Origin of the sequence: Bacillus sp. FSL W8-1202 (genome assembly GCF_038006165.1) — a bacterium.
In the GTDB taxonomy this organism is placed as follows: Bacteria; Bacillota; Bacilli; order Bacillales; family Bacillaceae; genus Bacillus; species Bacillus subtilis.
Genome location: NZ_JBBOUR010000001.1, coordinates 1,533,187 through 1,648,529 on the forward strand (window position 1 = coordinate 1,533,187; position 115,343 = coordinate 1,648,529).

117 protein-coding genes, 7 tRNA genes, 6 pseudogenes and 1 riboswitch (2 of these 131 only partly in view) are annotated in these 115,343 nt (G+C 45.0%); of the genes and pseudogenes, 95 read left to right on the top strand and 35 right to left on the bottom strand.

Going from position 1 to position 115,343, the window contains the following annotated elements; genetic code table 11:
* A protein-coding gene (locus NSQ09_RS07950) for a right-handed parallel beta-helix repeat-containing protein (RefSeq protein WP_213382662.1) crosses the window boundary here: on the top strand, positions 1–9 show its 3' portion. Its footprint begins 1,746 nt before the window's first position; the window shows 9 of its 1,755 coding nt (coding positions 1,747–1,755); its start codon lies beyond the left edge, outside the window; it ends in the stop codon at positions 7–9.
* 14 nt (positions 10–23) lie between these two features.
* Here the strand turns inward: NSQ09_RS07950 and NSQ09_RS07955 are convergent, their stop codons facing one another.
* Complete coding sequence (locus NSQ09_RS07955; RefSeq protein WP_341030854.1) at positions 24–245, bottom strand: hypothetical protein; 222 nt, start codon at positions 243–245, stop codon at positions 24–26.
* Between the two features lie 125 nt (positions 246–370).
* Here NSQ09_RS07955 and gerKA point away from each other — a divergent pair, with 125 nt between their 5' ends.
* The 3 genes from gerKA to gerKB are packed head-to-tail and all read left to right on the top strand — an operon-like array spanning position 371 to position 4,364.
* Positions 371–2,005 carry a spore germination protein GerKA gene (gene gerKA, locus NSQ09_RS07960; protein ID WP_341030856.1) on the top strand — a complete coding sequence of 545 codons (1,635 nt, stop codon included), beginning with the start codon at positions 371–373 and terminating at the stop codon, positions 2,003–2,005.
* A complete protein-coding gene (gerKC, locus tag NSQ09_RS07965; RefSeq protein ID WP_341030858.1) occupies positions 1,995–3,218 on the top strand; it encodes a spore germination protein GerKC in 1,224 nt (407 codons plus the stop codon). The genes gerKA and gerKC overlap by 11 nt, the downstream gene beginning before the upstream one ends.
* 24 nt (positions 3,219–3,242) lie before the next feature.
* Entirely contained in the window at positions 3,243–4,364 is a 1,122-nt protein-coding gene (gene gerKB, locus NSQ09_RS07970) for a spore germination protein GerKB (protein WP_341030861.1), read from the top strand.
* Between the two features lie 104 nt (positions 4,365–4,468).
* Here gerKB and NSQ09_RS07975 read toward each other — a convergent pair whose 3' ends face one another.
* Together NSQ09_RS07975 and NSQ09_RS07980 are read right to left on the bottom strand one after the other, a co-directional pair.
* Positions 4,469–5,149, bottom strand: coding sequence for an ABC transporter ATP-binding protein (locus NSQ09_RS07975; protein ID WP_015382762.1), 681 nt, complete (start codon positions 5,147–5,149; stop codon positions 4,469–4,471).
* A gap of 15 nt (positions 5,150–5,164) precedes the next feature.
* The gene (locus NSQ09_RS07980; RefSeq protein WP_015382763.1) at positions 5,165–6,625 is read right to left on the bottom strand and encodes an ABC transporter permease; all 1,461 of its coding nucleotides are present in this window, start codon (positions 6,623–6,625) and stop codon (positions 5,165–5,167) included.
* A gap of 212 nt (positions 6,626–6,837) precedes the next feature.
* Between NSQ09_RS07980 and yclJ the strand changes: the two genes are divergently transcribed.
* The 4 genes from yclJ (at position 6,838) to phrC (ending at position 10,347) form a co-directional block, all read left to right on the top strand.
* Complete coding sequence (gene yclJ, locus NSQ09_RS07985; protein WP_003246532.1) at positions 6,838–7,521, top strand: two-component system response regulator YclJ; 684 nt, start codon at positions 6,838–6,840, stop codon at positions 7,519–7,521.
* Positions 7,508–8,929 carry a two-component system sensor histidine kinase YclK gene (gene yclK, locus NSQ09_RS07990; protein WP_341030865.1) on the top strand — a complete coding sequence of 474 codons (1,422 nt, stop codon included), beginning with the start codon at positions 7,508–7,510 and terminating at the stop codon, positions 8,927–8,929. The genes yclJ and yclK overlap by 14 nt, the downstream gene beginning before the upstream one ends.
* Before the next feature lie 163 nt (positions 8,930–9,092).
* Complete coding sequence (gene rapC, locus NSQ09_RS07995) at positions 9,093–10,241, top strand: response regulator aspartate phosphatase RapC (RefSeq protein ID WP_014475800.1); 1,149 nt, start codon at positions 9,093–9,095, stop codon at positions 10,239–10,241.
* Complete coding sequence (phrC, locus tag NSQ09_RS08000) at positions 10,225–10,347, top strand: phosphatase RapC inhibitor PhrC (RefSeq protein WP_003224994.1); 123 nt, start codon at positions 10,225–10,227, stop codon at positions 10,345–10,347. The genes rapC and phrC overlap by 17 nt, the downstream gene beginning before the upstream one ends.
* Before the next feature lie 99 nt (positions 10,348–10,446).
* Here the strand turns inward: phrC and NSQ09_RS08005 are convergent, their stop codons facing one another.
* The 3 genes from NSQ09_RS08005 to NSQ09_RS08015 form a co-directional block, all read right to left on the bottom strand.
* Entirely contained in the window at positions 10,447–10,536 is a 90-nt protein-coding gene (locus NSQ09_RS08005) for a YjcZ family sporulation protein (protein ID WP_015482794.1), read from the bottom strand.
* A gap of 81 nt (positions 10,537–10,617) precedes the next feature.
* Positions 10,618–10,731 carry a YjcZ family sporulation protein gene (locus tag NSQ09_RS08010; RefSeq protein WP_003234495.1) on the bottom strand — a complete coding sequence of 38 codons (114 nt, stop codon included), beginning with the start codon at positions 10,729–10,731 and terminating at the stop codon, positions 10,618–10,620.
* A 153-nt stretch (positions 10,732–10,884) separates the two neighbouring features.
* Positions 10,885–12,249 carry an aspartate kinase gene (locus tag NSQ09_RS08015; protein WP_033883679.1) on the bottom strand — a complete coding sequence of 455 codons (1,365 nt, stop codon included), beginning with the start codon at positions 12,247–12,249 and terminating at the stop codon, positions 10,885–10,887.
* Between the two features lie 384 nt (positions 12,250–12,633).
* Between NSQ09_RS08015 and yclN the strand changes: the two genes are divergently transcribed.
* From yclN to yclQ, 4 genes are read left to right on the top strand one after another with little or no spacing between them, the layout of a single operon-like run.
* Positions 12,634–13,584 (top strand): petrobactin ABC transporter permease YclN, encoded by a 951-nt coding sequence (yclN, locus tag NSQ09_RS08020; RefSeq protein WP_014475804.1) that lies wholly within the window; start codon positions 12,634–12,636, stop codon positions 13,582–13,584.
* On the top strand, positions 13,577–14,524 hold the full coding sequence (gene yclO, locus NSQ09_RS08025; protein ID WP_003246705.1) for a petrobactin ABC transporter permease YclO: 948 nt from the start codon (positions 13,577–13,579) through the stop codon (positions 14,522–14,524). The genes yclN and yclO overlap by 8 nt, the downstream gene beginning before the upstream one ends.
* Positions 14,518–15,276, top strand: coding sequence for a petrobactin ABC transporter ATP-binding protein YclP (yclP, locus tag NSQ09_RS08030; RefSeq protein WP_014475806.1), 759 nt, complete (start codon positions 14,518–14,520; stop codon positions 15,274–15,276). The genes yclO and yclP overlap by 7 nt, the downstream gene beginning before the upstream one ends.
* Before the next feature lie 21 nt (positions 15,277–15,297).
* The gene (gene yclQ / locus NSQ09_RS08035) at positions 15,298–16,251 is read left to right on the top strand and encodes a petrobactin ABC transporter substrate-binding protein YclQ (protein ID WP_017696154.1); all 954 of its coding nucleotides are present in this window, start codon (positions 15,298–15,300) and stop codon (positions 16,249–16,251) included.
* A gap of 45 nt (positions 16,252–16,296) precedes the next feature.
* On the opposite strand, the gene NSQ09_RS08040 is transcribed toward yclQ, so the two are convergent.
* The 4 genes from NSQ09_RS08040 to NSQ09_RS08055 form a co-directional block, all read right to left on the bottom strand.
* Positions 16,297–17,715, bottom strand: coding sequence for an MDR family MFS transporter (locus NSQ09_RS08040; protein ID WP_041340166.1), 1,419 nt, complete (start codon positions 17,713–17,715; stop codon positions 16,297–16,299).
* A 19-nt stretch (positions 17,716–17,734) separates the two neighbouring features.
* Positions 17,735–18,613, bottom strand: a complete 879-nt coding sequence (locus tag NSQ09_RS08045; RefSeq protein WP_014478837.1) for a TetR/AcrR family transcriptional regulator — start codon at positions 18,611–18,613, stop codon at positions 17,735–17,737.
* Between the two features lie 163 nt (positions 18,614–18,776).
* On the bottom strand, positions 18,777–19,526 hold the full coding sequence (nfsA, locus tag NSQ09_RS08050) for an oxygen-insensitive NADPH nitroreductase (RefSeq protein WP_003234479.1): 750 nt from the start codon (positions 19,524–19,526) through the stop codon (positions 18,777–18,779).
* 16 nt (positions 19,527–19,542) lie between these two features.
* A complete protein-coding gene (locus tag NSQ09_RS08055) occupies positions 19,543–19,830 on the bottom strand; it encodes a putative quinol monooxygenase (protein WP_003234477.1) in 288 nt (95 codons plus the stop codon).
* Positions 19,831–19,969: 139 nt separating this feature from the next.
* On the opposite strand from NSQ09_RS08055, the gene NSQ09_RS08060 reads away from it, so the two are divergent.
* The gene (locus tag NSQ09_RS08060; protein ID WP_003234476.1) at positions 19,970–20,284 is read left to right on the top strand and encodes an ArsR/SmtB family transcription factor; all 315 of its coding nucleotides are present in this window, start codon (positions 19,970–19,972) and stop codon (positions 20,282–20,284) included.
* A gap of 1 nt (position 20,285) precedes the next feature.
* Here the strand turns inward: NSQ09_RS08060 and gabR are convergent, their stop codons facing one another.
* Positions 20,286–21,725, bottom strand: coding sequence for a MocR-like transcriptional regulator GabR (gabR, locus tag NSQ09_RS08065; protein WP_341030874.1), 1,440 nt, complete (start codon positions 21,723–21,725; stop codon positions 20,286–20,288).
* 106 nt (positions 21,726–21,831) lie between these two features.
* Here gabR and gabT point away from each other — a divergent pair, with 106 nt between their 5' ends.
* The 4 genes from gabT to gdh all read left to right on the top strand — a co-directional run bounded on the left by gabT (position 21,832) and on the right by gdh (position 26,390).
* Positions 21,832–23,142: a 4-aminobutyrate--2-oxoglutarate transaminase gene (gabT, locus tag NSQ09_RS08070; RefSeq protein ID WP_046160059.1), complete on the top strand. Its 1,311-nt coding sequence runs from the start codon at positions 21,832–21,834 to the stop codon at positions 23,140–23,142.
* Positions 23,143–23,210: 68 nt separating this feature from the next.
* Entirely contained in the window at positions 23,211–24,599 is a 1,389-nt protein-coding gene (gene gabD / locus NSQ09_RS08075) for a succinate-semialdehyde dehydrogenase (RefSeq protein ID WP_341030876.1), read from the top strand.
* Positions 24,600–24,721: 122 nt separating this feature from the next.
* A complete protein-coding gene (gene glcU / locus NSQ09_RS08080) occupies positions 24,722–25,585 on the top strand; it encodes a glucose uptake protein GlcU (RefSeq protein ID WP_003234455.1) in 864 nt (287 codons plus the stop codon).
* Positions 25,586–25,604: 19 nt separating this feature from the next.
* The gene (gene gdh, locus NSQ09_RS08085) at positions 25,605–26,390 is read left to right on the top strand and encodes a glucose 1-dehydrogenase (RefSeq protein ID WP_014478842.1); all 786 of its coding nucleotides are present in this window, start codon (positions 25,605–25,607) and stop codon (positions 26,388–26,390) included.
* Positions 26,391–26,433: 43 nt separating this feature from the next.
* On the opposite strand, the gene NSQ09_RS08090 is transcribed toward gdh, so the two are convergent.
* Genes NSQ09_RS08090 through ycnK form a run of 3 tightly spaced genes read right to left on the bottom strand, consistent with a single transcriptional unit; the run spans position 26,434 to position 29,293 of the window.
* The gene (locus tag NSQ09_RS08090; RefSeq protein ID WP_041057787.1) at positions 26,434–27,048 is read right to left on the bottom strand and encodes a YcnI family copper-binding membrane protein; all 615 of its coding nucleotides are present in this window, start codon (positions 27,046–27,048) and stop codon (positions 26,434–26,436) included.
* Between the two features lie 12 nt (positions 27,049–27,060).
* Entirely contained in the window at positions 27,061–28,686 is a 1,626-nt protein-coding gene (ycnJ, locus tag NSQ09_RS08095; protein WP_014478844.1) for a copper transporter YcnJ, read from the bottom strand.
* Between the two features lie 34 nt (positions 28,687–28,720).
* Positions 28,721–29,293 carry a copper uptake transcriptional regulator YcnK gene (ycnK, locus tag NSQ09_RS08100; RefSeq protein ID WP_014478845.1) on the bottom strand — a complete coding sequence of 191 codons (573 nt, stop codon included), beginning with the start codon at positions 29,291–29,293 and terminating at the stop codon, positions 28,721–28,723.
* A 164-nt stretch (positions 29,294–29,457) separates the two neighbouring features.
* Between ycnK and NSQ09_RS08105 the strand changes: the two genes are divergently transcribed.
* From NSQ09_RS08105 to sipU, 6 genes are all read left to right on the top strand, one after another.
* The gene (locus tag NSQ09_RS08105; protein WP_017696160.1) at positions 29,458–29,811 is read left to right on the top strand and encodes a hypothetical protein; all 354 of its coding nucleotides are present in this window, start codon (positions 29,458–29,460) and stop codon (positions 29,809–29,811) included.
* Between the two features lie 172 nt (positions 29,812–29,983).
* Positions 29,984–31,420, top strand: a complete 1,437-nt coding sequence (locus NSQ09_RS08110) for a PTS mannitol transporter subunit IICB (protein ID WP_010886406.1) — start codon at positions 29,984–29,986, stop codon at positions 31,418–31,420.
* Positions 31,421–31,444: 24 nt separating this feature from the next.
* Entirely contained in the window at positions 31,445–31,876 is a 432-nt protein-coding gene (locus tag NSQ09_RS08115) for a PTS sugar transporter subunit IIA (protein WP_003246714.1), read from the top strand.
* A 1-nt stretch (position 31,877) separates the two neighbouring features.
* Positions 31,878–32,999, top strand: a complete 1,122-nt coding sequence (locus NSQ09_RS08120; protein WP_017696162.1) for a mannitol-1-phosphate 5-dehydrogenase — start codon at positions 31,878–31,880, stop codon at positions 32,997–32,999.
* Positions 33,000–33,089: 90 nt separating this feature from the next.
* Positions 33,090–34,154 carry a tartrate dehydrogenase gene (locus tag NSQ09_RS08125; protein ID WP_017696163.1) on the top strand — a complete coding sequence of 355 codons (1,065 nt, stop codon included), beginning with the start codon at positions 33,090–33,092 and terminating at the stop codon, positions 34,152–34,154.
* Positions 34,155–34,287: 133 nt separating this feature from the next.
* Entirely contained in the window at positions 34,288–34,851 is a 564-nt protein-coding gene (gene sipU / locus NSQ09_RS08130; RefSeq protein WP_017696164.1) for a signal peptidase I sipU, read from the top strand.
* Positions 34,852–34,910: 59 nt separating this feature from the next.
* On the opposite strand, the gene NSQ09_RS08135 is transcribed toward sipU, so the two are convergent.
* Positions 34,911–35,519, bottom strand: coding sequence for a dienelactone hydrolase family protein (locus NSQ09_RS08135; protein ID WP_017696165.1), 609 nt, complete (start codon positions 35,517–35,519; stop codon positions 34,911–34,913).
* Between the two features lie 86 nt (positions 35,520–35,605).
* Between NSQ09_RS08135 and NSQ09_RS08140 the strand changes: the two genes are divergently transcribed.
* Positions 35,606–35,998: a 3-hydroxyacyl-ACP dehydratase FabZ family protein gene (locus tag NSQ09_RS08140; protein ID WP_003246580.1), complete on the top strand. Its 393-nt coding sequence runs from the start codon at positions 35,606–35,608 to the stop codon at positions 35,996–35,998.
* 32 nt (positions 35,999–36,030) lie between these two features.
* Here the strand turns inward: NSQ09_RS08140 and NSQ09_RS08145 are convergent, their stop codons facing one another.
* Positions 36,031–36,195: a hypothetical protein gene (locus NSQ09_RS08145; protein WP_003234425.1), complete on the bottom strand. Its 165-nt coding sequence runs from the start codon at positions 36,193–36,195 to the stop codon at positions 36,031–36,033.
* Between the two features lie 132 nt (positions 36,196–36,327).
* On the opposite strand from NSQ09_RS08145, the gene NSQ09_RS08150 reads away from it, so the two are divergent.
* The 9 genes from NSQ09_RS08150 (at position 36,328) to NSQ09_RS08190 (ending at position 43,750) form a co-directional block, all read left to right on the top strand.
* Complete coding sequence (locus tag NSQ09_RS08150; RefSeq protein ID WP_003234424.1) at positions 36,328–37,077, top strand: phosphoglycolate phosphatase; 750 nt, start codon at positions 36,328–36,330, stop codon at positions 37,075–37,077.
* Positions 37,078–37,282: 205 nt separating this feature from the next.
* Positions 37,283–38,056, top strand: coding sequence for a 5-oxoprolinase subunit PpxA (gene pxpA / locus NSQ09_RS08155; protein ID WP_015715254.1), 774 nt, complete (start codon positions 37,283–37,285; stop codon positions 38,054–38,056).
* A gap of 14 nt (positions 38,057–38,070) precedes the next feature.
* Entirely contained in the window at positions 38,071–39,285 is a 1,215-nt protein-coding gene (locus tag NSQ09_RS08160) for an NRAMP family divalent metal transporter (RefSeq protein WP_003234422.1), read from the top strand.
* A 23-nt stretch (positions 39,286–39,308) separates the two neighbouring features.
* Entirely contained in the window at positions 39,309–40,082 is a 774-nt protein-coding gene (locus NSQ09_RS08165) for a putative hydro-lyase (protein ID WP_237984022.1), read from the top strand.
* A 44-nt stretch (positions 40,083–40,126) separates the two neighbouring features.
* Positions 40,127–40,849 (top strand): 5-oxoprolinase subunit PxpB, encoded by a 723-nt coding sequence (gene pxpB, locus NSQ09_RS08170; protein WP_341030888.1) that lies wholly within the window; start codon positions 40,127–40,129, stop codon positions 40,847–40,849.
* A gap of 2 nt (positions 40,850–40,851) precedes the next feature.
* Positions 40,852–41,859, top strand: coding sequence for a 5-oxoprolinase subunit PxpC (pxpC, locus tag NSQ09_RS08175; protein WP_003234419.1), 1,008 nt, complete (start codon positions 40,852–40,854; stop codon positions 41,857–41,859).
* Between the two features lie 15 nt (positions 41,860–41,874).
* Complete coding sequence (locus NSQ09_RS08180; RefSeq protein WP_017697332.1) at positions 41,875–42,627, top strand: IclR family transcriptional regulator; 753 nt, start codon at positions 41,875–41,877, stop codon at positions 42,625–42,627.
* A 63-nt stretch (positions 42,628–42,690) separates the two neighbouring features.
* Positions 42,691–43,332, top strand: a complete 642-nt coding sequence (lipC, locus tag NSQ09_RS08185; RefSeq protein ID WP_152425355.1) for a spore germination lipase LipC — start codon at positions 42,691–42,693, stop codon at positions 43,330–43,332.
* Positions 43,333–43,504: 172 nt separating this feature from the next.
* Positions 43,505–43,750, top strand: coding sequence for a YczI family protein (locus NSQ09_RS08190; RefSeq protein ID WP_003240256.1), 246 nt, complete (start codon positions 43,505–43,507; stop codon positions 43,748–43,750).
* A 5-nt stretch (positions 43,751–43,755) separates the two neighbouring features.
* Here the strand turns inward: NSQ09_RS08190 and NSQ09_RS08195 are convergent, their stop codons facing one another.
* Positions 43,756–44,043 carry an antibiotic biosynthesis monooxygenase family protein gene (locus tag NSQ09_RS08195; RefSeq protein ID WP_144459185.1) on the bottom strand — a complete coding sequence of 96 codons (288 nt, stop codon included), beginning with the start codon at positions 44,041–44,043 and terminating at the stop codon, positions 43,756–43,758.
* A gap of 150 nt (positions 44,044–44,193) precedes the next feature.
* On the opposite strand from NSQ09_RS08195, the gene pbpC reads away from it, so the two are divergent.
* From pbpC to NSQ09_RS08215, 4 genes are all read left to right on the top strand, one after another.
* Positions 44,194–46,200 (top strand): penicillin-binding protein 3, encoded by a 2,007-nt coding sequence (gene pbpC / locus NSQ09_RS08200; protein ID WP_014478860.1) that lies wholly within the window; start codon positions 44,194–44,196, stop codon positions 46,198–46,200.
* 100 nt (positions 46,201–46,300) lie between these two features.
* On the top strand, positions 46,301–47,203 hold the full coding sequence (locus NSQ09_RS08205) for an aldo/keto reductase (RefSeq protein WP_017697334.1): 903 nt from the start codon (positions 46,301–46,303) through the stop codon (positions 47,201–47,203).
* Positions 47,204–47,388: 185 nt separating this feature from the next.
* On the top strand, positions 47,389–49,473 hold the full coding sequence (gene mtlR / locus NSQ09_RS08210) for a mannitol operon transcriptional activator MtlR (protein WP_306372707.1): 2,085 nt from the start codon (positions 47,389–47,391) through the stop codon (positions 49,471–49,473).
* Positions 49,474–49,684: 211 nt separating this feature from the next.
* Positions 49,685–51,196, top strand: a complete 1,512-nt coding sequence (locus tag NSQ09_RS08215) for a class I adenylate-forming enzyme family protein (RefSeq protein WP_043858111.1) — start codon at positions 49,685–49,687, stop codon at positions 51,194–51,196.
* 19 nt (positions 51,197–51,215) lie between these two features.
* On the opposite strand, the gene NSQ09_RS08220 is transcribed toward NSQ09_RS08215, so the two are convergent.
* Entirely contained in the window at positions 51,216–51,812 is a 597-nt protein-coding gene (locus tag NSQ09_RS08220; protein WP_341030902.1) for a class I SAM-dependent methyltransferase, read from the bottom strand.
* A 155-nt stretch (positions 51,813–51,967) separates the two neighbouring features.
* Here NSQ09_RS08220 and NSQ09_RS08225 point away from each other — a divergent pair, with 155 nt between their 5' ends.
* The 5 genes from NSQ09_RS08225 to amj all read left to right on the top strand — a co-directional run bounded on the left by NSQ09_RS08225 (position 51,968) and on the right by amj (position 55,802).
* Positions 51,968–52,828, top strand: a complete 861-nt coding sequence (locus tag NSQ09_RS08225) for an SDR family oxidoreductase (protein ID WP_129137457.1) — start codon at positions 51,968–51,970, stop codon at positions 52,826–52,828.
* A 15-nt stretch (positions 52,829–52,843) separates the two neighbouring features.
* On the top strand, positions 52,844–53,347 hold the full coding sequence (gene lyxE, locus NSQ09_RS08230) for a D-lyxose ketol-isomerase (RefSeq protein WP_003234400.1): 504 nt from the start codon (positions 52,844–52,846) through the stop codon (positions 53,345–53,347).
* Positions 53,348–53,435: 88 nt separating this feature from the next.
* Positions 53,436–53,987 (top strand): GNAT family N-acetyltransferase, encoded by a 552-nt coding sequence (locus NSQ09_RS08235; RefSeq protein ID WP_213383160.1) that lies wholly within the window; start codon positions 53,436–53,438, stop codon positions 53,985–53,987.
* A gap of 77 nt (positions 53,988–54,064) precedes the next feature.
* Positions 54,065–54,487: a pyridoxamine 5'-phosphate oxidase family protein gene (locus NSQ09_RS08240; RefSeq protein WP_015252796.1), complete on the top strand. Its 423-nt coding sequence runs from the start codon at positions 54,065–54,067 to the stop codon at positions 54,485–54,487.
* 505 nt (positions 54,488–54,992) lie between these two features.
* Positions 54,993–55,802, top strand: a complete 810-nt coding sequence (gene amj / locus NSQ09_RS08245; RefSeq protein ID WP_032722918.1) for a lipid II flippase Amj — start codon at positions 54,993–54,995, stop codon at positions 55,800–55,802.
* 44 nt (positions 55,803–55,846) lie between these two features.
* Here amj and NSQ09_RS08250 read toward each other — a convergent pair whose 3' ends face one another.
* Positions 55,847–56,137, bottom strand: a complete 291-nt coding sequence (locus NSQ09_RS08250) for a DUF3817 domain-containing protein (RefSeq protein WP_015252794.1) — start codon at positions 56,135–56,137, stop codon at positions 55,847–55,849.
* A gap of 184 nt (positions 56,138–56,321) precedes the next feature.
* Here NSQ09_RS08250 and lrpC point away from each other — a divergent pair, with 184 nt between their 5' ends.
* From lrpC to NSQ09_RS08305, 11 genes and pseudogenes are all read left to right on the top strand, one after another.
* The gene (gene lrpC, locus NSQ09_RS08255) at positions 56,322–56,756 is read left to right on the top strand and encodes a transcriptional regulator LrpC (RefSeq protein WP_003246585.1); all 435 of its coding nucleotides are present in this window, start codon (positions 56,322–56,324) and stop codon (positions 56,754–56,756) included.
* Positions 56,757–56,820: 64 nt separating this feature from the next.
* The gene (locus NSQ09_RS08260; protein WP_341030911.1) at positions 56,821–59,004 is read left to right on the top strand and encodes a DNA topoisomerase III; all 2,184 of its coding nucleotides are present in this window, start codon (positions 56,821–56,823) and stop codon (positions 59,002–59,004) included.
* Between the two features lie 113 nt (positions 59,005–59,117).
* A protein-coding gene (locus NSQ09_RS08265; RefSeq protein ID WP_087614160.1) for an IS3 family transposase occupies positions 59,118–60,268 on the top strand; the annotation gives its coding sequence in 2 pieces (ribosomal slippage) (positions 59,118–59,391 and positions 59,391–60,268; 1,152 coding nt in all).
* A gap of 226 nt (positions 60,269–60,494) precedes the next feature.
* A complete protein-coding gene (locus tag NSQ09_RS08270) occupies positions 60,495–61,583 on the top strand; it encodes a lipoprotein (protein WP_003246551.1) in 1,089 nt (362 codons plus the stop codon).
* Positions 61,564–62,415 (top strand): annotated as a pseudogene (gene epsK, locus NSQ09_RS08275) (cyclic-di-GMP receptor EpsK). Before NSQ09_RS08270 ends, epsK begins: the two are co-directional and overlap by 20 nt.
* A gap of 10 nt (positions 62,416–62,425) precedes the next feature.
* Positions 62,426–64,132, top strand: coding sequence for a DUF2334 domain-containing protein (locus NSQ09_RS08280; protein WP_095844125.1), 1,707 nt, complete (start codon positions 62,426–62,428; stop codon positions 64,130–64,132).
* On the top strand, positions 64,125–65,387 hold the full coding sequence (locus NSQ09_RS08285) for a glycosyltransferase family 2 protein (RefSeq protein ID WP_041057726.1): 1,263 nt from the start codon (positions 64,125–64,127) through the stop codon (positions 65,385–65,387). The genes NSQ09_RS08280 and NSQ09_RS08285 overlap by 8 nt, the downstream gene beginning before the upstream one ends.
* 5 nt (positions 65,388–65,392) lie before the next feature.
* A pseudogene (locus NSQ09_RS08290) lies at positions 65,393–67,499 on the top strand (cellulose biosynthesis cyclic di-GMP-binding regulatory protein BcsB).
* Between the two features lie 134 nt (positions 67,500–67,633).
* Positions 67,634–67,777: riboswitch (cyclic di-AMP (ydaO/yuaA leader) on the top strand.
* Positions 67,778–67,969: 192 nt separating this feature from the next.
* Positions 67,970–69,793: a potassium transporter KimA gene (kimA, locus tag NSQ09_RS08295; RefSeq protein WP_017697019.1), complete on the top strand. Its 1,824-nt coding sequence runs from the start codon at positions 67,970–67,972 to the stop codon at positions 69,791–69,793.
* A 58-nt stretch (positions 69,794–69,851) separates the two neighbouring features.
* A complete protein-coding gene (mutT, locus tag NSQ09_RS08300; RefSeq protein WP_017697018.1) occupies positions 69,852–70,301 on the top strand; it encodes an 8-oxo-dGTP diphosphatase MutT in 450 nt (149 codons plus the stop codon).
* Between the two features lie 66 nt (positions 70,302–70,367).
* On the top strand, positions 70,368–72,056 hold the full coding sequence (locus NSQ09_RS08305; RefSeq protein WP_041336813.1) for a pyruvate oxidase: 1,689 nt from the start codon (positions 70,368–70,370) through the stop codon (positions 72,054–72,056).
* Positions 72,057–72,112: 56 nt separating this feature from the next.
* On the opposite strand, the pseudogene NSQ09_RS08310 reads toward NSQ09_RS08305, so the two are convergent.
* The 6 genes and pseudogenes from NSQ09_RS08310 to NSQ09_RS08335 all read right to left on the bottom strand — a co-directional run bounded on the left by NSQ09_RS08310 (position 72,113) and on the right by NSQ09_RS08335 (position 76,501).
* Positions 72,113–72,228 (bottom strand): annotated as a pseudogene (locus NSQ09_RS08310) (hypothetical protein).
* Between the two features lie 28 nt (positions 72,229–72,256).
* Positions 72,257–72,523 (bottom strand): hypothetical protein, encoded by a 267-nt coding sequence (locus tag NSQ09_RS08315; RefSeq protein WP_041336811.1) that lies wholly within the window; start codon positions 72,521–72,523, stop codon positions 72,257–72,259.
* Between the two features lie 211 nt (positions 72,524–72,734).
* Positions 72,735–74,093 (bottom strand): IS1182 family transposase, encoded by a 1,359-nt coding sequence (locus tag NSQ09_RS08320; protein WP_041339714.1) that lies wholly within the window; start codon positions 74,091–74,093, stop codon positions 72,735–72,737.
* A 113-nt stretch (positions 74,094–74,206) separates the two neighbouring features.
* Positions 74,207–75,484 (bottom strand): Nramp family divalent metal transporter, encoded by a 1,278-nt coding sequence (locus NSQ09_RS08325; protein WP_032680356.1) that lies wholly within the window; start codon positions 75,482–75,484, stop codon positions 74,207–74,209.
* A 229-nt stretch (positions 75,485–75,713) separates the two neighbouring features.
* Positions 75,714–75,971, bottom strand: a complete 258-nt coding sequence (locus NSQ09_RS08330) for a GlsB/YeaQ/YmgE family stress response membrane protein (protein ID WP_003246519.1) — start codon at positions 75,969–75,971, stop codon at positions 75,714–75,716.
* Positions 75,972–76,048: 77 nt separating this feature from the next.
* A complete protein-coding gene (locus NSQ09_RS08335) occupies positions 76,049–76,501 on the bottom strand; it encodes a DUF2188 domain-containing protein (protein ID WP_003246574.1) in 453 nt (150 codons plus the stop codon).
* A 117-nt stretch (positions 76,502–76,618) separates the two neighbouring features.
* Here NSQ09_RS08335 and NSQ09_RS08340 point away from each other — a divergent pair, with 117 nt between their 5' ends.
* The 4 genes from NSQ09_RS08340 (at position 76,619) to NSQ09_RS08355 (ending at position 78,763) form a co-directional block, all read left to right on the top strand.
* A complete protein-coding gene (locus NSQ09_RS08340) occupies positions 76,619–77,437 on the top strand; it encodes an EcsC family protein (RefSeq protein WP_017697016.1) in 819 nt (272 codons plus the stop codon).
* A 128-nt stretch (positions 77,438–77,565) separates the two neighbouring features.
* Positions 77,566–77,937, top strand: coding sequence for a glucose starvation-inducible protein GsiB (gene gsiB, locus NSQ09_RS08345; protein WP_017697015.1), 372 nt, complete (start codon positions 77,566–77,568; stop codon positions 77,935–77,937).
* A 131-nt stretch (positions 77,938–78,068) separates the two neighbouring features.
* A complete protein-coding gene (locus NSQ09_RS08350) occupies positions 78,069–78,410 on the top strand; it encodes a cupin domain-containing protein (RefSeq protein WP_017697014.1) in 342 nt (113 codons plus the stop codon).
* The gene (locus NSQ09_RS08355; protein ID WP_017697013.1) at positions 78,404–78,763 is read left to right on the top strand and encodes a YdbC family protein; all 360 of its coding nucleotides are present in this window, start codon (positions 78,404–78,406) and stop codon (positions 78,761–78,763) included. Before NSQ09_RS08350 ends, NSQ09_RS08355 begins: the two co-directional genes overlap by 7 nt.
* Positions 78,764–78,799: 36 nt before the next feature.
* On the opposite strand, the pseudogene NSQ09_RS08360 reads toward NSQ09_RS08355, so the two are convergent.
* Together NSQ09_RS08360 and dctB are read right to left on the bottom strand one after the other, a co-directional pair.
* A pseudogene (locus NSQ09_RS08360) lies at positions 78,800–79,622 on the bottom strand (manganese catalase family protein).
* An 84-nt stretch (positions 79,623–79,706) separates the two neighbouring features.
* Positions 79,707–80,759: a C4-dicarboxylate TRAP transporter substrate-binding protein DctB gene (gene dctB, locus NSQ09_RS08365; protein WP_017697012.1), complete on the bottom strand. Its 1,053-nt coding sequence runs from the start codon at positions 80,757–80,759 to the stop codon at positions 79,707–79,709.
* Between the two features lie 69 nt (positions 80,760–80,828).
* Here dctB and dctS point away from each other — a divergent pair.
* The 9 genes and pseudogenes from dctS (at position 80,829) to NSQ09_RS08410 (ending at position 89,359) form a co-directional block, all read left to right on the top strand.
* Positions 80,829–82,435 (top strand): annotated as a pseudogene (gene dctS, locus NSQ09_RS08370) (two-component system sensor histidine kinase DctS).
* Positions 82,425–83,105: a two-component system response regulator DctR gene (dctR, locus tag NSQ09_RS08375; protein WP_014478888.1), complete on the top strand. Its 681-nt coding sequence runs from the start codon at positions 82,425–82,427 to the stop codon at positions 83,103–83,105. The pseudogene dctS and the gene dctR overlap by 11 nt, the downstream one beginning before the upstream one ends.
* Positions 83,106–83,225: 120 nt before the next feature.
* On the top strand, positions 83,226–84,491 hold the full coding sequence (dctP, locus tag NSQ09_RS08380; RefSeq protein WP_032722923.1) for a C4-dicarboxylate transporter DctP: 1,266 nt from the start codon (positions 83,226–83,228) through the stop codon (positions 84,489–84,491).
* A gap of 148 nt (positions 84,492–84,639) precedes the next feature.
* Complete coding sequence (locus NSQ09_RS08385; RefSeq protein ID WP_015252777.1) at positions 84,640–85,692, top strand: AI-2E family transporter; 1,053 nt, start codon at positions 84,640–84,642, stop codon at positions 85,690–85,692.
* Between the two features lie 119 nt (positions 85,693–85,811).
* Entirely contained in the window at positions 85,812–85,976 is a 165-nt protein-coding gene (locus NSQ09_RS08390; protein ID WP_341032539.1) for a hypothetical protein, read from the top strand.
* Positions 85,969–86,895, top strand: a complete 927-nt coding sequence (locus NSQ09_RS08395) for an ABC transporter ATP-binding protein (RefSeq protein WP_014478890.1) — start codon at positions 85,969–85,971, stop codon at positions 86,893–86,895. Before NSQ09_RS08390 ends, NSQ09_RS08395 begins: the two co-directional genes overlap by 8 nt.
* A complete protein-coding gene (locus NSQ09_RS08400) occupies positions 86,888–87,655 on the top strand; it encodes an ABC transporter permease (RefSeq protein WP_017697009.1) in 768 nt (255 codons plus the stop codon). Before NSQ09_RS08395 ends, NSQ09_RS08400 begins: the two co-directional genes overlap by 8 nt.
* Before the next feature lie 94 nt (positions 87,656–87,749).
* Positions 87,750–88,085, top strand: coding sequence for a hypothetical protein (locus NSQ09_RS08405; RefSeq protein ID WP_144459191.1), 336 nt, complete (start codon positions 87,750–87,752; stop codon positions 88,083–88,085).
* Between the two features lie 128 nt (positions 88,086–88,213).
* Positions 88,214–89,359 (top strand): acyl-CoA dehydrogenase family protein, encoded by a 1,146-nt coding sequence (locus NSQ09_RS08410; protein ID WP_041336800.1) that lies wholly within the window; start codon positions 88,214–88,216, stop codon positions 89,357–89,359.
* Positions 89,360–89,381: 22 nt separating this feature from the next.
* On the opposite strand, the gene fbpB is transcribed toward NSQ09_RS08410, so the two are convergent.
* Complete coding sequence (gene fbpB, locus NSQ09_RS08415) at positions 89,382–89,561, bottom strand: Fur-regulated basic protein FbpB (RefSeq protein WP_010886410.1); 180 nt, start codon at positions 89,559–89,561, stop codon at positions 89,382–89,384.
* Positions 89,515–89,679: a Fur-regulated basic protein FbpA gene (locus NSQ09_RS08420; RefSeq protein WP_003225157.1), complete on the bottom strand. Its 165-nt coding sequence runs from the start codon at positions 89,677–89,679 to the stop codon at positions 89,515–89,517. Before NSQ09_RS08420 ends, fbpB begins: the two co-directional genes overlap by 47 nt.
* Before the next feature lie 246 nt (positions 89,680–89,925).
* Between NSQ09_RS08420 and NSQ09_RS08425 the strand changes: the two genes are divergently transcribed.
* Positions 89,926–90,798 (top strand): cation diffusion facilitator family transporter, encoded by an 873-nt coding sequence (locus NSQ09_RS08425; protein ID WP_014475869.1) that lies wholly within the window; start codon positions 89,926–89,928, stop codon positions 90,796–90,798.
* 14 nt (positions 90,799–90,812) lie between these two features.
* Here the strand turns inward: NSQ09_RS08425 and NSQ09_RS08430 are convergent, their stop codons facing one another.
* Positions 90,813–91,133 (bottom strand): thioredoxin family protein, encoded by a 321-nt coding sequence (locus tag NSQ09_RS08430; protein ID WP_003234326.1) that lies wholly within the window; start codon positions 91,131–91,133, stop codon positions 90,813–90,815.
* Positions 91,134–91,286: 153 nt separating this feature from the next.
* On the opposite strand from NSQ09_RS08430, the gene NSQ09_RS08435 reads away from it, so the two are divergent.
* The 5 genes from NSQ09_RS08435 (at position 91,287) to NSQ09_RS08455 (ending at position 97,823) form a co-directional block, all read left to right on the top strand.
* Positions 91,287–92,372 (top strand): D-alanine--D-alanine ligase, encoded by a 1,086-nt coding sequence (locus NSQ09_RS08435; protein WP_041336797.1) that lies wholly within the window; start codon positions 91,287–91,289, stop codon positions 92,370–92,372.
* 70 nt (positions 92,373–92,442) lie between these two features.
* A complete protein-coding gene (locus tag NSQ09_RS08440; protein ID WP_041336795.1) occupies positions 92,443–93,816 on the top strand; it encodes a UDP-N-acetylmuramoyl-tripeptide--D-alanyl-D-alanine ligase in 1,374 nt (457 codons plus the stop codon).
* A gap of 399 nt (positions 93,817–94,215) precedes the next feature.
* On the top strand, positions 94,216–95,700 hold the full coding sequence (gene cshA / locus NSQ09_RS08445) for a degradosome RNA helicase CshA (protein ID WP_003246685.1): 1,485 nt from the start codon (positions 94,216–94,218) through the stop codon (positions 95,698–95,700).
* 172 nt (positions 95,701–95,872) lie between these two features.
* Positions 95,873–96,352: a PH domain-containing protein gene (locus NSQ09_RS08450; protein ID WP_003234318.1), complete on the top strand. Its 480-nt coding sequence runs from the start codon at positions 95,873–95,875 to the stop codon at positions 96,350–96,352.
* Complete coding sequence (locus tag NSQ09_RS08455; RefSeq protein ID WP_341030930.1) at positions 96,342–97,823, top strand: PH domain-containing protein; 1,482 nt, start codon at positions 96,342–96,344, stop codon at positions 97,821–97,823. The genes NSQ09_RS08450 and NSQ09_RS08455 overlap by 11 nt, the downstream gene beginning before the upstream one ends.
* 251 nt (positions 97,824–98,074) lie before the next feature.
* Here NSQ09_RS08455 and NSQ09_RS08460 read toward each other — a convergent pair whose 3' ends face one another.
* Entirely contained in the window at positions 98,075–98,674 is a 600-nt protein-coding gene (locus NSQ09_RS08460; RefSeq protein ID WP_042977090.1) for a rhomboid family intramembrane serine protease, read from the bottom strand.
* A gap of 94 nt (positions 98,675–98,768) precedes the next feature.
* Between NSQ09_RS08460 and acpS the strand changes: the two genes are divergently transcribed.
* The 14 genes and pseudogenes from acpS (at position 98,769) to NSQ09_RS08530 (ending at position 109,575) form a co-directional block, all read left to right on the top strand.
* Positions 98,769–99,134, top strand: a complete 366-nt coding sequence (gene acpS / locus NSQ09_RS08465) for a holo-ACP synthase (protein WP_014475874.1) — start codon at positions 98,769–98,771, stop codon at positions 99,132–99,134.
* Positions 99,135–99,299: 165 nt separating this feature from the next.
* Positions 99,300–100,316, top strand: coding sequence for a LolA family protein (locus NSQ09_RS08470; RefSeq protein WP_072557167.1), 1,017 nt, complete (start codon positions 99,300–99,302; stop codon positions 100,314–100,316).
* A 113-nt stretch (positions 100,317–100,429) separates the two neighbouring features.
* Positions 100,430–101,599 carry an alanine racemase gene (gene alr, locus NSQ09_RS08475; protein ID WP_341030934.1) on the top strand — a complete coding sequence of 390 codons (1,170 nt, stop codon included), beginning with the start codon at positions 100,430–100,432 and terminating at the stop codon, positions 101,597–101,599.
* Between the two features lie 115 nt (positions 101,600–101,714).
* Complete coding sequence (gene endB, locus NSQ09_RS08480) at positions 101,715–101,996, top strand: type II toxin-antitoxin system antitoxin EndoAI (protein WP_003225183.1); 282 nt, start codon at positions 101,715–101,717, stop codon at positions 101,994–101,996.
* 4 nt (positions 101,997–102,000) lie between these two features.
* On the top strand, positions 102,001–102,351 hold the full coding sequence (ndoA, locus tag NSQ09_RS08485) for a type II toxin-antitoxin system endoribonuclease NdoA (RefSeq protein ID WP_341030937.1): 351 nt from the start codon (positions 102,001–102,003) through the stop codon (positions 102,349–102,351).
* 114 nt (positions 102,352–102,465) lie between these two features.
* Complete coding sequence (gene rsbRA / locus NSQ09_RS08490) at positions 102,466–103,290, top strand: RsbT co-antagonist protein RsbRA (protein WP_009966610.1); 825 nt, start codon at positions 102,466–102,468, stop codon at positions 103,288–103,290.
* Positions 103,291–103,294: 4 nt separating this feature from the next.
* A complete protein-coding gene (gene rsbS, locus NSQ09_RS08495; protein WP_003225190.1) occupies positions 103,295–103,660 on the top strand; it encodes an RsbT antagonist protein RsbS in 366 nt (121 codons plus the stop codon).
* Between the two features lie 3 nt (positions 103,661–103,663).
* Positions 103,664–104,065 carry a serine/threonine-protein kinase RsbT gene (gene rsbT, locus NSQ09_RS08500; protein ID WP_017697001.1) on the top strand — a complete coding sequence of 134 codons (402 nt, stop codon included), beginning with the start codon at positions 103,664–103,666 and terminating at the stop codon, positions 104,063–104,065.
* A gap of 11 nt (positions 104,066–104,076) precedes the next feature.
* Positions 104,077–105,084 (top strand): phosphoserine phosphatase RsbU, encoded by a 1,008-nt coding sequence (gene rsbU / locus NSQ09_RS08505; protein WP_003234295.1) that lies wholly within the window; start codon positions 104,077–104,079, stop codon positions 105,082–105,084.
* Positions 105,085–105,145: 61 nt separating this feature from the next.
* Entirely contained in the window at positions 105,146–105,475 is a 330-nt protein-coding gene (rsbV, locus tag NSQ09_RS08510; RefSeq protein WP_014662855.1) for an anti-sigma factor antagonist RsbV, read from the top strand.
* Positions 105,472–105,954, top strand: a complete 483-nt coding sequence (gene rsbW / locus NSQ09_RS08515) for an anti-sigma B factor RsbW (protein ID WP_003234299.1) — start codon at positions 105,472–105,474, stop codon at positions 105,952–105,954. Before rsbV ends, rsbW begins: the two co-directional genes overlap by 4 nt.
* Positions 105,920–106,708: an RNA polymerase sigma factor SigB gene (gene sigB / locus NSQ09_RS08520; protein ID WP_003246715.1), complete on the top strand. Its 789-nt coding sequence runs from the start codon at positions 105,920–105,922 to the stop codon at positions 106,706–106,708. The genes rsbW and sigB overlap by 35 nt, the downstream gene beginning before the upstream one ends.
* Positions 106,708–107,307 (top strand): phosphoserine phosphatase RsbX, encoded by a 600-nt coding sequence (gene rsbX / locus NSQ09_RS08525; RefSeq protein WP_017696999.1) that lies wholly within the window; start codon positions 106,708–106,710, stop codon positions 107,305–107,307. The genes sigB and rsbX overlap by 1 nt, the downstream gene beginning before the upstream one ends.
* Before the next feature lie 107 nt (positions 107,308–107,414).
* A pseudogene (locus NSQ09_RS08530) lies at positions 107,415–109,575 on the top strand (Tex family protein).
* Positions 109,576–109,584: 9 nt separating this feature from the next.
* Here the strand turns inward: NSQ09_RS08530 and cmpA are convergent.
* Positions 109,585–109,698, bottom strand: a complete 114-nt coding sequence (gene cmpA / locus NSQ09_RS08535) for a cortex morphogenetic protein CmpA (RefSeq protein ID WP_003225207.1) — start codon at positions 109,696–109,698, stop codon at positions 109,585–109,587.
* Between the two features lie 103 nt (positions 109,699–109,801).
* Here cmpA and NSQ09_RS08540 point away from each other — a divergent pair, with 103 nt between their 5' ends.
* From NSQ09_RS08540 to NSQ09_RS08575, 8 genes are all read left to right on the top strand, one after another.
* Positions 109,802–110,254, top strand: coding sequence for a SprT family protein (locus NSQ09_RS08540; RefSeq protein WP_003234309.1), 453 nt, complete (start codon positions 109,802–109,804; stop codon positions 110,252–110,254).
* Between the two features lie 122 nt (positions 110,255–110,376).
* Positions 110,377–110,451, top strand: a tRNA-Asn gene (locus NSQ09_RS08545).
* Positions 110,452–110,455: 4 nt separating this feature from the next.
* Positions 110,456–110,546: transfer RNA gene (locus NSQ09_RS08550), tRNA-Ser, on the top strand.
* A 29-nt stretch (positions 110,547–110,575) separates the two neighbouring features.
* A tRNA-Glu gene (locus NSQ09_RS08555) sits at positions 110,576–110,647 on the top strand.
* 11 nt (positions 110,648–110,658) lie between these two features.
* A tRNA-Gln gene (locus tag NSQ09_RS08560) sits at positions 110,659–110,733 on the top strand.
* 26 nt (positions 110,734–110,759) lie between these two features.
* A tRNA-Lys gene (locus NSQ09_RS08565) sits at positions 110,760–110,835 on the top strand.
* 11 nt (positions 110,836–110,846) lie between these two features.
* A tRNA-Leu gene (locus NSQ09_RS08570) sits at positions 110,847–110,928 on the top strand.
* Between the two features lie 80 nt (positions 110,929–111,008).
* Positions 111,009–111,092: transfer RNA gene (locus tag NSQ09_RS08575), tRNA-Leu, on the top strand.
* A 252-nt stretch (positions 111,093–111,344) separates the two neighbouring features.
* On the opposite strand, the gene NSQ09_RS08580 is transcribed toward NSQ09_RS08575, so the two are convergent.
* Positions 111,345–112,604, bottom strand: a complete 1,260-nt coding sequence (locus NSQ09_RS08580) for an APC family permease (RefSeq protein WP_014478929.1) — start codon at positions 112,602–112,604, stop codon at positions 111,345–111,347.
* 130 nt (positions 112,605–112,734) lie between these two features.
* On the opposite strand from NSQ09_RS08580, the gene NSQ09_RS08585 reads away from it, so the two are divergent.
* Positions 112,735–113,634, top strand: a complete 900-nt coding sequence (locus tag NSQ09_RS08585; protein WP_014478930.1) for a LysR family transcriptional regulator — start codon at positions 112,735–112,737, stop codon at positions 113,632–113,634.
* Positions 113,635–114,126: 492 nt separating this feature from the next.
* Here the strand turns inward: NSQ09_RS08585 and NSQ09_RS08590 are convergent, their stop codons facing one another.
* Together NSQ09_RS08590 and NSQ09_RS08595 are read right to left on the bottom strand one after the other, a co-directional pair.
* On the bottom strand, positions 114,127–114,690 hold the full coding sequence (locus NSQ09_RS08590) for a GNAT family N-acetyltransferase (RefSeq protein WP_014478932.1): 564 nt from the start codon (positions 114,688–114,690) through the stop codon (positions 114,127–114,129).
* 198 nt (positions 114,691–114,888) lie between these two features.
* On the bottom strand, positions 114,889–115,343 hold the 3' portion of the coding sequence (locus NSQ09_RS08595) for a hypothetical protein (protein WP_014478933.1). The gene runs 64 nt beyond the window's last position; only the last 455 of its 519 coding nucleotides appear in the window; the start codon falls outside the window, past its right edge — the gene reads right to left on this strand; the stop codon is at positions 114,889–114,891.

The window sequence follows — 115,343 nt, forward strand, 5'->3', positions numbered from 1 at the left end:
ATTGTCTGAAAAAAGCGCCCCCTCTAGGGGTTCTTTTTTTTCGATTTATAGATCACGTAGATTTCTCTCACAAGTACTAAAACAAAAAATAAAAGCACGACCCATTCCGCAAATGTTGTCATCTTAAAGCTGAACATATTGTTATAAACGGCTTTTGTTAAACTGAACCCTTGAAGCATGTCCATCAACACAGAAATAGCTAATAAACAAATTAATATGACTCCGGTCACGCCCAATATCTTCATGCTTCATCATCCTCCGCTTTTAGTGTCTATCGTTGGCGGAGAAGTTATACCGCATCTAACCCTAATGCATAATTTCAATTTTAAAAGGAAGAATATGAGAAAACGACAAGGGAAGGTATTTGTGTATGCCTTTATTTTCTAAGCGAAAGAACAATACCGGTTCAAAAGACAAGCAGAATACTGACGAGAGGAACCAGGAACAGCAGCAAGAAAAAGAAAGGCCGGTTCTCATTTCTCCAAGTTTGCCAAAGAATATAGCGGAAACGAAAAAGGAAGTCGGAAGCAGCTCTGACGTCATCATTCGCGAGATTAAAATCGGGGAGCAGGATCATGTCCACCTAGCTGTTATCTATATTGCTGGGCTGGTCGATAATAACACGATCCATGAGTCGTTAATTGACCCATTGGTACAGGATGAGTCTATCCAGAATACTCATGCGATCCAGCAAATTCTTGAAAAAACGCTCCCGCTGGGCGGGGTGAAAGCGGAAAAGAGCTGGGACAAGCTTTTTTCCGAGTTAATGCTCGGCAATGCGCTCATTTTTGCTGATGGCCATGATGAAGCTTTGATTTGCAGCACTCAAGGGGGAGAGCAGCGCTCCATCCAAGAGCCGAGCACCCAGGCGTCATTCCGCGGTCCGCGCCAAGGGTTTACAGAGTCTCTGCAAACCAATATTTCCATGATCCGGCGATACATTAAAAATCCGAATTTATGGGTTGAAAAAATGAAAAAAGGTTCTGTTACGAATACGGATATCGCTCTCATGTACATTCAAGGAATATGCGATGAAAAGGTGCTGAAGGAAGTGAAGCTGCGCCTGGAAAAAATAGATATTGACAGTATTTTGGAATCTGGATATATTGAGCAGCTGATTGAAGATGAAACCTTTACGACGTTTCCGACTATGTATCATACAGAACGCCCTGATGTAGTAGCGGGTAATCTGTTAGAAGGAAGATTCGCGATTATTGTGGACGGAACACCGTTTGTGCTTATTGCCCCGGCCTTATTTGTCCAGTTTTTTCAGTCTGTTGAGGATTATTATTCGCGTTTTGACATTGCGACAAGCATAAGAATTCTTCGTGTTTTAGTCTTTTTCATTTCGCTTGTGGCTCCGGCTGTATACGTGGCAACCACGACGTTTCATCAAGAAATGATACCGACTGAGCTGTTAGTGGTCATTGCGGCCCAGCGGGAAAGTGTCCCGTTTCCGGCTGTTGTGGAGGCGCTGACGATGGAGGTTGCTTTTGAGATTCTGAGGGAAGCGGGATTCAGGCTGCCCCGGGTTGTTGGCTCGGCAGTGTCAATCGTAGGCGCGCTCGTAATCGGCCAGGTTGCCGTACAGGCTGGTATCGTCTCTCCGGCAATGGTGATTATCGTGGCACTCACCGCGATTGCGAGCTTCGCAACACCGGCGTTTGCAATGGCGATTTCAGCCCGGCTTATTCGGTTTATTTTTCTTATTGCCTCAGCTGTTATGGGTTTTTACGGGCTGATTTTAGGGATCATTATGATGTTTGTCCACTTATGCAGTCTTCGTTCATACGGCGTTCCATATATGTCGCCGCTTGCACCCTTTTCTTCACAAGGCGTAAAGGACGCGCTTTTCCGGGTTCCGTGGTGGGCCGATGAAAAAAGGCCGGAATCGGTCAGCAAGGAAGATAAGGTGCGGCAGGGGCAAGATCAACGCCCAGAGCCGGCCGCTTCACGAGGAATGGTGAACAAAGATTTGGAAGAAGGGGATAAGAATGGTACGTAAATGTCTATTAGTCGTTCTCATGCTTTTGAGCGCCATTGTACTGCCCGGCTGCTGGGATAAGAGGGAGCTGACGGATCTTGCGATTATCTCGGCGATTGGCATCGATCGGACAAACGACAGCAACTACGTGCTGCATCTTCAAATTATCAATCCAGGGAATGTTGCCGGCGGCCTTCAGGGAGGCGGTGATGGAGACAGGCCGCCTGTATCTGTCTATTCGATTGAAGGTAACAATTTAACGGAAGCACTCAGAAAAGCCTCCATAAAGGTATCACGGCGGCTTTATTTTGCCCATACCAATCTAGTCGTGATCAATGAAAAGCTGGCAAAAGAAGAAGGTTTGGATTTTGTATTAGATAATCTTGACCGGGACACAGAATTTAGGTCAACAGCAACATTCGTCGTTGCCCATAAAACAAAAGCAGGAAATATTGTGAAAATCTTGACGCCAATTGATAAAATTCCATCAAATAAAGTCAATAAAACCTTGGATTTCACGGAGGCGCAATACGGGCGGGTGGTCAATACCAATATTCAGGACGTTTTGAAAACACTTGCCGCCAACACTATGGCACCGGTCATCCCCGGATTTATGATGATTGGTGACGATAAAAAAGGAGTCAGCATGGAAAACACGCAGGCGACTGACCCGAAAGCCATTCTTCAGGCAGATGGTCTGGCGGTTTTTGATAAGGCAGGATATTTAAAGTATTGGCTGGAAGATGATGAAAGCGTGGGGGCAGTCTGGCTTATGAATAAGATCCAGCATACGTTGATTAATGCTGACTGGGGCAAGACGAAGGATGCGGTCAGCTTGCAGGTTATCCATCAAGATACAAAGCTGGTACCGAAAATGCGGAACGGACGTCCGTACATCCATGTGAAAGTGTCGGTTGAAGGTATTATTGATGCTGTCAAATACCCTTTCCAATTGTCTGATCCCAAGGTGCTGGCCGCTATTGAAAAAGCGCTCAACAAAGAGCTTGAAAAGGAAATTAGCCATACTGTGAAAAAGATTAAGAAGAATAAAATAGATTTTATCGGTTTTGGTGACACGATATATAGAAAGTATCCGGAGCAGTGGGAGAAAATGAAGGACACATGGGACAAAGAATATTTGCCCGAACTGCCCATCGATGTGAAGGCCGAGACGTATATCAGAAGGACGGGATTGCGAAATGATCCGATCAAACACCAGTTTAAAGATGATTAGGTCTGAAGAAAGGGGAAGTGACAGATGGAAAAAGCCAGAATAAGCATAAGGCAGCTGTTTGTCATGATTATCATTTTTGAACTGGGCAGCTCCTTATTGATTACACCGGGATCAATGGCGGGCAGGGATGCTTGGATAGCAGTTTTATTAGGCTGTGCGATCGGACTGTTTCTTTTCTGTTTGTATCAAGGCATTTATCAATGTTATCCGAATTCTTCTCCGAAAGAATATATGGATGATATGCTGGGAACCAAGCTGAGCTGGCTGTTTTCATTTCTCTATATATTGTACTTTGCCTATATTGCCGCAAGGGTGCTGCGTGACTTTGGAGAAATGCTGCTGACGTTTGCTTATCATGATACACCTATCATTATTGTAAATGCTTTATTAATGGTAGCAAGCATATATGCCGTAAGAAAAGGAATTGAAGTACTCGCACGCGCTGCCGAACTTCTTTTCGGGGTCATGTATTTACTGGGCGCGATCGGGCTCGTGCTGATTATTGTCTCAGGCACTATAGACCCGCACAATTTAAAGCCGGTTTTGGCAAACGGTATTTCTCCTATCCTTCACTCTGTTTTCACGCAGACCATGTACGTCCCATTTGGTGAAGTCGTTTTATTTGTGATGATTTTCCCTAACCTGAATGACAGAAAAGATGTGAAAAAAATGGGGATGATTGCCATGGCTATTAGCGGATTGGTTGTGGCGCTCACCGTGGCGATTAATATCAGCGTGCTTGATGTTGATCTTACACTCAGATCCCAGTTCCCGCTTATAAGTACGATCCAGACAATCAAGGTCGAAGAATTTTTAGACCGGCTCGATGTCTTTTTTATGCTGGCGCTGATCATCGGCGGCTTCTTTAAGGTCAGCCTCTACTTATATGTCACTGTGGTTGGGACATCTACGCTCTTTAAGGAAAAGAATCCCTCTCAATTGGCTTATTCGATGGGATTGGGCATCTTAATCCTTTCTTTAACGATCGCAACTAACTTTTCAGAGCACTTGAACGAAGGCTTGAACGTGGTGCCGCTGTATATTCATTTGCCTTTTCAATTATTGTTTCCGCTCTTTCTGTTTATTGTGGCTGTTTGGAAAAAGAAACGAAGAGAGAAGTCAAAAGGGACAGGAGCAAAGGAATGATAAAAAGAGCGGGGGGATGCAGCCGCCGCTCTTTTTATGTTCACTTCTATATAAAAGGGGGATATAGGGTGCGCCCCTGTCTGCACTGGCAGAGGCGCGTTTTGTTATACCACTGCGACGTTTTCCTTCACAGTAAAGCTTCCTCTTGAAAGTCTGATATTGATGTCTGACACTTTTGCAATTTGTTCATCGTGCGTCACCATAATGACGCATTTATTTTCCTTGTGCGCCAGATCTTGAAAGAGCCGTACGATCTCTTTTGATGTGTCCTCATCAAGGTTTCCGGTCGGTTCATCGGCTACGATAAGATCCGTGTCACAGCAGAAAGCCCTTGTAATTGATACCCGCTGCTGCTGTCCGCCGCTCAGTGTGAGCACTTTTTGCCGGGCTTGTTTTTCGTTGATGCCAACCTTCTGCAGCATGTCAAGCGCATATGATTCTTTGTTCTTTTCTTTAGATCCTGTGATTTCCATAGCGGTTGTGACGTTCTGCAAAGCCGTCATATACGGGAGCAGGTTGTACGCCTGAAAGACGATTGATACATATTGATTTCTGAAATTGGTTAAGCCGATTTTAGAAACCGCTTTTCCGTCGTAAAGGATGTTTCCTTCTTTTGGTGCGTCAAGTCCGCCTGCCAGAGACAGGAAAGTGGTTTTCCCCGTCCCTGATGTGCCGACGATTGTGTAGAATTTTCCTTTTTGAAAGCTGATGTTAATATCCTGAAACAATGGCTGGCTTTTGTCTTTATACCAGTAGCCGACTTGTTGAAATTCTAATAAGCTCATAGGTTCCGCCTCTTTCTATTCCTGTTTTGTCAATATCGTTTTCGGATGAAGCCGCAGTACTGAAATTGACGGCAGCAATGTTGCAATGATTGCGATTAGGATGCCGATCCCGCCCAGAATAAGCATGTCGTTCATAGAAACCGCGACGTTCAGTGAATCGATAACGTCCACGTTTGATGAACTGTGGCCGAACATTCCGCCGCCCATGCCGCCACCGCCGCCGGGCATTTGTCCGCTTGCGGTTTGCGTTGAATCGGTTGATGAACTGATTTGCTGGGATAAAAGCTGATTTCCAAGCTGATTTGCGACGAGATTTCCCGTCACAGATGCAAGGCCGATAGCGATAACGGCCACAATCAGAATCTCAGTCAAGAACTGTCCAATCAATTTCCATCGTTTTTCACCGATGGCCATTAACACGCCCATTTCGTATTTGCGCTCCCTGATTGACATCATGACAATCAGGCCAAGAATGACGGCGCCTGCCACTGATACAAGATACACCACGTTTTTAGAGAAAGAAGCCACATTTTCAATCGGTCCGACCATTTGCTGGTAAAGCTGATCGTTTGTATTCAGTGTGTACGTATCGAAGTCTATTGATGTTTTCTTCGCTGCTTTTACGAAAGCATCCATATTTTTCGCGTCGTCCATATAGTAAACAGCTGAGTCAATCGTATTTTTATAGTCGTCGCCTTTCAGCGCCGCTGTTGCTGTGTAAGGCGTATAAAGCTTGTTATAAGGGTTTAAGAAAGAGAAATTTTGGGCTTGGTCATCGCCTGAAGATGTTGTTTTATAAATACCGACGATCTTCAGCTTTACCGTCGTATCTTCATCTGTTGCTGATTCAATTGTGATCGAATCGCCAACGCTCAAATCATTTTCTTCCGCTAAAGTTTCGTTGATCACTGTTACTTTTTTGCCGACATCTGATTTTGTAATCGCGCGTCCGTCTGTGATTTTTGAATCTCCGTCAGAGAAATCATCGACTAACGCTGTGCTGATGACACCTTCAATCGAAAGATCGGCTTGAACCATTTGCGGTCCGCCTTGTCCGCCGCCTTGGCTGTTTTTAGCGTTTGAGCTTGAACTGCTGGAGCTGGAATCACTTGAACTAGAGCTTTCAATCGCATCAAAGTTTCCCGCGTTGGCTGAAGCTGATGTGGTGTAATTGTAGCTCTTCACATGATCAAGCGCTGCAAGCTTATTCGCATCAGACACTTTGATCGGTGTGGATTCGAAGCTGCGTTTTTCACCGCTGTCCTGCTGTTTTTCCATTTGCTTTTGGCGGTCAACCTGTAGTGTCACGCTTCCGCCGAGTTCCTGTCTGGCCAGTTCGCTTGATTTTTGTGCTGCCGACTGGATGGTGAGGCCTGATAGAACAAAGACACATATGACTGTAAACACAAATAATTGCAATAATGTTTTTCCCTTTTTAGCCTTCATATTCCAAAAGGCCCGTTTGATAAAGTTCATTTATGTTCCTCCGTATAGGTACTTTGATTGATAAGGCCGCCTCTGGGGCGGGCTTGCTTGTTGATAAATTAATAGTAGTCCAAAGGTATGAAAAAAATATGAACAATCTATTTCTAGTTGATGAAATAAAAACTAACAATTGTGAAACGCAAAACCTTCTGTTTAAAATGGTGCTATTATATAAAAAAGCATCAAAACAATCGGAGGATATAATGAAAATATTAATGATAGAAGATAATGTTAGTGTATGTACGATGACGGAGATGTTCTTTTTTAAAGAAGGTTTTGAAGCGGAATTCGTTCATGACGGGTTAGAAGGGTACCAGCGTTTTACGGAAGAAAATTGGGATCTGATCATTTTGGATATCATGCTTCCATCTATGGACGGCGTGACCATCTGCAGAAAAATAAGAGAGACAAGCACGGTGCCGATTATCATGCTGACTGCCAAAGACACTGAATCAGATCAGGTCATCGGCTTTGAGATGGGGGCGGACGATTATGTCACAAAGCCGTTCAGCCCGCTGACATTGGTTGCCCGCATCAAAGCCGTCATCAGAAGATATAAGGCGACAGGCAAAGCGGTTATTGATGAAGATATGATCGAAACGGAATGCTTTACCATTAATAAGAAGACGAGAGAAGTATTATTAAACGGAGAGCCTGTAGAAAATCTCACGCCGAAGGAATTCGATCTGCTTTATTACCTTGTCCAAAATCCGCGGCAGGTGTTCTCCAGAGAACAGCTGCTTGAGCAGGTATGGGGCTATCAATTTTATGGAGATGAGCGAACAGTTGACGTTCATATCAAACGGCTGCGGAAAAAGCTTGCCAGCGAGGACAAGCCTTTCCTGTATACTGTGTGGGGAGTAGGGTATAAATTTGATGAAGATTAAATATTTATATCAGCTGCTGCTAAGCCATATCAGCATTTTGATTTTAGCGTTTGTCATTATCATTTCTCTGTTTTCCCACTTTGTGAAGGAATTTGCCTATCAGAACAAAGTAGAGGAATTGACGTCATATGCGGTGCAGATTGCAAATGAATTCCAAGCCGGCCAGGTGGACATGCGCAGGCTCTATCCTTATCAGGACATTTTAAGCACAAGAAAGACGCAGTTTATCATCTTTAATGAAGAGCAGCAGCCTTATTTTCTTCCTGAAGGCTTTCATCACCCACCAAGGGAACAGCTGAAGAAATCAGAATGGAATAAGCTAAAAAAAGGGCAGACTGTCATGATCAGGGCAGATGGCCGTTTTGATGATGAAGTGTCACTTGTGGCGCAGCCTATATTTGTTCAGAACGAATTTAAAGGCGCCGTTCTGCTGATTTCTCCGATCAGCGGTGTTGAACAGATGGTCAATCAGGTCAACCTCTATATGTTTTACGCTGTGATCAGCACGCTTGTGATTACGATTCTCGTGAGCTGGCTTCTGTCCAAATTCCATGTCAAGCGGATTCAAAAGCTGAGAGAAGCGACAGATAAAGTGGCTTCCGGCGATTATGACATCCATTTGGAAAACAGCTACGGGGACGAAATCGGCGTTCTGGCGTCTGACTTTAATATCATGGCGAAAAAACTAAAGCAGTCAAGGGATGAAATCGAGCGCCTTGAGAAGCGGAGAAGGCAGTTTATTGCTGATGTGTCACATGAATTAAAAACACCGCTGACGACGATCAACGGTTTGGTTGAAGGGTTGAACAGCCATACGATTCCTGAGGATAAAAAGGATAAATGCTTCTCGCTGATCAGTGAGGAAACGAAGCGCATGCTGCGGCTCGTAAAAGAAAATCTGGATTATGAAAAAATCAGATCCCAGCAAATTACCTTGAACAAGCTAGACGTTCCTCTGATCGAGGTGTTTGAAATCGTGAAAGAGCACTTGCAGCAGCAGGCGGAAGAAAAACAAAACAAGCTGATGATCCAAGTAGAGGATCACGTCATCGTACATGCCGATTATGACCGGTTCATTCAAATTCTCGTCAACATTACGAAAAACAGCATCCAATTTACGCAAAACGGTGACATTTGGCTGCGCGGAATGGAAGGTTATAAAGAGACGATTATTGAAATTGAAGACACGGGTATCGGCATTCCAAAAGAGGATATTGAGCATATTTGGGAGCGATTCTATAAAGCAGATATTTCAAGAACGAACACGGCATACGGTGAATACGGACTCGGTCTCTCGATCGTCAGGCAGCTCGTTGAAATGCACCAGGGCACAGTAGAAATCCAGAGTGAAGAAGGGAAAGGCACAAAGTTCATCATCCGCCTTCCTTTAACGGCAAAACAGCAATAGCATACAGGGCGGCGGCATCATCTGATGCAGCCGCCTTTTTTGCACACCGCTTCGGTTTATTGCGTGCTCCCGAAAACAAAGATTGCGTGTTTTTCGGGTTGGGACGGTCTATAAACATGATAAAATATGACATAAACAGTTTTTGATGGGAGAGGGTGAAGGAATGAAGAGCGGGGTAATTCCTTCTTCAGCGGTCGGTCAAAAAATTAACGAGTGGTACAGATATATCCGGACATTCAGCGTGCCGGATGCCGAAGTGTTAAAAGCTGAAATCCAGCAGGAATTGAAACACATGCAGCATGATTCCAACTTGCTGCTTTATTATTCACTAATGGAATTCCGGCACCAGCTTATGCTGGATTATCTTGAGCCGTTAGAGAAATTAAATATCGAAGACCAGCCAAGCCTGTCTGAATTATCAAGAAACATTGACAGCAACCAGGCAGATCTCAAAGGGCTGCTCGACTATTACGTGAATTTTTTTCGCGGGATGTATGAGTTTGATAAGCGGGAATTTATTTCTGCCATTACATACTATAAACAGGCGGAGAAAAAGCTCTCCTTTGTCGCAGACCATATTGAACGGGCTGAATTCTATTTTAAAATCGCGGAAGCTTATTATTATATGAAGCAAACGTATTTTTCATTGATTAATATAAAAAACGCTTATGAAATTTACGTGGAGCAGGAAACCTATAATGTGAGAATCATTCAATGCCATTTCGTCTTCGGGGTCAACCTGATGGATGAAAGAAATTTCGAACAAGCCGCACGCCATTTCAAATTGGCGCTCAATATGGCCCAAGCGGAACAAAAAGCCCAGCTGGTCGGAAGAGCATACTACAATCTCGGATTATGCTATTACAATCAAGACCTTCTAGACCCTGCCATTGATTACTTTGAAAAGGCGGTCTCCACGTTTGAAAGCAGCAGGATCGTCAATTCTCTCCCGCAAGCCTATTTTTTAATCACCCTGATTTATTATAAACAGGGAAAACATGATAAAGCTTCGGAATATCACAAGCGGGGCTATGAATATGCTAAAGAAACAGACGATGCAGACTATGCCGTAAAATTCGAGTTTTTGCAATCCCTATATCAGGATCAGCCCAATGAAGAAGGAATCGAACGATGTTTCCAATACCTAAAAAATAAAAATATGTACGCTGATATAGAGGATTTAGCCCTAGAAGTAGCAAAATATTACTATGAACAGAAATGGTTTAAACTGTCTGCTTCCTACTTTCTACAAGTTGAAGAGGCAAGAAAACAAATACAAAGGAGTGAAGGTTTGTATGAAATTGAAATCTAAGTTGTTTGTTATTTGTTTGGCCGCAGCCGCGATTTTTACAGCGGCTGGCGTTTCTGCTAATGCGGAAGCACTCGACTTTCATGTGACAGAAAGAGGAATGACGTAAGAACAAGCCCCTTCTCATTAGCGAGAAGGGGTTTTTCTTTTCAAAAAAACACCGCAAGACATAGTCTTGCGGCGCCGCCTTCATGGAGATTACGTTTATTTAGTAGCCTCCTACAAATGCAGTTCCCACAATGATCAAGAGGATAAATAACACAACAATCAAAGCGAAAGAAGTTCCGTAACCTGACATTTTGTGCACCTCCTTGCGAGATTGCTTCAGCAAATGCTGCAAAACTGTGGCGGACAGGGTCCCGCAGAGACGGTCAGCAGCTTAGAAGCCGCCAACAAACGCAGTCCCTACGATAATTAATAGAATAAACAATACAACGATTAAAGCGAAAGAACTGATGCCGCCGTAACCGCCGCCGTTAGAGTATCCTGACATAAGGTTTCACCTCCCTATGAAGGATACTATAAGATATGCTGAACCGATCCATTTGGCAGGGATAATAGTGGACAAGAGAAAAAATGAAGAATTCGGCTATATGAAGGTGATATAAAAAAATAGCGGGCGCTGCCGCCCGCTATTTATGTACGATTAAGAGATCAGCACGCCCGCGAAAAATTCCTGGTATAACGCTTGAACGGCTTTTCTTTCTTCGGCTTCTTTTACGCCAAACATCATGCTCACTTCAGAAGACCCCTGATTGATCATTTCGATATTCACCTGTGCCTCTGATAATGCTTTGGCGGCTCTTGCCGTTGTACCGACATTGTGGCGCATCGCTTCCCCTACAACCATAATCAGGGCGAGATGATGCTCGACGATGACTTCATCGGCATGCAAATCCTCTTCGATCCGTTTGATGACGCTGCGTTCAGTGGCGGCATCCATTTGCCCCTGCCGTAAAATGATTGTCATGTCATCGATTCCCGATGGAACATGCTCATACGTCAAACCATGCTCCTCCAGGATTTGAAGGGCTCTGCGGCCAAAACCGATTTCTCTGTTCATGAGATACTTGCTGATATAAATGCTGCAAAAACCGGTGTCGCTGGCAATGCCGACGACAGGCCCGTTTGTGTTATCCCGCTTGCTGACGACGCGGGTGCCTTCGGCTGAGGGGTTGTTCGTATTTTTGATCTGAACAGGAATCCCCGCTCTGAATGCCGGAATGAGCGCTTCATCATGAAACACTGAAAAGCCCGCGTAGGACAGCTCCCGCATCTCTCTATATGTCAGCTCGCTGATTTCCTTTGGATTCTCAACGAAGGACGGATTGACAGAATACACAGCGTCCACGTCTGTAAAGTTTTCGTACAAATCGGCTTGTAGTCCGTTGGCAAGAATCGAACCGGTAATATCAGAACCGCTCCGTGAGAATGTGATCACATCGCCATCCTTGCTGAATCCGAAAAAACCGGGAAAAATGATGAGTCCGTCACGTTCCCGAAGACGATAGAGGTTTTGATAGGATTCAGGAAGAACTTGCGCGTTGCCGGGTTCATTTGTCACAAAGAGGCCGGCATCCTTCGGGTTTACATATTTCGCTTTGACGCCTTTATAACGGAAGTAAGCGGCGATCAGTTTGGCATTGTTATCCTCTCCGCTGGCCTTGACTGCGTCAAGGTATTGTTCGGGATTGCTTTTGTCTCCTTCTAAAAGCGTAAACAGATCATCTCTGATTTTTTCGATAATGCTTTGCCCCAGCTGAAGCTCATTGGCGATGAGAGCGTACCGTTCCACAACAGCTTCCGCCAGTTCAGGTGCGCTGCCTGTTGCCAAATATTGTTCTGCACATGCGATTAAGAGATCAGTCACTTTCGTATCCTCGGCATAGCGTTTTCCCGGAGCTGAAACGACTACAGCTTTCCGTGCCGGATCTGAGGTAACGATGTGAAACACCTTGTCAAGCTGGGCGCCTGAAGCAAGTGAGCTGCCTCCGAATTTAACGACCTTCATGTTTACATCTCCTAATGTTTAAAATTTTCACACAAATTTAGTATTTATTATCTCTCTTTCAGTACTGTAAATCAAGGGGGAATTTCTTTCTCAGGAGAACATTTGTATTTTTCACGAGGAATAATGTTAGGTTTGCTGACCGTATGCCTGCGTTATAAAGATAAATATGGTAAACAGCCTAACGTTTTGGGATGGAAAATGGTTAGAATGATTAGTAAAATTGATAAATGACTAGGTTAATATTTTTAAAGAATATTGACTAACCCTATAAAAATGGTAATATGTAAATGATAATGATAATCAATTACTATATGGCCATATTGTTTTGAGTCCTTGCGGAGTAGGAGATACGTTCTTTTTGCTGTAAGGATGTAAGGAGGCAGCATGAAGCTACGTTACTTATTTATTCTACTTATCATATTAGCAGTCACATCTGTATTTATCGGTGTAGAAGATCTGTCGCCGCTTGATCTCTTCGATTTAAGCAAACAAGAGGCGTCAACGCTGTTTGCAAGCCGTTTGCCGCGATTGATCAGCATTGTCATTGCGGGATTAAGCATGAGCATCTGCGGTTTGATTATGCAGCAGATCAGCAGAAATAAATTCGTGTCACCGACGACGGCGGGCACGATGGATTGGGCGAGGCTCGGCATTTTAATTTCCTTGCTGCTGTTTACATCCGCCAGTCCTTTAATCAAAATGCTGGTCGCGTTTGTCTTTGCCCTTGCAGGAAATTTTCTGTTTATGAAAATCCTTGAAAGAATCAAGTTTAACGACACCATCTTTATTCCGCTTGTCGGTTTAATGCTCGGGAATATCGTCAGTTCAATCGCGACATTTATCGCATATAAATATGACTTGATCCAGAATGTGTCATCATGGCTGCAGGGAGACTTCTCTTTAGTCGTGAAAGGAAGATACGAGCTTCTTTATCTGAGTATTCCGCTCGTCATCATTGCCTATGTGTATGCGGATAAATTCACATTGGCCGGTATGGGTGAAAGCTTTTCTGTCAACCTCGGCCTCAAGTATAAACGGGTTGTGAACATCGGGCTCATTATCGTGTCCCTGATCACGTCTCTTGTCATTTTGACTGTCGGTATGCTGCCGTTTCTCGGTTTAATCATCCCGAATATTGTATCGATTTACAGAGGAGACAATCTGAAGAGCAGCCTGCCGCATACTGCGCTGTTGGGAGCAGTTTTTGTGCTGTTTTGCGATATACTGGGCAGAATCATTATCTTCCCTTATGAAATCTCGATTGGCCTGATGGTCGGAATCATCGGCAGCGGCATTTTCCTGTTTATGCTGTTAAGGAGAAAAGCCTATGCGTAACCAGATGAAAATAGCTTTGCTCGTTGGTTTAGCCATTGTATGTATTGGCTTGTTTTTGTTTTATGACTTAGGCAATTGGGATTACACCCTGCCGAGACGAATCAAAAAAGTCGCTGCCATTGTGCTGACTGGGGGAGCGATTGCGTTTTCGACCATGATCTTTCAAACGATTACGAACAACCGCATCCTGACGCCGAGCATTTTGGGCCTTGATTCTCTCTACATGCTGATTCAGACTGGCATTATCTTTTTGTTCGGTTCTGCGAATATGGTCATCATGAATAAAAACATCAACTTTATCATCTCTGTTCTGCTGATGATACTGTTTTCTCTTGTTTTGTATCAGATCATGTTCAAGGGTGAGGGGAGAAATATCTTTTTCCTTCTGCTTATCGGAATCGTGTTTGGCACGCTGTTCAGCAGCCTGTCTTCTTTTATGCAGATGCTGATTGATCCGAACGAGTTCCAAGTTGTGCAGGACAAGATGTTTGCCAGCTTTAACAATATCAATACGGATTTGTTATGGCTCGCGTTCATCATCTTCCTGCTGACAGGCGTTTATGTCTGGCGTTTTACAAAATTTTTCGATGTGCTGTCGCTCGGACGCGAGCACGCCGTGAATTTGGGCATTGACTACGACAAAGTGGTGAAGCAGATGCTGATCGTGGTTGCGATTTTGGTTTCTGTTTCAACAGCGCTAGTCGGGCCGATTATGTTTTTAGGCCTTCTGGTCGTCAACCTGGCGAGAGAATTCCTGAAAACATATAAGCATTCATACTTAATCGCAGGCTCCGTTTTCATCAGCATCATTGCGCTGGTCGGAGGGCAGTTTGTGGTTGAGAAAGTGTTTACCTTCTCAACGACGCTGAGCGTCATTATTAATTTTGCCGGCGGGATTTATTTTATCTACTTGCTGTTAAAGGAGAATAAATCATGGTAGAGGTCAGAAATGTAAGTAAACAATATGGCGGGAAAGTTGTTCTTGAAGAGACGTCAGTCACGATTCAAAAGGGCAAAATCACCTCGTTTATCGGTCCTAACGGCGCCGGCAAAAGTACGCTGCTGTCTATCATGAGCCGCCTGATCAAAAAGGATTCCGGCGAGATTTACATAGACGGACAAGAGATTGGAGCATGTGACAGCAAAGAGCTTGCCAAGAAAATGAGCATTTTGAAGCAGGCGAACCAAATCAATATCAGGCTCACGATCAAAGACCTCGTCAGTTTTGGCAGGTTTCCGTACTCACAGGGCCGGCTGACAGAGGAAGACTGGGTTCATATCAACCAGGCGCTTAGCTATATGAAGCTGGAAGACATTCAAGACAAATACTTGGATCAGCTGAGCGGCGGACAGTGCCAAAGGGCATTTATCGCCATGGTCATTGCCCAGGACACAGATTATATCTTTCTGGATGAGCCGCTGAACAATCTGGATATGAAACACTCAGTTGAAATTATGAAACTGCTGAAACGGCTGGTAGAGGAGCTTGGAAAAACCATCGTCATCGTTATTCACGATATCAATTTTGCTTCAGTCTATTCTGACCATATCGTCGCTTTGAAAAACGGCCGAATCGTAAAAGAAGGACCGCCTGAAGAAATGATAGAAACATCGGTGCTTGAGGAAATCTACGATATGACCATCCCGATTCAGACGATTGATAATCAAAGAATAGGTGTCTATTTTTCTTAATATATAGAAGAGGTGAAGAGCATGAAAAAGTTCGCGTTACTATTCATCGCTTTGGTGACGGCAGTTGTGATTTCTGCATGCGGAAACCAAAGCACAAGCAGCAAAGGTTCTGATTCTAAGGAAGAACAAATCACAGTGAAACACCAGCTGGACAAAAACGGAACAAAAGTACCGAAGAGCCCTAAAAAAGTTGTCGTATTTGACTTTGGAAGCTTAGATACACTAGATAAACTGGGCCTTGATGATAAAGTAGCGGGACTGCCGAAACAAGCCCTTCCTAAATATCTGTCCAAATTCAAGGATAACAAATATGCTGATGTCGGAAGCTTAAAAGAGCCAGACTTCGAGAAAGTGGCAGATTTAGATCCTGACTTGATCATTATCTCAGGAAGACAATCTGAGTCTTACAAAGAATTTTCTGAAATTGCGCCGACAATTTACCTTGGCGTAGACACAGCGAAGTATATGGAATCATTTAAGTCTGACGCAGAAACAATCGGTAAGATCTTCGATAAAGAAGATGAAGTGAAGGATGAACTCGCAAAAATCGATCATTCAATCGCAGATGTAAAGAAAACGGCTGAAAAGCTTAACAAAAACGGTCTCGTCATCATGGCGAACGACGGGAAGATCAGCGCATTCGGTCCTAAATCAAGATACGGCCTGATCCATGACGTGTTTGGCGTGACACCGGCTGATAAAAACATCAAAGCGTCTACTCACGGACAAAGTGTTTCTTACGAGTACATTTCAAAAACAAACCCGGATTACCTGTTTGTCATTGACCGCGGTACAGCGATCGGTGAAACATCATCTACTAAACAAGTCGTTGAAAATGATTATGTGAAAAATGTAAACGCAGTGAAAAATGATCATGTCGTCTACCTTGATTCTGCTACTTGGTACTTATCAGGAGGCGGTCTTGAGTCTATGGCGCAAATGATCAAAGAAGTGAAAGACGGTTTAGAAAAGTAAAACCAAAAAGAGCCTCCGCTAAATAGCGGGGCTCTTTTTGGTTGATTAGCGTGCCGGCTGCTGTTCGGCAGGGCGCTGAGGTTTCTTTAATGTGAATGAGAGAAGGAAGCCGACAAGTGCAATGACGGCAGCCACAATAAAAGCGGAGTTCATGCCGTGCAGGGCGGCGTGCTTCACATTTGTCGTGCCTGCATGTGCCGCCTGGTTGCTCATCACGGAAACCAATAGTGCGGTTCCGATCGAGCCGCCGACTTGGCGAATCGTGTTGTTCATCGCAGTTCCGTGCGGAATCAAGTGGCGCGGAAGCGCGTTGATTCCGGCTGTTGTCACCGGCATCATGATCATGGCGGTGCCTAAAAGACGAACGGTGTATAAAACGACAATCCAAGCGAGTGACGTATGGTCAGTCAGCTGCATAAACGGCAGAGATGTCAGGAAGATGATGCAGAAACCGGCAATCGCCAGCCCTCTTCCGCCGACACGGTCAAAAATTCTGCCGATAATCGGTGACATGAAGCCCATCACAACAGCTCCCGGCAGGAGCATAAGCCCTGTATCAAAAGCTGTGACGTCTCTGACATTTTGTGTATAAAGCGGCAGGATGGTTTCCGTACCGATCAATAATGCAAAGACGAGGGTTCCCAGCAGTGTTGTTAAGCTGAAAACGCCAAACGTGAAGACACGGAATTCCAGCATCGGTTTTTCAAGCTTCAGTTGTCTTGTGATAAACAAGAGCAGCGCGATGACACCCACCAGCAGTGAAATCAAGACGGTTGAACTGGACCAGCCATAAGAGCCGACGCTTGAGAAGCCGTACAGAAGGCCGCCGAACCCAAATGTTGAAAGGATGACTGATAAAATATCAATCTGTGTTTTTCTTAAAGTCGTCACGTTTTTCATCAGGATGCTGGCAAGAATCAAATCAATCACAGCAAACGGTAGAATAATATAAAACAATGATCTCCAAGAGAAAGCTTCGACAGCCCATCCGGAAAGAGTCGGTCCGATCGCAGGCGCGAATGAGATGACCAATCCGACCATACCCATAGCCTGGCCGCGCTTTTCAATCGGAAAGATTGTCAGGAATACAGTCTGCATGAGCGGCATCATAATGCCGGCTCCGGCCGCTTGAATGATACGCGCTGTCAGCAGAACCGGGAAGTTCGGCGCGAACGCTCCGACGACTGTTCCGGCAGTGAAAATGCTCATTGCTGTGATGAGCAGCGCCCGGCTTGTGAATTTCTCAATTAAAAACGCGGTAATCGGAATTAAAATCCCGTTGGTTAACATAAATGATGTGGTCAGCCATTGTGCTTGGTTGGCATCGACATTGAAATCCCTCATGATATGGGGAAGTGCGGTAATCAACAATGTCTGGTTCAAAATCGCCACAAACGCTCCGGCTAACAAAATGCCGACAATGACAGAACGGTTAAAAGGTTTTTGTTCAATACTTGTGTTCAATACATATCCCTTCTTTTCTCTAAGTAATTAACAGTGTTTTTAACATGGAAACGGGCTGTGTTAAAACACTGGTTTGTTCCAGATAGCCAATCAGTGATTTGAGTAAAAAAGCGCGGGGTTCTTCCTTCTTCGCTTCTTCCTCCAGCATGGCGGCTGCGGATGTCAGTTCATCTACGTCATAGTCCGCGGCGGACAGGGAAGAGATGCCTTTATGTAATTCCTTCAGGCTTTCCGATAATAGGACTGATTTATCCTTTGGCTTGTAGGAGGATGCTGAATGAATATAAAGCTCGATGGCTTCGGGCGGAAGAAGAGACTGGCGGGTTTCCCTGTTTTTGATAATCTGATTGAGGGTGCTGATGATAAACTCTGCGATCGGGTCAAGCTCAAGCGGTTTTTCCTCGATTTTGATCAGCATTAAAAACTCACGCATCATGCCGTGAAGAATGATAACCAAATCCCACACAAACGGGAGAATGGTTTCTCCATACGCCTGGATCAGCGAATCGCGGTGCCAGCAGATAATCGTCGATCTGGTCTGATGGATATGCTGTTTGACCCGGTCATTATGCAGCTTGGGGTTTCCGTAGGTCAGCATATTGAAAAACTGCTGATTCCGCCTGAAGCCCTCCAGTTCCATTTTGACCTTTTGCGTCAAACGCTCCTCCGGTGTAAGTGCGGTATTTTCCTGAAGTCTTGAGGCCGCGGCCACCATTTGCTTCTGGTTAAATGACAGCAGCTCCAAAAGCAGATCTTCTTTAGATTGGAACAGCTTATATATCGAAGCTTTTGACATCTTACATTCTTCTGCGATCGCCTGCATGGAAACCGACGTAAAATCCTTTTCCGAAAAAAGCTTTCGCGCGGCTAACAAGATATCTGTTTTTTTATCAAGCATCTCATGGCTTCCTTCTTTCTTGAACATTAGAAAACCCATTGGTTCACAGAAAACCAATGAGTAACTATGAAAAAATTTTACCAAATAAACAAAATAAAAGTCAATGGATTTTAACCGGGTAAATGAAAGGCCTGCCGGAAAATCCGACAGGCCGAATAAGAGCTTATTTTTCAACTTTAAATCCTTGTTTTTCAAGCATTTCACGGATGTGCGGATAGTACAGGCGCTCATAGTAGGAAGCGATGCTCTGTGACCAATTTCTTGTTTCTTTTCCGTTTGTCCGTTTATTCATGTATTCAGACATCTGTTCGTCGTATGCCTGAATGTGAGACGTCAGCTCATCCTGATTCAAATAAGTTTCCTGATGATTGACAGCTTCCTGCGGCAAGCGCGGTTTTTTCGCTGAACGGTCGGCAGGATGCCCAATGACAAGGCCGGATAAAGGGAACACGTATTTTGGAAGCTCAAGCAGTTCGATCAGCTCTTGAGGGTTTCCGCGAACCGCACCGATCGGAACTGTGCCAAGTCCGAGTGACTCAGCCGCTGCTGTTGCTGTGCCGAGGGCAATACCAGCGTCTACTGCGCCGACAAGAACAGATTCCAATCCATTTGTGATTTCCATTTTGAAATCATGCAGATCTTCAAGCGCAATTTTGGCCCGGTTGAAATCTGCGCAGAACAGCAGGAAAACAGGAGCTTGATCGATCCATGGCTGGCCGCCTGCCAGTTCGGAGATTTTCTTTTTGCGCTCTTTATCCTGGACTGTGATCACAGTCACTTGCTGTCCGTTGATAGAAGAAGGGGCTGATTGCACCGCTTCAATGATTTGGTCCAATTGTTCCTGAGCTACAGGCTCATCTGTGTAGCTGCGAATCGAGCGGTGGTCTGTTAAAGATTTAATCACTTCATTCATATGAGACACCCTTCCTTTACTCGCTAAGCTCTGTGCGGACAACATCAAGAGGAGCGCTCAGCAGTTCTTTTCCTTTTGCGACAAACCCTTGGAAATGCGCAGTTTCGTTATGGAATTTCATTGCCGCTTCATCTTTCCATTTTTCAAGCATGACAAATGTATTTTCTTCGCCTACTTTTTCGAATAGGTCGTATTGCGCGTTGCCTTCCTCAGCTCTTGAATGCTGAACAAGTGATTGAGCCTCGCTCAAAAATTCCTCGCGTTTTTCTGGTTTTACTTTGATGTAAGCTTGTAATACGATCATTTAAATCTCCTCCGTTGTTATGCGAATTTATTGTTCGAATTTCATCGAACTAAATGTAACATGTATTCTAAATGAGGTAAAGGAAAAACCCTTAAATAGTAAAATTGTCATTCTAATTGTTGTGTGATACATTTGTGTCATGAACATTCCAAACCATCCAGAAACAGAAACATTGCAGCTGACAAAGGTTCTTCATGCACTTAGTGATCCGCTTCGTTTAGAGCTCGTCAAGCAATTAGCTGAAGCAAAAGAAAAAACGTGCAGCACCTGTGCAGATGTGCAGGTTGCCAAATCGACTTTGTCGCATCATTTTAAAGTTTTGAGAGAATCGGGCATCGCTCAAGTTCGGATAGAAGGAAAGCGCCGGTATTATTCGCTTCGCGCTGAAGACCTTGAAAAGGCATTTCCGGGCCTGCTTGAAGCCGTGCTGAATGTAGACCAGGACCGCTGGTGAATCAATCCCCTGTAACGGGGATCTTTTTATGTCCGTAAACCGCTTTGAAAAGCCGCTGCACACCCTCCTGAATATCTTCTTCCTTCAGCCGTGCAAAGCCGATAATGAGAGCGGGCCTGCCCGTTTGCCGCTTGTTTTCCTTCAAGTTAAATCGGCTCATTCCGAATATTTCAAGCTGCAGACCGGCAGCATGTGACAGGATGTCTTGTTCGGTGCGCCTGGTATCAAATTCGGTAACAAAATGCAGCCCCGCATTTGCTCCTTTTACGGTAACCTCTTCGCTGAACTCTGCTTCTAAAGCGGTGATCAGGCTTTCTCTCTTTTCTTTATAATGCTGCTTCATTTTTTTTATATGCTTCTGATATTCACCAGACTCGATAAATTCCTGCAGGGTGAGCTGTGTAAGTGATGAGCAAGTCTGCAGATCATAGCCCCGCTGTTTGTATGTCCTCAACAGCTCAGGCGGCAACACCATATAGCTGATCCGCAATCCGGGGAGAAGGGACTTTGAAAAGGTTCCCATATAGATGACATTTTGAAAACGGTCGAGGCTTTGCAGCGCCGGAATACTGTCTACATCATATGTGAATTCACTATCATAATCGTCCTCAATGATATATCGGCGCGGCTCCTCGGCTGCCCAGTTCAGCAGCTGAATTCTTCTGGATACAGGCATAATCGTTCCGGACGGAAACTGATGCGACGGGGTGGTCACCAGCACATCTGGCTGCTGTCTGGTGATTTCAGCAATCGACATGCCTTTTTCATCCAGCATGATCGTCTTTACTTGTTTTCCGGCATTCTTCAAAAGCTGATACATGCGCCTGTAGCCAGGCTCCTCCATCGCATACACGGCTTCCCTGGGTAAAAGCTCAGTCAACAGCTGCATGAGCACCTGTGTGCCTGCCCCTATGATCATTTGTTCTGGCCTGCATTTTACACCCCTCGTCAGGGAAATGAGCCTGGTAATGGCAGCTCTCACTTCATATATCCCTTGCGGATGTGACATATCGCCGAGCGTGCGGTATGAGCGGGAGGCCGCTTTTTGCTCGCAGCGGAACCAGCTTTTGATCGGAAAATGGTCTGTATCGGAACTCATGTGTGAAAACGATATCCAATCGCTCTGGTCGATGTGAATCTCTTTTAGATCATCCGGCAGTGCAAATGGAGGGTGCTCCTCGGCGGAAAACATGTCTAGTTCCTCCACGAAGAAACCCTTTCGTTCAATGGCGTACAAATACCCCTCAGCCAGCAGCTGCTGATAGGCTGAATTCACTGAATTTACGCTGACCTTGAGATTTTCAGCCAGCTCCCGCTTGGAGGGAACCTTCGAGTGCGGCAGCAGATTGCGGCTGAGGATTTCTTTTTTCAGCTTTTGATAAATTTGCTGATAGATATAATCGGCTTGCTCTGAACGATCGAGTGTAATTGTGATATCCATTTTGTAGTTTCTCCTTCTGATACCATCAAAAAGTTATAATTGGTACTTTTCATCATACCAAAGGGAAGTCAGAATGATAAGAAAATACCGACAGGGGGATATTCACATGAGTCAAACAACAGCAAGCATCACAACTGCACAATGGCAGCAAAAACGGGATCAATTTGTGTCAAAAGGTGTGAGCAACGGCAACCGCAGTCTGGCGGTCAAAGGAGAAGGGGCCGAGCTGTACGATCTGGATGGCCGGAGATTTATTGATTTTGCAGGCGCCATCGGCACGTTAAATGTCGGACACTCGCATCCGAAGGTGGTTGAGGCTGTGAAGCGGCAGGCGGAGGAGCTGATTCATCCTGGTTTTAATGTCATGATGTACCCGACTTATATCGAATTAGCCGAAAAACTGTGCGGCATCGCGCCGGGCAGCCATGAGAAAAAAGCGATTTTTCTTAACTCAGGGGCAGAAGCGGTCGAAAACGCTGTGAAAATCGCCAGAAAGTATACAAAGCGTCAAGGCGTTGTCTCATTTACGCGCGGGTTTCATGGACGCACGAATATGACGATGAGCATGACAAGCAAGGTAAAACCTTATAAATTCGGTTTCGGACCTTTTGCGCCAGAGGTTTATCAAGCGCCGTTCCCTTATTATTATCAGAAGCCGGCCGGCATGAGTGATGAAAGCTATGACGATATGGTCATTCAAGCATTCAATGATTTCTTTATCGCTTCAGTGGCGCCTGAAACGGTGGCGTGTGTCGTGATGGAGCCAGTGCAGGGAGAAGGCGGATTTATTATTCCTTCGAAACGGTTCGTACAGCACGTCGCTTCATTCTGCAAAGAACACGGCATTGTTTTTGTTGCTGATGAAATCCAAACCGGCTTTGCCAGAACTGGCACTTATTTCGCAATTGAGCACTTTGATGTAGTGCCCGATCTGATCACGGTTTCTAAATCGCTTGCGGCAGGCCTGCCATTAAGCGGTGTGATTGGGCGTGCGGAAATGCTTGATGCGGCAGCGCCAGGGGAGCTGGGCGGCACGTATGCCGGCAGCCCGCTCGGCTGCGCGGCGGCTTTGGCAGTCTTGGATATTATTGAAGAAGAAGGACTGAATGAGCGATCTGAAGAAATTGGCAAAATCATTGAAGACAAGGCGTATGAGTGGAAACAAGAATTCCCGTTCATCGGTGACATCCGCAGACTCGGGGCGATGGCCGCAATCGAAATCGTCAAGGATCCTGACACGCGTGAGCCTGATAAGGCAAAAGCAGCAGCGATCGCGGCCTATGCGAATCAAAACGGATTACTTTTGCTGACAGCGGGAATTAACGGTAATATCATCCGCTTTTTGACACCGCTCGTCATCTCAGACAGCCTATTAAATGAAGGGCTCAGCATCTTGGAGGCGGGCCTGCGAGCTTAATCATTGGAAAGAAAACGGCTGGGTCTGCTATCATTTTAAGTAATCATGAAAAGAAAGGAATGTTCAATATGCCAGATCAATTAACGGTCTACAACCCGGCTACGGGCGAGGAGATCAAAACGATTCCTCAGCAATCAGCCAAAGAAGTAGAAGAAGCCATTGAACGTTCACATCAAGCGTTTAAAACGTGGTCTAAAACATCAGCGAACGAAAGAGCGTCTCTTTTGAAAAAATGGTATGAGCTGATTGTTGAACATAAAGAAGAACTTGCAGATTTAATTACAAAGGAAAACGGAAAACCTTACCAGGAAGCAGTCGGCGAGGTACTTTACGGTGCAGGCTATATTGAATGGTTCGCAGAAGAAGCGAAGCGTGTGTACGGAAGAACGGTCCCGGCCCCGACAACGGGTAAACGAATTGTTGTCACACGCCAGCCGGTCGGCCCCGTTGCAGCTATCACGCCCTGGAATTTCCCGAATGCGATGATTACACGCAAAGCGGCGCCTGCTCTTGCCGCTGGCTGTACATTTATCATCAAGCCGGCGCCGGACACACCGCTGTCTGCTTATGAACTAGCACGCCTCGCATATGAAGCGGGCATTCCGAAGGATGTTCTTCAGGTTGTAATCGGCGATGGAGAAGAAATCGGAAATGTGTTCACAAGCAGTCCGAAAATCCGCAAAATCACGTTCACAGGCTCAACACCTGTAGGGAAAATCCTTATGAAAAACAGCGCGGACACCGTGAAGCACGTCTCAATGGAGCTCGGCGGACACGCCCCGCTGATCGTAGATGAAGATGCAGACATTGACCTTGCCGTTGAACAGGCGATGGCGTCCAAATACCGAAACGCCGGCCAAACCTGCGTATGTGCCAACCGCCTGATCGTTCATGAATCCATCAAGGATGAATTTGCTGCGAAACTGAGCGAGCAAGTGTCTAAGCTGAGAGTCGGAAATGGACTTGAGGAAGGCGTCAATGTCGGACCGATCATCAATAAACGAGGCTTTGAAAAAATCGTCAGCCAAATAGATGATGCGGTTGAAAAAGGCGCGAAAGTGATTGCTGGGGGCACATATGACCGAAACGATGACAAAGGGTGCTACTTTGTGAATCCGACAGTGCTCACCGATGTCGATACGTCCATGAACATCATGCATGAGGAAACATTCGGCCCGGTCGCCCCGATCGTCACGTTTTCTGATATTGATGAAGCGATTCAGCTTGCCAACGATACACCGTATGGCTTGGCTGCTTACTTCTTCACAGAAAACTACCGCCGCGGCATCTATATTTCCGAGAATCTAGAGTATGGCATTATCGGCTGGAATGACGGCGGACCGTCAGCTGTTCAAGCGCCATTCGGCGGAATGAAAGAAAGCGGCGTTGGCCGTGAAGGCGGTTCAGAAGGCATCGAGCCGTACCTTGAAACAAAATATTTGTCCATCGGTTTATAAAAGAATGCACGCTCCTGAGAGCTGCCGGATTTTCCGGCAGCTCTTTTTGTGTTCCGGCGAATAATCACAACAATTCCAGCCAAAATAACAGCAAATACATTTTGAAAGAAGGTTCCCCAACAATGGATTTATTATTGGCTCTTCTCCCGGCTTTGTTTTGGGGGAGCATTGTTCTCTTCAATGTGAAATTAGGCGGCGGGCCGTACAGCCAGACACTGGGAACGACGATCGGGGCGCTCATTGTTTCTATCGTTATTTACTTTTTTGTTCAGCCCGTTCTGTCCCTTCGCATTTTTATTGTTGGAATCGTATCCGGCTTATTTTGGTCACTTGGACAGGCCAACCAGCTGAAAAGCATTCAATTGATGGGCGTGTCGAAAACAATGCCGATTTCCACAGGAATGCAGCTCGTTTCCACCTCGCTGTTCGGTGTGATCGTGTTCCGCGAATGGTCAACACCGATTGCGATTACGCTTGGCGTTCTCGCTTTGATCTTTATCATTGTAGGAATCATTCTCACGTCCTTGGAAGATAAGAATGATAAAAAAGAGGGCGAGCCAAGCAATTTGAAAAAGGGCATTTTGATTCTCCTTGTTTCGACTCTTGGTTATTTGGTTTATGTAGTCGTGGCTAGATTATTCAATGTGTCCGGCTGGTCCGCGCTGCTGCCACAGGCAATTGGCATGGTGGTCGGGGGGTTAGTTTTAACCTATAGACACAAACCCTTTAACAAGTATGCGATCAGAAATATTCTCCCAGGGTTAATCTGGGCAGGCGGAAATATGTTTTTGTTTATTTCTCAGCCGCGAGTCGGCGTTGCAACGAGCTTTTCCCTTTCACAAATGGGAATTGTCATTTCTACGCTCGGCGGTATTTTCATCCTGCGTGAAAAGAAAACGAAACGCCAGCTAATAGCAATTGCGATCGGGATTATCCTGATTATTGCCGCCGCCGTATTCTTAGGAATCGCCAAAACAAATTCATAACAAATGGAGGAGGATGTATATGTATCCGGATTTAAAAGGAAAAGTCGTCGCTATTACAGGAGCTGCTTCAGGGCTCGGAAAGGCGATGGCTATTCGCTTCGGCAAGGAGCAGGCAAAAGTGGTTATCAACTATTATAGTAATAAACAAGATCCAAACGAGGTAAAAGAAGAGGTCATCAAGGCGGGCGGTGAAGCTGTTGTCGTCCAAGGAGATGTCACGAAAGAGGAAGATGTAAAAAATATCGTGCAAACGGCAATTAAGGAGTTCGGCACACTCGATATTATGATTAATAATGCCGGTCTTGAAAATCCTGTACCATCTCACGAAATGCCGCTCAAGGATTGGGATAAAGTCATCGGCACGAACTTAACGGGTGCCTTTTTAGGAAGCCGTGAAGCGATTAAATATTTCGTAGAAAACGATATCAAGGGAAATGTCATTAACATGTCCAGTGTGCACGAAGTGATTCCTTGGCCGTTATTTGTCCACTATGCGGCAAGTAAAGGCGGGATAAAGCTGATGACAGAAACATTAGCGTTGGAATACGCGCCGAAGGGCATTCGCGTCAACAATATCGGGCCAGGTGCGATCAACACGCCAATCAATGCTGAAAAATTCGCTGACCCTAAACAGAAAGCAGATGTAGAAAGCATGATCCCGATGGGCTATATCGGCGAACCGGAGGAAATTGCCGCAGTGGCAGTGTGGCTTGCTTCGAAGGAATCCAGCTACGTTACAGGCATCACATTGTTTGCGGACGGCGGAATGACGAAATATCCTTCTTTCCAGGCAGGCCGCGGTTAAACATAAAAAGCGACCCAGACATGACATCTGGATCGCTTTTTTATTACGCACGCTTTTTCTTAACAAGTGCTGCTACAGATAAAATAATGGCAGCCGCAGACAGCACAATCGCTGTAATGTCTAGAGCTGAAGAACCTGAGTCTTCGGAATCGTCTTCTGTTTTCGTGGCGCCGTGCTCATCTGTCACTTGCTTTGCAGACGTGATGTTTGTAATGGAATGAGGTGTATCCGCATCCTCGTCACCTGTCCACTCGACAATGCTGCCGTCTTTGTAATATTGATATGCGTCCCAAGCAGCTTCCTCCGCTTTGTCAGGGTTTTTGGCAACAAAGGTAAACTGCTGGAACTGTCCTTCCTGAATGCCTCCGTCAGTCGCCTCCCATGTCACGGACACTGATTTGTCATCATGTTTTTGAGTGGAAACCTTCCAGCCCGGAATTGGCTCATATTGCTGGAATTCAACATCCTTCGGCATTTTGAGGACAACCTTCGTTGTCGGCAGATTTTTCTCTGAAGGAACCTTTATTGTATACGTTTCCCAAGAGCCTGCAGCAGACTCAGCCGGTTTTACAGAAACATGCGCGCTGGCAGGGGCCGTAAAGAATAAGAGGGAGCCGACAATAGCCGGACATAGTGTCAATGCGATTTTTTTCAACAACGTAAACACTCCTTAATTGGTCTTTGTAAACATGATATTGATTTCGTTAAAGTCGCCGGTCAGGCCGTGGACTTTGATCTTCCAGTTTCCTTTTTCATTAATCGACAGGTTTTGATCCTGGAAGACGCCTTTTGTTTTTTCTTTTAATGTAAAGGTGCTTTTGTTTTCGCTGCCTGACAGACCTGTTTTATAAACGGTTAACGTGATTTGCTGGATGTTTTTCACGGGATCTCCGTTATGGTCGGTGACACGCAGCTCAAAAACATTTTTTCCGGGCTGGTTTGGGCTGATGCTGAGAGAAACGCTTTGTCCGTTCTCAATCGCTTTGGTTTGGTAGAACGGTTCCGGCGCTGGCTCAGGCGGGCTTGGCAGGCTTGTAAACACGGCCGCTGTGATCAATACAGCGATGCCGATTGCCCACTCCGCTTTCAACGTTCGGCTGATTCCTGTGCGGCGCTGCTTTCTGGTAAGCAGAAAATGAATCGCGCCTAAGACCAGCATGAAAACAAACAGCCCGCTTTTCACTAAAAGAGCTTGGCCATACGCTGTATGGAACAGTGAATCCATTGAACGAATGATGAAAAATCCATTGAGCAAGCCTGAAAACAAAATGACGCCGACTGCAGTGAGCGCCCATGGGGAGAACCGTCTGACCGTCTCCCACGCGAGCGTTTTGTCAGGCTGCCTCCATTCTTTTGAGAGCAGCAAAACGAGTGCCGCTATTCCGCCAACCCAGATGGAAGCGGAAGTTAAATGAAGGAAATCCATCAAAATGCCGACCGTTTTTTCTTCAACGACAGCAGCATGCCCGGTAAACGCCTTGGCAAGCAGGAGACCGAAAAAGAAAATGAGCGGCGCTATCCAATAGCCAAAGGATGAAAAGCGGTTTTTCCGTATCGCAGGAATGACAGACAGTGCGAGGAGCACGAACAGAGCGGCCTGTATGATCCAAATGGAGCCGCCTGCTGTCTCAAACAGTGTTTCTCTGATGTAGCCCGGCTGGAATGCGCTGCCCCAGCCGTCGCCTGCGTTCGCTTTTGTCTGAATCGGAAGCTGAAGCAAAAGCGCCAGCCCCAATGCTGCGATCGAGCCGGTCAGGATACGTCTCGTCCGTTTGACGAACTGTTCTGATTTCCCTTTATACCAGAAAAGATGGAAGAAAACCGTTCCGATAAACAGAGATAAGGCTGTATACAGAATCGCGCGATCTGCTGCTGTTCCCGGATTCAGAGCTGAGTCGGCTGCTTTTTGGCTGCTGAATCCGCCATCCGCTTTCCCAATACTAAACGGAATGACGCCGGAAACAGGATGCCCGTCCGCGGATACGGCATTCCATTCCGCTCTGTACACATCATGAGGCAGATTCTTCTTCAGCTTCACTGTCATGATGTGATGATTATCTTTTTTGATTTCAGTCTTGTCCGTATCCACACGGTCGCCGTTTGAATTAAAGACTTTAATGTAATGAAACCCTTCTTCAACCGGTTCATTAAATTCGATTTCCACCTGCGCAGGGGCGCTTTTTAATTCGCTGTTTTCCCCAGGTGAAGATTTGACAATATAGGCGTGAGCAAAGCTTGTTTTCGGCAGGAAAACAAGAAAAAGCAGAAGAATGATCCACCATCTGTTTCGCTTCATCACTCAGACACCACCTTCCGCTGTATGTGTTGTGTTATTTCTTGGTGCAGGTGCAGCGTTTCTTTCTGTCTTTGAGCATGTCTTCCAGCGCTTGGTCGAAAGTGCGGACGGCGCCGCCGAATCCTTTTTGAAATCGTTCGGCATGATCGAGCGTCGCAAACGGAATGGCCTGCGGCTGGCAGCAGTGCAGGTTCAATTCAGCATTTACGACGAAATAAGCCGAACCGGCACTGACGGTTGTCTGTAACAGAAAATCTCTGCAAATCAAGTGTGAAACCTCTTCCGTTTTATCCGCGTAACGCAAAAACGCGCAATGTGCGCAGCATAGCTGTTCAATGTCTTGGTTTACCGTAATCAGCTGAACCGAATGAGCTTGATTGACTGGCTTCAAGCAATAGCTGCACATATGATCTGTTTGAGGTGTTCGGACGGGGAGCGTGATGCCGCCGGCGGTTTTTATGACCTGATTTGACTGAACCAGCTGATTGACATCTCTATATACCGTCATTTCCGAAACGCCGAACCTTGCGCTGATGTCAGAAATTCTAAGCGAGCCTTCTTCTTTCAGCCACTTCAGTATGTGTTGCTGTCTATTAATCGGAAGCATTCATACACCCTCTTCATTAAGATCTATTTAAGCGTAGAGGATTTTAGAGACGGAGACAAGTAAGTGGATGATAAAAAATGTGAAAATGTGTTGAACAGCAACAAAACGAAACAGAAGGGACTCTGGTATAATAGACAGATGGAATAGAAAGTGAGGAATATCCTATGAAAGAAACACCATGCCCGAACTGCGGCAAACCTTTGACAGGCGATATGGTCAGATCATCAAATGTGCCTTGTCAATTTCGCTGCGGACACTGCCGGGAACGGCTTTATGAATATAAAGTATCAGCTCCGATTATGCTGGTATCATTAGCGGCCATCGTGCTGCTTATTTATCTTTTGCTGCTCCTCCGCAATGCGGCAGGCTCAGTGCTGCCGGCTGTACAGCACGTGCCGATGGCTGTATTTGCGCTTGTGTGCGCGTATCCCGTTTTTATTGTGAGTGAGCGGATGATTGCAAAGTACGTGATTCAAAATGGCAACATCATTTATAGAGGAAAGAGAAAAGGCTCCTGAAACCAGGAGCCTTTTTATTTTTAAAAAATTGTCACAGTCATGTGCCAAAGTCCTCTTTACTTTCAATTGTATAGGGACTGTAAGCGTTTTAACATAGAGTCAAAGGGAAGCATCATTCTCTGAACATATTTTTGTATCTTACAGCGACAAACAAAACAGGGAGGGTTTATATATGCAGCAGCAAGAACAGCAGCAAGGCGGCATGAAAGTGAAAGTGCAGCGCTTTGGGAGTTATTTGAGCGGAATGATCATGCCGAATATCGGCGCGTTTATCGCGTGGGGTATCATTACCGCGCTGTTTATTCCGGCAGGATGGTTTCCGAATGAACAGCTGAACACGCTGGTCAGCCCGATGATTACGTATTTATTGCCGCTTTTGATAGCGTATACAGGCGGAAAAATGATCTACGACCACCGCGGCGGAGTTGTCGGAGCGACAGCGGCAATTGGGGTGATTGTCGGATCGGATATTCCAATGTTTTTAGGCGCAATGATTATGGGTCCGCTTGGCGGATACCTCATTAAACAGACTGATAAATTATTCAAGGATAAAGTCAAGCAAGGCTTTGAAATGCTGATCAACAACTTTACGGCAGGGATTGTCGGCGCGGCTTTAACGATTCTCGCGTTTTACGCTATCGGCCCGGTTGTCCTGACGCTAAATAAATTGCTGGCGGCTGGTGTGGAAGTCATTGTACACGCTAATTTACTGCCGGTAGCCAGTGTTTTTGTAGAGCCGGCGAAAGTGTTGTTCCTTAACAACGCCATAAACCATGGAATCTTAAGCCCGATCGGAATCGAGCAAGCATCCCAAACAGGAAAATCAATTCTGTTTTTAGTAGAAGCAAACCCTGGACCGGGGCTCGGCATTTTGCTGGCGTACATGTTCTTTGGCAAAGGATCTTCAAAATCAACGGCTCCCGGTGCGGCGATCATCCATTTCTTCGGCGGGATTCACGAGATTTACTTCCCGTACATTCTGATGAAACCGGCCCTGATTCTTGCAGCCATTGCCGGCGGAGCAAGCGGACTCTTAACGTTTACGATCTTTAATGCCGGACTTGTCGCGGCAGCGTCACCGGGAAGCATTATCGCATTGATGGCAATGACGCCAAGAGGAGGCTATTTCGGCGTATTGGCGGGTGTATTGGTCGCTGCAGCTGTATCGTTCATCGTTTCAGCAGTGATCCTGAAATCCTCAAAAGCTAGTGAAGAAGACCTGGCTGCCGCAACAGAAAAAATGCAGTCCATGAAGGGGAAGAAAAGCCAAGCAGCAGCTGCTTTAGAGGCGGAACAAGCCAAAGCAGAAGAAGCGTCTGAGCTGTCTCCTGAAAGCGTGAACAAAATTATCTTTGCGTGTGATGCGGGAATGGGATCAAGTGCCATGGGGGCATCCATCTTAAGAAACAAAGTGAAAAAAGCGGAGCTTGACATCAGTGTGACCAACACGGCCATTAACAATCTGCCAAGCGATGCGGATATTGTCATCACCCACAAAGATTTAACAGACCGCGCGAAAGCAAAGCTGCCGAACGCGACACACATATCAGTGGATAACTTCTTAAACAGCCCGAAATACGACGAGCTGATTGAAAAGCTGAAAAAGTAATCTTATAGAAAGAGAGTGATACTCATGCAAGTACTCGCAAAGGAAAATATTAAACTCAATCAAACGGTATCATCAAAAGAAGAGGCCATCAAATTGGCAGGCCAGACGCTGATTGACAACGGCTACGTGACAGAGGATTACATTAGCAAAATGTTTGAACGTGAAGAAACGTCTTCTACGTTTATGGGGAATTTCATTGCCATTCCACACGGCACAGAAGAAGCGAAAAGCGAGGTGCTTCACTCAGGGATTTCAATCATACAGATTCCAGAGGGCGTTGAGTACGGAGAAGGCAACACGGCAAAAGTGGTATTCGGCATTGCGGGTAAAAATAATGAGCATTTAGACATTTTGTCTAACATCGCCATTATCTGCTCAGAAGAAGAAAATATTGAACGCCTGATCTCCGCTAAAAGCGAAGAAGATTTGATTGCCATTTTCAACGAGGTGAACTGACATGATCGCCTTACATTTCGGTGCGGGAAATATCGGGAGAGGATTTATCGGCGCGCTGCTTCACCATTCCGGCTATGATGTGGTGTTTGCGGATGTGAACGACACGATGGTCAGCCTCCTCAATGAAAAAAAAGAATACACAGTGGAACTGGCGGAAGAGGGACGTTCATCGGAGATCATTGGCCCGGTGAGCGCTATTAACAGCGGCAGTCAGCCCGAGGAGCTGTATCGGCTGATGAATGAGGCGGCGCTCATCACAACAGCTGTCGGCCCGAACGTGCTGAAGCTGATTGCTCCGTCTATCGCAGAAGGTTTAAGACGGAGAAACGCTGGAAACACACTGAATATCATTGCCTGCGAAAATATGATTGGCGGAAGCAGCTTCTTAAAGAAAGAGATATACAGCCATTTAACGGAAGCAGAGCAGAAATCCGTCAGTGAAACGGTAGGTTTTCCGAATTCTGCCGTTGACCGGATCGTCCCGATTCAGCATCATGAAGACCCGCTGAAAGTATCGGTTGAACCATTTTTCGAATGGGTCATTGATGAATCAGGCTTTAAAGGGAAAACACCAGTCATAAACGGCGCACTGTTTGTTGATGATTTAACGCCGTACATCGAACGGAAGCTGTTTACGGTCAATACCGGACACGCGGTGACAGCGTATGTCGGCTATCAGCGCGGACTCAAGACGGTCAAAGAAGCAATCGATCATCCAGAAATCCGCCGTGTCGTTCATTCGGCGCTGCTTGAAACTGGTGACTATCTCGTCAAATCGTATGGCTTTAAGCAAACTGAACACGAACAATATATCAAAAAAATCATCGGTCGCTTTGAAAATCCTTTCATTTCGGACGATGTGACCCGCGTAGCGAGGTCACCTCTCAGAAAACTGGGAGAAAATGATAGGCTTGTAGGTCCGGCAAAGAAAATAAAAGAACCGTATGCACTGGCGGAAGGAATTGCCGCAGCACTGCGCTTCGATTTCACCGGTGACCCTGAAGCGGTTGAACTGCAAGCGCTGATCGAAGAAAAAGGATACAGCGGCGTACTTCAAGAGGTGTGCGGCATTCAGTCCCATGAACCGTTGCACGCCATCATTTTAAAGAAACTTAATCAATAACCGACCACCCGTGACACAATGTCACGGGCTTTTTTTACTATCTCGCAATCTAGTATAATAGAAAGCGCTTACGAAAACAGGGGGAGGAGAATGACGATGAAACAATTCGAGATTGCGGCAATACCGGGAGACGGAGTAGGAAAAGAGGTTGTAGCGGCTGCTGAGAAAGTGCTTCATACAGCGGCTGAGGTACACGGAGGTTTGTCATTCTCATTCACGGCTTTTCCATGGAGCTGTGATTATTACTTGGAGCACGGCAAAATGATGCCCGAAGATGGAATACATACGCTTACTCAATTTGAAGCGGTTTTTTTGGGAGCCGTCGGAAATCCGAAGCTGGTTCCCGATCATATATCGTTATGGGGACTGCTGCTGAAAATCCGGAGGGAGCTTGAGCTTTCCATTAATATGAGACCCGCCAAACAAATGGCAGGCATTACGTCGCCGCTTCTGCATCCAAATGATTTTGACTTCGTGGTGATTCGCGAGAACAGTGAAGGTGAATACAGTGAAGTCGGCGGGCGCATTCACAGAGGCGATGATGAAATCGCCATCCAGAATGCCGTGTTTACGAGAAAAGCGACAGAACGTGTCATGCGCTTTGCCTTCGAATTGGCGAAAAAACGGCGCAGCCATGTGACAAGCGCCACAAAGTCTAACGGCATTTATCACGCGATGCCGTTTTGGGATGAAGTCTTTCAGCAGACAGCCGCTGATTATAGCGGAATCGAAACATCATCTCAGCATATTGATGCGCTGGCCGCTTTTTTTGTGACGCGTCCGGAAACGTTTGATGTCATTGTGGCGAGCAACTTGTTCGGTGATATTTTAACCGACATCAGCTCAAGCCTGATGGGAAGCATCGGCATTGCGCCTTCTGCGAACATCAATCCATCCGGCAAATATCCGTCCATGTTTGAACCGGTTCACGGCTCAGCTCCTGACATTGCCGGACAGGGCCTTGCCAATCCGATCGGCCAGATTTGGACAGCGAAGCTGATGCTCGACCACTTCGGAGAGGAAGAGCTGGGGGCGAAAATTCTGGATGTAATGGAGCAAGTGACTGCCAACGGCATCAAAACACGCGACATTGGGGGACAAAGCACAACGGCTGAGGTCACTGATGAAATCTGTTCGCGCTTAAGAAAGCTCTGATGAATCAGGCCGGGGCAGATGGCTGCCCCGGCCTGTCCATTTCCTTACGAAAATTTCCACGAAGGTCTAACCAAGCAGATCCAAATGCTGTATAATAATTTGGAATTCTTAGGAAAGCATCGGGTGAAGGAAGTTGAATGCAAAAACAATCACGTTAAAGAAAAAAAGAAAAATCAAAACGATCGTTGTACTCAGTATCATTATGATCGCAGCTCTCATTTTTACGATCAGATTGGTGTTTTACAAGCCTTTTCTTATTGAAGGATCATCAATGGCCCCAACGCTTAAAGACTCAGAAAGAATTCTGGTTGATAAAGCAGTCAAATGGACTGGCGGGTTTCACAGAGGCGACATCATAGTCATTCATGACAAAAAGAGCGGCCGCTCATTTGTCAAACGTTTAATCGGTTTGCCTGGTGACAGCATTAAAATGAAAAATGATCAGCTGTACATAAATAATAAAAAGGTGGAAGAACCGTACTTAAAGGAACAACAACAAGAGGTCAAAGAATCGGGTGTAACCTTAACGGGTGACTTCGAAGTTGAGGTTCCATCCGGTAAATATTTTGTAATGGGAGATAACCGTCTCAATTCACTGGATAGCAGAAACGGAATGGGCATGCCTTCTGAGGACGATATCATCGGTACTGAATCTCTCGTCTTTTATCCATTCGGTGAGATGAGACAGGCAAAATAAAATGCAATGCAAAAAGAACATGGAACATGACGGCACCGATAATAAAGCGCCGTGCACGTTTAAAAAAATGATGATGAAACGGTGCGGAGCCGGCTTTCCGCCCCGTTTTTTATGATAGAGAGCGTTTGGAAGAAAAGGGCCCTGTTGAAATAAACAGAATCAGGATTGGCGAAGCCGTGAAGCGCATCGAATTGATAAATCTCAAGATGGGTATGCTGTTTTTCCCGCAGTTTTTTGATAAGAAGCGCTACGTCAAACGACGGCTCATAATTAGGGAAAAACAATAGGACCGGGCAGGCTGGCACGTGATGAAGAGAGTCGCGTATCCGGGAACCGTAATAACAAACCGATCCGCTCACCTCAGGCATACTGCTGCATTTCCATGCGATAGTAGCCCCCACGCTGAATCCAATCACAAAGATGTGCCGTCCGGCGTTTTGTCTGATCAAATTCTGGATGATGGTTTCTCCCGTTTTCAGCCGTTCGTGTTTTGTAAATTGTTCGTATGCCGTTTTTTCTTCTTGCAGTGTGTAGACTTCATCCTCGCCGAGCAGGTTGGGCGTCAACACATCATATCCAGCCATTTTGATCAGCCGGCCCATCTTTTTCATATGGCTGTTTACACCGTATATTTCGTGTACGAGAATGACAAGCGGTTTTGGGGACATAACGGCCTCCTTTTGTGTTTTTTCCATTATATCCTATCGTTTCACTTTAGGCTGAGATATAATGGTCAAAAAAAAGGAGATATAAAATGAACTCATTATCTTTGCCTCACCGCTATCCATTTTTGTTTATTGATGGCGTGACGGATAGCGAGCCCGGCAAACATGCGGCAGCTTATAAGCTGATTAGCGAGAACGACTGGTTTATCACTGATACGCAAACAGAAATGCCGTTTTCACTTGTGATTGAAGCGCTTGCGCAAACCGCGGCTTTTACAGGAATTACAGATGAGAACAGCTTGGGATTATTGTCTTCGGTGAAGAAAGCGGAAAAGCTGGGAGAAGCTGTGCCCGGGGACCGGCTTGATCTTACGTTTGAAGTCACGCGCAATCGGCGCGGGTTTGTGTTCGGACATGCCAAGGCATCAGTTGGAGAGCAGCCTGTTGCTGAAGCTGAAATCGGCATCTATATTGAAAAATGAAAAAAACCCTTCACAACATTTTGTGAGGGGTTCTATTTTGTGTCGTAATCCCGTTCGCTTTGAGAGTTATCTCTTTGCTGGCGTTTGTGTTTTTCATCATTCATATTTTCCTTCAGCTCTTCATTAGGAATCGGATCGGTTAAGTCGTTGTGCTCGGGGTTTTCATTTGGTTTGTTTTGCTGTTTTTTTTCTGTCATGTTTGATCACCTCACCGTTTGTTTTCCTCTTATCCGTTCTCCTCAAACATAGGAAATCGCTTTTTTGTCCCGCTGGGTATAATGTATTAGAATAGAGAGAAGCACAACAAAAAGATAAAGAGAGGTACATATATGTCTGTTCAAAGAGAAGATGTAGATATCAAGCTGATCGCAATTGATATGGATGGTACACTGCTGAACGACGAGCAGCTGATCTCGGATGAAAACCGCAAAGCCATTCGTGAAGCGGAGGATAAAGGTGTGTATGTGGTGATCAGCACGGGCCGGACGCTGATGACGTGCCGGGAACTGGCGGAATCGCTAAAGCTGTCATCCTTTCTAATCACGGCAAACGGCAGTGAAATTTGGGATTCGAATTTTAATTTGGTGGAACGGAAGCTGCTTCATACGGACCATATTCAAATGATGTGGGATTTGCGGAATAAGCACAACACTAATTTCTGGGCTTCTACGGTGAATAAAGTATGGAGAGGCGAGTTTCCGGAAAACATTACGGATCATGAATGGCTCAAATTCGGCTTTGACATCGAGGATGACGATATCCGAAACGAAGTGCTTGAGGAGCTGAGAAAAAACAAAGAGCTCGAAATCACAAATTCAAGTCCGACAAACATTGAAGTCAACGCGCTTGGCATCAACAAAGCTGCAGCCCTTGCCAAGGTTACGGAAAAACTCGGCTTTACAATGGAGAATGTGATGGCGATGGGCGACAGCCTTAATGATATTGCGATGATCAAAGAAGCGGGTCTTGGCGTCGCAATGGGCAATGCGCAAGACATTGTAAAAGAAACGGCTGATTATATCACGGATACAAATATTGAGGATGGTGTCGCTAAAGCGATTCGCCATTGGGTACTATAAAAAAAGAGAGTCCTAAGATGGACTCTCTTTTTTAGTTTGGCAGGTTTTCTTCTGGGACCATGGTAGGTTTTCTGACAAAAGTATTTCACAAACTGATATGATTCACTTATAATGAAATAAAATTCAAAAATTCGGAATAGTCTTTCCGAATTTCGGGACAATAAATGACATAAAGCATATCGTTTGCTTTGGCAGGAGGGATTCTGTGTTTCAGATTGATTTAAACTGTGATTTAGGAGAAAGCTTCGGAGCCTACAAGATAGGCCTTGACCAAGATATTTTAGAGTATGTGACATCAGCGAATATCGCATGCGGATTTCATGCAGGAGATCCTAGTGTTATGCGAAAAACCGTCGCGCTTGCAGCGGAAAAAGGCGTCAAAATCGGCGCGCATCCGGGCTTGCCGGATTTACTCGGTTTTGGGCGCCGCAATATGGCGATTTCTCCTGAGGAAGCGTATGATCTTGTCGTTTATCAAATTGGCGCGCTCTCTGGCTTTCTAAAAGCAGAGGGACTTCACATGCAGCACGTCAAGCCGCATGGCGCTTTATACAATATGGCGGCAGTCGATCAAAAACTGTCGGATGCCATCGCGAAAGCTGTCTATAAGGTTGATCCCGGCCTGATTCTTTTCGGTCTTGCTGAGAGCGAGCTCGTAAAAGCGGGAGAACGGATCGGACTTCAGACCGCAAATGAAGTGTTCGCCGACAGAACATACCAATCGGACGGCACGCTGACACCGCGCTCCCAGCCGGACGCACTCATTGAAAGTGATGATGCCGCCGTCACCCAGGTCATCAAAATGGTGAAAGAAGGGGCGGTCAAATCTCAGCAAGGACATGATGTGTCATTAAAAGCAGATACAGTCTGCATTCATGGAGATGGAGCCCATGCGCTGACATTTGCGCAAAAAATCAGAAAACAGCTCAAAGCTGCCGGAATTGAAGTGACAGCTATTTCAGAACAGAGGTCAACATAAAGGAGGAACAATAGATGGAGCAGCAGAAAAAGACAGCAGGAAAAAAAGCGGGCAGCTGGTCATTGCTGATGGGCGCCGCCTTTTTAATGGCGACATCAGCAATCGGACCGGGTTTCCTCACCCAAACCGCAACATTCACAAACACACTCGCAGCAAGCTTCGGTTTTGTCATCTTAATCTCTATTATTTTAGATATTTTCGCCCAAACCAATGTGTGGCGCATCATCGCAGTTTCTGGAAAACGAGGTCAGGAAATTGCGAATATGGTGCTTCCCGGACTGGGGTATTTCATCGCCATTCTCGTCGTGCTTGGCGGACTAGCTTTTAATATTGGGAATATCGGAGGGGCCGGGCTGGGACTTCAGGTGCTGTTCGGCATTACCCCTGAAACAGGCGCTTTAATCAGTGCCGTTATCGCCATTTTGATTTTTGTCATCAAGGAAGCAGGAAAAGCGATGGACCGTTTTACGCAAATCGCGGGGTTCGTGATGATTATTTTAACGGTCTACGTTGCGGCGACGACAGCTCCTCCGGTCGGACAGGCAGTCGCAAATACATTCGTCCCGGAACACATCAGCATATTTGCCATTGTCACCCTAGTGGGCGGAACCGTCGGCGGCTATATCACATTTGCCGGAGGACACCGTTTGCTTGATGCCGGAATTAAAGGGAAGGAATCCATTCCGCAGGTGACAAAAAGCTCGGTTGTCGGCATTTTAATTACATCTGTTATGCGTATCGCTCTTTTTCTTGCGGTTCTAGGCGTTGTATCGAAAGGCCTGCACATCGATGAAAGCAACCCGGCGGCTTCTGTCTTCAAGCTGGCTGCTGGAAATGTCGGTTATAAAATTTTCGGATTGATCATGTGGTCTGCGGCGATTACGTCTGTTATTGGAGCAGCCTATACATCTGTTTCATTTTTCAAGACCTTTTCTCCAAAAATTGAAAAGAATTCACGCGGTATTATTATCGGATTTATTGTGGTTTCTACGTTAGCTTTTGTCACAATCGGCCAGCCTGCGAAGATCCTCGTCCTTGTCGGTTCACTGAACGGCTTAATACTGCCGATTGCGCTCGGAACGCTGCTTGTTGCCGCCTACAAGAAAAACATTGTCGGTGATTATAAGCATCCGCTTTGGCTGACAAGCACAGGCGCGCTTGTAGTGATTGTAATGGCAGTTATGGGAATCTACACGTTATGTACACAACTTCCTCAATTGTGGAGCTGATATAAGTGGAGCAATTAAACAAAATGGCGCCAAAGGATGTACGCGCCCTGATACGAGAGGGGAAAATAAACGGGCCGACCGCAGGCATGTCCGGCGGCTACGCCCAAGCGAATCTTGTGGTTTTGAAAAAGGACCTTGCGTTTGATTTTCTGCTGTTTTGCCAGCGAAATCAAAAGCCCTGCCCCGTGCTGGATGTGACTGAAGCAGGTTCGCCTGTGCCGTCTCTGGCTGCGCCTGATGCTGATATCAGAACGGACTTTCCGAAATACCGTATTTACAGGCAGGGTATCTTAACGGAAGAAGTATCTGATATTACGCCATACTGGGAGGACGATTTTGTCGGCTTTCTGATCGGATGCAGTTTCTCCTTTGAACAGGCACTGATCAATAATGGGATAGCTGTCCGGCATATTGATGAGGGGACAAACGTCTCAATGTATAAAACGAATATCGATTGTGTTCCGGCGGGGGCGTTTCACGGACAGATGGTTGTCAGCATGAGGCCGGTTCCTGAACGGCTGGCTGTACGTGCCGCACAAGTGACCTCGCGTTTTCCGGCTGTGCACGGAGGGCCGATCCATATTGGCAATCCGGGAGCAATCGGGATTCGCGATCTCGGGAAACCGGATTTCGGAGATGCCGTTTCCATTCGTGACGGCGAGGTTCCTGTTTTTTGGGCATGCGGGGTGACCCCGCAAGCCGTGGCTATGAATGTAAAGCCTGAAATGGTCATCACACATGCGCCGGGGCATATGCTCATCACAGATATTCGAGACGAGTCGCTTGCGGTGCTGTAGCCTCTCGTCATCCTGATGAACGAGAATTAAAAGAGGTGAGAAAGATGACTGTACGATATCAAATCGAACAGCTCGGTGATTCTGCAATGATGATCCGATTCGGAGAAGAAATCAATGAACAGGTCAACGGCATTGTCCATGCCGCGGCCGCTTATATAGAAGAACAGCCATTTCCGGGATTCATTGAATGTATCCCGGCTTTTACAAGTCTAACCGTATTTTATGATATGTATGAAGTGTACAAGCATTTGCCTCAAGGCATAAGCTCACCTTTTGAGAAGGTCAAGCGCGATGTCGAAGAACGGCTGGCAGAAATAGCCGAAGACTATGAGGTCAACCGCCGCATTGTAGAAATTCCCGTCTGCTATGGCGGTGAATTCGGTCCTGATTTAGAAGAGGTGGCGAAGGTCAATCAGCTGTCACCGGAGGAAGTAATCGACATTCATACAAACGGTGAATATGTGGTATATATGCTTGGCTTCGCGCCCGGTTTTCCTTTTCTAGGCGGGATGTCAAAACGCATTGCAGCTCCGAGAAAATCATCACCAAGACCGTCGATTCCCGCAGGTTCGGTCGGTATTGCGGGATTGCAGACAGGCGTTTATCCGATTTCAACGCCGGGCGGCTGGCTGCTGATCGGCAAAACGCCGCTGGCTCTTTTCCGGCCGCAGGAAAACCCGCCGACGTTGCTGCGGGCGGGAGATACTGTGAAATTCGTTCGCATCTCAGAAAAAGACTATCACGCCTATAAGGAGGAGTCCAATTGAGCATGAAAGTATTAAAGCCCGGACTGCTCACAACGGTTCAGGATATAGGCAGAACGGGTTACCAAAAATACGGCGTTCTGGCCAGCGGTGCTATGGACACGGTTTCACTGCGCATTGCCAATCTGTTGATAGGAAACGGCGAAAATGAAGCAGGTCTCGAAATAACGATGATGGGGCCCGGTCCGTCGTTTCATTTTTCAAAACAGACACTGATTGCTGTGACAGGGGCGGACTTCACGCTGCGTATTAATGACGAGGAAGCGCCTTTATGGAAGCCTGTGCTCATCAAGGAAAACAGCACGGTCAGCTTTGGCCCCTGCAAACTCGGCAGCCGTGCTTATTTGGCGGCAGCTGGCGGCATTGAGGTGCCTGCCGTCATGGAAAGTAAAAGCACATACGTCAGAGGAAGCATTGGCGGACTTCATGGCAGAGCGCTTCAAAAAGAAGATGAACTGAACATTGGAGAGATGTCAGCTCTTTCGCAAACCATCCTTTCTCGCTTAAGTTCGCAGCTTGGAAAACAGGGATTTGCAGCACCGAAGTGGTCAGTCAGCCGCGGCAGATTTCTGCCATTGAAGAAGAATCCCGTCATTCGGGTGCTGGAAGGAAAGCAATTTGCCTTTTTCACAGAAGAATCAAAAACACGTTTTTATGAAGAAGCATTTCGTGTCACGCCGCAGTCCGACCGTATGGGCTACAGGCTCAAAGGAGAACCGCTCGAACTGAAGGCCCCGCTTGAGATGGTGTCGGAAGCGGTTTCATTCGGAACAGTTCAGGTGCCGCCTGACGGCAACCCGATTATCCTGCTTGCAGACCGGCAGACGACTGGCGGCTATCCGAGGATCGCGCACATCATATCCGCTGATCTTCCGATTGTTTCCCAAATCATGCCGGGCGAGCACGTTCAGTTTGAGCCTGTGTCCCTCCAGGAGGCAGAAGCGCTTGCGGTAGAACGGGAACAGCATATAAAAGAACTGAAAACGAGAATGAAGATGGAATGGCTGACATAGCAAAGGGGATGAATGATGCAGAATAAAAATAAAACCGTAGTCAAATCTATGGCGCTGCTTAATTTGTTTTTGCATAAACCAAGCCTAACCTTAAGTGAACTGGTGTCGCTGACGGGAATGCCGAAGACCTCTGTTCACCGGATGGTCAGCTCCTTGGAGGAAATGGGGTTCCTCAGTCGGGATGCGTCCGGCGCTTATTCGCTGGGATTGGTGTTTTTGGAATTCGGACAGCTTGTCGCTGACAGGCTGGATATCAGAAAAATAGCGAAACCGGTGATGGAAGAGCTGTGCCGGGAAGTGGATGAGGCCGTGCAGTTGATCATGAGGGACGGCAATGAAGCGATATACGTTGAGAAAATAGAAGGGACACAGACTGTGCGGCTGTATACGGCGATCGGCAGGCGTTCCCCCCTATACGCGGGAGCGTGCGCCAGAAGCATTCTGTCCTTTCTTCCCCGTGAAGAAATCGAAGCATACATCAAACAAACCGAGCTCATTTCGATTGGCTCCGGAACGATTACCGATCCCGAAAAACTGCTTCAGGAGATTGATGCCTCTGTGCAAAATGGCTATACTGTCAGCTATTCAGAGCTCGAAAACTATACGGCGGCGATCGGCGCCCCGATCTTTAACCATAAGCGCCAAGTGGCAGCCGGCATTAGCATTGCAGGTTTTGAAGCGAGATTTACAGAAGACAGGCTGTCCTATTTAACAGAAAAGGTGAAGGACGCCGCTTTACAGATTTCAAGAAAAATAGGATATACATAAGTAGCCAATCTTTTCTCTGCTGCGTACATTAACGTATCGACGTTCAAGAGTGGAGGAAAGAACATGGTGCTTCGATATACAGCTCTGGGCGATTCCTTGACGACAGGGAGAGGCTCCGGGCTGTTTTCACCCGGCTTCGTCCAGCGTTTTGGGGACATGATGGAAGCTGACTTGAAAACAAGAACGGCAATAAACATATTTGCCAGATCAGGTCTGAATACAGAAGAGATTTTGGGACTCCTGTCATATCCCTATGTGCAAAAATGTATTCGAGATGCTGATATGATAACGATCACAGGGTGCGGAAACGATCTCATCGATTCGGTCTTAGCCTACCAAACCTCTAAGGATGAAACGATTTTCAGCCGTGTATCCGCCCATTGCCATGAGAATTTTGAAAAGATGATTGCCAAAGTCGCCGAGATTAAAGGAGAAAATCCTTCCCCGTACGCCATTCGTGTGTTCAACTTATACAATCCGTTTCCCGAAATTGATATCGCCGGCAAATGGATCACTTCGTTTAATTCACATTTAGAAACACTTGCATCAGCACCCCATGTCAAAATCGCGGATGCCTATAGCATCTTCAAAGGCAAGGAGCGGGAATATCTGTCCTTTGACGGTGTCCATCCGAACAGCAAAGGCTATCAAGCGATGGCTGAAGCCGTTCACAAGCTAGGCTATAAAGAATTATCAGTTTCATAAAAAACGCGCCTCATGACAGGCGCGTTTTTTATGTGTGATCGAAATATTAAAAGAAACTTAAAATTCTCTGTCTTCTGTTCTACAGACAAACAAAGTGCGCTAGAATAATGGAGGGCGTAGGCAAATATAGCCATAACGTTCAATATTTCGTATATAAGGAAGGATGGTCCTTTTGTTTCGGATTTTTAAAATGTCTTTTGCGGTTATCATTATTATACTGGCGCTTATTGCTTTTAACTATACGGAACACACCTCTGTTATCCAATCAGTCATGCTCGTCTTTCTTGGTGCGGTCATGTTTATGCAGGGGCTTGAAGAACGCAAAAAAGAAAATGACGGCTCAGGCGCTTTTAATATTTATACCGCCGTTTTTGTATGGTCTGTCTCCCTTATCGGTTTTACACTTCATATTATATAAATCTATTACACATCCTGAAAATGCTTGACCGTCGGGAACGGGGTATAGAACCGATGAAGCAAGGCTTTCCACTCTTGATACTCTGAAGAACCGCGAAAGCCTTCCGTATGGTCCTCAAGTGTTTCCCACTCCACAAGAAGCAGATATTTATGCGTTTCCTCCATGCATTTTGATAACGAGTGAGTGATATAGCCCTTCATGCCGGAAATAATCGGCGCCGCTTGCCGGAATGCATCCTCAAACTCTTGTTCAAGGCCTTCTTTAATGTGAAGCATTGCTGCCTCCCTGACCATGCGATCCCTTCTTTCTGTCTTTTCAAATAGTCTACAGCAAACGATAGGAGATTTCTGTAAAATCGGTGAACTTTTCCTTCATTTTCAAAAAAATCTTGCACGCACCAATTCAATTAAGAGAAAATAACAAGTGGAAGGCAGGGGAAAGTCATGTTAAAAAAGTGTATTCTACTAGTATTTCTATGCGTCGGATTGATTGGGTTAATCGGATGCTCCAAAACAGATTCACCAGAGGATCGCATGGAAGCATTCGTGAAACAGTGGAACGATCAGCAATTCGATGACATGTATCAAAGCCTGACTAAAGATGTCAAAAAAGAAATCTCCAAAAAAGATTTCGTCAACAGGTATAAAGCCATCTATGAGCAGGCCGGCGTAAAAAATTTGAAAGTCACTGCGGGAGAAGTAGATAAGGACGATCAAGACAACAAGACAATGAAACATATCCCGTATAAAGTCAGCATGAACACAAATGCCGGCAAAGTCAGCTTCAAGAATACTGCTGTGCTGAAATTAGAAAAAACAGATGACGAGGAGTCATGGAATATAGATTGGGACCCATCGTTTATTTTCAAGCAGCTGGCTGACGACAAAACCGTGCAAATTATGAGCATTGAACCGAAACGAGGCCAAATTTACGATAAAAATGGAAAAGGTTTAGCTGTCAATACAGATGTTCCGGAAATTGGAATTGTTCCCGGAGAGCTTGGCGATAAAAAAGAGAAAGTTATAAAAGAACTCGCCAAAAAACTTGATTTGACTGAAGACGACATCAAGAAAAAGCTGGATCAAGGCTGGGTAAAAGACGATTCGTTTGTGCCGCTCAAAAAGGTCAAGCCTGACCAGGAGAAATTAGTTTCTGAAGCGACGTCATTACAAGGCGTAACAAGAACGAATGTCAGCTCCCGCTACTATCCGTATGGCGAAAAAACAGCCCATTTGACAGGCTATGTCCGCGCCATTACAGCGGAAGAACTGAAGAAAAAGAAAGAAGGAACGTACAGCGATACGTCTAACATCGGTATCGCCGGACTTGAAAATGTGTATGAAGACAAGCTAAGAGGCACAACTGGCTGGAAAATCTACGTGCCGCAAACCGGGGAAGTCATCGCTGAAAAGAAAGCAAAGGACGGCGAGGATCTTCACCTCACAATTGATATCAAAACGCAAACGAAGCTGTATGATGAACTGAAGGATGACAGCGGGGCGGCAGTCGCGCTGCAGCCGAAGACAGGCGAAACACTCGCCCTTGTCAGTGCGCCTTCCTACGATCCAAACGGATTTATTTTCGGCTGGAGCGATAAGGAATGGAAAAAGCTAAACAAAGATAAAAACAATCCGTTTTCAGCGAAATTCAATAAGACATACGCGCCAGGTTCTACCATTAAACCGATTGCGGCTGCTATTGGAATCAAAAACGGCACCCTTAAAGCCGATGAGAAGAAAACAATTAAAGGCAAGGAGTGGCAAAAAGATTCGAGCTGGGGCGGCTATTCAGTGACACGTGTGTCTGAGAGACTTCAACAAGTCGATTTGGAAAACGCCCTTATTACGTCAGACAATATTTATTTTGCCCAGAATGCGCTTGATATGGGAGCGGATACCTTCACAAAAGGCTTAAAAACATTCGGTTTTTCAGAGGACGTTCCGTATGAATTCCCGATCCAGAAATCGTCTATTGCAAATGACAAGCTTGATTCAGACATTTTGCTTGCGGATACAGGCTATGGACAAGGGCAAATGCAAATGTCTCCGCTTCACTTGGCAACTGCTTACACGCCATTTGTTGACAATGGAGATCTTGTCAAACCGACGCTGATCAAAAAAGATTCACAAACAGCTGATGTTTGGCACAAGCAAGTGGTCACGAAGGAAGGAGCGGCAGACATTACAAAAGGTCTGAAAGGCGTTGTGGAAGATGAGCGCGGATCAGCGTATCAGCCTGTCGTGAAAGGAATCACAGTGGCTGGAAAAACAGGAACAGCCGAGCTGAAAACATCAAAAGATGATAAAGACGGCACGGAAAATGGCTGGTTTGTCGGCTACGATTACAAAAACAAAGACCTGCTTGTCGCCATGATGATCCAAAATGTGCAGGACCGCGGCGGCAGCCACTATGTCGTTGAGAAAGCGAAAAAGCAATTTCAATCGAATTAAAATGTCTTTTTAAAAGGAGCGAAAGGAAAAAGGGGATCTGAGGCCGAATGAACTAGTAAGGGGCAAAACCCGGTTTATACAAAGAAAAGAGGGATTTTGCATGCAGCGTATTCAATTGGCGGAGGATCTTCAATTTTCAAGAGTCATACACGGGCTTTGGCGGCTGAATGAATGGAACTATTCAGATGCTGAACTTCTAAGCCTCATTGAATGGTGTATCGATCACGGCATCACGACCTTTGATCATGCGGATATTTATGGAGGCTATACGTGCGAAAAGCTGTTTGGAAACGCCCTTGCCCTTTCGCCTGGATTAAGAGAAAACATAGAGCTGGTCACAAAATGCGGTATCGTTCTTGAATCGCCTGAACGGCCCGCTCACAGATCGCATCATTATAACACAAGCAAATCGCATATTTTGGCATCCGTTGAGCAATCGCTTATGAACCTTAGGACGGATTATATCGATGTGCTGTTGATTCACAGACCGGACCCGCTCATGGATCCGGAGGGGGTAGCAGAGGCGTTTCAGGCCTTGAAATGCTCTGGCAAGGTCAGGTACTTTGGCGTTTCAAATTTTAAAGATCACCAGTATCGGATGCTTGAATCGTATTTGCCCGAGAAGCTCGTGACCAACCAGATTGAGCTTTCCGCTTATGAATTAGAAAATGTGCTCGACGGCACTTTGAACCTCTGTCAGGAAAAACGGATTCCGCCGATGGCTTGGTCGCCTCTGGCAGGCGGCAAAGTATTCACTGGTGACACGGAAAAAGACCAGCGTGTCCGCACGGCGCTTGAATCCGTCCAAGGGGAAATCGGCGCTGCTTCATTGGACGAGGTCATGTACGCATGGCTGTTCACGCATCCGGCCGGCATTATGCCGATTGTCGGAAGCGGAAAGCGCGAGCGGATTTCCGCCGCGATAAATGCGTTGTCATACAAGCTTGACCAGGATCAATGGTTCCGCATTTTTACAGCCGTACAGGGTTACGATATTCCATAAAAAGCATCAGCTTACCAGCTGATGCTTTTTCAATATTGTCACACCGCATAGTGCCAAATTACCATTTATAAGTGATTGATTCTTTCTTGAAAGCGTTTTATATTAAAAGGAAACCTCTCTATATCCTCTACTGCATCTCCTTGCGACTTCATCCGCACATCAAGATTGGCTAGGAGGTCTTTTTTATGTATATGACTGCCAGAGAACAAAAGCTGTTAAAGCACTTATTATTACAAAACAGATATATAACCGTAACTGAGCTTGCTGAGCTGATGCAAGTCAGCACGAGAACCATTCACAGGGAACTCAAATCAATTAAACCGCTGATGGAAACCGTGGGGCTTACGTTAGATAAACAGCCCGGTAAAGGGTTGAAAGCAGTGGGAAGTCCCGAGGGTAAACAAAAGCTGCTTACTGATTTATCATATGAACAGCATGAATACAGCGCCGACGAACGGAAACTGCTCATTCTTTGTTCGTTATTAGAGTCTCAGGAGCCCGTCAAACTGTACACGCTTGCTCATGATCTCCAGGTGACGAATGCCACGGTCAGCTATGACTTAGATGAGCTCGAGAAGTGGATTTCTCCCTTTGGACTGACACTGATCCGCAAAAGAGGTTTTGGCATCCAGCTCATAGGGCCGGAGAATGCGAAACGGAAAATTGTCGGCAACTTGATTGTGAACCGTCTCGACATCCAAATGTTTTTGGAAGCGGTTGAATTAAACATCAAAGGAAAAACCGATTCTTCAGAGAAAATGTTCGGGGTTGTCAGCAAAGGTGAGCTGTTAAAAATGGAGCGCATCTTATTTCAGCTCAAAGAAAAAATCGCTTTTTCATTGTCCGACAGCTCCTATATAGCGCTCGTCGTCCATCTGACGTATGCGATCGAACGAATTAAGCTTGGGGAAACCATCACCATGGAGCAAAATGAGCTTGAGGAACTGAAGAACGCGAAAGAATACAGTTCGGCTCTTAAAATCGCGGGCGAGCTTGAACGTGCCTTCGGCGTGACGATCCCAGAGGCAGAGGTCGGCTATATTACAATCCACCTTCGAAGCGCCAATCGAAAATACAAAACAGAATACAAAGCGCAGGAAATTGAGCTGGAAACAGCCCTGCAAACAAAGCGGCTCATTGCTTTTATTTCAGACAAAATCAGAATGGATCTGACGAAAAACTACTCTTTATATGAAGGCTTGATTGCCCATTTGGAGCCGGCCGTCAGCCGCATAAAAGAAAATATTGAGATATACAATCCGATGAAGGAACAGATCAAGCGCGATTATTTTCTGCTTTATATGGCGATCGAAGAAGGTGTCGAAAAGTATTTTCCGGGCATGTCCTTTTCTGATGATGAAATCGCTTTTATCGTTCTTCACTTTGGCTCGGCTCTTGAAATCAAAAAAGAAGAAGCAAAAGTGAAAGCGCTTGTCGTCTGCTCAAGCGGGATCGGCTCCTCGAAAATGCTTGCCTCCAGACTGAAAAAAGAGCTGCCGGAAATTGAATCGTTTGATATGTCATCTCTGATCGAGCTAAAGGGGAAGGATGTTCAAGCCTATGATATGATTGTGTCCACTGTACCGATTCCTTATGAAAACATTGATTACATCATGGTCAGCCCGCTATTAAATGAGGAAGACGCAAACCAGGTCAAGCAGTATATCAAGCGGAAGATTCCCCTTATTCTTAACAAAAAAAGAAGCCCGAAGGAAGAGGCGCAGCAAGCTGATGTACCTGACATGCTGGAGGCGGCGGAAAGCATAGGGCGGTATATGGAGGTTATCCAAAATGTTCTGCGCCATTTTACGCTAGCTCAACTCAAAACAAACCCGGACCATAGCATGCTTCTGCTAGAGCTTTTTCAACAGCTGAAGAAGGATGGCCTGATCCGTGATCCGGAAAAAGCCGCGGTTTGCCTGGCTGAGCGGGAGAAACAAGGGGGATTGGGAATCCCCGGAACAAACATGGCGCTTTATCATCTCAAAAATGATGAAATCGTCCTGCCTTTTTTCAAAATGTTTGATCTCAGCACCTCCTATGAAGTGGATGGCATGGACGGAAATACCCTCAGGATGACACGCATTCTCGTCATGATGGCGCCTGGCTCATTATCTGCTGAAGGCTCGGAGATTTTAAGCGCGATCAGCTCGGCAATTATCGAGAGCGGAGAAAGCATGGCGGGGTTTCAGGAAGAAGGAGAACAAGAATTGTATCAGCGGTTAAACCGCATATTTTTCACATGGATGAAAGAAAAAAACATACTGTAAACCTGCATGGCACACGTCAAAAATTTGGCGTGTGTTTTTCTGTGGATGGGGAACAAAATAAGAAAATGTGGGACTATTTTATCATTCAGTATTGGAATAATTCCAAAATGAAATAGTTTTACAAGTTATCTTTTTTGGGTTAAAATGGGTGAGGTAAGGAAGAAAATCTAACAAATTATTGAAGATTCAAGAGAATATAGGAGATGACGATATGGAAACATTACAGCATCTGATTCTGCATGACATGCCGAATAGCGAAGAAATAGAGGCTGTAAAAAGCGGAGACCATACACTGACATATAAAGGTTACCGTAAACGGATTAATCAGCTGGCGAATGCCATGCTTCAAAAAGGAATTCAAAAGGGTGACCGTGTTGCATTGCTTTGCAAAAACGGCCATCCCGCATCAACTGTTATGTTCGCCGCGCTTGAAATAGGTGCTGTTGTCGTACCTGTCAGCTGGCAGCTGAAACCATATGAAATGACAGGCATTTTAAAAGCAAGTGAACCAAAAGCGATGTTTTACGGAGCGGAGTTTAAAGAGATACTGGATGAAGTTCTTCCTGAATTGTCCTCACTGTGTGTAACAATGGAAACAGGAACAGCTTACGAAACATCTGCTGAATTTGAAGCGCTGTTTGCAGGTCCTGATCATTTGCCAGAGACGGAAATGGTTTCCCCTGATGATACAGCACTTCTGATGTTTACATCTGGAACAACGGGAAACCCGAAAAGATGCATGATTACACATGGCGGCATATACAGATACGTTAAAAAATCCAACAGCTCAATAGCACGTATGAAGGGCCTTCGTTTTCTCGCGTGCCATCCGATTTATCATACGAGTGCGCTCATTTGCATCATGCTTGGAACGTTTGCAGAAACAACCTTTGTGTTTACAAAGGATCAAGATCCTGTTCACATGCTGAAGGTCATTGAAGAAGAGAAAATTCAGACCGTGATGGCTCTTCCTGTGTTTTACACGTATTTGCTTGAGGCGTGGGAAACGCACCAAACTGACTTATCTTCACTTGTTATTTTAATGACAGGCGGAACAAAAGTGCCGAGCAGCCTAATCCGCCGCTATCTTGATATTGGCATTCCGCTCGCGCATGGCTATGGAAGCACTGAGGCTTGGGGCATCAGCACATGGACGCCTGATATGGGAATGGATAAAGCGGCATCTGCAGGAAAACCTGTGGCAGGTGTTAAAGTCAAAGTGGAAGATCCTCTGACCGGAGAAGAACTTCCTCAAGGAGAAATCGGCGAAATCGTTGTTCACACGCCATTCTTATTTAAAGGCTATGAAGACAACCCTGAAGCAACAGCGAAAGTGCTTCAAAACGGATGGTTTAGAACCGGAGATTCAGGCTATGTGGATGAAGATGGCTTTATTTTCATCACGGGACGCTACAAGGATGTCATTATTTACGGAGGCGATAACGTCTATCCTGATCAGGTTGAAGAAGTTATCCAGCAGATCCCGGGAATCCTTGAAACGGCTGTGGTCGGTATTCCAGACCCGCTTTACGGTGAAAAACCGAAAGCTTTTATCGTGAAAAATGGCGGCCAGCGCATCACGGCAGAGGATGTCATTGCATTTTGTAAAGAACGCCTGTCCGCTTACAAAATACCTGAAGTTGAATTTGTTAACGAACTGCCGAAAAACAACCTTGGCAAGGTGAAAAAAGACGTCCTGCGCAATCAGGCTGTACATTCATAAAAGAAGAAGCCCGTCCACTTTATGTGGCGGGCTTCTTTGCAGTTGCACAGACGGAAAGCTCAGGCTTAATGTTCTTAAATTTTATATCAATGTCTTCGAAGCCGGCTGCTTTAAAGTCAGCAATCATCTGTCTTCCAAATGATTTGGTTTTCTCAGGACTGGCATCCGCTTCCCGCGGCTGCATCGTAATGGCTGCTTTGCCGCCTGGCTTTAATGCCCGATAAATCTGTTTCATGCCTTTTGTTTGGTCATTCCAAATGGTGTAGTTGTTAACGGAAATCACTTTATCATAAAACGAGGCGGGGAGAGGAAATGTCTCGATGCTTCCTTGTATCAGGCGCACACCCTTGGATTTCACTCTGCGGGCGGCCATCTTCAGCATGGCCTCTGACACATCAATCCCATGAAGCTGAACATCCTTCTCGCGTTTCAGCACCTTCTCTATGCAGTATCCCGGGCCAAACCCGACTTCTAAAATGCTGTCCCCGCGCGTGATACCCAGCTGATTGATTGTCCACTGATTCAGTGTTTGATTTTCAGCAGCCATGATGTACCCGGCAATCATGCCGATGACGCCCTTTGGCCTGCTGAATCTTCTAGAAAGCATGTTAATCATTCAGCAATCAACCCCCTTTTTGAGTTAATTTCCTCTCAGCGTTCCATGTGAAACATTTTTCTGATAAAGCAATGCGAAGGTGCCAAGCCATGTTTATCCAAAGAGTGTGTGAGGTACACAACAAATAGACATGAAAACAAAGGAGGAGAATCATCATGGCAAATTATCCAAAAGAACTGCCGGCACAAACTCAAAGTCGCCAGCCGGGAATTGAAAGCGAAATGAATCCAAGTCCGGTGTATGAGTACGAGGATTATAAAGGAGCAGACAAATTAAAAGGAAAAGTAGCTCTTATTACAGGCGGCGACAGCGGGATCGGACGCGCGGTTTCCGTCGCTTACGCAAAGGAAGGCGCAGACATCGCCATTGTGTATAAGGATGAGCATGAAGACGCTGAGGAGACGAAGAAACGTGTTGAACAAGAAGGCGTAAAATGCCTGCTGATTGCTGGTGACGTAGGTGAAGAGGAATTCTGCAATGAAGCGGTTGAAAAAACGGTCAAGGAACTAGGCGGCCTTGACATCCTTGTCAACAATGCAGGTGAACAGCACCCGAAGGAAAGCATCAAAGAGATTACGAGCGAACAGCTTCACCGCACATTAAAAACAAATTTTTATTCTCAATTTTATTTGACTAAAAAAGCAATTGATTACCTGAAACCGGGCAGCGCCATCATCAATACGACATCCATCAACCCGTACGTAGGGAACCCGACACTGATTGATTATACAGCGACAAAAGGGGCGATCAATGCCTTTACAAGAACAATGGCGCAGGCGCTTGTCAAAGACGGCATCCGTGTAAATGCAGTCGCGCCGGGTCCAATTTGGACGCCACTAATCCCAGCTACGTTCCCTGAAGAAACAGTTGCTCAATTTGGGCAAGATACGCCGATGGGCCGTCCTGGACAGCCTGTTGAGCACGTCGGCTGTTATGTGCTTCTGGCATCAGATGAGTCCTCTTACATGACAGGTCAGACCCTGCATGTCAACGGCGGAAACTTTGTGACGACATAAGAGGGAGTGAGACATATGGGCATCACGAAAGAAGAAGTGAACAGCTACTATCAAAAAGCAGGGATTGTATTAACGGACGAGGAAGTAGACCAAATCCAGCTGATGGATTACGGCTTAGGGAAAGAAAGAAAAGTCGGGCTCCAGCTCTTCGTCTACGTCAATACAGACCGTTATTGTTCAAAGGAATTGGTGCTGTTTCCGGGACAGACTTGCCCGGAACACCGCCATCCGCCGGTCGACGGCCAGGAAGGCAAGCAGGAGACCTTCCGCTGCCGCTACGGAAAAGTGTATCTTTACGTAGAAGGAGAAAAAACGCCGCTTCCAAAAGTTCTCCCTCCTCAGGAAGACAGAGAACATTATACGGTCTGGCACGAAATTGAGCTAGAACCGGGCGGGCAATATACAATCCCCCCGAATACAAAGCATTGGTTCCAGGCCGGGGAAGAAGGTGCCGTCGTGACGGAAATGTCATCGACGAGCACGGATAAACATGATATCTTTACCGATCCAAGAATATAAGGATGAGGCTTAGCAGCCCCATCCTTTTTTGTATTGAAAAAAACGGAATCATCGCTATAATGGGTAAAAAAGGAAAGAGGGCGAGGCAATGTTCACCTGCAAGGTAAATGAGCACATCACCATCCGTTTATTGGAGCCGAAGGATGCTGAGCGGCTGGCCGAACTCATTATCCAAAATCAGCAGCGGCTTGGCAAGTGGCTGTTTTTCGCGGAAAACCCAAGCAGCGCTGAAACGTACCGAGAAACAATCATTCCAGATTGGCGGCGCCAGTATGCCGACCTGAACGGCATTGAGGCGGGGCTCCTTTATGACGGCAGCCTATGCGGCATGATCAGCCTGCATAACCTTGATCAAGTGAATCGTAAGGCGGAAATCGGATATTGGATTGCCAAAGAATTTGAAGGGAAAGGCATTATTACAGCTGCCTGCCGAAAACTCATTACGTATGCTTTTGAAGAGCTTGAGCTGAATCGTGTGGCGATCTGTGCGGCTGTCGGAAACGAAAAAAGCAGAGCGGTTCCGGAGCGGCTCGGGTTTCTAGAGGAAGGCAGGGCACGGGACGGCTTATACGTAAACGGCATACATCACGACCTCGTCTACTACAGTCTGTTAAAGCGTGAATGGGAAGGCGAAAAATAAAGAGCACACTTTCTTGTTTAAATCTTCCCCGGATGTGGAAAAGTAACAGCGGAGACGTTAAAAAGGAGTGATTCGAGATGAATCAGCAAGACATTAAACAAAAAGTGCTTGATGTTCTAGATCACCATAAAGTAGGTTCGCTCGCAACAGTTCAAAAGGGCAAACCGCATTCCCGCTACATGACTTTTTTCCATGACGGGCTGACGATTTACACACCGACAAGCAAGGAAACTCATAAAGCAGAAGAAATTGAGAACAACCCCAATGTCCACATTTTATTAGGCTATGATTGTGAAGGTTTTGGCGACGCATATGTCGAAGTTGCCGGAAAAGCCAAAATCAACAATTCGGCAGAACTCAAGGACAAAATATGGAGTTCCAAATTAGAGCGCTGGTTTGACGGCAAGGATGATCCGAATCTGGTGATTCTTGAAATTGAACCGGAGGATATCAGATTAATGAATGCCGGGGAGAAAACACCGGTCTCACTCAAACTATAAAAAATTTGTGTTTTCAGGGGCGATATGTTATTATGAATAGCTAGTAAGAAAAATAAGCAAATAAAAAAGAAAGTAAACTTCTTTTTTCTGTTTTGAGAGAGAAGCTTACCGCTTCCCAAGCAGCATAACCAGCTGCCCTTATTCTTTTCCTTCATAACAAATCGCCCCTAACGATGAGATGGAAAAAAGACTTTTTTGTTTTACAATTCACACCGGCGCGGCTTCGGAGCCGCAGTGACGATTGAGAGGTAGGGCTTTCGTTGTCTTGTGTTCAAGAAATTTCCATGGTGTTTACTTTCCAGAATGATTCTTCGGAACAATGCTTTATGAATCTAACCCGCCTGACTTGGCGGATGATATAATCTTTATTTGCGTATAGAAAAGAATAAGACAAACCGCCCGGCGTACGCCGGACGGTTTTTTTATTGCAAAAAACACATCGTACTGAAACCTCCTTGTCTTCTTTCCAGTCTTATCTCTAGGATGAAATTGGAGGAAGAATAACGTGCATGTCATTACAACACAAGTACTTTTTATTTTTTGTTTTTTATTGCTGATTCACTCGATAGAAACCTTAGCCTATGCTACAAGGCTTTCCGGGGCCCGCGTTGGATTTATTGCGTCCGCGCTTTCTCTGTTTAATGTCATGGTCATCGTATCCAGAATGTCGAACATGGTGCAGCAGCCCTTTACTGGGCATTTAATTGATGCTGCTGGAAAAAACGCACTGGCGATTGTAGGGGAGCAGTTCCGCTTTTTAATTTTCGGATCGACAGTCGGCACCATTTTGGGCATTATCCTGCTCCCGTCTTTTGTCGCTCTTTTTTCAAGGGCGATTATTCACTTGGCGGGCGGCGGCGGCTCCGTTTTTCAAGTATTCCGAAAGGGATTCTCGAAACAAGGATTCAAAAATGCCCTTTCCTATTTGCGTCTGCCGTCCATTTCATATGTAAAAGGATTTCATATGCGCTTGATTCCGAAGCGTTTGTTTGTCATCAACATGCTGATCACATCGATTTATACGATTGGCGTGCTTTCGGCTTTATACGCAGGCCTTCTGGCGCCGGAGCGCAGCACGACAGCCGTCATGGCTTCGGGTTTGATCAACGGAATTGCGACGATGCTGCTGGCCATTTTTGTTGATCCTAAAGTATCCGTTCTAGCTGATGATGTGGCAAAAGGAAAACGAAGCTATCTCTATTTAAAATGGACCTCTATCACAATGGTCACATCAAGGGTGGCGGGCACACTCCTCGCCCAGCTCATGTTTATTCCGGGGGCCTACTATATCGCGTGGCTGACAAAGTGGTTTTAATAAGAAAGGCTGGATCATAAAGATCCAGCCTTTTTTGCGTTCCCTTATTTATATTTCCTTAATCCGCGGTCGTACAAAAAATTTCCGAATGGGACGAAAGCAGCGACGAAGCCGGCAGCTGACCATTTCAGCGGCCATTTGACAGAGAAGGTTGCATAAGCCAAGACAAGCAAATACAAAATGAACAACCCGCCGTGAACCGAACCGACAATTGTCACCGCAAGCGGAAGGCCTGCCCAATATTTAAGCGGCATAGCGATGAACAACAGGATTAAGAGTGACATTCCTTCAATAAAACCCATCGTGCGAAGTCTTCCGATCGGCGTGTGCAGCATAAATCGCCCTCCTTGTGGACACGTTTTCATTTTATACTATAAACAATCCGGAGGGGCATATGACAGCTTTCAAAAAATGTTCGGAAAACATTCATTTTTACATGCCTTTTCTAGGGAACTGTACTTGTCATTTACAAAAATACCCGAGATAATGTGTACAAAATCAAAAAAGAAGGATGTTGAAATGAAACTTGACCAGATTGATCTGAATATCATTGAGGAGCTTAAGAAGGACAGCCGTTTGTCGATGAGGGAATTAGGCAGAAAAATTAAGCTGTCGCCTCCATCTGTGACAGAACGGGTAAGACAGCTTGAATCGTTTGGCATCATCAAGCAATACACGCTGGAGGTCGACCAGAAAAAACTTGGGCTTCCCGTTTCCTGTATTGTGGAAGCAACCGTTAAAAACGCGGATTACGAGCGGTTCAAAAGCTATATTCAAACATTGCCGAATATTGAATTTTGCTACCGGATTGCAGGTGCAGCCTGCTATATGCTGAAAATCAATGCCGAAAGCCTCGAAGCGGTAGAAGATTTCATTAACAAAACATCGCCCTACGCGCAAACCGTCACTCACGTCATTTTCTCAGAAATTGACACGAAAAACGGGCGCGGTTAGAGAGTGCCGCGTGAAGTCTGTTATAATAACAGGATGAGCGCGAAAGAAAGAGAAGTGATCAAGCATGTCAAAAACAGTTGTATTAGCTGAAAAACCTTCAGTCGGCCGGGATTTAGCCCGGGTGCTGAAGTGCCATAAAAAAGGAAACGGTTATCTCGAAGGCGATCAATATATTGTGACCTGGGCTTTAGGCCATTTGGTGACGCTTGCTGATCCGGAAGGCTACGGAAAAGAATTTCAATCATGGCGCCTAGAGGATCTGCCGATTATTCCAGAACCCTTGAAGCTTGTGGTGATAAAAAAAACCGGAAAGCAGTTCAATGCAGTCAAATCCCAGCTTACCCGTAAAGACGTCAATCAGATTGTCATCGCGACTGACGCAGGCCGGGAAGGTGAGCTTGTTGCGCGCTGGATCATTGAGAAAGCGAATGTCCGAAAACCAATCAAGCGGCTGTGGATTTCATCTGTGACGGATAAAGCGATCAAGGAAGGTTTTCAAAAGCTGCGCAGCGGCAAAGAATATGAAAACCTGTACCATTCTGCCGTCGCCAGAGCGGAAGCGGATTGGATTGTGGGGATCAACGCCACCCGTGCACTTACCACAAAATTCAATGCCCAGCTCTCATGCGGGCGTGTGCAGACTCCGACGCTTGCCATGATTGCAAAGCGCGAGGCAGACATTCAGGCGTTTACGCCCGTTCCGTATTACGGCATCCGTGCTGCAGTCGACGGCATGACGCTGACGTGGCAGGATAAGAAATCAAAGCAGACGAGAACGTTCAATCAAGATGTAACAAGCCGTCTGCTAAAAAATCTCCAAGGAAAGCAAGCGGTCGTAGCTGAGCTGAAAAAAACAGCGAAAAAAAGCTTTGCGCCTGCGCTTTATGATTTAACGGAGCTGCAGCGTGACGCCCACAAGCGCTTCGGTTTTTCTGCCAAAGAAACGCTTTCTGTCCTGCAGAAGCTATATGAGCAGCATAAGCTCGTCACATATCCGCGGACGGACTCTAGATTTTTATCCAGTGACATCGTCCCGACGTTAAAAGACCGTCTGGAAGGCATGGAAGTAAAACCGTATGCCCAATATGTCAGCCAAATTAAAAAACGCGGCATTAAATCTCATAAAGGATATGTCAATGACGCGAAGGTGTCAGACCACCACGCGATTATCCCGACCGAAGAGCCGCTCGTTCTCAGCAGTCTGAGTGATAAAGAACGAAAGCTGTATGACCTGATTGCGAAACGTTTCCTGGCTGTATTAATGCCTGCATTCGAATATGAGGAAACAAAGGTCATCGCAGAAATCGGCGGAGAAACCTTTACGGCGAAAGGCAAAACCGTGCAGTCGCAAGGGTGGAAAGCCGTTTATGATATGGCGGATGAGGATGATGAGCAGGAGGATGACAGAGATCAGACACTTCCTGCGCTTCAAAAAGGCGACACACTTGCCGTCCGCACGTTAACGGAAACAAGCGGCCAAACGAAGCCGCCTGCCCGCTTTAATGAAGGAACCTTGCTGTCAGCGATGGAAAACCCAAGCGCGTTTATGCAGGGAGAAGAAAAAGGCCTCGTCAAAACGCTTGGAGAAACAGGCGGCCTCGGCACGGTGGCAACGCGTGCCGACATTATTGAAAAACTGTTCAACAGCTTTTTAATCGAGAAAAAAGGCCAAGATATTTTTATCACATCTAAAGGAAAACAGCTCCTGCAGCTTGTTCCGGAGGATCTGAAATCACCGGCCTTAACAGCAGAATGGGAGCAAAAGCTGTCTACGATCGCGGCCGGCAAATTGAAATCGGCTGTTTTTATTAAAGATATGAAGGCTTACGCTCACCAAACGGTAAAAGAAATCAAAAACAGCAGCCAAACCTTCCGACATGACAACATTACGGGAACGGCATGTCCGGAATGCGGCAAAATGATGCTGAAAGTAAACGGCAAACGCGGGACGATGCTCGTGTGCCAAGATCGTGAATGCGGAAGCAGAAAAACGATTGCCCGAAAAACAAACGCACGCTGCCCAAATTGCCATAAAAGAATGGAGCTTCGCGGCCAAGGCGAGGGCCAAACCTTTGCGTGTGTGTGCGGTCACCGTGAAAAGCTCTCTGTATTTGAAAAACGAAAAAACAAAGACAAAGCGCGTGCTACCAAACGGGACGTATCCTCTTATATGAAAAAACAAAATAAAGATGAGCCGATTAACAACGCGCTGGCAGAACAGCTGAAAAAACTCGGTTTGGATAAATAATAAAAAAACCTGTGCCTATGGGACTGACCCCATAAGATGAGACAAATAAAAACACCTTCAAGTTTGAATACGGATGATTGTTATCCGAAATTAGACTTGGAGGTGTTTTTTCTATGGGGACAAGAGTGAGTTATCCGGTTGAAGTGAAACAGAAGGCTGTAGAAATGAGATTGGCAGGCGTACCTATGAAAGAGATCATGCAGGAGTTGAATATCAAAAATAATACGCAGATTAAGACATGGGTCAGATGGTATAAGGCTGGTGATACACATCGATTTGAACAGCCTGTTGGTAAGCAATACACTTATGGAAAAGGTCCGGAGTATTCTTCCGAATTAGAGAAACTGCAGGCAGAGAATCGATATCTGAGACAACAGAATGAAGTGTTAAAAAAGTACAACGAATTGGAAAGGAAGTTGATAGCCAAACGTCAGTCGAACTTGTAGAAGAATTGCACAGCACAATGACCGTGCAGGATATCTGTATTCATTTAGGTATCTCTCGCTCGTCTTATTATCGTTGGAAGAAGAATCTGAAGAAAGATCATCCCAAGCGCCATTTAGAAAAACAAATCGGCACGTTGTGCCGAGAGCACCAGTATCGATATGGATATCGAAAAATCACAGCTATATTAAAAAAGAGAATGTGTATTAACCATAAAACGGTTCAGCGTATTATGCAGAAAAATCAGTGGCAGTGCCGGGTTAAGGTGAAAAAGCGCAAGAAGAATGGGCAGCCATATGCCGTGGTCGACAATATATTAGATAGGAACTTTCAGTCTGATCATCCTCTTGAAAAACTAGTAACAGACATCACGTATTTGCCTTATGGACAGAAACAATTGTACCTTTCCAGTATATTGGATGTATATAATGGAGAAGTGATTGCTTTTACGATTGGAGATAAGCAGGACACAGACTTTGTCTTACACACACTTGATCAACTGCCAACACTGCCTGAGAACTGCGTGTTACATAGTGACCAAGGATCTGTGTATACATCTTACGAGTATCAGAAAGCTGTTAAAACAAAAGGCATTACCATGAGCATGTCCCGCAAAGGGACACCCGCTGATAATGCCTCCATCGAATCGTTTCATTCCTCACTAAAGTCTGAAACGTTCTATCTTAACAGCATTGATCGAACCACGACCGCCATCGTAGAACGCACTGTCATAGAATACATTCATTATTATAACAATATTCGTATTCAAACGAAACTAAACAACCAATCACCGATAAATTATCGGCAATTGGCTGTTTAAAAGGTGTTTTGATCCCTGTCTCAAAAACGGGGGTCAGTCCCTATCGCACAGGTTTTTTATTGGACTTAGGTCCTGTTTTCTTAATGTTCAAAAAGGGGAAAAAAAGCTAGCAATCTGCATTTTTTTCTTTTATAGTAAATGTACTTTGTAACATGGCAGTCATATTTTCGTCTATAACTATTTGTGAGCGTCTGATTTGCTTCAGGCGACAAAGGGGGATTTGCCTGTGAGGCATGTACTAATTGCTGTCATCTTATTCTTCTTATCTATCGGACTTTCCGCAGGGTGTGCTGAAGCTGGAAACAAGACCCAAAATCAGTCGGCGACAGAAGTGAATGCCAGCCCGCTCCAGCCGGCGGAATATTTCATCTATCACAATTTAATGAATGACAAAGGGCTGATCAAAACCGATTTTTCAGACCAGCCTTCTTACTTGTCGGAATCTCTCGGACTGTGGATGGAGTTTCTGCTCAGCAAAAATGACGCACCACATTTCCAGGATCAATATCAGCATCTGACTGATTCATTTCTGATGAGCAATCACTTGGTGACGTGGAAGATTCAAAATGGCCAAGCGAGCGGGACGAATGCGCTGATAGATGATATGAGAATTATGCTGTCTCTTGACCAAGCCGCCGCAAAATGGGGCCGCAGCGACTACGCGCAAACGGCTAGGGATATCGGCACGTCTTTGAAGACATACAATATGAACAACGGGTTTTTTACAGACTTTTACGACTCACAGGCCGCTTCAAAGGATGTGACGCTTTCATACGTCATGCCTGATGCCTTAGCTGTCTTAAAGAAGAATGGAATCATAGACGAAGAAACAGAACAGCGGAATGCCAATGTTCTCTATTCAGCTCCTTTAAAAAATGGCTTTCTGCCGAAGACATACAGCTCGGAGACGAAGGAATACACATATGATAGTGAAATCAACCTGATTGATCAGCTTTACGCTGCTTGGCATTTGCCGGAAGGGGATGAAAAAGCATCTGTTTTAGCGGACTGGATCAAGCAGGAATTTCAGAAAAACGGAAAGCTGTACGGGCGGTATTCGGCATATACGAAGGAGCCTGCCGTCCAATATGAGTCTCCATCCGTATATGCCTTAGCCGTATTGTTTTTGACAAAACAGCATGAAAACAGTTCTGTCATCAAAGCCATATATGACAGAATGAATGACTTTGAAATTCATGATCCGGTGAAATCGTATTATGGAGGCTATATGAGCGGCACTCAGACGCATTCATTTGACAATCTGCTGCCGCTGTTAGCCGAAAGGAAGCTTTTTAATGAAAATATCATTCAGTGAATCACAAAAATTATTTGCTTATTTTTCAGGGCTCATCGCGGCCCTGTCTTTGTTTATTTATTATGTGTCAGCCCAGCAATCAGAAGGTGCTCTGATCCTTTGCATCACATTTGGCGTCATCGCCGCAGGCATCTGGTTCGGCCCGATTTACGCGCTGGCAGTGACCTTAATCGTACTCTTTGTTCTCGGCACCTTAATGATGTTTTTCCAGACTGGACAGACATCGCTCTTTCCGGCTGAGGAAGGGCTGCGAATGCTTGTCGTGTGGGGAATCGCGCTTTTGCTGTTTTCTTTTATTTCTGGAAGAATCCACGATATTACAGCAGAGCTTCGGCGCTCAATGACACGGCTTCAATCCGAAATTAAAAGCTATGTTGCTGTTGACAGAGTGACCGGTTTTGATAACAAGCAAAGGATGAGGCTGGAGCTTTCAGAAGAAATCAAGCGAGCGGAGCGCTATGGCAATTCTTTTGTTTTTTTGCTGCTGCATATGCATTATTTCAAAGAGTTTAAGTCTTTGTACGGTTAAAAAGAAACGGACCGCCTCTTCCAATATGTCAGTCAGCAAATCAGGACAAGCGTTCGGGAAACGGATAAGAAATTCCGTCCCTCTGACGAGCGTATCGGGATCGTGCTGACGCACACGCCTGCTGAACATATGCCGGCCGTTCTGACCAAGCTGAAGAAACAATTGGATACATATCAGCTGGAAAATGGAAAGTATGTGTCGCTTACGTTCCACGTTTGCTATTTGCCCTACCGCAACGATATCAAAACAGCTGATCAATTTTTAGAAGAACTGGAAAACGAGATGATGATGAATGAACTATAAAGGAATCACATTGCTATGCGTCATGCTTCTATTTTCAGCTATTGCGTCTTTTCCCGTTTCTGCGCAAGCGAAAGATCAAGATGCCGGCATTCTCATCATCTATTCAACCTTGGATGGCAAAGAGTCGTCACAAGTCAAAATGCTCGATTTGCTTGCGGGCCACTTTACATCCCATGTGACAGTCAAAAAAGATTTAGACGTTGAAGCATCGGATTTCAAAGGGAAAGACCATGTGATTTATTACGGCCAAACGAAAAGAAAGCTCAGCCAAAAACTGCTGTCTCTTATCAGCGGCGTTAAAAAACCGGTTGTCGCCATTGGCTATAACGCAGGCCAAATCAGCCAATTTTCCGGTCTTTCATTAGCCCGCAAAGAAAATGTGTTTCAGGTTCACAGCAGGTCGGAAAAGGCCGATGTGTCTCTGGAAAGCGGGCTTAACGTGCTGAGTGTATCAGGCCTGAAAGGAACGGCGCTTTACACCTTCAAAGCCGATGACGGCACAACGCATTCTTTTATATGGAAAACAAAAAAAGGGAATGTGTACATTGGATTAACAAATTTGTTAAATGACAATTTGATCGTGGCGAAACAGCTCAGAGAAGCTTTCGGAGAGAAGGCGGGGACGACGTTATTGTATTTGCGTCTCGAGGATATCAGCCCGATGTCTGATGAAAAATTGCTGCTTCAAGCCGGTACATACCTGCATAAGCGGCATATTCCTTTTATCCTGGCGGTCATTCCGGTTTATTTGAATCCGGAAACAGGCGACAAAGTGTATTTGTCTGATCAACCGAAGATGGTCAAGGTGCTGAAGAAGCTGCAAAGCATGGGCGGCAGTATCATTGTTCACGGCTATACTCACGCTTATCGCTACAGTGAAACAGGAGAGGGCTTTGAATTTTGGGATGCAAAGGCGGATCAGCCGATTACATCCGGAAATGCCGAAGACCCCCCGTCCATTTTGGAGAAAGAACAGGACTTCCCGAACGAACAAGCCTATCACAGCTATCTCGAACCATTTCGGGAAAAGGAAGAAACGTATACAAAACAAAAACTGACGCGTGCCATTGAGGATTTGACATCATCGGGTCTTTACCCGCTGGCGTTTGAAGCGCCGCATTACACGATGTCCGATTATGGCTATCAAATCGCCTCGCAGTATTTTACAAGCATTTTCGGCCAGGTCCAGCTCAGCAGCACAACATGGAAAACATCCGGTGCACCTCCGTTTGTGACTGCTCCTTCGATGTTGCACGGAATGACGCTTTATCCGGAAACGATCGGCTTTGTCGACACATCGAAGCAAAACCCGCTCGGTGAGATGGAGGAGCACATCTCCCAGATGATTGATTTTGAAGGCGGAGTAGCCGGAGGATTTTATCACCCGTACCTCGGGATGAAATATCTGCCGGAGCTGGTTGATCAGATGGAACGCATTCCAGACAGTGAATGGCTTGATTTAAAGAAAACGAAACAAACCGTCAAAACAGACAAAGTAGAAATTCATACAAGCGGTGATGGAACGATTCAGGTGAAAAACGGCGTAAGCGCCATTGACGAGTTTTTCGATCATCACCGGCAAACCCCTCTGGAAAAGGCGTTATGGATTCTCTCCGCTGTTGTGCTCTTATTTGTCATCATGTTTGTCAGTTATACGTTTTACTTGAGAGCCACATTGAAAAAACGAATTTTTAAGGAGAGAAGAAGCCTTGGGTAATACGCTGTTCTTTATCTCGCTAAGTTTAATATGGGTTATGCTTCTCTACCACATGTTTCTCATGCAGGGCGGGTTTCGCCACTATATGACCTTCGAACGGAATATCCCGAAGTGGAGAGAAAACATGAAGGAACTGCCGAAGGTCAGCGTTCTCATCCCGGCGCATAACGAAGAGGTTGTGATTCGGCAGACACTGAAGGCGATGGTCAACCTTTATTATCCGAAGGACCGGCTGGAGATTATCGTCGTTAATGATAATTCATCAGACCGGACGGGTGATATCGTCAATGAATTTTCCGAGAAATACGATTTCATCAAAATGGTGATTACGAAGCCGCCAAATGCAGGAAAAGGAAAATCCTCTGCACTTAACTCAGGTTTTGCCGAATCAAACGGCGATGTGATCTGTGTGTATGACGCCGACAATACGCCTGAGAAAATGGCCGTGTATTACCTCGTGCTCGGCCTGATGAATGACGAAAAGGCAGGCGCCGTGATAGGGAAATTCCGCGTCATCAATGCGGCAAAGACGCTGCTGACGAGGTTTATTAATATCGAAACGATCTGTTTTCAGTGGATGGCCCAGGGAGGCAGATGGAAGTGGTTCAAAATCGCCACGATCCCAGGCACCAACTTCGCGATCCGCAGAAGCATTATCGAAAAGCTCGGAGGCTGGGATGACAAAGCGCTCGCTGAGGATACTGAGCTGACCATCCGGGTATATAATCTCGGATATCATATCCGCTTTTTCCCTGCCGCCATCACGTGGGAGCAGGAACCGGAAACATGGAAGGTATGGTGGCGCCAGCGCACCCGATGGGCGCGCGGCAATCAATATGTCGTGCTCAAATTTTTGGCGCAGTTTTTTAAGCTGAAACGAAAACGGATTATCTTTGATTTGTTTTATTTTTTCTTTACGTACTTCCTGTTTTTCTTTGGCGTGATCATGTCAAATGCGATTTTTGTAGTGAATTTGTTTTATGATTTGCATTTGTCTGTTGGATTTTTGGCAATGATTCTCTGGATTTTGGCGTTTTTCTTATTTATGACAGAGGTCATGATTACGTTGAGCATTGAAAAAACAGAAATGAACAAGCAAAACTTTTTTATCGTATTTCTCATGTACTTCACATACTCGCAGGCATGGATTGTGCTTGTTATCTACTCTTTATTCGTAGAAATCAAGCACCGTTTATTCAAGCAAGAGGTCAAATGGTACAAGACAGAACGATACAATCAACATAAAAGCGGGTGACCTTTTTGAAACAAATAATGATTTTTCTCACAAGCTTCATGCTGCTGGCGATGACTGGACAAACGGCTCTTGCCAAAGACGTACAGGTCAGCGGTTCGCTCCTCGGGAAAAGCAGCCAAGAACAAGCCAAACAGCAGGTGCTTACAAGCGAGCTGATTACACTGTATGGATCAAAAGACAGCGCAGAGCTGACGTATCAGATCCCGGCAGGCGCCTCTTCGGGCAATCAGCAATTGGTAATCGAATACGAGGCATCAAATCTTTTAATTTCTCCATCATCGTTAACGGCTGTCATTGATGATGAACCGGTCAAGACGTTAAAGCTTGATGGTGATTCCAAACGGAAAACAGTGAAGCTGAATCTGAATAAAAGCCAGTCTGCGCAAGGCTATCACAACGTATCGCTGAAATTCTACGGCGTAATGAAAGAGGGCGTGTGCGTCAGACAGGATACATCAGGCAACTGGATCAAAATTTATCCGGACAGCCGGCTGACACTTGCTGACAGCAGTGAAGCGAAGGGAACGTCGCTGGACCATTATCCGTATCCTTTCGCCCAATCTGGAAATACAGCGGAAGAAACAGCTATCGTCATTCCGGATAACCCAAGTTCAGCAGAAATAGATGCTGCTGTTAAAACAGAAGGCTATTTGAAAACGGTGGACAGCAGTGTCAGTATTGCGTATGTCACGGAATCTGAACTGAAAAAAATCGATAAGCCGACGATTGTTATCGGCGTGGACAAACATTGGAACGGCAAAGTGAAAAAACTGTTGAAACAAGCCGGGCTACAGGCAAAAGGAGAAAACCTTCTGCTTGCGGAGCGGGTGCTGAAAGCAGAGGGCAAACAGCAGCCGGTTCTGTTTGCGCAAGCGGCGTCCGAGGACGCGCTCACTAAAAAAATCAGCGTGATGACAGATCAGACATATACAGGCCAGCTCAGCGGCGATACACTTTCAATCAGCAAGCTTCAGCAGACTGAAAAAAAAGAAAGCGATAAGCTGACCCTCGAGAATTTTGGAGCGGGTGATATCACAATTGGAGCCGACAAAACATCTTCAGTACTTTTATCCGGCTTCGGCTGTTTTAGATGAAAACCAATCGGCGAAGCTGTCGCTTAAACTGAAAAAGTCTGAAACGATTCAAGCCTCAACGGCTGAAAACGAGTCAGCCTCTCAGGCCGCAGAACTGAAAGTGATGCTCAACGGCCAGCCGCACTCGGTCCGGCTTGATGAATTAGGAAAAGAAGATAAAAACGGATTCTATCATGTCACAGTGAAAGTGGACCCTAAACTGCTGCATAAAAACCGCTACATTGATATTCAGTTCGTCACGACCGGTTTAAAGGAAAACAACCCTTGCAACACCACTGATGAAGAAAAGTGGGTTTTTATCGATAAAAACAGTACATTATCATACGCTATCAAAGGCATGTCTCCGTCAGCGGATTTTCAAGAGTGGCCGCTGCCTTACGCCGGAAACCAGGATCAAACAACGTTAATCGTGCTTCCTGACACCGTAAGCCAATCGAAGCTAGAGGAGCTTTCTCTCGTAACAGAATCCTTTGGCAGCGAAGCACAGTATTCATATACGGTAAAAAAATCATCTGACGTTACAGCAAAGGATGCGAAAGGACGAAACCTCATTTTCATAGGGGGGATCAATCAATTTTCTCTTCTGAAGGAGAAATCATCAGATCTGCTTGTGCCGCAGGAAAAGAACGGCTCGTTTGATGTATCTGGTTTCGAGATGCTAAATGAGACGACAAAACAAGTGGTATTTACCCAAGCATCGGTTTGGGATTCACGCTATACAATGGCTGTCTTTGCACCGTCAAAAGGAGATGGCACGGCTGTCACAAAAGAGATCATAAGTTATCTGAACAGCAACGATGAGTCGGCAACCGTCCTTAATGAAACAAACAGCCAGCAGGTGTTTACAAACCACCAGCAGCTCAAATCGGAAACAAACAGTTCCGATGCAGAACAACCAACACAGGATCATAGCCAGAAATGGATGTATATTGGTGTGCTGGCACTCATTATGGTGATTGCGGCAGTGTTCATTTGGATTGCCGTAAGACGCAGAAAAAGAAAGACAGATACAGAATAAAACAGAGGCGATTTTAGCCTCTGTTTTTTATTTTTGGCAAGTAAATTCCATTTGTGGAACCTGTCATTTTATTTTTTTCTCTCAGCCAATAAGCCTCTTTACAACGTGCGGGAACGGGAGTATGATCTCTTTTAGAAAACAAATCGCTTAATCTGAAATCAGAGCGGGGGACCCAATAGAACGGCTTTTTGCCGTTGGGGTGAATCCTTTTTAGGTAGGGCTAACTCTCATATGCCCGAATCCGTCAGCTAACCTCGTAAGCGTTCGTGAGAGGAGATGAATGAAACCTGTGTTCGATGTTATGGCACAGGGGCATCCGTTTGCCTCTGTGTTTTTTGTTGTTCATTTTTGAATGCAAATCACATACAGAGACATCATAGCAGAAAGGACTATCATCAACATGTGAGAGCAAGACACTGATGTTTTATTGTTTTAATTGAAAAATGAGAAATTAAAAGGGGAAGACATCGATGTATCATTCAATCAAACGTTTTTTGATTGGGAAACCACTAAAATCCCAAGCAGCTGGAGAGCAAAAACTGACGAAATTAAAAGCCTTGGCTATGCTTTCCTCAGATGCGCTGTCATCTGTCGCATATGGGACAGAACAAATTCTAATCATTTTGGCAACAATCAGTGCTGCCGCATTTTGGTACTCCATTCCGATTGCGGTGGGCGTTCTCATCTTGCTGCTCGCACTGATTCTTTCATACAGGCAAATTATTTACGCTTATCCGCAGGGCGGCGGGGCGTATATCGTTTCTAAAGAAAATCTCGGTGAAAAACCGGGATTGATTGCGGGCGGTTCATTGCTTGTTGATTATATTTTAACAGTAGCGGTAAGTATTTCCGCAGGCACGGACGCCATCACGTCAGCCTTTCCTGCATTGCATGATTATCATGTGCCGATCGCTATTTTTCTCGTGTTAGTGATTATGATTTTGAACCTGCGCGGTCTTTCGGAATCGGCATCCATTCTTGCCTACCCGGTTTATCTGTTTGTGGTGGCGCTTTTGGTTCTCATTGCAGTCGGGTTGTTTAAACTTATGACAGGACAAATAGACCAGCCAGCCCATCATACACCGCTAGGCACACCTGTAGCCGGCATTACGCTGTTTTTGCTGCTTAAGGCTTTTTCCTCCGGATGCTCAGCGTTGACCGGGGTTGAGGCCATTTCTAATGCGATTCCTGCATTCAAAAACCCGCCTGCGCGAAACGCGGCAAGAACGCTTGCGATGATGGGGATTTTGCTGGCGATTCTGTTTTCCGGCATCACGGTGCTCGCGTACGGATATGGTACGGCGCCGAAGCCTGATGAAACAGTGGTTTCACAAATTGCGTCCGAAACCTTCGGGCGGAATGTGTTCTACTATGTCATCCAAGGTGTCACATCGCTTATTTTGGTTCTTGCGGCAAATACGGGATTTTCAGCCTTCCCGCAGCTTGCCTTCAACCTGGCGAGAGACCAGTATATGCCGAGAATGTTTACAGTCAGGGGCGACCGCCTAGGCTTCTCAAATGGGATTATCTTTTTAGGCGTTGCTTCCATTGTGCTCATCCTGTTATTCGGGGGACAGACAGAGCACTTAATTCCGTTATATGCTGTCGGCGTATTTATTCCATTTACGCTTTCGCAAACCGGCATGTGCGTTAAATGGATCAAGCAAAAACCAAAAGGCTGGATCGGAAAAATGCTGATCAACTCCTGCGGCGCTCTGATATCGTTTATGGTTCTATCCATTCTGTTTGTGACAAAGTTTAATGTTGTATGGCCTGTGTTAATCTTTATGCCTATCGTCGTTCTGTTGTTTTTTGCGATTAAAAATCACTACACCGCTGTCGGCGAACAGCTTCGCATCGTAGACAAAGAGCCGGAAGAAATCAAAGGCACCGTTGTGATTGTGCCTGTGGCCGGTGTCACCACCGTTGTGCAAAAATCGATTCACTATGCGAAATCACTGTCCGATCAGGTGATCGCCGTTCACGTGTCATTTGACAGAGAACAGGAAAAGAAATTCGAAAAACGCTGGGAAGAGCTTAATAACGGCGTGCGTCTCGTTACGCTTCACTCCTCGTATAGAAGCCTTGTCCATCCGTTTGATAAGTTTTTGGAAACAGTTGAGGCAAAAGCGAAGAAGGAGCAGTTTTCCGTTATGGTGCTGTTTCCGCAATTTATAACGAAAAAACGCTGGCACACCATCCTTCACAACCAATCGGCCTTCCTCCTCAGAGTCCGGCTGTTCTGGAAAAAGGACATAATGGTTGCCACACTGCCGTATCATTTTAAAAAGTAAAGCTCTAGGACCAAGGGAATCACCTTGGTCCTTTTTTGCGGGAAAAGGAGGTATGGCGGTGTATACACAAGGTGCTTTTGTGATCGTATTGAACGAAAGTCAGCAAATTCTGCTGGTGAAACGAAAAGATGTCCCTCTATGGGATTTGCCGGGCGGCAGGGTTGATCCCGGGGAATCGGCTGAGGAAGCGGCAGTGCGGGAGGTATTGGAAGAAACGGGATACAATGCAGCGCTTTCTGCGAAAATAGGTGTTTACCAAAGGCCAAAGTTTCAAGATGAACAGCATCTGTTTTTCGGAAGCATAACAGGCGGACAAGCAGTGGCTGACGGCATAGAGACAGCGGGATTAAAGTGGGTTTCCCTGGAGCGTTTGCCGCTTTTTATGGTGCCGAACCGAAAAAGGCAGATCAATGATTTCAAGAATGGCGCTCAAGATGTAAATGTCACCGTCAAGGATAGAGGGTTGCTCGCGGCGATCGACCTGTTGAAAAGAAGACTGGGCAAGTGATTCAGGTCTCCGGGTTTTAAAGCCTTTCTCCTGTGGTATTGAAAAAAGGAAAAAGGAGGATACGTTATGGCACACAAAACTGCAGGACAAGCAATGACAGAGCTGCTTGAGCAATGGGGAGTTGATCATGTATACGGCATCCCCGGAGACAGTATAAATGAGTTTATTGAAGAATTAAGACACGAAAGAAATCAACTGAAGTTCATTCAAACCCGCCACGAAGAGGTAGCGGCACTGGCAGCCGCGGCTGAAGCAAAACTCACCGGCAAGATCGGAGTCTGTCTGTCAATCGCAGGGCCGGGAGCGGTGCACTTATTAAATGGTTTATATGATGCTAAAGCCGACGGCGCCCCTGTGCTGGCGATTGCAGGACAGGTTTCTTCTGGCGAAGTCGGACGGGACTATTTCCAGGAGATCAAGCTGGAGCAAATGTTTGAGGACGTGGCCGTGTTCAACAGAGAGGTACATAGCGCGGAATCACTTCCGGATCTCTTAAATCAGGCGATCAGGACCGCCTACAGCAAAAAAGGCGTTGCGGTATTGAGCGTGTCAGATGATTTGTTTGCGGAGAAAATCAAACGGGAGCCCGTGTATACTTCACCGGTGTATATTGAAGGGAACCTTGAACCGAAAAAAGAACAGCTCGTCACCTGCGCCCAATATATTAATAACGCTAAGAAGCCGATTATCCTGGCAGGGCAGGGAATGAAAAAGGCGAAACGGGAGCTCTTAGAATTTGCGGACAAAGCCGCCGCTCCGATCGTTGTTATACTCCCGGCAAAGGGTGTTGTTCCCGATAAGCACCCGCATTTTCTCGGCAACCTCGGGCAGATCGGAACAAAGCCGGCTTACGAGGCAATGGAGGAATGTGATTTATTAATCATGCTCGGAACGTCATTCCCGTACCGTGATTATTTGCCAGATGACACGCCGGCGATACAGCTCGATTCAGACCCGGAAAAAATCGGAAAACGGTATCCGGTGACAGCGGGCCTTGTCTGCGATTCGGCTCTCGGTCTGCGCGAATTGACAGAGTATATTGAACGCAAGGAAGACAGAAGATTCCTGAATGCCTGCACAGAACATATGCAGCATTGGTGGAACGAAATTGAAAAAGATGAGACAGAGGCAACAACACCGCTTAAACCTCAGCAGGTCGTGGCCCGTCTTCAGGAAGCGGCAGCTGATGATGCGGTGCTCTCTGTCGATGTCGGCACTGTGACAGTCTGGATGGCGCGTCATTTCAAAATGAACGCGAACCAGGATTTCATCGTCTCCAGCTGGCTTGCGACAATGGGCTGCGGCCTGCCGGGAGCGATCGCCGTCTGTGGTGACGGGGGATTTTCCATGGTCATGCAGGATCTTCCGACCGCTGTCAAATATAAGCTCCCGATCACAGTCGTCATTTTAAACAACGAAAATCTTGGTATGATTGAGTACGAGCAGCAGGTCAAAGGCAATATCGACTATGTCACAAAACTTCAAAATGTCGACTATGCCGCATTTGCAGAAAGCTGCGGAGCAAAGGGCATCAAAGTGACTAAAGCGGAAGAGCTTGCGCCGGCATTCCATGAGGCGCTGCACTCTGACCAACCGGTCGTTGTGGATGTCATGATTGGAAACGAACCGCCGCTTCCTGGCAAAATCACATACGGGCAGGCGAAAGGCTTTAGCAAATACATGCTGAAAAACTTCTTCGAAAACCAAAAATTTGAAATGCCGTCACTGAAGAAAAGTTTGAAACGGTTATTCTAAAAAAACAGAGGCCCCAAAAGGCCTCTGTTTTTTGTTGGAAACAAACGTATTTTCAGCTATAACATGCTTGAATTCATAAAATGATCGGTATACTCGAAATAGACAAAAGGACAAATGCATCTTGTTTCAAAGCAATGAGATGCATTTGTCCTTGTATGTTTATTCTTATCAAATCTTACAAAACTCTTCTCATTATAAGCTTATTTCTCTTTTTTCTTCAGCCCGAAGAAGAAAGGAAAAGCAGAACCGACCAAGAAGGTGCCGAATAAAAACATGCCGCCGATAAACACGTGGAAATTTGTGTGTCCGGCCGTAAACGCCGTGATTAGCGAAATGATACTGAGCACGACCATGGCAATGCCGGGCGTGACTCTCATTTTTCCCTTGGATTTATGGGCAGCAACAGAACATAAAATGCCGATAACAATAGGAACAATCCACAAATAAAACAGAATAAATACTGACATCATCAAAACTCCGATTTTTCTTCTATCATAACAAATTTCTGTCAAAAAGGGTATCAATGAGCTTTTGCGAAAAAATAAAAACCGGCTTTAGAAGCCGGTTTCAGTTTGTCGACAAAAGGGGTTCGGAATGGTCTCATTCCGAACCCCTTTTTAGCTTTTTATGGGATTTTAAGCTATTTAATAAAAAGACAGACCTCTTCGAGTTCATCATTTAGGCCATTTTTGGACCTTGCCACGTCCAGTTGGCCATCTTCTTCAGGTTCATGGCAGCGAAAGTAAGCATCGCCTGCATCGACAATTTTTTAAGTCCCCTTAACGTTGTCCAACGCATGCCATGCTTTTCTTTTCCATCTGCGAATACACGCTCAATGGTTTCTTTACGTTTGGCATAAATCTCTTTCACCTCTGCGTGATAGCGAAGATGGTCTGCCTCTTCTACGTATTCCTGCCAAATATGACGCGTCACCACTTTCTGGTGGTCTTTACTCTCCGTACATCTGGCTAAAAATGGGCATGTCGCACAAATCTGTTTTGGCGATTTGTACTCCCGATATCCTTCTTTATTCGTTGTCGAGTAGGCCAAGATCTCACCTGCCGGGCAAAGATAACAGTCAAAGTATTCGTCATACACATAGTCATGTTTTCGGAAAAAACCTTTTTTCGTACGTGGTCGTGTGTATGGCAAGGCAGGGGTCATCCCCTGTTCCAATAAGTAACGGGTAATCGCAGGAGTTTTGTACGCGGCATCTGCGGCGACCGCTTCAGGCTTTCCGACTCTCTCTATGACCTTTCCGACCAATGGCTCTAAAATCTGACTATCATGTGTGTTGCCAGGTGTGACCATGGTGCCAAGCACAAAACCGTTACGATCCGCGGCTGCGTGAAAAGAATAGGCGAACTGCTTCGTCCGTTCATCCTTCACATAGTAACCACTCTCTGGATCGGTGGTGCTTTCTTTGATTTCTTTCTTCTCTTCCTTCTCAAACTTGTCCGGAGGAAATGTTTTTTTTCCGTGATCTTCCCGGTCCTGGTTAATCTCTTCTTGAAGGCGTTCCTGATACGCGCGTGTCTCTTTGCGAACGACTTTCTTTTCAAATTTGCGTTTGTTCGCACTCGCTTTAACATGGGTCGAATCCACGAAAACGTGCTCGGCACTGATTAGCTTTTTCTCGGCAGCTTCCTTTAAGATGCGATAGAAAATCTGTTCAAACAGATCGGTATCTTTAAAACGGCGTTCATAGTTTTTTCCGAACGTAGAGAAATGAGGCACTTTATCGTGAAAACCATACCCAAGGAACCAGCGATAGGCCATATTGGTTTCCACTTGTTCAATCGTTTGGCGCATGGACCGGATTCCAAACGTGTATTGAAGGAAGGTCAATTTAATTAAGATGACAGGATCAATACTGGGACGACCGATTTCTGAATACATGTCCTTCACCAAGTCATAGATGAACGAAAAATCAAGTGCTGCCTCTATTTTACGAACCAAGTGGCTGGCCGGTACCAATTGATTTAACGTAATCATTTCTAATTGATCTCGTTGAATGGGATTATGTTTCGAAAGCATGTCAATCACCTCAAGTTATGTAGTACTTCCATTGTAAAATAAAAAAGACTGTAGGCAAACTGGATTTCTTCCAGTTTGTCTACAGTCTGAAACCGGCTTTAGAAGCCGGTTTTTTATCGAAACGTATCTACAATTAAAAACACATTCAAAGCAACGATCAATACAGCAATCAGCCAAGACACCACTGTGACCCATTTGGCGTTGATCAGAGATCCCATGATCCGTTTATTGCTTGTAAACATAATAAGCGGAATGAGGGCAAAGGCGATCCCGAAGGACAGCACGACCTGGCTCAGTACGAGAGCGGTCGTCGGATTAACACCTGACGCGATGATCAAGATCGGCGGAATGATCGTGATAAAACGCCGTACATACAGCGGAATGCGGTAGTTGATAAATCCTTGCATAATCACGTCGCCTGAAAGTGTGCCGACAGACGAACTGGATAGACCGGCAACGAGCAGCCCGATCCCGAATAAAGCCGCAGACATAGGGCTGACAAGATGTCCGAATTGCTGAAATGCGACGTCGAGATCCTCAACAAACAGGCCGTTTTTGAAGAATAATGCGGCAGCCACAATCAGCATACTTGCATTAATAGCCCCTGCAATCAGCATCGCTATTAAAATATCAATAAATTCAAACCTAAAGATTTTTTTCCGTTCTGCATCAGTTTTGCCAACCACCCGCCGCTGTGTAAGGGCAGAGTGTAAATAAATGGCGTGCGGCATAACAGTTGCGCCAAGAATACCCGCTGCAAGAAGCACACTGTCGGTGCCATGAAACGCCGGGACAAAAAGGCCCTTCATCACAGACACGGCATCAGGTTTTGCGAAAAAGGTTTGCAGCGCAAAGGCGATCACGACGACAAACAGCATACCGGCAATACCGGCTTCAAGTGAGCGATAACCGCGGCGCTGAAGCTCCAATATCGCGAAAGAACCGATCGCCGCAATAATAGACGCTTCAAGCATCGGAATGCCGAACAGCAAATACAGTCCCAGAGCCGCTCCGATAAATTCCGCCAGGTCAGTTGCGATAATGACAAGCTCGCCCTGAATCCATAATCCGATCGAGACAGGCTTCGGGAATTCTTCACGGGCAACCTCAGGCAGATTTTTGCCTGTCGCAATACCGAGTTTGGCGGATAGGGATTGAATTAAAAGGGCCATGATATTAGAAAATAAGATCACCCATAAGAGCATATATCCGTATTTAGAACCCGCCGAAATATTCGTTGCGAAGTTGCCGGGATCAATATAGGCAATGGCTGCTATAAATGCAGGGCCGAGAAAAGGGAGCAGCCCTCTGAATCCTCTGATTTTCCCGTCAAGCGCATCTTGGACGGCTTTGGAACGGGGAGATTGTGCTGTGATGTCCTTGTTCATCATGTCTCACCTGAATTCTGTTTGTTTTTGCCGTACAACAAAGAGTTTCCTTAAGGCAAATTATTTTATCTACATCATATGACCATCCCGGTTTCTTGTCAACCGAAAATGTTCAAAATACACTTCTGAATTTTTCCCTGTTATGTAACATGATATGTAGGAATTCGGGATAAGGTCCCATATAAAAAGACATCGTTTCAGTTCGAAACGATGCCTCCTGTATCTAATGAGTCTAGGCTTCCTTCCGCAGCCCGCGGAATATAAGGCCCAGCAAGAACACGAAGATGGCTGCCCCGATGATGGCCGGGAAAATAGCAAAGCCGGCGAGGCTCGGTCCCCATGTGCCAAGAAGTCCGTGCCCAATCCAAGCGCCGATCAGCCCGGCAATCATAGAGCCGAAAATTCCTCCCGGCAGCCGGTTTCCTACAATGGCGCTCCCAATTAATCCGATAACAATTGCAACAACTAATGAAACCAAAAAGCTAAGCATCATGATCACCTCTCATAAATGATTTACTAATCAATAACCGCTCCTGATCATTTCGAAACACTTAAAAGCATATTCCTTTATGATCCTGTTTTAATCTTTCTCTGCACACTGCCGTCAGCTAAATGAACAATGACCTCAGTGCCTTTATGCGCCGCGATTTCCTTTGCCCGTTCAATCGCTTCTTTCTTTGTATCTTTGATTTCAGACACACGTTTGGCGCCCTCGGCTTTGACTGCCCAGCCTTTTTTATGCTTAATAACATGCTCTGCTTTATTCATGAGCTCGGGGCCGCTGCCGCTGCTTGGATCAGCATCGCGTTCTGTCTCATCATCATGCGTCAGGAAATCATCAATTTCATCTGTAGAGGCGTTTTCCGCCCATTCCTTCGCTTTGCTTGTCGCAATTGGAATCGCGCGCCCTTCCTCATAGCCTTCATCAATCATCGCATTCGCAATGTCTATCGCCTTTTTTCTCACCGGCTTCTCAAGATTTTTTAATGAAGCAGGATAATCCTTCATCGACCAAGGCATGTCCATCACTCCTTTTCCTTTTATAAAAATGGTACCCGCAGGTGAAAAATAAAAACGCATCCGAAAAAATGAAGGTATACTATATAGTAGAAAAAACGGAAGGGAAGTGCGGATTGGGTGCCAACAGAACGAAAAGAAGACTTACATCAGCAATTAAAAGAGATAGAGAAATGGGAAAAAGATCAGCAAAAAGTCTGGTTTTGGGAAAAGCTCAGCCGTCTCCCGTTTCAACTCCTGGACAAGCTGACACCAGAATTCATCCAGAAAAAGATCGGCAAGCTCTTGGATGAGGTCGGCAGCTTTGTTCAAACAGGCGGACAGTACCTGACATCTGAAAAACAGATTATCAGGATATTTCAAAAGAAACTGCCGGAGGAGATCTTTGAATCGCTGGAGGACATCCGGAAGGCGCCTCTTTCTGTCATGGATGAAATTGCGGAAGGAATGGGCAAAAATAGAACCAACGCAGCAACCGTTCAAGGCGCGACAACCGGTGTGGGCGGCGTGTTTACGCTGGCGGCAGACATTCCGGCAGTGCTTGGCTTATCACTAAAAACATTACAGGATATCGCAGTCGCATACGGCTATGACCCAAAGGAGAAAAAAGAACGAGTCTTCATTGTGAAATGCCTGCAGCTTACGTCGGCTGATGTTGTCGGCAAAAGATCGATTTTGCAGGAATTAAAACACTACGATCAAGACCGAACATATAAGAATGTCGCTTCTCAAATCCAAGGCTGGCGAGAAGTCGTTTTGGGCTATCGAGACACGTTTGGCTGGAAAAAACTTTTCCAGATGGTGCCGGTTGCCGGAATGGTTTTTGGCGCCGCTGCCAATCGCTCAACATTAAACGACATTACCGAGACAGGCATGATGCTGTACAAAAAGAGGCGCATTCTTGAACGACTGAAAGAAACAGAACGAGAGATGGAATAGCAGAAAGCAGACGTATACCGCGATCCGCCTGCTTTTTTTAGTGGAAACATACCCAATGTGTTTTATTTGTTTAAAAGAATTGTGAGCGGGAATACAACAACCAACACCAATTAAAGGAGGAATTCAAAATGGCAGACAATAACAAAATGAGCAGAGAAGAAGCAGATAGAAAAGGCGGAGAAACAACAAGCAAGAACCATGACAAAGAATTCTATCAAGAGATTGGTCAAAAAGGCGGAGAAGCCACCAGCAAAAACCATGACAAAGAATTCTATCAGGAAATCGGCGAAAAAGGCGGAGAAGCCACTAGCAAGAACCATGACAAAGAGTTCTATCAAGAAATCGGTGAAAAAGGCGGAGAAGCCACTAGCGAAAATCATGACAAAGAATTCTATCAAGAAATCGGCCGAAAAGGCGGAGAGGCAACAAGCAAAAATCATGATAAAGAATTCTACCAAGAAATTGGCTCAAAAGGCGGAAACGCCCGCAACAACGACTAATCAAAAGCATAAAGGCAGACAACCTGTAAATAAAAAAGCGATCCGGCACATCAGCTGGATCGCTTTTTTTTGGAATCTTCTCAATTTATGCCGCTATTGCGATACAATAAGTGAAAAAGGGGTTTTCGCTAATGTCCAAGATGCAAAACTTGCTCGCCATCGCAAATGAAGTCAAAGAAAAGCACGCCAATTTTTCAATCTCAGAGGTCAACGACCACTGCGTGCGCCTTGCGGTGTTTACGGGAGAATATGACTGGCACCATCACCCTGACTCAGACGAATTGTTTATTGTTCTTGAAGGGGAGCTGCTGATCGATTTTAAGGACAAAGAAACCGCGGTGCTCAAAGCAAATGACAGCCTGCTGATCCCGAAAGGCACGGTTCACCGCACACGCTCTTATGTCAGAACGGTAAATCTCTGTGTGGAGCATAAACAAGCCAAAACCGTCATCATAGAGGAGCAGCCATGCTAATCAAAAAGATGATATGTGAAGTAGACGCTGCAAACGCTGAAGCATTTGCAAAAGCGCAGTCACAGTGGGGAGCATTATCGCATATAAGCGGCTTTATCAAACAGGCCGGCGGCTGGCGAAAAACGATAGACGAGCCGCTCACCGCAGAAATCATCAGTGTATGGGAAAACAGAGCAGCCTATGATCATTTTATGGAGAACGAACATGACAGCATATACGAGGAAAACGATCAGAAGGCTGTAATTCTTTCGATAGAGGTGACGGTGTACGAAGAGGATAAACCGTTCGTTCACGATCTGTTACATAACCCTGATATCCGGTACGAACCAGACTGGACGGTTCTGAAGGCATAATCAAAGCCCAAAACATCATGTTTTGGGCTTGTCTCTTTACTCGCGTCCCGGAAGTGTATTATGAACAAAAGGCGGTGCTGGTTTTAACTCCGGTTTTTCTCCAAACGTTTTTGCCTCTTTCACATATTCAAAGGCTTCTCCGTCCGGCGCTTTTTCATTCAGCCAGTTTTGCTTGGTGCTTTCTTCGCCTTCAGAGAAATTGATAAGCTGATGTGAGAACTCTTGTTTTTCGAGCGCTTTCGGGAAGGTACCCGGCACAACCGGACCTTCCTGTGCTTCTAATTCTTTAATGGCGGCAAGCCATTGGTTCTGGTGCATTGTGTCACGCGCCAGCAGGAAGCTGAGCATATCTTTGACGCCTTTGTCATCCGTCATTTCAAACAGGCGTGCGACCTGCAGACGGCCCTGTGATTCTGCATTCAGGTTGGCGCGGAAGTCTGCCAGCAGGTTTCCGCTTGCTACGATATAACCGCCGCTCCAAGGTACGCCTGTACTGCTTTCCGGCATGGCGCCAAGTCCTGATACAATCGCATGGTGAGGGTTCATGCCGCCTAGGATGGAGCCGATGACCGGATCTTCAGCAGCTTTTTCCTGCTGATCAAGAGGGGCATTCTCAAGAAGTCTGGCAATCATCGTTGCGATCATTTCAACATGCCCGAGCTCCTCAGTTGCCGTATCCATCAGCAAGTCCTTGTATTTTTCATTTCCTCTTGTGTTCCAGCCTTGAAATAAGTACTGCATGGCAACTGAAATTTCTCCGAATTGCCCGCCTAAAATTTCTTGCATTTTTTTTAGCGAATAATGGATCTGGACGATCTGGTTTAGCAGGATGCTGCAGCATTTTTGTGTGCTTAAACATGTACCCATCTCCTTTTTCGATTATCTCTTTTTATATTTCCGATCGATAGAAAGATAAACGAAAAACAGCGTATCGAGATGGGAACTATGAATCTTTTCGCAGCTCCAACAGTTCCCGGATCAGCTCCCGGCCGAAGATGGGCTCATACTGCCGGTAAACAGGGTCAAGACGCTTCATCCATTCTTGTTTCTCTTTATCTGACAGCTCATAAATATGTATAGCAGAATTCTTTTTGATTTCTTCCAGCTGCTCCTTGTTCATTTGTTCGGCATACGTTTCATTCCACTCCGTCGTCTCCTTCATCGCTTCAGTCAAAATGCGCCTTGTTTCTGGTGTTTGCGCCTTCCAGAAGTGTTCATCAGTCATGACAGCGTAGCCGAGATAACCGTGGCTGCTTATTGTCAAATAGTCCTGAACATTATAAAATTTTTTAGAATAGATGTTTGAAATTGTATTTTCTTCGCCATCGACTACATTGTTTTCTAACAGCTGAAAGGTAGAATTGAAGGATTCCTGATGAGGTGTTGCGCCAAGCAGCTTGAACTGATCCTCAATCACATCGCTTTGCATAATGCGCAGATGCTGCCCTTTTAAATCATCCGGTGTTTTGACCGGCCCTTGATTTGTTGTGATTTGCTTAAAGCCGTTCGTCCAATAGGCCAGTCCTTTTAATTGGTTTTTCTTTAGAGAATCAAACAGCTGTGTGCCGATGCTTCCGTTCAGCCCTTTTTTGGCGGCGTTGTAATCTGTAAAAGCATACGGCAGATCAAGCACTCCCCATTCAGGCGAGAGCATGCCGAGCTTCGATGTGGAGGGGGCGATAAATTGAACATCGCCGTTTTGCAATGCTTCAATTTCTTCAATGTCCGAGTACAGGCTTCCATTGGGAAATACTTCTATTTTTATTTTCCCGCCTGATTTTTCGTTCACCAGATCAGCGAATTTATTGGCGGCAAGCCCTTTTGGCGTATTTTCAGCAACCACGTGGCTGAATTTAAACACGATTTGATCCTGCAGGCCTTCCTGGTCGTCATCATAAACAATCTTTTTATTGCCTGTATGATCATGGAATCCGATAAATAAAGCGGTTGCAATTCCAGCGATCATCAGTGCGAGACATGCAAGCAAACTCTTCATGAAAAGCCCTCCCCTATGTTAAGGATAATGGGGGCAATGACATTCGTAAAGACCTGAAAGGAGAAGCTGATGAACAAAAAGAAGCTCTCAATCCGTTGGAAAATCACGATCTTATCCTATATACTCGTCATTTTCTCCTTTTTGATCGGCGGCATTGTGCTCATCGGCAACATTCAGCATACAGAGGAGCGGGAGCTGAAAAAGCGGCTGATGAATACGGCCCGGACGGTGTCAGAGATGACAGAAGTGAAAGAAGCCTTGGCGCGAAAAAAACAAACAGAAGCTGTTCGCCATGCGGTTGAAGAAATCAGGATGATTAATGAAGCAGACTATATTGTCGTCATGGATATGAATCACATCCGATATACGCATCCTGTCAGCACAAGCATCGGCAAGAAATCAGAAGGTGCAGACGAGGAGGCAGCGTTTGCGGAGCACATTTATTTCTCTGAAGCAAAGGGCGAGCTCGGCACGGCGGTTCGCGCTTTTTATCCGGTTAAGGATCAAGACCTGAACCAAATAGGCGTGGTGCTTGTCGGAAAAACGCTGCCAGGGATCGCTGACATCCTGCTTCATTTAAAGCGTGATATCGCCTTCATCGTTGTGCTGACACTCGGCTTTGGCCTTGCTGGTTCCTTTTTGCTGGCCCGCCATATCAAAAAACAAATGTTTCAGCTTGAACCCCATGAGATTGTCCGAATGTATGAAGAACGGACAGCGACGTTTCACTCGATGAATGAAGGGGTGATCGCTATTGACAATCGGCTCGTCATTACGATTTTTAATGAAAAAGCGAAACAGATCTTTGAAGTGCAGGGGGATCTGATCGGCAAGGTGATTTGGGAGGTTCTCAAGGATTCGCGCCTGCCTGAAATCGTGGAGCGGAACAAAGCGGTTTATAATGAAGAAATTCGTGTCAGCGGAAAAGTCATCATGAGCAGCAGAATTCCGATCGTCATGAAGAAAAAAGTGATCGGCGCCGTTGCGATTTTTCAGGACAGAACGGAAGCGGCCAAGATGGCAGAGGAATTGACTGGTGTCAGAAACTTTGTGGAGGCGCTCCGTGTCCAAAACCATGAGCATATGAATAAGCTGCACACGATCGCCGGTCTCATCCAGCTGGGGAAATCTGAAAAAGCCTTGCAGCTTGCATTCCAGGCGTCAACTGAGCAGGAAAATGTGACTGAATTTCTGCACCGCTCGATTCAAAATGACGCTGCGGCAGGCCTTCTATTAAGTAAAATCAGAAGGGGAAGAGAGCTCGGCATTGCTGTTCATATAGATGAAAACAGCAGTCTTCAGCAATTTCCCGAGCATATTGATCAGCATGATATTGTCGTGCTTTTGGGGAATCTGATTGAAAATGCCTTCGGCTCATTTGAAACCGTTCAATCTGAAGACAAACGAATTGACATTAGTATCGAACAAACAGATGATATCCTTGCTATTTTAATAGAAGATAACGGCTGCGGAATTGATCCGGCACATATGCCTCGCCTTTACGACAAAGGTTTTACGGTCAATAAAACTGGCGGCACAGGCTATGGCCTGTATCTAGTGAAACAAATCATAGACAAAGGATCGGGCGCGAAGAAGTTGATTCACATGCGGAGCAGGGGACATCTTTTTCTATCGTTTTTCCAATGAAGGGGGAGGAAGCACAGCATGGCTCGTAAAGAATGGAAGGTTCTGCTCATTGAAGACGATCCGATGGTTCAAGAGGTCAATAAGGATTTCATTACAACTGTTAAAGGCGTTACTGTCTGTGCAACGGCAGGAAACGGAGAGGAAGGCATGAAGCTGATTAAAGAAGAACAGCCGGATCTCGTCATTCTCGATGTGTACATGCCGAAAAAAGACGGCATCAAGACCTTGCAGGAGATCAGAAAGCAAAAGCTTGAAGTGGATGTCATTGTCGTCTCCGCTGCAAAAGACAAGGAAACGATCTCACTCATGCTGCAAAACGGAGCGATTGACTATATCTTAAAGCCGTTTAAGCTTGAGCGAATGAGACAGGCGCTCGAAAAGTACAAGCAATATAAACAAAAAATCGAAGCGAATGATACGCTGTCCCAGGAACAGCTCGATGCGATCCTGAATATTCCGCAGCAGGCCGTACAGGATCTGCCGAAAGGGTTGAATCACTTCACGATGAATGAAGTCACTGCTTTTTTGAAACAGCAAACCGCATCCCTTTCTGCTGAAGAGGTCGCCAAGGCTCTCGGCATCGCCAGAGTGACAGCCAGACGATATCTTGATTACTTAGAAAAAACCGGGATCATCAAATTGGACGTTCAATACGGCGGAGTCGGCCGGCCGGTCAACCGCTACGTGTTAAAAGGATAAACCTGAGACCAAAAAGACCAAAATGTCCGTTATGATCATAAACTTCCCCAGACGTTATGAAAACGCTATCATTCTAGTAAGAAAGACACAAAAGGCGAATAGGACAGGGGGATGAAGGATATGAAACTGTTTAAAAATTTAACAGTTCAGGTCATAACCGCGGTCATCATCGGGGTCATTGTCGGGCTGGTCTGGCCGGATGTCGGCAAAGAAATGAAACCGCTTGGCGATACATTTATCAACGCTGTTAAAATGGTGATCGCACCAATTATTTTCTTCACAATCGTTCTCGGGATTGCAAAAATGGGCGATATGAAGAAGGTTGGAAAAGTAGGGGGAAAAGCGTTTATCTATTTCGAGGTTGTCACCACCCTCGCACTCATTATCGGTTTATTTGTCGTCAATATTATGAAGCCGGGTGCGGGTCTTGATTACAGCAAGCTTGAAAAGGGAGATGTATCACAATACACGCAAAATGGCGGTCAGGGAATCGACTGGATTGAATTTGTTACACACATTGTTCCATCCAATATGGTTGATGCCTTCGCAAAAGGGGACATTTTGCAGGTCTTATTCTTTTCTATTCTTTTCGGAGTGGGTCTTGCGGCATTAGGCGAAAAAGGGAAAAGCGTCATTGATTTCTTCGACAAGGTTTCTCACGTTTTTTTCAAAATTATCGGCTACATTATGCGTGCCGCGCCAATCGGGGCATTCGGGGCGATGGCGTATACAATCGGACACTTCGGGCTCGATTCCATCAAACCGCTGGCAAGCTTAATGATGTCTGTTTATATTACGATGTTCCTGTTCGTATTTGTTGCTTTAAATATCATCTGCAAGCTTTACGGATTCAGCCTGTGGAATTACCTTCGCTTCATTAAGGATGAGCTTCTGATCGTGCTTGGCACAAGCTCTTCCGAATCGGTGCTTCCGCGTATGATGGATAAAATGGAGCGCTACGGCTGTTCCAAATCCGTTGTCGGGCTAGTTATTCCGACGGGCTATTCGTTTAACCTCGACGGCACATCCATTTATTTATCAATGGCGACTGTCTTTTTGGCACAGGTGTTTGGAGTAGACCTCAGCATCGGCCAGCAAATTACGATTATCCTCGTTCTGATGCTGACATCGAAGGGAGCGGCAGGTGTGACGGGAAGCGGATTTATCGTCCTTGCCTCAACGCTGTCAGCGCTGCAGGTCATTCCGCTGGAGGGTCTTGCACTCCTGCTAGGGGTTGACCGTTTCATGAGTGAAGGAAGAGCCATTGTGAACCTGATCGGAAACGGAATCGCCACGATCATTGTTGCTAAAAGCGAAAATGAATTTGATGAAGAAAAAAGCGTAGAGGCTGTTGAAGGCATGAAAAAAATGAAAACAGCAGTCTGAAAAAAGAACGGCCCATCCATGGGGCCGTTTTTTTAATTGTTTAAGAATTATTAAGGTAAGGACAGAGACCTCAGCATTTTTTTGTTATATAATTTACAAATGGATACTATATTGAATGAAGGACGTTTGTCCTAACAGGAGTGTATAAATGGCCGCTTTAGTTAAATTTTTTCAGCACCCGGGAGTAAGGCGTTTCTCCATCTTTGTCGTGTTAACTGGTGTGTTATATCTATTTAAGAGCATGATCAACTTAATATTGCTTACCTTCATTTTCACATTTCTAATGGATCGTTTGGAGCTTGTCGTGCGGCAGTTTGTAAGCCAGTTCTTCCGCGTGAGCCAGCGGGTTGTCATTACGTTTCTTTACATGTTGCTGGCTGTGCTGCTCACAGTCGGGGGCTTTGTGTTTTATCCGGTCGTCGCGGCACAGATCCAGCAGCTGGTAAAGCAGATTAAACATATTGCGTATCATCCTGACAGCATCCCTTTCTTTGATGAGATCACCAGTGTCTTCGGAGATATTAACATCAGTTCATATGTCAAAGAGGGCTTCAATGTAGTGTATACGTATCTGGCCGATATCAGCACATTCGGCTTGCAGGTCGTGATGGCGCTCATTCTCAGCATGTTTTTCTTATTTGAGAAAAAACGGCTTTCTGAATTCATGGCGAAATTTAAAACGAGCAAACTGAGGGTCTTTTATGAGGAGATTGCTTTTTTCGGAAGCAAATTTGCAAGAACGTTCGGCAAGGTGCTCGAGGCTCAATTTATCATTGCGCTCGTCAACTGTATTCTGACGTTTATCGCGCTTTGGATTATGCATTTTCCGCAGCTGTTTGGGCTTTCGATTATGGTGTTCTTCCTTGGATTGATCCCTGTAGCAGGCGTCGTCATTTCCCTGATTCCGCTCAGTATTATCGCCTACAGCACTGGCGGTGGAATGTATGTGCTCTACATTGTTCTTGTCATATTCGCCATTCATGCGATCGAAACCTATTTCTTAAATCCGAAGCTGATGTCGGCGAAAACAGAGCTGCCAATCTTTTTCACCTTCACAGTACTCATTTTCTCTGAACACTTCTTCGGCATTTGGGGTTTAATTATCGGGATTCCGATCTTTGTGTTTCTCCTTGATATTCTGGATGTCACCAACAAGGAAGATAGGTCTAAAGGACCCCGAGAGAATAGCGATAAAATGTAGTTTAAAATCGAATAATGAGTGTGCCTCGATCTGCCGGCCTGCCTGTTCAAGGCATGGAATTAAGACTCGGAATCGGAGCTTGGCATTGCTTCGCACAGTGGTGAACACAACAGGTGACAATGCCTGTCATCATTACAGAAACTGAAAAGAACAAACAGTCGGAGCAAACGCTCATCATCGGTTTAACCAAACATTTGGGAGCAACAAATGCTATAATACAAACAGTGCCTAATGTTGGGCACTGTTTATTTTTTGTCGAAAAAGGAGGAAGGCTTTATGGCTGAGCCGATTTTACATATTGAAGGCCTCGATAAAAAGATTGGGTCTAAACAGATTTTAAAACAGATCAGCATGGACGTCATGGAGGGTGAAATCATCGGCCTTCTCGGTCCAAATGGTTCCGGAAAAACAACACTCATCCGTATCATCGTCGGGCTGCTGAAACAAAACAGCGGAAGCGTGACAATCAGCGGATTCCAGCATGATACAGAGTTTGAAAAAGCGATGGAAGCGGTTGGAGCGATTGTTGAGAACCCTGAGTTCTATCCGTACCTGACAGGCTGGGAAAACCTCAAGCACTTTGCGAATATGCACAAAAAAATAGCGGATGAACGGCTTGATGAAGTGGTGGAACGTGTCGGGCTGACGTCAGCGATTCATGATAAGGTGAAAACCTATTCCCTTGGGATGCGCCAGCGTCTGGGAATCGCCCAGGCAATTCTTCACCGGCCGAAGCTTCTCATTCTAGATGAACCGACAAACGGCCTCGATCCTGCGGGGATGAAGGATTTTCGCGATCATATTAAGGAACTCGCAGAAATGGAAGGAACAGCTGTCCTGTTCGCCACTCATTTATTGCGCGAGGTTGAAGACTTGTGCGACCGTGTCATCATCATTCAAAAAGGTGAGATCAAAGCGGAAGTCAGCTTACAAGGAACTGGCCAAACCACAGAAAAAGCGATTATAGAAGTGCAGCCGCAAGAAAAAGCGCTCAATTGGCTGACAGGCAATCAATATCAAGCTGAGAGCCAAGACGGGACGATTGTAGTTGAGGTGGCAAAAGAAAACATACCGGAGCTGAACCGATCACTTGTCGGACAAGATCTGAATGTATTTTCCATTACGCCTTACACGCAGTCACTGGAAGACGAATTTATAAAAGCGACAACAGCTCATCAAGAGGAGGGAGAAGAGCTTGTCTAAATTAATTTGGAATGAACATATGAAACTTTTTAATCGGAAGGTCACTTTGGTTTCTCTTATCCTGATGGCTGTCTTTCAATTCTTCATGGCATTGATCATTAAACGGATTGTCATCAGTGCTGGAACAGATGAAAACTTCATCGGCTATTTATCGTATACACCGAGCCTGAACATTTTGCTGCAGGCTTTAACGATCGTAATTGCAGCAACAATTGTTTCGATGGAATTTGATAAAAAGACGATCAAATTTTTGCTCATTCGTCCGGTTAAACGCCAAAAGGTTTTTTGGTCAAAATTAATCACAGTCGTGATGGTCAGCTTCTATTTGTATCTGGCATACTACATTCTGGCATTATTATTCGGTCTCGTGTTTTTTGGCACATCGGTGACTGCGGAATCAAAGACATTGCTGGTCAACACCTTGGCGCTGATCGGGTCAAACTGGCTTGATGCTGTAATGATGGGATTATTCGGGCTGCTTTGTTCTTCGCTGTTCCGCAACAGCGCGGTAGCAGTTGTTGTCTCTTTCGTCGTTTTATACGGAGCGAGTACACTTGTTCAGCTCATGAAGTTGTTTGAAAACAAGTGGGGCAGCTTTTTGCTTTTTGCGAACACTGACTTTACGCAATACAGAAGCGGAGAGACAGCGTTGTTTTCAGGCATGACGCCATTGTTTTCAATTGGAATTCTCATCATACATGCCATATTCTTCATCGTTGTTGGCTGGTGGTGCTTCTGTAAACGGGATGTTCGGGTCTAAAGGCAAGGAATGACATTTTTGTGAAAAAGCTCACGTAAATCAATATCATTTGATATTTTGGTTTATACTAAAGGTACTGACGGAGGTGTCTCGATTGAGGAACTTTATTACCGCTTTACCGATCGTATTGCTGCTTGGATTCTCATTTGTGTCATTCGTGTTTCAGTTTGAACATCTTGTTTATTTCAGGCTCGCGCTTGGATTGTTTTCTCTCGTGGGACTGTACATGATATATAAAATGAAGACGGGCATCCGCTATTTTATCATCTATCTGTATGCCAGCTGGATTGTGTTGGCCGCAGTGACCGCTTTTGAAGAGCCGATTTTCTCAAGCTTTTTCTTTGGCGGCCTGGTGATGACGATGGGTTACCTGACATATATGCTGATTTATCTCGGCATGAAGCAAGACCGGGATGCAAATCCTGTGTAATCGCGCTGTTCCCTTGGGGAACGGCGTGTTTTTCTATACTGGACAAAAGGTTAACAGTTGCGGAAAAATGGCAGGAAATCTATAATACATATTAAATTTATCGGAATTAAAACTTGGGGGGCTGCCGGATGTCATTATTTATACAAAACGATCAACAGCGGCAATGGATGGAGAAAATCGGACGGATTGCGGATGAATTTCAGCAAACAGCTGCTGAAGATGACGAACAGGGACGTTTTCCTGCAGAGAAAATACAAAAACTGCGTGATGCTGGGTATACAGCATTAACATTGCCGGCATCTCATGGCGGAGGGGGCATTTCTGTTTACGATATGCTCCTGTTTCAAGAACGGCTTGCACGGGGAGATGCTCCGACGGCTCTTAGCATCGGCTGGCATTTGAGCGTGATCGGGGAGCTTGGAGAAGGCAACAGCTGGGATGAAGACGTATTTGCATTTGTTGCCAAGGAAGTCCAAAACGGAGCTGTCATTAACAGGGCGGCGACTGAAGCGAAAACCGGAAGCCCGACAAGAGGAGGGCGTCCCGGTACAAACGCCGTCAAAAAGGATGGCAAATGGGCAGTGAACGGGAGAAAAACCTTTACGACGATGTCACAAGCTCTGGATTATTTTTTAGTAACCGCATGGATTGAGGACAAACAAACAACAGGCGTGTTTCTCATTCATAAAGATGATCCCGGCTTGTCGATTGAAGAAACGTGGGATATGATGGCGATGCGGGCGACTGGGAGCCATGACCTTGTACTGAACGAAGTCATGCTTGATGAGAATAAGCTGGTGGAACTGCTTCAAGGGCCTCGTGGAGCTAAGCCGAATGGCTGGCTGCTTCACATTCCTGCGATTTATCTTGGTGTGGCTCAAGCTGCTCGTGACTATGCAGTGCAATTTGCATCGAAGTATTCTCCAAACAGCTTGAATGGACCGATCAAGAATGTCCCGGCCGTACAGCAAAGAACAGGCGAAATGGAGCTTGAACTGCTCAATGCCAGACACTTTCTTTTCCATATCGCTCAATTGTATGACGATCCGGAGCGGCGTCCACACTTGACCAGCGAGCTCGGTGCGGCGAAACATATCGTCACAAACGCTGCGCTGTCTGTTGTTGATAAAGCGATGAGAATTGTCGGGGCCAAAAGCCTGGAACGAACCAACCCGCTTCAGCGCTATTACCGTGATGTGCGAGCCGGTCTTCACAACCCGCCGATGGATGACGCCGTGATACACAAGCTGGCAGCTGAAGCGTTTGAGTCATAAAAAAGAGCCTTACCGGCTCTTTTTATGTATTGTTTTGCTCTTGCAGATTTTTTTGATGCTTGCGGTCGATCCTGTCATAAATAACGTTCATCAGCTTTGGATTGCCCATAATCGCCTCTTTGTTTTCCTGGATCAGCTGTTGGTAAGTTTTCACTTTACGCTTCGGCATGCTCCGGCGCCCTCCTGACATGTTTGTATTCACTTTCTAACTCCGTCAGCGACAATTCATACAGATGACGCTTTGACTTTTTGTATATACCATTCTGTATTAACAGATGAATGAGCTGTTTTTTTCTGATTTCTGCAGACTGAGGTGTCATTGTGTCACCAACCTCCAATCAAACGATATTGATAATCATTATCAATTAACTTCAGTATACAATGTCCGCAATCGCCTGTAAAGATGAAAAGAGTCCTATTCTTGGCTAATTTACAAACATTCAACAAATCGACAAAAAGTTTCCCGGGCAATAATTTGCTGTCGAAATATTCCGCTTCATTGAACGCACCCTGCTATTTTTCATGTTTTGAACCATACTATGTAATAGAATGGAGGCTGGTATTCAATGGAGCGGACAGAAAATCTGAAAAAGGGAGAAAAAGGGGCGCTCCTCAATATTTTTGCATATGTCATTCTTGCTGTTGTAAAGCTAGTCATCGGGATTCTATATCATTCTGAAGCGCTGAGAGCAGACGGGTTAAATAATGGAACAGATATTGTTGCGTCAGTAGCAGTGCTGATAGGATTGCGGATTTCTCAAAGACCGGCTGACAGCGATCATCCATACGGCCATTATCGGGCTGAAACAATTTCGTCTCTTGTTGCGTCTTTTATTATGATGGCAGTCGGCATTGAAGTGTTAATCGGCGGAGGAAAAGCGATTGCGGGCGGCACAACGGAAACGCCAAATCTTATCGCGGCATGGACGGCGTTAGGCAGTGCTGTGTTTATGTATGGCATCTATTTATATAACAAAAGGCTGGCAGCGTCCATTAAAAGCTCTGCCCTGATGGCAGCAGCAAAGGACAGCAGGTCAGACGCTTTTGTAAGCGCCGGCGCGTTTATCGGTGTTTTTTCGTCCCAGCTGAAGCTGCCGTGGATTGATCCGGTAACGGCTTTTATCATCGGCATCATCATTTGCAAAACTGCGTGGGATATCTTTAAAGACGCTTCACATTCCTTAACAGACGGCTTCCATTTAAAAGATCTTGAGCCTTACAAACAGACCGTCGGCAGGATCGAAAATGTGCATCGCCTAAAGGATGTGAAAGCGAGGTATTTAGGCAGTACAGTTCATATCGAGATGGTCATTACGGTTGATCCGAAGCTTACAGTAGAAGAAGGCCATGGAGTGGCGGATGAAGTAGAAGACAAAATAAAACATGAACACGATGTCACTCATGTTCATGTTCATGTAGAGCCTGACGACATAAAATAAGGCTGTTTAACGAATTAGCTTATATGTTCAGATAAAAATTCAGTCACTTCTTCAGGCGTTTTGGCATTGGCGCTGTGAAGGTGAGCTGTTTTTTCACCATTTTTGAAAATAAGCAGGCTGGGAATGCCCATTACTTGGTATTTTTCAGCCAGGTCAGGAAGCTCGTCCTTATTCAGCTCATACCAATCGTTTTGGTTGTACTCTTCCAAAATATCGCCGATGAACATATTCATGCGTGTGCAGTCTGGGCACCAATCAGCATAAAACTTTACAATGATTTCTTTATCGGATTGAATCAGTTCATTAAATTGTTCGTTTGTTGTGATTTTTTTCATATGTCACATCTCCTTTTCAATGCCATTTTAATATAAAATAAAAAGGAATTACATACAAATGCATTCAACATCAGCATGCCCAAAAATAATTAGATCATTTTCCGGTGAAAATGATAAGATAGTAAAGATGAATTGTAGTGGGGGGAGTATCCATTGAAAACAAGTCTAGGATTAGTGTACGGAGGAAAGTCGGCAGAACATAATGTTTCCCTGCAGACGGCTCTGGCTGTAATCAAAGCGCTAAATACTGAGAAGTTTGATATACATCCGATTTATATAACAGAAAAAGGCGAATGGGTTAGAGGCGCCCGTTTAACTGAACCTGTTTCAAACGTGAAAATGCTTCAATTTGAGCAAGGAGGCAGTGCTTTTTCTCCAGCTGCCCTGAACCAGGAGATGTTTCCGCAGGAAGCGTCACAGCAAAATGAAGCCATCGACGTCGTATTCCCGCTCCTCCACGGACCGAACGGAGAAGACGGTACGATCCAGGGAATGCTCGAGCTGTTGAACATTCCTTATGTCGGCAACGGAGTGCTTGCTTCCTCAGCCGGCATGGATAAAGTTGTCATGAAACATTTATTTGCTCAGGCCGGCCTTGCTCAGGCTAAATACGCAGCTTTCCTTAAGAAAGACTGGACTCGTTCTCCGAAAGAAAGCTGTGAGCAGGTTGAACAGGAATTAGGCTACCCTTGCTTCGTAAAACCGGCGAACCTCGGCTCAAGTGTCGGAATCAGCAAATGCCGAAACCGTGAAGAACTGCAAAAAGCGTTTGAGCTTGCTTTCCAATATGATCGCAAAGTCGTCGTTGAAGAAGGAATTAACGGCCGCGAGATTGAGATCGGCGTTCTTGGAAATGATGATCCTAAATGCTCTGTTGTGGGAGAAATCGCACCGAAGACAGATTTCTACGATTACAAAGCGAAATATGAGGATGGAGATACTGATCTGATGATTCCGGCGATTGTGTCTGATGAGGAATACGCAACAATCAGTGATATGGCGATCAAAGCGTTTAAAGCCATCGACGGTTCAGGACTCGTCAGAGCGGACTTTTTCCTGACAGCTGACGGCGAAGTTCTGATCAATGAAGTCAACACAATGCCTGGCTTTACACCTTTCAGCATGTTCCCGCTGCTCTGGAAAGAAGCCGGAGTGGAATATGCTGAGCTGATTGAACAGCTTGTGGAGCTTGCAAAAGAACGCCACGCTGAAAAACAATTGATTAAGCATACATTCTAATGAAGAAGGACACTGCCGGTAAAGGGCAGTGTTTTTTCCCGTATATACAAAAGAAAGAGAGGGACCTTACTTGATTAAGCGAACAGTAAAAAACATTGCCGAAATGGTTAATGGCACACTAACAAATCCGCAATATGAACAAACAGTCATTCATGGAGTGGCAACCGATACAAGAAAACTGGAACAACATCAGCTCTTTATTCCGCTGAAAGGGGAACGTTTTGACGGCCACTCTTTTGTGGAGCAGGCCTTTGAAGCTGGTGTAGCGGCTGTTCTTTGGGATCGGTCAGTACCAAATCCGCCCGAGAATCACGCCGTCATTTTAGTGGACGATACCCTTACTGCACTTCAGCAGCTTGCAAAAGCCTATTTGCAGGAGCTTGGCACGCGTGTCATCGGAGTAACCGGAAGCAATGGCAAAACGACAACAAAAGATATGATTCACGCCGTACTGGGGACCAAGTACCGTGTCCACAAAACTGGAGGAAACTTCAATAATCATATCGGTTTGCCGCTGACAGTTTTAGCGATGCCTGAAAATACGGAGATCGCCGTATTGGAGATGGGAATGAGCGCCAAAGGAGAAATTGACCTCTTGAGCCGCCTGGCAAACCCGGATGCGGCAGTGATTACGAATATCGGCGAATCGCATATGCAAGACCTCGGCTCTAGAGAGGGCATCGCGGAGGCGAAGCTTGAAATCATTAACGGGCTTAAAGAAGACGGAGTGCTGATTTATATCGGGGACGAACCGCTCCTTCAAAATGCATACAGCTGCCAGACGAAAACGTACGGTACGGGAACGCATAATGATTATCAGCTTCAGGATGTCAGCCAGGGTGAGGAAGGAACCCATTTTACAATCAAAGGGATAGAAAAAACGTTTTTTATTCCGATACTCGGCAAGCACAATGTGATGAACGCCATGGCTGCAATTGCTGCAGGGGCTTATTTTGGCATCGCGCCTGAGGATGCGGCAAAAGGACTGAGCGGCCTTAAGGTAACCGGTATGAGACTTGAACTCATCAAAACAGACAGCGGCCTTTCGATAATCAATGACGCTTATAATGCGAGCCCGACTTCTATGAAAGCTGCAATTCAATTGACAGAAAGCCTTGAAGGCTACGGCAAAAAAATGCTCGTGCTCGGTGATATGCTTGAGCTCGGCGATCTTGAAGAAACGTTCCATAAAGAGTGCGGCGCTGTGATCAGCCCTGAGAAAATTGACCGCGTCTTTACGTACGGAAAACTGGGAGCTTTTATCGCGGAAGGCGCCCTGAAACACTTTGAGAAAGACCGCGTCAGCCATTACACTGAGAAAAAAGATCTCCTCCAAGCTGTGAAGGAAAACGCATCAAAAGGCGATTTGATTTTATTCAAAGCGTCCAGAGGTATGAAGCTTGAAGAAATCGTTAAAGATTTAATAGAGAGCCCGCTTTCGTAAGAAAATATTTTGCGAAAAAACGCATATTGCATCATAAAATAACATGATGTGCAAACACTAATGTATGCCGGCCGAAAATTATGTATATCTGGCCGGCTGCGGCTATGATACAATATATATAGGTTATTTCGCGATACGAACATATTCGTCCGGACTTTTCATCGTGACCCGAAGTTCTCCGCTGGATTCTTGGGAGCGGATGGAGCAGCAGCCGGCATATTCGAGATGCCGATCTGCTTCTCATCTTATTGAAAAACAAATAGTGTAATGGTAAGATAAAACTTAAAGTAATTCGGGCTTTGTATACGGATGGATCCTGTCCTTCTTGTCTAAAGGGCAGTTTTATAAGTGGTAAATCACGACATTACTGAAACAGCAATTAGAAGGAGTTTGAATAATTTGACTATAACGTTTCAAGATTTTAATTTAAGTTCTGATCTCATGAAAGCAATTAATCGTATGGGATTTGAAGAAGCAACACCGATTCAGGCACAAACGATACCGCTCGGACTTTCAAATAAAGACGTCATTGGACAAGCGCAAACAGGTACAGGTAAAACAGCTGCGTTTGGTATACCCCTTGTTGAAAAAATTAACCCCGAGTCTCCTAATATTCAAGCAATCGTAATCGCGCCAACCCGTGAATTAGCCATTCAAGTATCTGAAGAATTGTATAAAATCGGACAAGATAAACGTGCGAAGGTTCTTCCTATTTACGGCGGACAGGATATTGGACGGCAAATCCGGGCGTTAAAGAAGAATCCGAATATTATTGTCGGAACACCTGGACGTCTTCTTGACCACATCAACCGCCGCACCATTCGTTTAAACAATGTAAATACTGTTGTAATGGATGAAGCGGATGAAATGTTGAACATGGGATTCATTGATGATATTGAATCTATCCTTTCAAACGTGCCAAGCGAGCATCAGACACTTCTGTTCTCTGCCACAATGCCTGCGCCGATCAAACGTATTGCAGAGCGCTTTATGACTGAGCCGGAACACGTAAAAGTAAAAGCGAAAGAAATGACGGTTTCTAACATTCAGCAGTTCTATTTGGAAGTGCAAGAACGCAAAAAATTCGATACACTGACTCGCCTTCTTGACATTCAGTCTCCTGAGCTTGCGATCGTATTCGGACGTACAAAACGCCGTGTCGATGAGCTGGCTGAAGCCCTGAACCTTCGCGGATATGCAGCTGAAGGTATTCACGGTGACTTAACGCAGGCGAAACGTATGGTTGCGCTTCGTAAATTTAAAGAAGGCGCAATCGAAGTTCTAGTCGCAACTGATGTTGCCGCTCGCGGACTTGATATCTCAGGTGTTACACACGTATACAACTTCGACGTGCCTCAAGATCCTGAAAGCTACGTTCACCGTATCGGAAGAACGGGCCGTGCAGGAAAAACAGGTATGGCGATGACGTTCATTACACCGCGTGAGAAAAGCATGCTTCGCGCAATTGAACAAACAACAAAACGCAAAATGGACCGCATGAAGGAGCCTACACTTGATGAAGCGTTAGAAGGCCAGCAGCAGGTTACTGTTGAACGTCTTCGCACGACAATCAGTGAAAACAACCTGAACTTCTACATGACAGCGGCAGCTGAGCTGCTTGAAGATCATGATGCAGTAACAGTGGTTGCGGCGGCTATCAAAATGGCTACAAAAGAGCCAGACGACACACCGGTTCGCTTAACAGACGAAGCGCCGATGGTCAGCAAACGCTACAAGAACCAGCGCTCTTCTAAACGCAGAGACGGTCAAGGCGGCGGCTACCGCGGCGGAAAAGGGAAAAGCAACAACCGTTCTTCCTATGACAAAAAGCGTTCAAACGATCGCCGTTCTTCAGGTGACAGACGCCAGAAAAAATCTTACTAATTTGATCGATTCAGAGCCCAAAACATGATGTTTTGGGCTTTTTTATGTTCGCGATTTGTTATTCAGCAAATTTTCAGCTGACGGAAGCCATTTTTCTCTGTATGCTTAAGAATGAAACCTTTCTGTAAAAGAGACGTATAAATAACGACGAAAAAAAGGGAGGTAGGTATTTTTGAGAGAGCAGCCAAAAAACCAAATCAGTCCAGACGGATTAAAGGTTTGGCGACTTCAAGAGATCATCATATCCGCTGTTTGCTTACTTATTGTCATTGCAGTTGCAGTGTTAAGCTATTATTTTCATTGGCCGTACTGGATCAGCGGCGTGCTCGGCGCGGTTTGGCTGTTGGGATCGATTGTGACGGTCTTTATCATTCCGAAGGTCCGTCATAAGGTGTGGCGATATGAAGTCCATGAACATGAAATAGATATTCAGTCAGGTATTTTTGTGGTAACACGTGTGATTGTTCCGATGGTCAGAGTTCAGCACGTCGATACGTCACAAGGGCCATTATTAAAAAAATACAACCTGGCAACGGTGAAAATTTCCACGGCCGCGACCGTTCATTCGATCCCCGCTTTAGAGATGGAGGAAGCGGATCGGCTGAGAGACTCCATTTCCCGTCTGGCGAGGGTGACTGACGATGATGTCTGAACCGAAACGCCTGCACCCGGCAGCAGTCATTTTGAATTTATGCCATACCATTATTCAAACGATAAAAAATATCATTCTGCCATTCTTTTTTGTGTATATTGTCAATTCAAACCATACTGTCCGTTTTTACGGAGCCATTGCGCTCGGTGTGCTATTCATCTGGCTTGTAGCGGCAAGCATTATCAAATGGAGAAGGTTTACCTATCGAATTGAAGATGATGAATTTAGAATCGAAGAAGGCTTATTTGTTACGAAAAAGCGATACATATCGATTGATCGGATTCAAACGATGAATACGAGCGCAGGCCTTGTCCAGCAAATCTTTAAGCTTGTGAAGCTGCAAATTGAAACAGCAGGCGGAGGCAAGGAGGCAGAAGCCGTTCTTTCTGCTATTTCTGTTGAAGAAGCGGAACGCATCAAAGAAGCTGTCTTTAAGAAAAAAGCGCAAAGACGAGAAAATGAACTTGATGAAGAACGGCTTGAAGCTGAAGAGGAGTTGGTTCCGGCCGTTGAGGCGCAAGAGCACTATCGCATGAACGCGAAAGAATTGCTCATGGCCGCTTCTACCTCCGGCGGAATCGGAGTCATTATCTCCGCTGTATTTGCACTTATTTCCCAGCTTGATGAAGTGCTGCCAATGGATTGGTTATTTGATAAATTTTCCTTCCTTCAGCACGCCAGCATCGGTATTTACGCGGTACTGATTTTTATCGGTTTATTTATCGCCTGGATTTTCAGCATCGCGGGCATGATGTTTAGATACGCGAACTTTCAAATCATAAAAAAAGAGCAGGAACTTGTGATTTCAAGGGGAATTATTGAAAAACATCAAGTCACGATTCCATTGCGAAAAATACAAGCCATTAAAATCAAAGAAAATATCATTCGCCAGCTTTTCGGCTTTGTAACGGTGTCCATCGTCAGCGCAGGAGGCGGCGACCGGGAAAAAGAAGAAGGCGCTTTGACCATTCTCTTTCCAATGATTCATAAAAAAAAGCTTCCGCACATGCTCCGAACATTTACGCCGGAATATACGCTGGAAGAAAACTGCCGCCGCCTGCCGCGGCGCGCGTTGAAACGCTATTTGTTCCGTTCTGTCATTTTTTCACTCTTTTTGATCATTCCGTTATGTATCTTCTTTCAGCCATGGGGCTATCTGTCAGCCATCCTGCTGCCGATAGAGTTGCTCTTCGGCTATCTCGCGTATAAAGAGGCTGCATGGACGATCAACGGGGACCGTCTTCAGCTGACGTCTAGATTTATAGGCAGAACAACCGCCATTGTACTGAAAAAACGAATGCAGGTCTGCAAGTTCAGCCAATCCTATTTCCAAAAGAAAGGCCGCTTGTATACCATTTCTACTTCGGTGAAATCATCGAGCCATATGGAAGAATTAACGGTGAGGGATGTAGGTGAAGAGGATGCAGCCTTCATTTTAAACTGGTACTCATATGAAAAAGCGGACGGTTAATACCGCCGCTCCAGCGTGTCGGCAAACCCTCGCATTCGTTGTCAGGACTGCGCTTCGGTGCTCAATGCGAAGTGGATCAACGGCTAAATTCTCAGGCGTCCTGCCTAAACGCCGTCGTCATCACATCCTGTGAAAGTCCGCTCCTATGCTCGTCCTTCCTAGACTTCAAGGGTTTTCAATCACGCTGAAAAGATGACAAAATCCTAAAATGAAAACCATTTTAGGATTTTGTCAACAATCTGAAGCGGCGGTTAATACCGCCGCTCTTTTTTTTGCACGCATAAAAACGAAAGAAGAAGCCCGCCGCATAGTCCAAACAGATGGGCCATCATGTTAATATTGGAGTTGATAAACGACATGAGAACGGCAAATGCGAGCAGTGTGATGATCATTTTGGAATGCTCCTGCCCTATTAGCTCATTGCGAAAAAGAACCATAAACAGGTACACGCCGAATAGCCCGAAAATTGCGCCTGAAGCACCGACATGCACGTAATCAAGCGGCTCTGTAATATAAGTGCCGATATTGCCGATGATGCCGGAGCCGGCGTATACAAGAAGGAAACGCGCTTTTCCCAGCATGCGTTCCAAAGCCGGGGCAAATAAAAAGATGGACATGGAATTAAACAGCAGATGTGTGAAACCGGCGTGCAGCAAAATTGGTGTGATCAGCCGCCACCATTCACCGTTTGCGACACCTAGATTATAGCCTGTGACGGTATCCCTCCATAACACGACTGAATGGGCAGGAAGTGAAAAAAACAGCCAGAGAACAGCTTGCAAAGCCAATATAAAAGTGACAACGGGGTAAAGCCTGATAAACGTTTGAAAATTTTCAGTCCGTATAAACATTCCGAGCCCCTTTTCTTCATTTTGGTATATCTATAGTAACACGTTTATGAGACAAACCATTTAAATAGTACGTACGCAAAGGAGGTTATCATACATGATTTACGGCATTGGACTGGACATTACCGAGCTTAAACGGATCGCCTCTATGGCTGGACGCCAGAAAAGGTTTGCCGAGCGGATTTTGACGCGAAGCGAGCTTGACCAATACCATGAGCTTTCTGAGAAAAGAAAAATCGAATTTCTCGCGGGCAGATTCGCGGCAAAAGAAGCTTTCTCGAAAGCATTTGGCACCGGTATTGGGAGGCAGCTCAGCTTTCAGGACATTGAAATTAGGAAAGACCAAAATGGCAAGCCCTATATCATTTGCACGAAACTGAGCCAGGCTGCCGTTCACGTATCGATCACTCATACAAAAGAATACGCTGCCGCGCAGGTTGTGATTGAAAGGTTGTCAAGCTAGTCTGCATATTAGGGAAACCCCACTCATATATTTGATAGTGCATTAAGGGAGACAAGTTGTTTGAGGCTTTTATGGTACGCATCTGTTCTGCCTAAACGTGTACCGAGCGTACCGTTAAAGTCAAACAAGCGATTTCTTCCTTTTACATCAATTGAGAAAAAGGGGTTGAAAAAGGTGAGAAAAAGCTTTGTTTTGCTTTTAACGGGACTGCTTGCTGTTCTTATTCTTTCTGCCTGCGGGCAAAAAACACAGCAAGATATTGTGGCCGGGTTAGATGAAAAGGCGAAAGAATACACCTCGTACAAAGCAAAAGCGAAAATGACCATCGAGACAGGGAGTGAGCCTCAAGTATACAATGTGGAAATCTGGCACAAAAAGCCGTCTCTGTACAGGGTTTATTTAGAAAATCCGAAAAAGGACCAAAATCAAGTCATTTTACGAAATGAAAACGGAGTATTCGTTCTCACGCCGTCTTTAAATAAGAGCTTCAGATTTCAAAGCGATTGGCCGAACAACAGCAGCCAGGTTTATCTGTTTGAATCGCTCGTAAAGGATGTTCAAAACGATTCGGATGCAGTTTTCACAGCGAAAGAAAAGAAATACGTATTCGAAACAAAAACAAACTATCAGCATAACAAAATGCTGCCCACGCAAGAAATCACATTTAACAAAAAAGATATGAGCCCGTCATCTGTCAAAGTGATGGATACTGACCGGAAAGTGATGGTCAAAGTAGAATTCAGCAGCTTTGAATTTAATAAACAATTTGATAAAGAATCATTTGATGAAAAGAAAAATATGACCCTTTCTCAAATGGATGTCGCCACAAGCGCGAAGCCTTCCGATACATTTGCGGTCAAAACGCCGCTGGAACTGCCGCTTGGCGTCAAGCTGCTTGAAGAAAAAGATATATCTACTGAAGACGGGAAGCGCATCATCATGACGTACGGAGGAGAAAAGTCATTTACGTTAATTCAGGAAAAAGCCCAGATTGCCAAGGCTTCCTCCTCCGTTACGCTGAACGGCGAACCGGTAAATCTCGGCTACACCATCGGCGCCTTGTCGGATGCATCATTGTCATGGACATATGAAGGTGTAGATTACCTTCTCTCTTCTAAAGATCTTTCTAAAGAGGAAATGGTAACAGTAGCGAAAAGCATGCAGGGACAATCATCGAAATAACAACAAAGGCCAAACATGATTTGGCCTTTTTTTCGTTAGACATCGTTTCCCTTTAGCCTTTAATTTTAGTATGATATGTAAATGATATTGAATAAAAGCTAGGAAGTGTCGTAATGAGCACAAAACCTTTTTACAGAGATACGTGGGCGGAAATTGACTTGTCCGCGATAAAGGAAAATGTCAGCAATATGAAAAAACATATCGGTGAACATGTCCACCTGATGGCAGTTGTGAAAGCAAACGCCTACGGGCATGGTGATGCAGAAACAGCAAAGGCTGCTCTTGACGCAGGTGCCTCATGCTTGGCTGTGGCCATTTTGGATGAAGCGATTTCACTGCGCCAAAAGGGATTGAAGGCGCCTATATTGGTGCTTGGCGCGGTTCCCCCAGAGTATGTGGCAATCGCTGCTGAGTATGACGTGACTTTAACAGGTTATTCTGTTGAATGGCTTCAGGAGGCAGCCCGCCACACGAAAAAAGGTTCTCTTCATTTTCATCTGAAGGTCGATACGGGGATGAACAGGCTTGGTGTAAAAACAGAGGAAGAAGTTCAGAATGTGATGGCAATTCTTGACCGCAACCCTCGTTTAAAGTGCAAAGGGGTATTTACCCATTTTGCGACAGCGGATGAAAAAGAAAGAGGCTATTTCTTAATGCAGTTTGAGCGTTTTAAAGAGCTGATTGCTCCGCTGCCGTTAAAGAATCTGATGGTCCACTGCGCGAACAGCGCCGCCGGACTCCGGCTGAAAAAAGGCTTTTTTAATGCAGTCAGATTCGGCATCGGCATGTATGGCCTTCGCCCGTCTGCTGACATTTCGGACGAGATACCGTTTCAGCTGCGTCCGGCATTTACCCTGCATTCGACGCTGTCGCATGTCAAACTGATCAGAAAAGGCGAGAGCGTCAGCTACGGAGCCGAGTACACAGCAGAAAAAGACACATGGATCGGGACGGTGCCTGTAGGCTATGCGGACGGCTGGCTCCGACAATTGAAAGGGACTGACATCCTTGTGAAGGGAAAACGCTTGAAAATTGCCGGCAGAATTTGCATGGACCAATTTATGGTGGAGCTGGATCAGGAATATCCGCCGGGCACAAAAGTCACATTAATAGGCCGGCAGGGGGATGAATATATTTCCATGGATGAGATTGCAGGAAGGCTCGAAACCATTAACTATGAGGTGGCCTGTACAATAAGTTCCCGTGTTCCCCGTATGTTTTTGGAAAATGGGAGTATAATGGAAGTAAGAAATCCTTTATTGCAGGTAAATACAAGCAATTAACTTACCTAAATGGAGAATTCATAAAACAGCTTTGCTTGAAGAGTGAATAATGGTATCATTATCACTGGATGGATAAAAGAGTCGTATCCGTAAGTTTGGTGGAGGTGTATGTTTTTTGTCTGAATCCAGCGCAAGAACCGAAATGAAAATCAGCTTGCCCGAAAACCTAGTAGCTGAATTGGATGGTGTAGCGATGCGGGAGAAACGAAGCAGAAACGAACTGATATCACAAGCAGTGAGAGCGTATGTCAGCGAACGAACAACTCGTCACAACCGTGATTTGATGAGACGCGGCTATATGGAAATGGCGAAAATCAACCTGAATATTTCTTCTGAGGCTCACTTTGCGGAGTGCGAGGCTGAAACGACAGTTGAGCGCTTAGTCAGCGGAGGATAATCATTTGATTGTGAAACGCGGCGATGTTTATTTTGCTGATTTATCTCCTGTTGTTGGCTCAGAGCAAGGCGGGGTGCGCCCGGTTTTAGTGATCCAAAATGACATCGGAAATCGCTTCAGCCCAACTGCTATTGTTGCAGCCATAACAGCACAAATACAGAAAGCGAAATTACCAACCCACGTCGAAATCGATGCAAAACGCTACGGTTTTGAAAGAGATTCCGTTATTTTGCTGGAGCAAATTCGGACGATTGACAAGCAAAGGTTAACGGATAAGATTACTCATCTGGATGATGAAATGATGTATAAGGTTGATGAAGCCTTACAAATCAGTTTGGCACTCATTGATTTTTAGACATATTTGCAGGTTGCTCAAATAGAGCAACTTTTTTTGTTTTCAAAAAACATAAACGATATAATAGTGAAATAACGAAAAAATATGTTGTTTTTTATTGGGAGGTAAGCGAATTTGATGTCGAATCAGACTGTATACCAGTTCATTGCCGAAAATCAAAATGAACTGCTCCAACTGTGGACTGACACACTAAAAGAATTAAGCGAGCAAGAATCCTATCAGCTGACTGACCAAGTGTATGAAAATATATCTAAAGAATATATCGACATTCTGCTGCTGTCTGTTAAGGACGAAAACGCTGCTGAAAGCCAAATCAGCGAACTGGCGCTTCGAGCGGTCCAAATCGGACTGTCTATGAAGTTTTTGGCTACTGCGCTTGCTGAATTCTGGAAGCGTCTCTACACGAAAATGAATGATAAGAGATTGCCAGATCAAGAGAGCACGGAATTAATCTGGCAGATTGACCGCTTTTTCAGCCCGATTAACACAGAAATTTTTAATCAATACTCAATCTCATGGGAAAAAACAGTATCCCTGCAAAAAATCGCGCTGCAAGAGCTGTCTGCGCCGCTTATCCCGGTGTTTGAAAATATCACGGTGATGCCTCTTGTCGGAACAATTGATACTGAACGCGCGAAACGAATTATGGAAAATCTTCTTAATGGCGTCGTCAAACACCGTTCCCAAGTCGTGCTGATTGACATTACAGGTGTCCCTGTCGTCGATACGATGGTTGCCCATCATATTATTCAGGCATCAGAAGCTGTAAGGCTTGTCGGAGCAAAATGCCTGCTGGCCGGAATCCGTCCGGAAATTGCTCAAACAATCGTCAACCTGGGGATTGATTTATCCCAAGTTATAACTAAGAATACCCTGCAAAAAGGAATTCAAACAGCATTGGAAATGACGGATCGAAAAATCGTTTCATTGGGGGAATAACATTTTGAGACATCCGAAAATCCCGATCTTGAAACTGTATAATTGCTTATTAGTGTCCATTCAGTGGGAACTTGATGACCAAACAGCTTTAACCTTTCAAGAAGACTTATTAAATAAAATATACGAAACAGGTGCTAACGGAGTCGTCATTGACCTGACATCTGTGGATATGATTGATTCATTTATCGCGAAAGTGCTGGGCGACGTCATTACAATGTCTAAGTTAATGGGGGCAAAAGTCGTCTTGACCGGCATTCAGCCCGCTGTGGCAGTGACGCTGATTGAACTTGGAATCGCGCTTGAGGAAATCGAAACTGCGCTCGACTTAGAGCAGGGGCTTGAGACATTGAAGCGGGAATTGGGGGAATAGCGAATGAACGACCAATCCTGTGTAAGAATCATGACAGAATGGGATATTGTGGCCGCCAGACAGCTGGGACGAAACGTTGCGAAAGAACTGGGTTTCGGCACGGTAGACCAGGCTAGAATTACAACGGCTATTTCAGAATTAGCCAGGAATATTTATTTATATGCCGGCAAAGGGCAGATTGGAATTGAACAGGTCGCAGACAGAGGAAAAAAAGGCCTGAAAATTATAGCGGAAGACCAAGGGCCGGGAATTCCTGATATCCGAAAAGTCATGGAAGACGGGTTTTCAACGTCTGGAGGACTTGGTGCGGGACTTCCCGGGGTCAAAAGGCTGATGGATGAATTCAGCTTAAATTCCGTATCGGGGGAAGGAACAGAGATACAAGCCATCAAATGGCTTCGGTAGGAGGTAAGAACGTGGATTTTAGGGAGGTTATTGAGCAGCGGTATCATCAGCTGCTTAGCCGATATATAGCCGAATTAACAGAAACATCTTTATATCAAGCCCAAAAATTCAGCCGAAAAACAATCGAGCACCAAATCCCTCCGGAAGAAATCATCAGCATTCATAGAAAAGTGCTGAAGGAGCTGTATCCAAGTCTCCCGGAAGATGTGTTTCATTCGCTGGATTTTTTAATAGAAGTCATGATTGGTTATGGAATGGCTTATCAGGAGCATCAAACCCTTAGAGGGATACAGCAGGAAATCAAATCAGAAATTGAAATCGCGGCAAATGTCCAGCAGACGCTGCTCGGAACTAAAGTTCCTCAGGAGGAAGCGCTGGATATCGGCGCCATCAGTGTTCCCGCTAAACAGATGAGCGGTGATTACTACCACTTTGTCAAAGACAAGGAATCCATCAATATCGCAATCGCGGACGTGATCGGAAAAGGCATTCCAGCGGCTTTATGCATGTCCATGATTAAATACGCAATGGACTCTTTGCCGGAAACGGGCATACACCCTTCTCAAGTGCTGAAAAATTTGAATCGTGTTGTTGAACAAAACGTTGATGCCAGTATGTTTATTACGATGTTTTATGCGAATTACAATATGGACAAGCATCAATTTACATATGCTTCAGCAGGACATGAACCGGGATTCTATTATTCTCAAAAGGACAACACGTTTTACGATTTAGAGGCCAAAGGACTCGTTCTTGGCATCTCACAGGACTATGACTACAAACAATTCGATCAGCATCTGGAAAAGGGCGATATGATTGTTTTATTTTCTGACGGCGTCACAGAATGCAGAACGGAAAACGGTTTCTTGGAGCGTCCTGATCTGCAGAAGCTCATTGAGGAACATATGTGTTCCTCCGCGCAGGAAATGGTCAAAAACATTTATGACAGCCTCCTCAAATTGCAGGATTTTCAGCTTCACGATGATTTTACGTTAATTGTTTTGCGAAGAAAGGTTTAACGTCTGTCAGACGAGGGTATAAAGCAACTAGTGATTTGAAGGAAAATTTGAGGTGATACGAATGAATATAAATGTTGATGTGAAGCAAAACGAGAATGATATACAAGTAAACATTGCAGGAGAAATTGATGTATACTCAGCGCCAGTGCTCAGAGAGAAGCTTGTTCCTCTGGCAGAACAAGGCGCGGACTTAAGAATTTGCCTGAAAGATGTGAGCTACATGGACAGTACCGGATTGGGCGTTTTTGTAGGGATCTTTAAAACAGTGAAAAAACAAGGCGGTTCGCTGAAACTTGAAAATCTTTCTGACCGGCTGATCCGACTGTTTGACATTACAGGCTTGAAGGACATCATTGATATTTCTGCAAAGTCAGAAGGTGGAGTGCAATGAAGAATAACGCTGATTACATCGAAATGAAAGTGCCGGCCCAACCTGAATATGTGGGAATTATAAGACTGACGCTGTCAGGGGTCGCAAGCAGAATGGGCTATACGTACGATGAAATTGAAGATTTGAAAATCGCAGTCAGCGAGGCGTGCACAAATGCGGTCCAGCACGCTTATAAAGAAGATAAAAATGGGGAAGTGTCAATACGATTCGGTGTGTTTGAAGACCGTTTAGAGGTTATTGTGGCGGATGAAGGAGACAGCTTTGACTTTGATCAAAAGCAGCAGGATCTAGGGCCGTACACACCTTCGCACACAGTTGATCAATTATCAGAAGGAGGGCTCGGTCTATATTTAATGGAAACGCTCATGGATGAAGTCAGAGTGCAAAATCACTCCGGCGTCACCGTAGCGATGACAAAGTATTTAAATGGGGAGCGAGTTGATCATGACACAACCATCAAAAACTACGAAACTAACTAAAGATGAAGTCGATCGGCTCATAAGCGATTACCAAACAAAGCAAGATGAACAGGCGCAGGAAACGCTTGTGCGGGTGTATACAAATCTGGTTGACATGCTTGCGAAAAAATATTCAAAAGGCAAAAGCTTCCACGAGGATCTCCGCCAGGTCGGCATGATCGGGCTGCTAGGCGCGATTAAGCGATACGATCCTGTTGTCGGCAAATCGTTTGAAGCTTTTGCAATTCCGACAATCATCGGTGAAATTAAACGTTTCCTCAGAGATAAAACATGGAGCGTTCATGTTCCGAGACGAATTAAAGAACTGGGTCCAAGAATCAAAATGGCGGTTGATCAGCTGACCACTGAAACACAAAGATCGCCGAAAGTCGAAGAGATTGCCGAATTCCTCGATGTTTCTGAAGAAGAGGTTCTTGAAACGATGGAAATGGGCAAAAGCTATCAAGCTTTATCCGTTGACCACAGCATTGAAGCGGATTCGGACGGAAGCACCGTCACGATTCTTGATATCGTCGGATCACAGGAGGACGGATATGAGCGGGTCAACCAGCAATTGATGCTGCAAAGCGTGCTTCATGTCCTTTCAGATCGTGAAAAACAAATCATAGACCTTACGTATATTCAAAACAAAAGCCAAAAAGAAACTGGGGACATTCTCGGTATATCTCAAATGCACGTCTCGCGCTTGCAACGCAAAGCTGTGAAGAAGCTCAGAGAGGCCTTGATTGAAGATCCCTCGATGGAGTTAATGTAATGATCCAGGTTGAAGAAAACGAGCATATTCAAACTCTAGTATATCAACTGAATAAAGAAGGGAAATCGATTTGCGGTGACAGCTTTTTTATGAAAGCTGATGATAAGGAGTTAATTTGCGCGGTTGCTGACGGACTGGGAAGTGGATCACTTGCTAACGAATCCTCTGCAGCCATCAAAGACTTAGTGGAAAACTATGCGAATGAAGACGTAGAAAGCATTATCGAACGCTGTAATCAGGCGATGAAAAACAAAAGAGGCGCTACAGCATCTATCCTGAAAATCAATTTTGAGCAAAGGCAGTTTACGTACTGCTCTATCGGAAATGTACGGTTTATTCTGCATTCCCCGTCTGGTGAAAGCTTTTATCCTCTGCCGATTTCGGGCTATTTATCAGGCAAGCCGCAAAAATACAAAACGCACACCGCCACCTATGAAAAGGGTTCAAAGTTCATTATACATACAGATGGACTCAACGTACCTGATATCCGCTCCCACTTGAAAAAAGGCCAATCGGTAGAAGAAATATCGAATTCGCTGAAAATGTATACGACATCGAGAAAAGATGACCTGACCTATATTCTCGGACAGCTGTCCTAAGAGAATAAGAACAAGAAGAAGCTGAAATACCGGCTTCTTTTTTTATGTGTTTTTTTCGGTTTTTGATACACTAGAGAAAGAACGACAAAATTGGAGGCTTTGGTTACATGGAAACGTCAGCCCTTTTAAAACAGCAAATTGCGAAAGAAATAGGTTTATCACAAAAACACGTTGAAAGTGTCATCCGCCTGCTAGAAGACGGCAATACAGTCCCGTTTATTGCCCGGTATCGAAAAGAGCAGACGGGTTCAATGGATGAGGTTCAGATTCAGACGATTTCTGAACGCTGGCAATACATACAAAACCTGAATCAGCGAAAAGAAGAGGTAATCAGGCTGATTGCAGAGCGAGGATAAACTGACAGATGATCTAAAACGTAAAATCGAGCAATCGGTGAAACTTCAGGAAGTGGAAGACCTTTACCGCCCTTATAAACAAAAACGTAAAACAAAGGCGACAGTCGCCAAAAGCAAAGGCCTTGAGCCGCTTGCCGACTATATCCTGACACTTCCCCAAGATGATCGTCTGGCAGCAACTGCAGACCAATACATCAGCGAAGAAAAAGAAGTGTTCACGCGAGAAGAAGCGATTGAAGGCGCCAAGCACATTATTGCGGAACAAATTTCAGACGAGCCGACCTTCAGAAAGTGGATTCGCCAGGAAACCTTCAAAAGAGGAACCATTAAGTCTGCAGCAGGAAAGTCGGCAGACACCGATGAGAAAAATGTGTATGAAATGTATTACGAGTATGAAGAGCCAATTGCAAAAGTCGTTCCGCATAGGGTGCTGGCAATGAACCGCGGCGAAAAAGAAGACATTTTAAAGGTAGCGATTGAACCGCCTGCGGATCACATTAAGGCGTATTTAGAAAAACAAGTCATCAAAAATCGCTCAACATCCGTAAGAGAGATTTTGCAGGAGACAATTGATGACAGCTATAAAAGGCTGATCCAGCCGGCAATCGAGCGTGAAATCAGGAAAGAGCTCTCAGAAAAAGCTGATGAACAGGCGATTCATATTTTCTCAGAGAACTTGAGAAAACTTCTTTTGCAGCCGCCGATGAAAGGCAAAACCGTTCTCGGTGTTGACCCAGCCTTTCGAACCGGCTGTAAGCTCGCTGTGTCAGATGAGACTGGAAAAGTCTTGAAAATTGATGTGATCTATCCGCATGCGCCAGTCAACAAAACAAAAGAAGCCCATGAAAAAGTGAAAAAGATTCTTGAGCAGTATCAAGTCGAGATGGTGGCGATCGGAAACGGCACAGCATCCAGAGAAACAGAACAATTCATCGTCAATGTACTGAAAGACATGCCGCGCAAAATTTATTATGTGATCGTCAATGAAGCGGGTGCAAGCGTCTATTCGGCTTCTGAGCTGGCCCGAGAAGAATTCCCTGACCTTAAGGTTGAAGAGCGCAGTGCCGTGTCTATTGCGCGAAGACTTCAAGACCCGCTCGCGGAGCTCGTTAAAATCGATCCGAAGTCTGTTGGTGTCGGACAGTATCAGCATGACGTCAGCCAAAAACGCTTAAATGAATCTCTGCGGTTTGTCGTCGAAACGGTCGTAAACCAGGTGGGAGTAAACGTCAACACAGCCTCCGCCGCGCTGCTTCAGTATGTAGCGGGATTATCGAAGTCTGTAGCAGGCAACGTTGTCAAAAAACGTGAGGAAATCGGAAAGTTTTCAAATCGAAAAGAACTGAAGGACATCCCAAGGCTCGGTGCGAAAACCTACGAGCAATGTATCGGTTTCTTAAGAGTGCAGGAAGGGACAGAGCCTTTGGATAGAACAGGCATCCACCCGGAAAGCTATAAAGAAACAAAAGCACTTTTGAAAAAACTCGGACTTTCAACAGAACATATCGGCACGGCGGAATTGAAGGACAAAATCAATCAGCTGGCGCTCTCTGAAACGGCAAAAGAGCTGGGAATCGGCGAAATCACTCTGAAAGACATTTGTGAACAGCTGACAAGGCCGGAACGCGATCCGCGCGATGAGGTGCCTAAGCCTTTGCTGAAAACAGACGTCCTTCAGCTGGAAGATTTGAAAGAGGGAATGGAACTGCAGGGCACCGTGCGCAATGTAGTGGACTTCGGAGCGTTTGTTGATATCGGAGTCAAACAAGACGGGCTTGTGCATATCTCAAAATTGAGCAATCAATTCGTCAAGCATCCTCTTGATGTCGTATCTGTCGGCGATATTGTGACAGTTTGGGTTGACGGCGTAGATGTACAAAAAGGCAGAGTATCGCTGTCTATGGTAAAATAAAAGCACTGCTTACGAGCAGTGTTTTTTCCTATAGAAATACCAGCATTGATTCAGCAGTTTAATTTGGTAATTATCTTTTTCAAGGAACGCTTTTTGCATCTGCTTTTTAAGCCAATTTGGCATAGGCTCATTCCTCCTCAGCTTTTATCATAAGAGGGACGGTGATTACCATATTGTATGCGAACGGTGAATTGTCCCGTTCAATGTTTTTTAAGTGAGGTGCGCTATGGATAATATAGAGCTTCAAAAGCTGACAGAGGATATTTCTAAAACATATTTTAAAAAGCCGTTCCGCCATCAGGCGCTTTTTAATGACAGGCTTAAAACCACGGGCGGAAGGTACCTGTTAACCTCTCATAACATTGAATTGAACAGAAAATATCTGATTGAACACGGCAGGGAGGAGCTGATCGGCATCATCAAGCACGAGCTCTGCCATTATCATCTCCACCTTGAAGGAAAAGGGTACAAGCACAGAGACAGAGATTTTAGAATGCTTTTGCAGCAGGTCAACGCGCCGAGGTTCTGTACACCCCTTAAGAAAAAAGCGGAAAACAAAAAAACTTATATGTATATCTGTACGGCCTGCGGCCAACAGTATATAAAGAAGCGCGCCATGAACCCTGACAGATACAGGTGCGGAAAATGCCGCGGAAAAATAAAAAGAATTTTTTCGTAAAAAAGGTTGACGAATATGGCAAGCCTATGTTACATTATAAAAGTCGTTACGAGAGATAAATAAAAACATTTACCTCTTGACACTGTAAATCAAGGCTGATATAATAAGTCTTGTCTCATTATTCCACAGTAGCTCAGTGGTAGAGCTATCGGCTGTTAACCGATCGGTCGCAGGTTCGAATCCTGCCTGTGGAGCCATATTGGAGAAGTACTCAAGTGGCTGAAGAGGCGCCCCTGCTAAGGGTGTAGGTCGCGTAAGCGGCGCGAGGGTTCAAATCCCTCCTTCTCCGCCATAAGATTTCGATATAAGTTCTCAACCATCGGCCCGTTGGTCAAGCGGTTAAGACACCGCCCTTTCACGGCGGTAACACGGGTTCGAATCCCGTACGGGTCATTCCATTTCGTTGGGCTATAGCCAAGCGGTAAGGCAACGGACTTTGACTCCGTCATGCGTTGGTTCGAATCCAGCTAGCCCAGCCATTTTTATTTTTGAAATCTAATAGTAAGAGCCATTAGCTCAGTTGGTAGAGCATCTGACTTTTAATCAGAGGGTCGAAGGTTCGAGTCCTTCATGGCTCACCATTTGTCTTTTTGCGGGTGTGGCGGAATTGGCAGACGCGCTAGACTTAGGATCTAGTGTCTTACGACGTGGGGGTTCGAGTCCCTTCACCCGCACTTTATTTACAAAGTGCACGCAAATCTGTTTTACTAGGTTAAGAGCCTACTAAACCAGCACAACACAATTTAATGATCACGCGGTCGTGGCGGAATGGCAGACGCGCTAGGTTGAGGGCCTAGTGGGTGAATAACCCGTGGAGGTTCAAGTCCTCTCGGCCGCATCTCAATAATACCAAGGGTTTAACCACCTTTGGTATTATTTTTTTGTGCGGAAATACGGCTATGAGAGAAGAGTTGCTCACCAAATCTCACCAGTTACTTAAAGTAATCATCCAAACGGTCGGCAGTTTCCTTCTGTTTATTAGGAAAAAGATGTCCGGAAGTATTCAAAGAAACGGAACTATGTCCTAAAGGAACTGTAAAATCTCTCGTTTTTGTTTATACATCCAAGTTTGGGTGAGAAATTCATGATCTTAAAATCGCAATTTGTCTTGAGAATTAGTAGCGGATTTCTTTAATTGACGTATCCAGATAAAGTGTCGGATCAAATAGAAAGTAGTTATAAGGGCAATCATTAATAAAATCCATATTGATGAGAAAGAAAGGATAATCAAAAAGCTGATAATAAGCATTAATGATAAACTTTTTGAAAACTTACCAGGTAACAGTTTATATGCAGACAAAATACCGCAAATTGCATTACTAATAAAGAAAGCATTAGCCATTCCAACAATTTGTTCAACATTAATGATGTTTATAAATAAAAGAATAAAAACGATTGCATGAACTAATGTTAATATGCTTATGGCTCCAATTGGTATGTTTGTTTTGGAGCGGTAAGAAATCAAGGTTATTTTTTTATTCTCTGAGGCTATTAGACGTGATACTCCACCAGTAACCAATAAATATGTGCTCATACATAATATTGTTGTGATGAAAGCCATTGTCGGGGAAGCAAACGACGTTCCAAGCAATGGAATTAAAATAATCGTTAATGTGTGTGTGTGATGTAAATCAATCCATTGATAGGCAGCAGCTACAACAATACAAACCGTTGTGATGACCACTGAGCTTATTACTATTGCTTGGGGAATCGTTCTTTTTCTGTTTTTGACATCCAAACTATAATTACCTATAATTTCCCAACCTACTAGAGCCCAAAAAAGCAAAAGAATACTATAACCAAAATCATCAAGATGAAATGGTGTTTTAATAAAAGCTTTATCCCTCATAAAGGGAATTGAACTAATCCCTCCACTTAACAATACTACTGTGGAGACTGTGGAAAACATAAATGACACTTTTCCTACGGAAGAGATATTCGATAATAGAACGAATAAACAAATCATCATTAGAATGATTCCATATGTCTCTAGGGACCAACCATTACTTTTGAACAAAGCCTTGAGGTATTGACTGGCTGTCATTAGAACGGCTACTGGTCCAACACTGCCCGCAATAATAAAAAATACAGAAGTTAATTGTTTTATATGTTGTCCAAATGCAAGTTCAACTGTATGTGCAACACCAGATTCATTCGGGAATAAAACACTTAATTTTCCAAACAATGAAGCAAATAGAAAACTAATGATCATCATAATAAACCATGCTAATATGGCATAATCCCCAGTCTTACCATAAATTATTGGTGGAAGCAAAATAATTCCCGATCCCAAAATAGGACCAACAATTAATCCACTTAAAAGTACGGGGCCAAGTTTTTTTTCTCTCACTTTTCATTCCATCCCTTCCTAAACGTGTCTTACGATCATATTTCAATTGTAATTTGTTTCCTTTCATCCGTAAAATAGATATATATGAACTTTTCCATCGGAATTAGTAATGTTTAAAGGGGGAGAGACGATGGAAATACGGCATCTAAAGACATTTATAACAATAGTGGAAAAGGGAGGATTTACAAAAGCAGCTGAATATTTAGGTTATGCCCAATCGACCATAACTTCACATATCAAAGATATTGAGCAAGAAATAGGAGGACCCTTATTTAATCGTTTTGGGAAGAAAATGCTGTTAACTGAAGTGGGTGAGTATTTGTTGCCATATGCAAACGAAATGATCAGGATTTCTGAAAAAGTAAAACAAATACAATCAAACGATGAACCCATGGGGAATCTTGTTATTGGTGCCCCGGAATCTTTAACGGTTTACCGTTTACCTCCAATTATTCACGAATTCAAAAAGCTTTTTCCTAAAGTGAAAATTACTTTAAAATCATCGACATGCTGGGAATTAAAAGATGATCTCCGAAATGGGAAGGTGGATTTAGCGTTTCTGTTGGAGTATGAACAAGAGGAAGCTGATTTATATATAGAAAAACTAATAACTGAGCCAATGATATTGGTATTCCCTAAACAGCATAAGTTGCAAAATACTCCATTTGATGATTTTTATTTTTCATCTGATGAAGTGATTTTATATACAGAACATGGGTGCAGCTATCGTACTTACTTTGAAGAGTATATGAAACACCAAGGACTGGTTTCGGAGAATACCTTTGAATTTTGGAGTGTTGAGGCAATTAAGCAGTGCGTTATGTGCGGTTTAGGAATTTCGTTATTACCGTTGATCACTGTACAAAAAGAGTTGAAAGAAAACAAATTAAGTGGATTGATTATGGATGAAACACGTATTATAACGCAGGTGGCATATCATAAAAAAAGATGGAATTCCTTAGCGATGGCTGAATTTATAAATATAGTAAAAAAACATGCGGAATTATGGAAAAGAACTCAGACTTTATAGTCGATGCTCATTAAAATCTTACTCCCAAATAAGAATAAATAATTGTAAGCACCATAATCAAAATAAACAAAAGTTGATATATAAGGGATTTGAAACAGAAAACACATATTTATTTTAATGAAGGTCTAGTGGGTGAATAAGCCGTGGAGGTTCAAGTCCTCTCGGCCGCATCAATGATACCAAGGGTTTTGACGCCCTTGGTATTTTTTTAGTCTTTGAAGAAATTGTGTTTTGTGACCAAAAGTGTCCACTAACTTAAAGTAAGTCGTCTAATTTGTCCGCCATTTCTTTTTGTTTGTAACCTTCTCGTTCAGATCAAAAGCACACTGTCAGCGTACAATGAATTAATTTAGAGGAATAGACTAATTTATCAAGACCAAAATTAAAAAATAAGATAAAAAAAGGACATAACATATTAGTCGTATAAAATATGTTATGTCCTTTCTTGTTCTACTAACGTATTCGCTACTTTAAGTGTAAATGTTCACAATGTTACTTTACTATGGAATAAAAACAAGTGTCAGTCAGCTTGCTACCATCTGCGGATAAATCATCATTTCTTAAAGTGCCTTCGAATACAAACCCCAATTTTTCTGGAATAGCACGACTTTTAAGATTTGTTGAATCACATCTGATTTCAATTCTTCTAAATTTGATATTATGTAACCCAAAGTTAGCTAATTTTTTTACTGCTTCTGTCATATATCCATTCCCGCTATATTTAGTATTTACCCAGTACCCAATTTCACATTTAGGAATGTTCCAGTCAATTCTCTGAAGGCTAGTTATTCCAATAAAGTCATTGCTATCTTTATCAAAAATAAGAAAACGAAAACTTTCTCTCTTTAAAAAATTTATATGAGCATTTCTTAAGTTTATCTCTGTTTCTTCAACAGTAGGAAGTTCTTGAGCAAATGGCAACCACGCTTTTAATTCAGAAAAGGAATCTCTAATTGCTTGGTTTACAATTTTCCCGTCTCCTGTTTGATGTGGTGCTCGAAGAATTAGTCTTTCTGTTTCTAATTGTAAAGGAACATCTAACAACAAAGGATTCAATTGATTTCCCCTCTCTAAAATTTAAAATTGCAATAATAAACTCTCATCTCCAAGTAAAAATTCTTGAGGACGAGAGGACAATTTCGTGGTATCTTCTGCTCTTCTATTCTTGTTTATCAGTGACGCCTCCAGTAAGAATTGAATATTTTTTATTCTCATCAAAGAATTTTTTCACGATAGAGTAATTCACATTTAGCCTCACATACATTTAATTTTGGTTTGCAATTCATCGATCTTATTAAGTTCATACTCATAATCACAGTTACCTTCTAAAACAAAATTCATAGTTTCAAAGAAACTTTTCGCATTCTTTAAGAGTGATTCAAAAAAATCAAGTTTCGGTAGTAATACTTTTTGTTTTTGGTCAATTTCAAATAACAACATATCGTTCGATATTGATTTCATTTTCAATAGAAGGGGTTGATCTGGAAAATAAGTTTCGCTTTTTCCTGTTTCAATAGCTTCTTCAATTAGATTTAAAAAATAAGCCCACAATTGGTCAACCAAGTCCCACATAGTGACATCAAGCAAATCTTGTTCACCATATTTTAAAATAATCGCCCCAGATAAATAGTAAGAGTCTAACTGTGGTTTTATGTTCTTTAGTCCCTCTATATTGCTAAGTGGAACAAAGTAATCGTCAATATTATTTT

Coding starts and splice junctions, on each gene's coding strand:
- NSQ09_RS08120 (WP_017696162.1), top strand. CDS start 31,878: ATGATCGCCTTACATTTCGGTGCGGGAAATATCGGGAGAGGATTTATC.
- NSQ09_RS08320 (WP_041339714.1), bottom strand. CDS start 74,093: ATGCTTTCGAAACATAATCCCATTCAACGAGATCAATTAGAAATGATT.
- NSQ09_RS08110 (WP_010886406.1), top strand. CDS start 29,984: ATGCAGCAGCAAGAACAGCAGCAAGGCGGCATGAAAGTGAAAGTGCAG.
- pbpC (WP_014478860.1), top strand. CDS start 44,194: ATGTTAAAAAAGTGTATTCTACTAGTATTTCTATGCGTCGGATTGATT.
- NSQ09_RS08355 (WP_017697013.1), top strand. CDS start 78,404: ATGCTAATCAAAAAGATGATATGTGAAGTAGACGCTGCAAACGCTGAA.
- alr (WP_341030934.1), top strand. CDS start 100,430: ATGAGCACAAAACCTTTTTACAGAGATACGTGGGCGGAAATTGACTTG.
- gsiB (WP_017697015.1), top strand. CDS start 77,566: ATGGCAGACAATAACAAAATGAGCAGAGAAGAAGCAGATAGAAAAGGC.
- yclN (WP_014475804.1), top strand. CDS start 12,634: ATGAAGCTACGTTACTTATTTATTCTACTTATCATATTAGCAGTCACA.
- pxpC (WP_003234419.1), top strand. CDS start 40,852: ATGAAAGTATTAAAGCCCGGACTGCTCACAACGGTTCAGGATATAGGC.
- NSQ09_RS08165 (WP_237984022.1), top strand. CDS start 39,309: ATGGCGCCAAAGGATGTACGCGCCCTGATACGAGAGGGGAAAATAAAC.
- cmpA (WP_003225207.1), bottom strand. CDS start 109,698: ATGCCAAATTGGCTTAAAAAGCAGATGCAAAAAGCGTTCCTTGAAAAA.
- lyxE (WP_003234400.1), top strand. CDS start 52,844: ATGGGCATCACGAAAGAAGAAGTGAACAGCTACTATCAAAAAGCAGGG.
- NSQ09_RS08055 (WP_003234477.1), bottom strand. CDS start 19,830: ATGATCGTATTACAAGCTTACATCAAAGTAAAACCAGAAAAACGCGAG.
- NSQ09_RS08260 (WP_341030911.1), top strand. CDS start 56,821: ATGTCAAAAACAGTTGTATTAGCTGAAAAACCTTCAGTCGGCCGGGAT.
- mtlR (WP_306372707.1), top strand. CDS start 47,389: ATGTATATGACTGCCAGAGAACAAAAGCTGTTAAAGCACTTATTATTA.
- kimA (WP_017697019.1), top strand. CDS start 67,970: ATGTATCATTCAATCAAACGTTTTTTGATTGGGAAACCACTAAAATCC.
- NSQ09_RS07955 (WP_341030854.1), bottom strand. CDS start 245: ATGAAGATATTGGGCGTGACCGGAGTCATATTAATTTGTTTATTAGCT.
- gerKC (WP_341030858.1), top strand. CDS start 1,995: ATGGTACGTAAATGTCTATTAGTCGTTCTCATGCTTTTGAGCGCCATT.
- NSQ09_RS08160 (WP_003234422.1), top strand. CDS start 38,071: ATGGAGCAGCAGAAAAAGACAGCAGGAAAAAAAGCGGGCAGCTGGTCA.
- lrpC (WP_003246585.1), top strand. CDS start 56,322: ATGAAACTTGACCAGATTGATCTGAATATCATTGAGGAGCTTAAGAAG.
- NSQ09_RS07980 (WP_015382763.1), bottom strand. CDS start 6,625: ATGAACTTTATCAAACGGGCCTTTTGGAATATGAAGGCTAAAAAGGGA.
- yclJ (WP_003246532.1), top strand. CDS start 6,838: ATGAAAATATTAATGATAGAAGATAATGTTAGTGTATGTACGATGACG.
- NSQ09_RS08010 (WP_003234495.1), bottom strand. CDS start 10,731: ATGTCAGGATACTCTAACGGCGGCGGTTACGGCGGCATCAGTTCTTTC.
- acpS (WP_014475874.1), top strand. CDS start 98,769: ATGATTTACGGCATTGGACTGGACATTACCGAGCTTAAACGGATCGCC.
- yclQ (WP_017696154.1), top strand. CDS start 15,298: ATGAAAAAGTTCGCGTTACTATTCATCGCTTTGGTGACGGCAGTTGTG.
- pxpB (WP_341030888.1), top strand. CDS start 40,127: ATGACTGTACGATATCAAATCGAACAGCTCGGTGATTCTGCAATGATG.
- yclO (WP_003246705.1), top strand. CDS start 13,577: ATGCGTAACCAGATGAAAATAGCTTTGCTCGTTGGTTTAGCCATTGTA.
- NSQ09_RS08420 (WP_003225157.1), bottom strand. CDS start 89,679: ATGACACCTCAGTCTGCAGAAATCAGAAAAAAACAGCTCATTCATCTG.
- NSQ09_RS08395 (WP_014478890.1), top strand. CDS start 85,969: ATGGCTGAGCCGATTTTACATATTGAAGGCCTCGATAAAAAGATTGGG.
- dctP (WP_032722923.1), top strand. CDS start 83,226: ATGAAACTGTTTAAAAATTTAACAGTTCAGGTCATAACCGCGGTCATC.
- NSQ09_RS08305 (WP_041336813.1), top strand. CDS start 70,368: ATGGCACACAAAACTGCAGGACAAGCAATGACAGAGCTGCTTGAGCAA.
- gabT (WP_046160059.1), top strand. CDS start 21,832: ATGAGTCAAACAACAGCAAGCATCACAACTGCACAATGGCAGCAAAAA.
- dctR (WP_014478888.1), top strand. CDS start 82,425: ATGGCTCGTAAAGAATGGAAGGTTCTGCTCATTGAAGACGATCCGATG.
- NSQ09_RS08145 (WP_003234425.1), bottom strand. CDS start 36,195: ATGACAGAAAAAAAACAGCAAAACAAACCAAATGAAAACCCCGAGCAC.
- glcU (WP_003234455.1), top strand. CDS start 24,722: ATGGATTTATTATTGGCTCTTCTCCCGGCTTTGTTTTGGGGGAGCATT.
- NSQ09_RS08455 (WP_341030930.1), top strand. CDS start 96,342: ATGATGTCTGAACCGAAACGCCTGCACCCGGCAGCAGTCATTTTGAAT.
- NSQ09_RS08460 (WP_042977090.1), bottom strand. CDS start 98,674: ATGTTTATACGGACTGAAAATTTTCAAACGTTTATCAGGCTTTACCCC.
- phrC (WP_003224994.1), top strand. CDS start 10,225: ATGAAATTGAAATCTAAGTTGTTTGTTATTTGTTTGGCCGCAGCCGCG.
- NSQ09_RS08150 (WP_003234424.1), top strand. CDS start 36,328: ATGTCTGTTCAAAGAGAAGATGTAGATATCAAGCTGATCGCAATTGAT.
- NSQ09_RS08180 (WP_017697332.1), top strand. CDS start 41,875: ATGCAGAATAAAAATAAAACCGTAGTCAAATCTATGGCGCTGCTTAAT.
- NSQ09_RS08195 (WP_144459185.1), bottom strand. CDS start 44,043: ATGGTCAGGGAGGCAGCAATGCTTCACATTAAAGAAGGCCTTGAACAA.
- lipC (WP_152425355.1), top strand. CDS start 42,691: ATGGTGCTTCGATATACAGCTCTGGGCGATTCCTTGACGACAGGGAGA.
- rsbW (WP_003234299.1), top strand. CDS start 105,472: ATGAAGAATAACGCTGATTACATCGAAATGAAAGTGCCGGCCCAACCT.
- NSQ09_RS08235 (WP_213383160.1), top strand. CDS start 53,436: ATGTTCACCTGCAAGGTAAATGAGCACATCACCATCCGTTTATTGGAG.
- rapC (WP_014475800.1), top strand. CDS start 9,093: ATGAAGAGCGGGGTAATTCCTTCTTCAGCGGTCGGTCAAAAAATTAAC.
- NSQ09_RS08215 (WP_043858111.1), top strand. CDS start 49,685: ATGGAAACATTACAGCATCTGATTCTGCATGACATGCCGAATAGCGAA.
- NSQ09_RS08390 (WP_341032539.1), top strand. CDS start 85,812: ATGCCTGTCATCATTACAGAAACTGAAAAGAACAAACAGTCGGAGCAA.
- NSQ09_RS08220 (WP_341030902.1), bottom strand. CDS start 51,812: ATGATTAACATGCTTTCTAGAAGATTCAGCAGGCCAAAGGGCGTCATC.
- NSQ09_RS08315 (WP_041336811.1), bottom strand. CDS start 72,523: ATGTCAGTATTTATTCTGTTTTATTTGTGGATTGTTCCTATTGTTATC.
- NSQ09_RS08385 (WP_015252777.1), top strand. CDS start 84,640: ATGGCCGCTTTAGTTAAATTTTTTCAGCACCCGGGAGTAAGGCGTTTC.
- NSQ09_RS08135 (WP_017696165.1), bottom strand. CDS start 35,519: ATGTCCCCAAAACCGCTTGTCATTCTCGTACACGAAATATACGGTGTA.
- NSQ09_RS08005 (WP_015482794.1), bottom strand. CDS start 10,536: ATGTCAGGTTACGGAACTTCTTTCGCTTTGATTGTTGTGTTATTTATC.
- NSQ09_RS08430 (WP_003234326.1), bottom strand. CDS start 91,133: ATGAAAAAAATCACAACAAACGAACAATTTAATGAACTGATTCAATCC.
- NSQ09_RS08240 (WP_015252796.1), top strand. CDS start 54,065: ATGAATCAGCAAGACATTAAACAAAAAGTGCTTGATGTTCTAGATCAC.
- NSQ09_RS08540 (WP_003234309.1), top strand. CDS start 109,802: ATGGATAATATAGAGCTTCAAAAGCTGACAGAGGATATTTCTAAAACA.
- NSQ09_RS08325 (WP_032680356.1), bottom strand. CDS start 75,484: ATGATGAACAAGGACATCACAGCACAATCTCCCCGTTCCAAAGCCGTC.
- NSQ09_RS08250 (WP_015252794.1), bottom strand. CDS start 56,137: ATGCTGCACACGCCGATCGGAAGACTTCGCACGATGGGTTTTATTGAA.
- NSQ09_RS08410 (WP_041336800.1), top strand. CDS start 88,214: ATGTCATTATTTATACAAAACGATCAACAGCGGCAATGGATGGAGAAA.
- NSQ09_RS08140 (WP_003246580.1), top strand. CDS start 35,606: ATGAACTCATTATCTTTGCCTCACCGCTATCCATTTTTGTTTATTGAT.
- NSQ09_RS08045 (WP_014478837.1), bottom strand. CDS start 18,613: ATGCTTGATAAAAAAACAGATATCTTGTTAGCCGCGCGAAAGCTTTTT.
- NSQ09_RS08125 (WP_017696163.1), top strand. CDS start 33,090: ATGACGATGAAACAATTCGAGATTGCGGCAATACCGGGAGACGGAGTA.
- NSQ09_RS08015 (WP_033883679.1), bottom strand. CDS start 12,249: ATGAAGGTCGTTAAATTCGGAGGCAGCTCACTTGCTTCAGGCGCCCAG.
- dctB (WP_017697012.1), bottom strand. CDS start 80,759: ATGAAGAGTTTGCTTGCATGTCTCGCACTGATGATCGCTGGAATTGCA.
- NSQ09_RS08115 (WP_003246714.1), top strand. CDS start 31,445: ATGCAAGTACTCGCAAAGGAAAATATTAAACTCAATCAAACGGTATCA.
- NSQ09_RS07975 (WP_015382762.1), bottom strand. CDS start 5,149: ATGAGCTTATTAGAATTTCAACAAGTCGGCTACTGGTATAAAGACAAA.
- yclP (WP_014475806.1), top strand. CDS start 14,518: ATGGTAGAGGTCAGAAATGTAAGTAAACAATATGGCGGGAAAGTTGTT.
- NSQ09_RS08330 (WP_003246519.1), bottom strand. CDS start 75,971: ATGCTTAGCTTTTTGGTTTCATTAGTTGTTGCAATTGTTATCGGATTA.
- nfsA (WP_003234479.1), bottom strand. CDS start 19,526: ATGAATGAAGTGATTAAATCTTTAACAGACCACCGCTCGATTCGCAGC.
- NSQ09_RS08585 (WP_014478930.1), top strand. CDS start 112,735: ATGGAAATACGGCATCTAAAGACATTTATAACAATAGTGGAAAAGGGA.
- NSQ09_RS08225 (WP_129137457.1), top strand. CDS start 51,968: ATGGCAAATTATCCAAAAGAACTGCCGGCACAAACTCAAAGTCGCCAG.
- rsbT (WP_017697001.1), top strand. CDS start 103,664: ATGAACGACCAATCCTGTGTAAGAATCATGACAGAATGGGATATTGTG.
- rsbX (WP_017696999.1), top strand. CDS start 106,708: ATGATCCAGGTTGAAGAAAACGAGCATATTCAAACTCTAGTATATCAA.
- NSQ09_RS08425 (WP_014475869.1), top strand. CDS start 89,926: ATGGAGCGGACAGAAAATCTGAAAAAGGGAGAAAAAGGGGCGCTCCTC.
- gabD (WP_341030876.1), top strand. CDS start 23,211: ATGCCAGATCAATTAACGGTCTACAACCCGGCTACGGGCGAGGAGATC.
- NSQ09_RS08105 (WP_017696160.1), top strand. CDS start 29,458: ATGAAAGAAACACCATGCCCGAACTGCGGCAAACCTTTGACAGGCGAT.
- ycnJ (WP_014478844.1), bottom strand. CDS start 28,686: ATGAAGCGAAACAGATGGTGGATCATTCTTCTGCTTTTTCTTGTTTTC.
- NSQ09_RS08350 (WP_017697014.1), top strand. CDS start 78,069: ATGTCCAAGATGCAAAACTTGCTCGCCATCGCAAATGAAGTCAAAGAA.
- gerKA (WP_341030856.1), top strand. CDS start 371: ATGCCTTTATTTTCTAAGCGAAAGAACAATACCGGTTCAAAAGACAAG.
- gdh (WP_014478842.1), top strand. CDS start 25,605: ATGTATCCGGATTTAAAAGGAAAAGTCGTCGCTATTACAGGAGCTGCT.
- rsbV (WP_014662855.1), top strand. CDS start 105,146: ATGAATATAAATGTTGATGTGAAGCAAAACGAGAATGATATACAAGTA.
- ycnK (WP_014478845.1), bottom strand. CDS start 29,293: ATGCTTCCGATTAATAGACAGCAACACATACTGAAGTGGCTGAAAGAA.
- NSQ09_RS08060 (WP_003234476.1), top strand. CDS start 19,970: ATGAACATTCCAAACCATCCAGAAACAGAAACATTGCAGCTGACAAAG.
- sigB (WP_003246715.1), top strand. CDS start 105,920: ATGACACAACCATCAAAAACTACGAAACTAACTAAAGATGAAGTCGAT.
- NSQ09_RS08205 (WP_017697334.1), top strand. CDS start 46,301: ATGCAGCGTATTCAATTGGCGGAGGATCTTCAATTTTCAAGAGTCATA.
- gabR (WP_341030874.1), bottom strand. CDS start 21,725: ATGGATATCACAATTACACTCGATCGTTCAGAGCAAGCCGATTATATC.
- gerKB (WP_341030861.1), top strand. CDS start 3,243: ATGGAAAAAGCCAGAATAAGCATAAGGCAGCTGTTTGTCATGATTATC.
- NSQ09_RS08335 (WP_003246574.1), bottom strand. CDS start 76,501: ATGCCTTGGTCGATGAAGGATTATCCTGCTTCATTAAAAAATCTTGAG.